Below are 110,315 nucleotides of genomic sequence, written 5' to 3' on the forward strand. Positions count from 1 at the left end.
ACGCGGTCCTGGACGGCTGCTTCGACCTGGCTGTGTGACGAGTTGATCCGGACCATGTCGGCCAGCAGTTCGTCGTCGGTCTTGCCGTCCAAGGGCGGGAACTTCGGCATGGGCTTCCCGGCGAGCAACTGGTCGCACAGCCCCACGCACTCGTTGCAGATGAACACCCCGGGTCCGGCGATCAGGTGCTCGACCTCGTCCCGGACCTTGCCGCAGAACGAGCAACGCATCAGGTTGTCTGACATGACACCTCCCGATCGATCTTGTCAGGGTTACCCTGACAGCGCTTGTCAGGCTAACCCTGACAAGCGCAACCGGTCAAGCGTCGGGAAGAATCCGTACATGCCGACGTACGTGAGATACCAGAGTCCTGTTCCCGATCGACGCGGGCGGCGGATCGGGATCTTCGGCCTGGTGAACATGTTGGCCAATCGCGGGTGGTTGAGCGCGGAGGAAGAGCAATTCCGGCGTACGACGAATGCCTGGTACGACGCGACGTACGCAAATCCGTCGAGTGTCGATCCGACAATCTACGAGAACAATCCGTTCGCCGCGGCGTGGTTCATTCCGACTGCCGAGCATTTGCTGGAGCCGATTCCCGGGTATCTCAAGATCCTTGCCGCGCACCACCTTCCGTGCGAGCGGTATACCTCCAACTCCCCGGGCCGCATCATCTACGAGGACCTGCACCAGGTGGTCGTCGTACCGCACGAGCCCGAGGACCTCGCCAACGCGACCACGTTCATGTGGCTCCCGCCCCGCAAAGACCTGTGAGCTGCTAGTAGTACGCCCCATGGCCAGTGAGTGGGAAGACTCGGAGTTGCCGCGTGGGATTGTGGCGTTGCTGGAGGAGCCGCGGGCGTTGAGCGACATCGCCGAGCGGCTCGAGGTGACGGACGCGCGTGTGCTCTGGTATCTCCAGAAGCTCCGCGACACCGGTCGGGTCGTGGAGGACGCCGGCGTTTGGCGGCGTACTGCGGCTGGGGCGCAGCTCGCCGAGAGCCCCGCACCGGAGAAGAGGGCGTGGACTGAGCTGCCCGGAGCGAGTGCGCAGGACTACGTGCAGGCGTACGCCGATGCAGCGGCGGGCATGTTCGGGACTGGGTTCGTGCAGGACATGGGTGAGCACGCCGGGCGGGTCCCGAGAGAGCGGGTCGCAGAGTTTCACGAGCGGTTGTTGAGTCTGGTCGGTGAGTACTTCGCGCCTGACAAGGTCGATCGCGCAGCGAGTCCGAAGTACGGCTTCCGGTGGGTGCTGACCCCGGTGGACCTGCATCCGCTCGACGATTAGCCGGGCGTCCAGCACAAGCAGAACGGGTGGCCCGCAGGGTCGGCGTACACCTGAACACCGCGCGCGGCGGTCGGATCGTCGGCGGGTTTCAAGAGCCGGGCGCCGAGGGCGATGGCTCGCTCGTGGGCGGCGGAGTGCGCGTCGACGCCCTCGAAGTACAGGTCGAGGTGGATCTGCTGCGGCGTACCGTCAGGCCACTCCGGCGGCACGTGGTCAGGCGCGAGCTGGACACCGAGCGCCCACCCGCCGTCGACCCAGATCGCGTGCCAGCGCTCGCTCCACTTCTCGACGGTGCCGTCGAGGAAGCCGGCCCAGAACGTGCTCTCGGCCTCGATGTCGGCCGCGTCGAAGACGATCATCCGGTGCTTGATGTCCATACACGCCAGTCTGACCGCTCAAGTGGCCAGCTGGATCACTTACGGTGAGGTACATGGCGTTTGCTGCGAAGGGAAGCAAGGGAGAGTCGTTCCTTGCCGTGGTGGTTGGTGGTGGGGCGGCGTTCGGGTTGATCGTCGTGACGTCGCGGGCGTGGAAGGCGTGTCATGTCGACGTGACCGGCAGCGTGCCGAACGGGCTGACGTTGCTGTTCCTCGGCCTGCCGCTGGCGTTGATCGTCAACCTGGTGCTGTTCACCATCGTCTTCCGGTACGCCGGGAAGGCGTTCCTGTTCTCGCTCATCGCAGCCGCTATCGCAATAGCGATCGCCGACCTCGCGCTGTTCTCGTGGCAAGGCACCCCGGCCGGCTCGCCCGGCACCTGCCCGGGCAACGTCCCGCCATGGTGGCCCACCTGGATCCCGACCTAGTCCACGAGTCGCAGTAGAGCGGCGGCACGTTCCGGAGCGCCGATGTCGGCCGTCGAGGGGAACAGGCGGCCCCAGGAGCCGGCGCGGGTGACGTGGCTGAGCCGGCGGGCGAGGGCGGCTGCCCGGCGTAGATCGGAACGCGGGTGTTCAGCGGTCCACGGCTCCAGGTACGCGTCCTCCAACCGCGAGACCACCTCCGGGCCCAGCTGCTCGGCCGCGCGGTCGATCGCGACGAGCAGACTGCAGAACGGATGGGCGACATTCGCGTCACCCCAGTCGAAGAACGTGTACCGGCCGGGCCCCGCCACCAGGATCTGCCCATCGTGCAGATCAGCGTGGTCGAGCGTCGCAGCGATCCCGAACCCGTCCAGCTCAGCGCACCACTCCACCAGCCGGGGCCGGAACGCCGACAACCGCTCGCGATCAACCGCATCAACGGTCTGCACGAGCGAGTCGAACAACGCAGGCAGCACTCGGGCGTCAGGTACGCCGAGACGCACCAGCTCCTCGACCCGCGGTACGAGCGCCCGCTGCAGCTCGGCGTACTGAACCAGCACCTCTTCCCAATGCCGTACATCCAAGGTCTGACTGCGCAGGAGCGAGCCGTCGTCCGGGAGGAGCGCCCAGCCGCGAACGCAGTCCACGGCGTACGGCGTGAGCACGTGCTCGGGCGCCCATCGCGACAACGCCTCGGCGAGCGCCGGTTCGAATGCACTGCCGGGCGATGTCGCCTTGAACCAGACCGGACGGTCAGCGCAGACCCGGATGATCACCGACCACGGCCGAAGCCGTACGCGCCGCTCGCCCGTCTCGCTGACGCCGAGCTCGGCAAGCTAATGATCGAGCCACTCGAGGGCCGCGGAGCGCCAGGCCGGATCCTCCCAGGGCGTCCGTGCGTCCTCGTAGGATCCGCGGTCGATGTGCATAGGGTCAATAATCGAGGGATGACGCGCTGGCCGGACACCCAATTTCGGATCGGCATCTCCGGATGGCGCTACCCGCCGTGGCGCAAGGTCTACTACCCCGAAGGACTCCCGCAGCGCGCCGAGCTCGAGTACGCGTCGAACCGGCTGAACTCGATCGAGCTCAACGGCTCGTTCTACGCCCTGCAACGGCCGTCGTCCTACCAGCGCTGGTACGACGAGACGCCCGACGGCTTCGTCTTCTCGGTCAAAGGCCCGCGGTTCGTCACGCACATGAAGCGGCTGGCCGACATAGACGCCCCGATGGCCAACTTCTTCGCCTCCGGAGTGCTTGCGCTCGGCAACAAATTCGGACCGGTGCTGTGGCAACTACCGCCGAACTTCAAGTACGACGCGGAGCGGTGCGGCGCGTTCTTCGCGCAGTTGCCCCGGACAACGTCCGCTGCGGCGGAGGTTGCCAAGGGCCACGACGAGCGGATGGAGGGTCGCGCGCTGCTGGAATGCGCCGTCGACATTCCGCTGCGGCACGCGATCGAAGTACGGCACGACAGTTTCAAGACCAAGGGGTTCATCGAGTTGGCGCGGGAGCACGACATCGCGGTGGTGTGTGCGGATACGGCCGGCAAGTGGCCGATGTTCAACGATGTGACCGCCGACTTCGCCTATGTCAGGTTGCACGGCGCTGAAGAGCTTTATGTAAGCGGGTACGACGACAAGTCGCTCAAGCGCTGGGCGCGGAAGATCCGCTCGTGGAAGTGCGATACCTACGTGTACTTCGACAACGACGTGAAGGTGCACGCGCCGTACGACGCGGAGCGGCTGGCGAGCCTGCTCGGGATCAGTTCGGCCGCCGCCGAAGTATGACGGGCTTACTGTCGCGGCATGACTGAGAATCCTGGAGAGCTTGTCGAGCAAGCGGTGGAGCGGTCGCTGAAGCTGGTCGTCACCTGGCCGGCGTGGGACGGCGAGCCGCGGACGTCCGACGACGGGCGGACGTTCACCCCGCACAAGGCGGTCCGCCGGATCGCCGACCATATGGTCGATCACCTCGCCGAGGTCGAGGCGCTGCTGGCCGGCGTACCGACGCAGCCCGACGAATGGCACGCGAGCGCGCTCACCTCCGCGGCCGACCTCGCGCCGTTCTCCGAAGAGGACGTGCGCGAGGCCGAGCAACGGCTGCGCCGGCTCGGGCGGACCTTCGTACTGCGGTACGCCGCCGTCGAGCCGGCCGAGTGGGACAAGGACCGCAGCCCGAACTGGACCCTCCGCCAGATCGCCGAACACCTGACGGAGCTCGACTGGTACGCCGAGCAGGTCGGCAACCTGTCACAAACAGACTAGTCACAACAGGACTAGTCGCAGTCGGACTAGAACAACCGGGCGCCGACCGGCTGCTCCAGGTCGAGCAGGAACTGCTTCCGCTTGAGCCCGCCGGCGTACCCGGTCAGCGAGCCGTTCTTCCCGATCACCCGGTGACACGGGATCACGATGGACAACGGGTTCTGCCCGACCGCCTTGCCGACCGCCTGTGCCGCGTGCGGTGGCTCTCCGAGCCGCGCGGCGATCTCGCCGTACGTCGTGGTCTCGCCGTACGGGATCTCCTCGAGCACCGTCCAGACGCGGCGCTGGAACTCGTCGCCGTGCAGCCGGGTCGGGACGTCGAAGCTCACCCGCCCACCGGCGAAGTACGCCTCCAGTTGCTCTACGACCGCGGCGATGAACGGGTCGGTGGCTTCGACCCGTTCACCCAGCGTCTCCGCGGCCGGCTTGACCCAGTGGTGCGGGAAGTAGACGCCGACCAGTACGTCGTCGGCGGCGACCAAGGTGAGGTCACCGATCCGGGTGCTGACAATCGCGTGCCTGTTCATACAGGTAGAACGCGTCAGCACCCGGACCTGTGAGGGCGCTACGAGTTGACGCGCTCCCGCGTGCGCTGCCGGAAGGTCCGGCCGCTCTCGCTGATATCAGCCCGGTCCACGTCGGTCACCACAACCGCCGGCGTACTGTCCGACGGCCCCTGGACGGCCCACTCGCCGCGCGGGTTGATCACGCCCGCGTCGAGACCGGCGCCCGGGTTGGCCGGAACGGCGAGACTGATCCAGCACGTGTTGATCGCAGCGATCCCACGTGCCTGGATGCCGATGTGCTCGTTGCGGTCCACGCCGTTGCTGCAGTACGACACGAGGACGCCGTCGACGCCGAGGCGGTCGTACTCCGTGAACACCTCGGGGAAGATCACGTCCAGCCCGAGCGCGAGCCCGAACCGGTACCCGTCCACCTCGAACGTCAGCGGGTCTGTGCCCGGCGTGTACATCCAGGTGACCTTGGTCGTCGACAGCATCCGTTCGTCGTACCGTGCGACCAGCTTCCCCTGGTCGGACACGACGTACATGCTGTTGTGCGGCCGGGCGTCGGGCAGTTGGTGCACCGTCGGGAGCACGGTCCAGATCCTGAGTTCGCGGGAGAGGGCGACGATCTGGTCGACCTCGTCCTGTAGGACCTTCCAGTCCGCCTTGGTCCAGTCGGACGGACCGATTTCGTCCGGGCCGAGTGAGGACATCACCCACTTGCTCGGGAAGCAGATCGCGCCCTCGGTGAAGTGGACGAGGCGCGCGCCGGCGGCCGCGGCCTCCCGCATCAGGCGACGGACCTCGGCGCCGCTCTCGCGGAGCAGCGTGGGGTTCGTCGGGTCCTCGTGGACGGTGGTCTGGGCGACGGCGATTCGCAAGGTTTCCGGCATGTCTTCTCCTGTCGGAGTCGGACGGAAGTGCCGGAGGGCAGACGTGTAGGACTCACCGGTTTTCGCGGCGCGGGCTCGGACCCGTTGCTTGAAGTTCCTGTGCGCTGTCATCTGGCCTTCCACGCACTCGCACGCGATCCCCCAGCGATCCCGTCGAGGCGGCTGACCAGGACGAGCGGCCCGAGACAGGAAGTCCCTTTGCCTTCTCACTGTGACCGCGCTGGGGCCGGTCGACGAAGGTGAGGCGCGGGCCGCGCCGGACCCATATCTTGTCCGAGCCGCCGCGACGGAGTCAATCGGACTCGCCGCCCGTGCAGGCATACCAAACCGTACGGTATGGCAGATCCTCAGCGGCGCAAGTGATCGCCGGCCGCGTCCATGGCTACCCCGACCAGCTCCGGGCTGAGGTCGACGACCGTGTTCCCGTCGGCGTCCAGCTTGCCGGACTCGGTGATCGACAGTCCGATCAGCGCCAACGCTCCGGCTCGGTGCCGTTGCAGACGAGCGGCCGGGTCCTCGGGCCGCTCCGGCACGCGGGCGTCGTCCAGCTCGCCGGCATCGTCCTGTTCCCAGGCTGCGACGGCGCGCTCCGCAAGGGCGGCCGGCACGGTGACCCGGATCGAGGGCAGTCCGGCCGCGCGGAACGTCGTACCGATCAGGCCCAGGACTCGGGCGTCGTCCGTATACACGCGAAGGATGGTAGCGACCACCGGCGGCATAAAGTCGGACCTGGACGCGGTTGTCCTCCGGAGTACGCGCAGACGACGTTTGGAGCAGAGGGTGAGCATTCGAGTCGGGTACAAGGCTTCGGCGGAGCAGTTCGGGCCGCGGGAGCTGGTGGAGTACTCCGTCCGGGCCGAGGAGCTCGGGCTCGACAGTGTGACCGTTTCGGACCATTTCCTGCCGTGGCGGCACGAGGGCGGCCATGCGCCGTTCGCGCTCGCCTGGATGGCGGCGGTCGGCGAGCGGACCAATCGGGTGCTGCTCGGTACGTCGGTGCTCACGCCGACGTTCCGGTACAACCCGGCCGTGATCGCGCAGGCGTTCGCGACCCTCGGCGTGCTGTATCCCGGGCGTGTCATGCTCGGCGTCGGCACCGGCGAGGCGCTGAACGAGATCGCCGTGTCGGGGATGGAGTGGCCCGAGTTCAAGGAGCGCTTCGCCCGGCTGCGCGAGTCGGTGCAGCTGATCCGCGACCTGTGGACGAAGGACGGCGTCAGCTCCGAGGGGCCGTACTACAAGACCGTCGACGCGTTCATCTACGACCGCCCCGAGACGCCGATCAAGGTGTACGTCGCCGCCGGCGGGCCGCTGGTTGCGAAGTACGCCGGGCGCGCCGGGGACGGGTTCATCGCGACGTCCGGCAAGGGGATGGAGCTGTACACCGACAAGCTCATGCCCGCCGTACGCGAAGGCGCCGAGAAGGCCGGGAAGAACTTCGACGACATCGACCGGATGCTCGAGGTGAAGATCTCGTACGACCGGGACGCCGACCAGGCGCTGGAGAACACGCGGTTCTGGGCGCCGCTGTCGCTCACGCCGGAGCAGAAGCACAGTGTCACCAGCGCGACCGAGATGGAGCGGCTGGCCGACGAGCTGCCGATCGAGCAGGTCGCGAAGCGGTGGATCGTGGCGTCCGACCCCGAGGAGGTCGTGAAGCAGTTCCAGCCGTACCTCGAGGCCGGCTTCAACCACTTCGTCGTACACGGTCCGGGGAACGACCAGGAGCGGTTCCTGACGCAGTTCACCGAAGACGTTCTGCCCTTGCTGCGCAAAGTGTCTTGAGCTGAGGAGTCAGGCAGCTGACAATCAGCGAGTGCCCGACTATCAAATCGTTCGCGACGACGACCCGCGGTGCGCCGAGCTGGAAGCAGCCGGCTACCGCGTGGTCGCCGAGTCGTGGGCGGTCCGGTTGTTCGATCCGGATCGGGAGTTACTCGAGTCCGCCGTACGCCGAGCCACCGCCGGCGGGCTGACGATCCGCGAACTCGGGCCCGAGTCGGCCGAGGTCCTGCACGAGCTCGAGAAGGCGAACGAGGACGACTACCCGTATACGCCGGCGACGCACCGGGTCGTGGGCGAGCTCGGCGACACCCGCGCGCTGTGGCCGGCCAACCGGGTGTTCGGCGCGTTCGACGGCAACCGGTTGGTCGGCGCGACGGTCATCGCCGAGAAGAACGGCTTCGGCGACACCGCCTTCACCTCGGTCCTCGCCACCCACCGCCGCCGCGGCGTCGCACAAGCCGTCAAGGCGGCCTCCATCCTCGCGTTCCTCGACATCGGCATCACCCGCTTCTCCACCGGCGGCGCCGCCGCCAACCAAGCCAGCCTCCGCGCCAGCCAGTCCCTCGGCTACCAACTCACCGAACAGTGGCGAACCTACTCACCCGAGTAAGACCTAGTGGAGGTCTTCGGATAAGGACTTGGCGGCCTGGGTGAGGAGGGGGACGGCGCGTTGGACTAGGTCTTCGGTGAGGCGGCCGGCGGGGCCTGAGATGGAGATGGCGAGGGGGGTGGGGGCGTCGGGGACGGCGACGGCTACGCAGCGGACGCCGACTTCCTGTTCGCCTTCGTCCATGGCGTAGCCGTGGTCCGAGGCCTGGTGGAGTTGGGTGGTGAAGGCGTCGGGGGTGGTGATCGTGTTGTCGGTGTGTTTCGGCATGCCGGTGCGGTGCAGCAGGTCGCGGACGTCAGACTCCGGGAACTGCGCCAGGATCGCCTTCCCGACCGCGGTGCAGTGCGGGAGGACGCGCCGGCCTACTTCGGTGAACATGCGCATCGAGTGCCTGGACGGGACCTGCGCGAGGTACACGATCTGGTCGCCGTCGAGCATTGCCATGTTGGCGGATTCGCCGAGTTCGTCGACGAGATGCGCGAGGTGCGGGCGGGCGAACACGCTCAGCATGTGTGAGGAGCTCTCGCCGAGCCGGATCAGCTTCGGGCCCAGCACGTACTGCCGGGACGGCTCTTGACGCAGGTAGCCGAGGTCCACCAGGGTTCGGACCAGTCGGTGGATCGTCGGCAGCGGCAGGCCGGAGGCCGTGGCCAGCTGGGACAGGCCCATCATGCCGCCCGCGTCGGCCATGGTCTCGAGCAGCCCGAAGGCACGCTCGATGGACTGCACACTGCCAGTACGGCCCTTGGTGCCGTTCGTCTCCGCCATGAAGACCGCCTTTCCGGATGACGGAAGTTTAGCGCCAGATCGCGGAAATGCTAGATGCTTGTATCTTCCGCACTGTAGATATTAGTCTCCACAATACGGAAAAAGGAGGCCCTATGGACGACCTGCTGGCTGAGCTCGACCGGCGCTTGGCCGCCGCGGACGCGGCCCTCGCCGCCGATTACCGGGGCGATCGCGGTGTTCGGCAGCCGATCCACACGGTGTACGTGCCGGCCGATCGGTACGACGTACGCACGGTAGGCGACTGGGGTGCGCAGGCGCGCGCGGCACTCGACGAGTACGCCGGATCGGCCGCGCACCTCGCGAAGGTGCTGGATCTCCCGGCCGAGTTCGCGGACGACGTGTACGACCGGGTGCGCGCGAAGTTGGAGCGCGAACCGATCGAGGACCTGCGGATCGACTTCGAGGACGGCTACGGCAACCGCCCGGACGACGAAGAGGACGCCGCCGCGATCGCCGCCGCCCGAGCCCTGGCCGCGCGCACCGACCCGGGGACGCCTTTCCACGGACTGCGGATCAAGTCGCTCGAAGTCCCGACCCGCCGCCGCGCGGTCCGCACGCTCGAGCTGTTCGTCAAGGAAGCCACGATCACCGACGGCTTCGTCATCACGCTCCCGAAGGTGACGTCGGTCGAGCAGGTCGAGGCGATGGTGCTTGTCCTCGAGACCCTCGAGCAGCGGTACGGCGTACCGCGGCTGAAGTTCGAGATCCAGGTCGAGACCCCGCAGGCGATCCTCGGCGCCGACGGCACCGCGCTGATCGCCCGGATGGTCAAGGCCGGCGGCGATCGCGTCACCGGGTTGCACTACGGCACGTACGACTACTCCGCTTCGCTCGGCGTCGCGGCGGCGTACCAGAGCATGGAGCACCCGGTCGCCGACCATGCCAAGGACGTGATGCAGCTGGCCGCGGCCGGCACCGGCGTTTTCGTATCCGATGGTTCGACCAACGTTCTCCCGGTCGGTGACGCCGTACACGACGCCTGGCGACTGCATTTCCGGCTGGTACGGCGTTCGCTCGCGCGCGGCATCTATCAGGGCTGGGACATGCATCCCGCCCAACTCCCGACCCGTTTCGCGGCGACGTACCTGTTCTACCGAGAGGGCTTCGACCAGGCCGCGCGGCGACTGCGTGCGTACCTGGGCGAGGGCGAGTCCGGCTACCTCGACGAACCGGCCACGGCGACGGCGCTGGCCGCATTCGTACTGCGCGGCATCGAGTGCGGCGCGATCGATACGACGGAGTTCGACACCACCGGCCTCGCCAAACTGGCCCGCAGGGCGGTGCCCGAGAGTTAGCCTCGCGACATGAGACTCGTTGCGGAGTTCACCACGGAGCCCTTCGATGTCGAGGGTTCGCCGCCCGCGCATGCCACCGAAGCGCTGCGGGCGGCCGAGGAGGCTGGTCTCGACTGCGAGTTCGGCCCGCTGGGCACGCAGGTGAGCGGCGACCAGCACCTCCTGCTCCCCGCGCTCCCGAAGGTGCTCGAAGCGGCGTTCGCGGGCGGCGCGAGCCAGGTCACCTTGCAGGTACGCCGCGATGCCTGAGCAGCACCCGCTCGTCGAGGCGATCACTCCACTGGTCGAGCGGCTCAACGCGGAAGTCGTCGCGCCGGGCGACGCACGTGCCGACGACATCCCGCTCGTGTGGGAGGGGAAGCCGGTCGCAGCCGTGCGCCTGCCGACCGCAGGCACCGGAGAGGCGCGCGAGACGAGCGCGAGCCTGGCAGGGACCGCAGGTGGCTCGGGTGGCGTGCAGGGGTTGCTGACGGAGGTGGCCGACGAACTGGGTGGGCCGCTCGACCAGCTCTCGCGCCACGACAAGCAGCAGGCCGTGCTGATGCTCGAGGCGCGCGGCGCGTTCGAGTTCCGGAAGTCGGCGGAGATCGTCGCCGAGGCGCTCGGCGTCACCCGCTTCACCGTCTACAACTACCTGAACCGCGCCCGCTGATTTTCAACAAACTGTTGACGCCAGGCGAGTCCGGTGTCACGCTCTCGTCATACGGAAAGTCGATTTCGGGATTCGAGAAGGTGTGTGATCCGTGGACCTGGAGGAGTTCAACTCCACTCCGGCCGACCGGCTGCGGCCGGCCCTGGCGGCCTGCTGCGACGTGCCCGAATGGGTCGACGGAATCCTGGCCAAGCGGCCGTACGGCGACGTCGCCGCATTGACCGCGGTCGCCGACCAGTCGCTGCGGGAGCTGGACGACAACGAGGTCGATCGTGCTCTTCAGGCGCACCCGCGGATCGGGGACCGGGCCCAGGGCGTGAGTACCGAGGCGTCCTGGTCGCGGAACGAACAGTCCGGGGTCGGCGACGACCCGGGCGCCCGCCGAGAGCTTGCCGAAGGCAACCGTCAGTACGAGGAGCGGTTCGGCCGGGTGTTCCTGATCTGCGCCACCGGGTTGTCCGCGCAGGACATGCTGACCAGCCTCCGCGAGCGCCTGATGCACGACGACGTGGCCGAGGGGAAGGTCGTTCACGAGGAGCTGCGCAAGATCGCGCTGCTCCGGCTGGCCAAGGTGGTGGACGCATGAGCTCTCTCAGCACCCATGTGCTCGACACCGCACTGGGCCGCCCGGCGCAGGGTGTTCCGGTGCAGCTCTACCACGACGACGTCGTACTGGCGACCGGTACGACCAACGACGACGGGAGGCTCGCCTTGACGCAGAGGCTCGAGCCGGGCATCTACCGGCTCTGGTTCGACGTCCTGTCGTACGCCACCGCGACCGGCCAGGACATCTTCTTTCCCGAGGTCGCCGTGACCTTCACGATCGACGACGAGCGGCACTACCACGTCCCCCTGCTGCTCAGCCCGTTCGCGTTTTCCACCTACCGAGGGAGCTGACCCGATGGCCATCCACCTGGGCGCCAACCAGTACGGCAAAGCCGAGAGCCGCGTTGTCCGGATCTACCGCGACACGCCTCGCCACCAGATCCGCGACCTGAACGTCTCGACCGCCTTGCGCGGCAACTTCGAGGCCGCGCACACGACCGGCGACCAGAGCGACGTACTGCCGACCGACACGCAGAAGAACACCGCGTTCGCCTTCGCGAAGGAGAAAGGCGTCGGGGCGATCGAGGACTACGCGCTGACACTCGGCGCACATTTCCTCGAGGCATCACCGGCCGCGGAGGGTGCGCGGATCGAGGTCGAGGAGTACGCCTGGGACCGCATCCAGGTCGACGGCCAGGAGCACGACCACTCGTTCGTCCGGACCGGCGGCGGTGTGCGTACGACGGTCGTCAACGTCGAGGGTCGCGGTGCGGAGCGCAAGTCGTACGTCGTCTCCGGCATCAGCGATCTCGTCGTACTGAAGTCGACCGGGTCGGAGTTCCACGGGTTCCTCAAGGACAAGTACACGACGCTGCCGGAGACGAACGACCGGATCCTCGCGACGTCGCTGGTCGCGCGGTGGCGCTACGAGCACACCGAGGTCGACTGGGACAAGTCGTACGACCAGATCAAGGGGCTGCTGCTCTCGCGGTTCGCCACGATCCACAGTCTCGCTCTGCAGCAGACGCTGTACGGGATGGGCGAGGCCGTGCTCGAGCAGCACCCTGAGGTTGCCGAGATCAAGTTCTCCGCGCCGAACAAGCACCACTTCCTGGTCGACCTTTCGCCGTTCGGGGTCGAGAACCCGGGCGAGGTCTTCATCGCCGCGGACCGGCCCTACGGCCTGATCGAGGCGACCGTGACGCGCGACGACGCGAGCGACGCAGGCAGTGCGTGGCACGCCGTACCCGGGTTCTGCTGAGCATGTCGACGATCGTGATCGAGGGCGCTCACGTAGCGACCCTCGATCCGTCCCGGCGCGAGTTCGTCGGACATGTGGTTGTTGAAGGCAAGCAGATCGTTGCTGTCGGCCCCGGTCCGGCAGCGGTGGACGAAGGCGCGCGGGTCATCGACGGCTCGGGATGCCTGGTCACACCGGGCTTCGTGAACACGCATCAGCACCTCTACCAATGGGTGACGCGCGGTCTCGCCGCGGACGCGACGCTGTTCGAATGGCTGACGACGCTGTACCCGGTCTGGGCGCGGATCTCCGAGGAGACGGTGTACGTCGCCGCGCGGGCGGCGCTCGCCCAACTGGCCCGGACCGGATGTACTACGGCAGCCGACCACCACTACGTCTTCCCGCGTGCGGGCGGCGACCTGCTCGCGGCGGAGATCGCTGCGGCCGGCGAGATCGGGTTGAGGTTCCATCCGGCCCGCGGGTCGATGGATCGCGGTCAGAAGGACGGCGGGCTTCCGCCGGACTCCGTGGTCGAGGACCGCGACGACATCCTCGCCGCGACCGAGGCCGCGATCGACCGCTGGCACGATCCGTCGCCGGACTCGATGCTGCAGCTCGTGGTCGCGCCGTGCTCGCCGTTCAGCGTGAGCGGTGAATTGATGCGCGACTCGGCCGACCTGGCCCGGCGCCGCGGCGTACGGATGCACACTCACCTCGCTGAGACCACAGACGAGACCGACTGGTGCCGTGACACGCACGGGTGCACGCCGCTCGAGTACGCCGACGGCCTCGGCTGGACCGGGCAGGACGTGTGGTTCGCCCACGGCATCCACTTCGACGACAGCGAGATCAAGCACCTCGGCAGCACCGGCACCGGCGTAGCGCATTGTCCGAGCTCCAACGCTCGCCTGGGCGCAGGCATCGCCCGTACCGCCGACCTCCGCGCGGCCGGCGCTCCCGTCGGACTGGGTGTAGACGGTGCTGCCAGCAACGAATCGGGCAGCCTGGTCGAGGAAGTCCGCCACGCCCTGCTCTTTGCCAGAGCCCGAGGCGGACCGCAGTCCCTCACTGTCCGGGACGCACTGGAAATGGCAACCCTGGACGGCGCCCGCATCCTCGGACGCTCGGACCACATAGGTTCGCTGGAGCCCGGCAAGCTCGCCGACCTAGCCGTCTGGAACCTGAACTCCCTGCCCCACGCCGGCATCCCGGACCCGGTAGCCGCCCTGGCCCTCAGCACGCCCCCACCACTGGCTCTCCTCCTCGTCAACGGCCGCCCCGTCGTGGAACACGACGTACTCCAAACCACCGACGAGGTAGCCCTCGCCGCCGAAGTCGCCCGCACGCAGGCCCGTCTCCTGGCGTAAGGACCTCGGACACGCGCTGGGGACTGTGGACCAGCTATTGCTTGTCCGCGGTCTCCGGTGGGGGTCCGAGGTTTCCACAGGTCGGCGATCGGGCCGTCCGGGTACGGCGCGCGCGGTGCATGTTCTCTGGCGTGAACAAGAGACTGGAAGTGATCGCGGCCGAACGCGGCGGGTGGTTCACCCGCGCCGACGTCATTGCCGCGGGGTACAGCGACAACGAACTGCGGCGACGCCTGCGCAGTGGGCAGTGGCGCAGGCTGAGCTACAACTCGTACGTCGAAACGCGGGATTGGCCGGCCGATGAGCCGCCGTGGGATCGCGCGATTCGGTTGCATCGGCTGAGCGTGCGGATGGCGAGGGAGCGACTCGGCGACGTCGTGGTCAGTCATCAGTCGGCCGCAGTGCTTCACGGGCTGCCGACTTGGGGGCTCGACCTCGCCAGAGCGCACTTCACCCGTCCCGGGGCGGGGCGCGGTCGCGTGGGCCGGGCGGTCCGCGTGCATTTGTCGCCGATCGCGGTCGACGAAATGGCCGACGTGGGCGGCCTGGCGACGACCAGCGTCGAGCGCGCGATCGTGGAGACCACGTGCGGATCGTCGTACGAGGTCGGCGTGGTCTTGGCCGACGCCGCGCTCAGTCTCGGCCTGACCACTCCCGACCGGCTGCGTTCCGTCGTACTGCGTCATCTGCGCTGGCGGGGCGCTGCTGCCGCGCGGGCCGCGGTCCTGTTTGCCGACGGACTGAGCGAGTCGGTTGGCGAGTCGCGCCTCCGGGTGTTGATGGCGAACCACGGGCTGCCGACGCCGAGGCTGCAGGTGGAGATCCGCAACGAGGACGGCCGGCTGATCGCGCGGGTCGACTTCCTGTTGCCTGGTGGCCTGATCGTCGAGTTCGACGGGGCGTTGAAGTACGGCACTGGCGAGGCCGTGCTCGCGGAGAAGTGGCGCGAGGACCGGCTGCGGGAGCGTGGATATCGCATGATCCGCGTGGGCTGGGCCGACCTCGACCGGCCCCGCGCCACGGCCGATCGGTTATGGCGCGGGTTGCGTGGACAGGCCGCTGAGACCTTGGACAACCAATAGCTTGTCCGAGGTCGCCATCGGGAGTCCGCGGCTCAACGGCACCGGCCGGCCTTGGACAAGTAGCAGCTTGTCCGAGGCCGGCCGGTGGTCAGTGGAGGAGGGTGCCGTTGATCCAGACTGCTTGGACGTCCGCCGGGGTGCCCAGCGTGAAGATTCGGGCCAGTGCCTCTTCGGTGTCTTCGGCGTGGGTGATGGCGACGGCCAACGGCGAGCCGTCCGCCGGGCGGAGGAGTTGGGCGTCGAAGTGCTGTCCGACACTCAAGTGGCCGACGTGCGGCAGGTCCAGGGCCTCGGCGCCGGCTGCGGTCGAGAGGTACAGCAGGTGGGCCGCGGTCAGAGGGCGGCCTTGGTCGGCGAGGAGTTGCTGGCAGAAGTACGCCTGCAGGCCCTCCTTCAGGAGCGAGAAGCCCGTGCCGGCGCCCACATCGGAACCCAGGGCCACGCGTACGCCGTACTGCAGGTGGCGGCTCAACGGGAACAGGCCGCTGCCCAGCGCCGCATTGCTCGTCGGGCAGTGGGCGACGGTCGCGCCGCTGGTAGCGAGTGTCTTGAGCTCCACGTCCGTCGGGTGGACGTTGTGAGCAAGCACGGTACGACGATCCACCAGGCCGTGCCGGTCGTACGTCGTGACGTAGTCGGCGCCTCCGAAGAGATCGGCGACCGACGCGATCTCGGCCTCGTTCTCGTTCACGTGGGAGGTGAACAGGGCGCCGGGGATCGCGTCCATCAGCTCGCGGCAGGTGGCGAGGAGATCGTCGGTGCACGACAGCGAGAAGCGGGGCGTCACGGCGTACCGGTTGCGGCCGACGCCGTGCCAGCGGTTCGCGAGGGCGAGCGACTCGGCGTACGCACGCACCGGGGTGGTGAGGAGCTCCGGACGGAGCAACCGGTCGCTCAACACGAGACCGCTCGTCACCCGCAGACCGACGCCGGACGCGGCGTTGAAGAGCGCGTCGACGGCGTCGACGTAGTGCGCGCCGAAGACCAGCGCCGACGTCGTACCAGCCGCGGCGAGGCCGCGGACGAACTCGTTGGCGACGCTGGTGGCATAGGAGACGTCCGCCATCCGCGCTTCCTCCGGGAGCGCGTACCGGTCGAGCCACTCGAGCAGCGGCAGGCCGAGGCCGCCGACGGCGCGGATCTGCGGGAAGTGCACGTGCGTGTCGACGAATCCCGGGAGTACGACGCCGTCGGTCAGGTCGACGACCTGCTCCGCGGGATGCGCGCTCCGGATCTCCAGGAACGGGCCACGAGCAACGATCACGCCGTCCTGGACCAGGAGTCCCGTGTCGCTGTCCACGCGTAGGTTCCCGCCGTTGAACGGGTTCTCCGGCGTGTCGATGAACGTGCCACGGAAGATAGTCATGCCTTCGCCTCACGATGAGCCGAGGTGGGGCGACGCTCGGCAGATTGGGCCGACACGGGATGCCGTTCGGCGGTAAAACGTTCGAGCAACCAGGCGGCAACACCGACCGCGATGACGGCCGGTTCCTTGCCGGTCACGCTGGGGATGCCGATAGGTGTGGTGATCCGGGCGATCGCTTCGGCGGAGTTGCCGTCCTCGGCGAGCTTGCGCTGGAAGCGGGTCCACTTGGCGCTGGACCCGATCAGGCCGATCGTGGCCAGCTTGTCGTTGCGGATGGCAACATCGCAGAGCGCGGCGTCCTCGGCGTGGTCGTGGGTCATGATCAGGGCGTGCGTCCCCGGCGGCAGCTCACCGACGACGAGCTCAGGGAGCACCGGCACGTTGTGCACGTGTACCTGCGCCACCGCATCGTCCAACACAGCAAGGCGATCCGCGGTCAGCTGGTCCGACCGTGAGTCCACGAGGTGCAGCTCGATGTCATGCCGCGCGAGGATCCGCGCCAGCTCGAGTCCGACATGCCCGACCCCGAAGATCGCGACCGAAGGCACCACAGGCAGTGGTTCGAGCAACAGCTTCACCTCTCCACCACAACACTGAACCCCGTGCTGGTACGGCGCCCTGTCCGACAACGCAGCCGTCAACACCTCAGGAACCGTGATGCCGTCCGCGATCATCTCCCGCGAACGCTCGACGGCCAGCGCCTCGAGGTTGCCGCCGCCGACAGTCGCCCAGACGTTGTCAGCAGCAACCACCATCTTCGCGCCGGCCTCGCGCGGCGCATGCCCACGCACCGACATCACGGTCACGAGCACTCCGGCCCGGCGGCCGGCCCGCAACCGCTGAACAGCTTTGACCCACTCCATCGACCTCATCCACCCCAGCTCTCACCTGAGCGCGCCCGTTCGAGGGCCCAGTAGACCGCTTCCGGCGTGGCCGGCGACGGCAGGTCGACGCTGGTGCCGGCTGGGCCGAAAGCGGCTGCGGCCTGCCGCAGCGCTTCACGGACCGAGAACGCCAGCATGAGCGGCGGTTCGCCGACGGCCTTGGAGCCGTAGACCGCGCCGTCCTCGTGGGCCTTCTCCAGCAGGCGGACGTTGAAGACCTCCGGCATCTCCGAGAAGCTCGGCAGCTTGTACGTGCTGGCCGCCTGCGTCGCGAGCCGTCCACGACGGTCGCCGGTGCTCTCGTCCCAGCGCAGGTCCTCGAGTGTCAGCCAGCCGGCGCCCTGCACGAACCCGCCCTCGATCTGCCCGATGTCGATCAGCGGGCTCAGGCTGTCGCCCACGTCGTGCACGATGTCGACCCGGCGGACCGTGTACGCCCCGCTGAACCCGTCCACCTCGACCTCGGACGCCGCCACGCCGTACGCGAAGTACTTGAACGGCTCGCCGCGCATCGCGTTGGCGTCCCAGTGCAGGCCCTCGGTCCGGTAGAACCCGGCCGCCCACAGCTGCACGCGCTGGTGGTAGGCAAGGTTGATCAGCTCGTTCCACGGCAGCCCGTCGCCCGACAACCCCCGTACGTCGCCATCGACGAACCGCACGTCGGACGGGCTGATCCCGAGGCGCCCGCCGGCGACCTGCGCCAGCCGCTCCCGGATCTGCTCGCACGCGTTCTTGATCGCCGCGCCGTTCAGGTCGGCACCTGACGAAGCAGCTGTCGCGGACGTGTTCGGCACCTTGTCCGTGCGTGTCGGCGCCAGCCGCACCCGCGACAGCGGCACCCCCAAGGTGGTTGCAGCGACCTGCAGCATCTTCGTGTGCAGACCCTGCCCCATCTCGGTGCCGCCGTGATTGATCAGCACCGACCCGTCCTTGTAGACGTGGACGAGCGCCCCGGCCTGGTTGAACGCGGTCAGGTTGAACGAGATCCCGAACTTCACCGGAGTCATCGCCAACCCACGCTTCACATGCTCGTGCGACGCGTTGAACGCCTCCACCGAAGCAACCCGCTCGGCAACATCTCCGCCGGCGATGACCTGGCTCCAGCACGACTCGAGCCGATCCGCGTGCCGCACCGGTTGCCCGTACGGCGTGGAGTCGCCCGGCTGGTAGAAGTTCCGTCGACGCAGCTCCAACGCGTCGTACCCGAGCAGCGGTGCGCACCGCCCGAGGATGTCCTCGATGACGAGCATGCCCTGCGGGCCGCCGAATCCGCGGAACGCGGTCTGTGAGGTCTTGTTCGTCTGCGCGATCTGCCCGTCGACGCGGACATGCGGGATCTCGTACGCGTTGTCGATGTGGCACATCGCCCTCGCCAGCACCGGCTCGGACAGATCCAGGCTCCACCCGCCGTCCGCGGTCAGCGTCGCATCCAGCGCGACCAGCTTGCCGTCGTCGGAGAAGCCAACGGTCCACGACGAGTGGAACCCGTGCCGCTTGCCCGACATCGTCATGTCCTGCGTCCGGTTCAGCCGCAGTCGCACCGGCCGACCGGTCAGCGTCGCGCCGAGCGCAGCGATCGCCGCGAACCCGTGCGGCTGCATCTCCTTGCCGCCGAAGCCGCCGCCCATCCGCAGGCATTGCACGGTCACCGAGTGACTGGCCAGCCCGAGTACGTGCGCGACGATCTCCTGCGTCTCCGACGGATGCTGCGTACTCGACTGCACGAAGATCTGCCCGTACTCGTCCACCAGCGCCAACGCGGCATGCGTCTCGAGGTAGAAGTGCTCCTGGCCCGCGAACTCGAACTCGCCGCTGAACACATGCGAAGCCCCCGCCAACGCAGCTGAGACGTCGCCGCGCTCCAGGTGCCGCCCGATGCCCTGGAAGCTGCCCGCCTCGATCGCCTCGCGAACGGTCACCAACGACGCCAGCGGCTCGTACTCGACCTCGACCGCCAATGCCCCGAGCCGGGCGGCCTCCAGGGTCTCCGCAAGAACCCAGCACACCGCATGCCCGTTGAACATCACCTCGTCCGGGAACAACGGCTCGTCATGCTTCACGCCGGCGTCGTTCACGCCTGGTACGTCGTCCGCGGTCAACACTCGCACGACACCGGGCACGTCGTACGCCGGCTTCACGCGCAACGCGGTCACCCGCGCGTGCGCGTGCGGCGACTGCACCGGCCACGCATGCAGTACGTCGCGGGTGCGCATCACGAGATCGTCCGTATATAAGGCAGCACCGGTCACGTGCAGTGCGGCGCTCTCATGCGGCAGCGGCACGCCGACGACGCCGACCGCGGGCCGTTCCGACAGCGAGCTCATGCCTCGACCCCCTTGAAGTAGAAGCGCAACAACGACTGCCCGAGCATCGCCGAGCGGTACGCCGAACTCGCGCGGTGATCGTCCATCGGCGTACCTTCCGCGGCCATCACTCCGGCGGCGGTCCGTACGGTCGTCTCGTTCCACGGCTGACCGATCAACGTGGCCTCGGTCTCGCGGGCGCGCAACGGGGTCGCCGCGACACCACCGAGGCCGATCTTCGCGTCCCGCACCACACCGTCCTGTACGTCGACGGCGTACCCGATCGCGACGCTGGAGATGTCGTCGAACCGGCGCTTGGCGATCTTGTGGAACGCGGTCATCGGTGCCAAGGGCAACGGAATGACGATCGTCTTGATCAGCTCGTCGCCGGCCTTCACCGTCTGCCGGTACCCGGTGAAGTACTCCGCCAACGGCACTACGCGCTCGCCCCGCGACGACGCCAGCACGAGGCGAGCGTCCAGTGCCAGGAGAGCGGGTGGTGCGTCTCCGATGGGAGATCCGGTCCCGAGGTTCCCGCCGATCGTCGCGCCGTTCCGGATCAGCCGCGACGCGAACTGCGGGAACAGCTCGGCCAGCAGCGGCACCCGTCCCGCCAGGCGCCGCTCGATCTCGGTGAGCGTCAACGCCGCACCCAGCCGGACCTCGTCGTCGCCGAAGGAGAACTCGCGCAGCTCCTCCAGGCGGTCGATTGCGATGGTCAGCGGCGGACGGGATCCGAAGATGTTCACCTGTACGCCGAGGTCGGTCGAACCGGCGACCACCACCGCATCGCTGCGTTCGCCCAGAACAGCCAGTGCGTGGTCGAGCGAGCTCGGACGGATGAACTCGCCCTCGGGCGAGACCATGCCGGTCGGCGCCGGCGCGGGCGGCGGCGAATCGCGGCGTACGGCGAGAGCGTCGTTCTCGGCCGGATCCTCGAGCGCGTAGGCCGCGTCGCGGATCGGACGGTAGCCGGTGCACCGGCACAGGTTGCCGCTCAGCGAATGCAGGTCGAACCCGTTCGCGCCGTGCTCGTGATCGCCCTCGCCGCACGAACGGCCCGGGCGGTAGAACTCGGCTGCCATGCTGCACACGAAACCTGGTGTGCAGTAGCCGCACTGCGAACCCCCGCGGACGGCCATCTCGCGCTGGACCGGGTGAAGCTCGGCCGGCGAGCCGAGGCCTTCTGACGTGACCAGCTCCTGGCCGTCGAGCGAAGCGATCGGCAGGAGACACGCGTTGACCGCGGTCCACTCGGTCGGGGTGTCGGTGCCGGCCCGGGCGACGAGGATCGAGCATGCCCCGCACTCGCCCTCGGCGCACCCCTCCTTGGCGCCGGTCAGGCCGCGGTCGCGGAGCCAGTCCAGGACCGTGGTGTGGACGGGGATATCGCCGAGTGCGGTGAGCTCGCCGTTCACGGTCACAGCAGGGGCGCGCAGTGCTTGGGTAGTCATCGGTTGCTGCTCCAACGGGTTCGTGCGCTGTGGATCGGGTTGGCGTCGGAGACGAGGTCGTCGAACCGGTAGCCGGCGATCTTCGCGATCTCGAGCAGCGCGGCGGCGTGCTCCTGGTTCTCGCAGTTGCCCAGCCGCTCGCGGCCCTGTTCGACGATCCGGTCGTACGACTCGGCGTCGCGCACCGAGATCACCAACGGGAATCCGAACCGCTGCTCGTACTCCGACGTGATGGCGGCCAGCTGGTCGCGCTCCGGATCGCCCAGGAACGTCAGCCCCTTGTCCGACTGGTCCCGCAGCGACGCTTCGCCGCTGAGGCCATCGGCAACGAACTGCGACCCGAGCTGCGGGTACGCCTGGATCAGATCGCGCTGCTCATCGCGTGAGCCGGAGAACAACGCCTCCTGGAAGGAACGCCGCAGCGCGTGGGTGTCGGCGTACGGCCGCATGTCCCAGGCTCGCTCGACAGCCCAGCGCGGACCCTGGAACAGGCCGCCGAACGTCTCGACGAACTCCTCGCGGGTCATCTCGTTCACCTGGTCCAGCCGCACGGAGTCACCCGGCTGCCCAGCGACCGCGGGGCCGAAGTTCTTGCCGACGTGGTGGAACAGGATGTTCAGGAAGATCGCGGTCAGGCTGCCGAGCGTGATGCCGCTGCCGAAGATGATCTCGGCCCAGTCCGGCACGGCCTGCGCGACCTGCGGCTGCGCGGTCACGTACATGGCCAGGCCGACGCTCGTCGCGACGATCACGACGTTGCGATGGTCGTGGAAGTCGACCTTCGTCAGGGTCTGGAAGCCGACCACCGCGACGGTCGCGAACATCGCCAGCGCGGCGCCGCCGAGCACCGGGTGCGGTACGCCGGCCACGATCGCACCGGCCTTCGGCAGCAGCCCGATCAGGATCATGATCGCTCCCGCGGTCGCGACCACCCAGCGGCTGCGGACCCGGGTCAGCCGGACCAGGCCGACGTTCTCGGCGAAGCAGGTGTAGGGGAACGAGTTGAAGACGCCGCCGATCGTGGTCGCCAGGCCGTCGGCCCGCAGTGCCCGGGCGATGTCCTCGCGGCCGATCCGCTTCTCGACGATCTCACCGGTCGCGAAGACGTCACCGGTGGTCTCGACCGCGGTGATCAGCATGACCACGACCATCGAGATGATCGCCGCCACCGAGAACTTCGGCCAGCCGAAGTAGAACGGCTGCGTCACGCCGACCCAGGCCGCGTCGTGCACCGCGCCGAAGTGCGCGTCACCGAACGCCCAGGCCACCAGCGTCCCCGCCACCAGTCCGATCAGTACGGCGATGGTCGCCATGAATCCCTTGAACACCCGCTGGATCAGCACGATCAGCGCCAGCGTTCCGAGCGCGTACGCCATGTTCTTGCCGCTGGTCGGCGCCGCCGTCGGTCCCGCCCCGCCGACCGCGTCCCCGGCCGCGACCGGCAGCAGCGCCAGACCGATGATGGTGATCACCGAGCCGGTCACCACCGGCGGGAAGAACCGGATCAGCTTGCTGAAGTACGGCGCGATGAAGAACGTGGCCAACCCGGCGACCAGTACGGCGCCGTAGATCACCAGCAGACCGTCGGTACCGCCGCCCGCCGCGAGCCCGATCGCGATCATCGGCGAGACCGCCGTGAACGTCACGCCCTGCAGCAGCGGCAGCCGGACGCCGACCTTCCAGAACCCGACCGACTGGATGATCGAGGCGATGCCGCAGGTGAAGAGGTCCGCGTTGATCAGGTGGATGAGCTGCTCGGTGGTGAGCCCGATCGCACTGGCGAGCAGGATCGGCACGATCACGGCCCCGGCGTAGAACGCCAGCACGTGCTGGGCGCCGTACACCGCGAGCTTGCCAGGTGGCAGCACCTGATCGACGGGGTGGCGGCTGGACCGCAGGTTTGCCTTCATCGGGGACACGCTCCTCGGGCTGCGTGGGGCGGCGCTTGCTGAACGGGGGATTTGAACCTGCCCTTGAGCATCGGCTCACCGCGGCCCGGATTGCACCCGGTGAACCTCCGAAGATGAACGGCCGGAGAACACCCTGCTTTGTGTGATCACACAATCAGAGCGATTTGAGCGCGAGAAACACGTCCACCCGGTCCTCCAGGCTCGACAGATCGCGACCGGTCAGTTGCTCAACGCGTTCGATCCGGTAGCGAACGGTATTGACGTGCAGGTGCAGCGACTCCGCCGTACGCGTCCAGGAACACGAGCAGGCGAGGAACGCCTGGAGCGTGGTGAGCAGGTCGGCATGGGTACGGCGGTCGTGCTCGAGGACCGCTCCGAGGACACGGTTGGTGTAGGTCCGCCGTACGTCGTCGGGCAGGGTCGCGAGCAGGAGGACGTGGGAGGCGACCTCGTCCGAGGTGACCACCGATACCGGTGCACGCCCGGCCCCGGCCGCACGCTGGGCGAACCGGGCTTCTTCGAGTGCGCCGGCGAGTGCGTCGACCGACGTCTCGCCGCTGATTCCGACGGCGAGTCGACCTCGATTCAGACCCGGTGCGAGACGGCTGAAGCTCCGGCGTACATGCTCGGGCAGCTCCGGCGTGTAGGGCAGGAAGCCGACCAGCAAGCCGTCGCGTCCGGGCGCGACGACCGCCGGGCCGACCGTCAGTGCCACGTCCTCGAGCAGGCTCAGTGCGACCTCGCTCGGTCCGTCGTCGCGGAGCTCGGCGACCGCCACGACCATCGGTCGCTCCGAGTGCGACCCGGCCTGCTTGAGCCGCGCCGCTACCTCGGCCTGTGGTGCGCCGGACTCGACCAGCGCGAGCGCGTCGGCGACCAGCGGACGCAGCGCCCGGCGGCCCTCGTCGCGACGGGCGCGGTCCAGCGCGGCGATCGCGCACAGCTCGTGCACCGCCTCGACGTGGTCGCGGGTCCATTCGTTGTAGTCGCCTTCGATCACCAGCACCCACGCCGTCAGGCGATTCCCCAGCCCGGAGCCGACCGGGAACAGGCTGTACGACGCATCGATCGTCATCGCGACCGCGGGCGTGCGATCCGCCGTCAGGAACTTGCGGGTCACGGCGTCGATCGCGGCCGCGTCGAGCTCGCCCGGCCCCGGCACGACATGGCGCCCGGTCGGGGTCAGCACGCGACAGTCGTGCCCGATCTCTGCCGAGATCCGCGCCGCCAGCTCGTCGAGGCTGCGCCCGGCCGCGATCGACGACAACAGCTGCCGCTGCCGGACGAGACTCGCCGACAGCCGGGCCCCGGTCTCGGCCGATCCTGCCGCCGCGACGTACTCCGTCACGTCCGCGAACGCGATCTCGACCGGCACCTCGATCAGCGTCACCTCGTGTCGGCGGCACGCATCCATCAGGTCCGCCGGAACATCGCCCAACTGCGCCTTGCCGGCCAGGATCGTCGTCGCCCCACGCCCGGCCATCGAGGCCACGAACACCTCGCTGTCCATCGGCCTTCGCCGCCAGACCAGCCCGGTCAGCACCACCTCGCCGCCGTTCAGGTACCGCCCCGGCTCGAGCAGGTCGGTGGTGACGAGTCGCCCGATCGGGCGATCCAGCACCCCGCCCGCCGAATGCAGCAACCGCAGCCCGAGTTCGGGCGCATCCAGCAACTCGGACAGCAGCACGGCGCACCTCCTTTAGAGGAACGTACAACGCGCGCGCCCACGTGAGACACCCCCTCGCCGTCGCGAACCCAGACCTTGACGCTGTCGGGCAGGCCAACCTATGGTTTTCGCAGAACAGAAACGAACTTCCGCAATACGGAAATTGGAGTCAGGATGAGCCACCAACTGCGGTACACGGTGAACTGCTCGTTGCTCTTCACCGAGTTGCCTCTGCTGGAGCGACCGGCCGCCGCCCGGCGGGCCGGGTTCAGCGCGGTCGAGTTCTGGTGGCCGTTCGTCGAGGCGGTTCCGCCGGACCGGCAGGTCGACGCGTTCGTCGGCGCGATCACCGATGCCGGTGTCGAGCTGACCGGCCTCAACTTCTTCGCCGGCGACATGCCCGGCGGGGACCGCGGGCTGGTGTCCTGGCCGAAGCGGTCGAGCGAGTTCCGCGACAACGTCGACGTCACCGTCGGCATCGGTGAGCGGCTCGGCACCCAGGGCTTCAACGCCTTGTACGGCAACCGCGTCGACGGCAGCAGCGAGCAGGAGCAGGACGACCTCGCGGTCGAGAACCTCGCGCTCGCCGCCCAGGCCGCGGCGCGGATCGGCGCCACGGTCCTGGTCGAGCCGGTCAGCGGCGCCGAGCGGTACCCGCTGAAGACGGCCGCCGACGCCCTCACCGTGATCGACCGCGTCCAGACGGCGTACGACGTACCGAACGTCGGACTGCTGGCCGATCTCTACCACCTCGCGGTCAACGGCGACGACGTGAACAAGGTGATCGCCGACAGCACCGACTGGGTCGCGCACGTGCAGATCGCCGACGCGCCGGGCCGCAACGAGCCCGGCACCGGCACGCTCCCGCTCGACCAGCAGCTGACCGCCCTCGAGGCGAACGGCTATTCCGGCTGGGTCGGACTCGAGTACAAGCCGTCCACCACCTCAGACGAAAGCTTCGGCTGGCTGCCGTTCGAGCGCCGCTGACTCATCTAGGAGACCTGAAAATGACGAATATCGCCTTCATCGGCCTCGGCATCATGGGCAACCCGATGGCCGTCCACCTTGCCAACGCCGGCCACACCGTGGCCGGGCTGGACCGCAGCCCGGAGCGGGCCGAGGACCTGGTCGCCGCGGGCGGCCGGGCCGCGACCTCGCTGGCCGACGCGGTCAAGGGCGCCGACGTGATCTGCGTGATGGTGCCCGACTCGCCGGACGTCCAGGACGTGCTCGAGGGTGAGGACGGAGTCTTCCAGCTGGCCGAGACCGGCACGCTGATCATCGACTTCTCCAGCATCCGCCCGGACGTCACGCAGCAGCTCGCCGAACGGGCGCGGGCGCTCGGCTTCCACCTGCTCGACGCCCCGGTGTCCGGCGGCGAAGCGGGCGCCAAGAACGCCGCACTGTCGATCATGGTCGGTGGTGACGCGGACGACTTCGCGAAGGCCAAGCCGCTGTTCGACGTTGTCGGCAAGACCGTCGTCCACGTCGGCCCGAGCGGTTCGGGTCAGACGGTCAAGGCCGCGAACCAGCTGATCGTCGCCGCGAACATCCAGGCCGTCTCCGAAGCGGTGATCTTCCTGGAGGCGTACGGCGTCGACACCAGGGCGGCGCTCGAGGTCCTCTGTGGTGGTCTGGCCGGTTCGACCGTGCTGAACCAGAAGAAAGAGAACATGCTGTCGCGCTCCTTCCAGCCCGGATTCCGGATCGACCTGCACCACAAGGACATGGGCATCGTCACGGCGGCCGCGCGCGAGGCGGGTGTCGTCGTACCGCTCGGTTCTCTGGTGGCGCAGCTCGTCGCGTCGGCGCGCGCGAACGGTGACGGCGGTCTCGACCATTCCGCGTTGCTCCGCGGTGTGGAGCGGCTGTCCGGGAAGGAGATCGGCTGATGACACGGATGCGCGCGGTTGACGCCGCAGTACTGATCCTGGAGAAGGAGGGCTCGACGCAGGCGTTCGGGCTGCCCGGCGCGGCGATCAACCCGTTCTACAGCGCGATGCGTGCCCACGGCGGGATCAAGCACGTCCTTGCCCGCCACGTCGAGGCCGCCTCGCACATGGCCGAGGGCTACACCCGGGCTCGCGCCGGCAACATCGGCGTCTGCATCGGCACGTCGGGCCCGGCCGGCACCGACATGATCACCGGCCTGTACTCCGCTGCGGCGGACTCGATCCCGATCCTGTGCATCACCGGCCAGGCGCCGGTCGCCAAGCTGCACAAGGAGGACTTCCAGGCCGTCGACATCTCGGCGATCGCCAAGCCGGTCGCGAAGTGGGCGGTCACGGTGATGGAGGCCGCGCAGGTGCCGGGCACGTTCCAGAAGGCCTTCCAGGTGATGCGCGAGGGCCGTCCGGGACCGGTGCTGATCGACCTGCCGCTCGACGTACAGCTTGCGGAGATCGACTTCGACATCGACACGTACGAGCCGCTTCCGGTGTCGCGTCCCGCGGCCACCCGGGCGCAGGCGGAACGGGTCCTCGAGATGCTCGGAGCTGCCGCTCAGCCGTTGATCGTTGCCGGTGGCGGGGTTATCAATGCGGACGCTTCGGACCTGCTGGTCGAGTTCGCCGAGCTCACGGGCATTCCCGTCGTACCGACGTTGATGGGATGGGGTTCGATCGCCGACGACCACCCGTTGAGTGCCGGAATGGTCGGTCTGCAGACGTCGCACCGGTACGGGAACGCGACGATGCTGGCGTCCGACGTGGTGCTCGGCATCGGCAACCGGTGGGCGAACCGGCACACCGGCGGGCTGGACGTGTATCGCGGTGAGCGGAAGTTCATCCATGTGGACATCGAGCCGACGCAGATCGGGCGGGTGTTCGCGCCGGACTACTCGGTCGTGTCGGACGCCCGCGCCGCACTGCAGGTCTTCGTCGAGGTGGCGCGCGAGTGGGCCGCCGACGGCAGGCTGGCCGACCGTAACGCCTGGGCCGCCGAATGCCGCGAACGTCGTACGGCGTTGCAGCGGAAGACGCACTTCGAGAACACGCCGATCAAGCCGCAGCGGGTGTACGAGGAGATGAACCGCGCGTTCGGACCGGATGTCCGGTACGTCAGCACGATCGGGCTGTCGCAGATCCAGGCCGCGCAGATGCTGCACGTGTACCGGCCGCGGCACTGGATCAACGCAGGCCAGGCCGGGCCGCTCGGCTGGACCGTGCCGGCGACGCTGGGGGTCGCGGTCGCGGACCCGGAGAGCACGGTGGTGGCGTTGTCGGGCGACTATGACTTCCAGTTCCTGATCGAGGAGCTGGCGGTCGGGGCGCAGTTCAACATCCCGTACATCCACGTGGTCGTGAACAACTCCTACCTCGGGCTGATCCGCCAGGCGCAGCGGAACTTCGACATGGACTACTGCGTGCAGCTGGCGTTCGAGAACATCAACAGCCCGGAGGTCGACGGGTACGGCGTCGACCACGTGAAGGTCGCGGAAGGCCTTGGTTGTAAGGCACTTCGGGTGTCCGAGCCGGACGGGATCCTGCCGGCCCTCGAGCAGGCGAAGAAGCTGATGGTCGAGCACCGCGTCCCGATCGTCGTCGAGGTCATCCTGGAGCGCGTCACCAACGTGTCCATGGGCGTCGAGATCGACAACATCATCGAATTCGAAGACCTCGCCATCTCCCCCGAAGACGCGCCAACGGCACTAGCCCTCCTCGACTGATGACGGACCCGTCCTCCCTCCCGGGGTTTCGGGTGGTGGTTGCCTCGGACAAGTTCAAGGGGACTTTGACGAGTGCGGAGGTGGCAGCTGCGGTTGGTGCCGGGGTGCGACGAGTTCATCCCGACGCGACCGTGGTCTCGGTCCCGGTGGCTGATGGTGGCGACGGGACTCTTGCCGCCGCTGTCGGCGCCGGGTACGAGTTGGTGCCGGTTGTTGCCTCGGGCCCCACGGGTGAGCCGGTGAAGTCCGGCTACGCCCGCCGGGGCACCACAGCGGTGGTCGAGCTCGCGGACGTCTCCGGTCTCGTACGACTCCCCGGCGGCGTTCCGGCTCCGTTGACAGCCACGTCGTACGGCACCGGCGAACTGATCGCCGCAGCCGTCGACGCCGGCTGCACGCGCATCATCCTCGGCATCGGCGGCAGCGCCTCAACCGACGGCGGCGCCGGCCTGATCGCCGCACTCGGGGGTCGGTTGGAGGGTGTGCAGGTGGTGGTGGCTTGTGATGTGGACAATCCGCTGACCGGGCCTCGGGGCGCCGCGGCCGTGTACGGACCGCAGAAAGGCGCCACGGCCGAGCAGGTCGCCGAGCTCGACCGCAAACTGAGCGCGTGGGCCGACAAGGTCGCCGAGCAAACCGGCCGGGATCTGCGCGACGCACCGGGTGCTGGAGCCGCGGGTGGGGTCGGCTTCGCGGCTCTCGCACTACTGGATGCGGAGCTCCGGCCGGGGATCGAGCTCGTGCTGGAGATGGTCGGGTTCGAGGAGCAGCTTGCGGGTGCCGACCTTGTGATCACCGGCGAAGGGGCGCTCGACGAGCAGACCTTGCACGGGAAGGCCGTGGCCGGAGTAGCGGCGAAGGCAGCCGGTATCCCGGTGGTCGCGGTGTGCGGCGTCAACCAACTGCAGCCGAACCAGCTCCAGGAAGCCGGCGTGCGAGCGGCGTACGCGCTGACCGAGCTCGAGCCGGACGTCCAGCGGTGCATCGCCGAGCCCGAACCGTTGCTCGAACAGCTTGGCGAACGGATCGCGGTCGAGCACCTACGATGACGAGAAGGGAGAGAGGGATCGCATGAACGCTCTTGATCTGGTCATCCGAGCCCGGCGAGTAGTCCGCCCCGCGGGCGAGCAGCCGGCTGCGATCGGAGTACGGGACGGGCGCATCATGGCGATCGCGCCGTACGACGCCGACCTCCAGGCGGCCGCCGACGTACGCCTCAGCGACGACGAAGTACTGCTCCCGGGCCTCGTCGACTCCCACGTCCACGTGAACGACCCCGGCCGGACCGACTGGGAAGGCTTCACGTCCGCGACCAAGGCAGCCGCCCGTGGCGGCGTCACCACGATCATCGACATGCCGCTCAACAGCATCCCGCCGACCTGCGACGTGCCGGCGCTCAGGCTCAAACGCAAAACCGCCGAGACCCAGGCGTACGTCGATGTGGGGTTCTGGGGCGGCGCGATCCCGGGCAACCTCTCGGACCTGCGCCCACTCCATGACGCGGGCGTGTTCGGCTACAAGTGCTTCCTGCTGCACTCGGGTGTCGACGAGTTCCCGCCGCTCGATCACGCGCAGCTCGAGGCCGCGATGCGCGAGATCAGCAGCTTCGACGGTCTGCTCATCGTGCACGCCGAGGACGCCCACCGCATCGACGAAGCCGTCCCGCCGAACGGCGCGAGCTACCTGGACTTCCTCAACTCCCGCCCGCGCGCAGCTGAGAACGAGGCCGTTGCGGGCGTCATCGACCTGGCCCGCGAGACCGGGTGCCGCGTCCACATCCTGCACGTGTCCAGCGCCGAGGTCCTTCCGCTGCTCGCGAAGGCCCGCGCGGACGGTGTACGGATCACCGCGGAGACCTGCCCGCACTACCTGAGCCTCACCGCCGAGGACATCCCCGACGGCGCTACGCAGTACAAGTGCTGCCCGCCGATCCGTGAGGCGTCCAACCGCGAGCTCCTCTGGGACGGCCTTCGCGACGAGACCATCGACCTGGTCGTCTCCGATCACTCGCCGTCGACGATCGACCTCAAGCACCTCGACACCGGCGATTTCGGTACGGCGTGGGGCGGGATCGCGTCGCTCCAGCTCGGCTTGCCCGCCGTCTGGACCGAGGCCCGCCGCCGCGGCTTCACCCTCTCGGACGTCGTCCGCTGGATGTCCGCCGCCCCCGCGAAGCTGACCGGCCTGACCACCAAGGGCGCCGTCGAGGTCGGGTACGACGCCGACTTCTGCGTCCTCGCCCCCGACGAGACCTTCACCGTCGACGCCACGCAGCTCCAGCACAAGAACGCCATCACGCCGTACGACGGACGCACGCTCACCGGCGTCGTCCGGAGTACCTGGCTCCGCGGCCGACCCATCGACATCGCCGTCGATCCACGCGGCCGCCTGCTGACCCGAGGAGAACGATGAGCTACTACGCCCCGAAAGGCGGGCTGCCCGCGCAGACCGACCTCACCACCGACCGCGCGGTCTTCACCGAGGCGTACGCCGTTCTGCCGCGCGGCACGATGCGGGACATCGTCACGAGCCGGTTGCCGTTCTGGGACGACACGCGGTTGTGGGTGATCGCCCGTCCGCTGTCCGGGTTCGCGGAGACGTTCTCGCAGTACATCGTCGAGGTCGGGCCTGGCGGCGGCAGCGACAAGCCCGAGACCGACCCGGCCGCCGAGGCCGTGCTGTTCGTTGTCTCAGGCAACGTTGTGCTGACGGTCGCCGGGGAGAAGCACACGCTGACCGAGGGCGGGTACGCGTACCTGCCGCCGGGCGGGGACTGGACGGTGCGGAACACGAGCGACGCGGTCGCGACGTTCCACCTGGTGCGGAAGGCGTACGAGCGGGTCGACGGGATCGACGTACCGCCGGCGTTCGTCACCAACGAGGCGGACGTCGAGGGCCGGGAGATGCCGGGCACCGACGGACGCTGGAAGACGCAGCGGTTCGCGGACCCGGACGACGTACGGCACGACATGCACGTCAACATCGTCAGCTTCGAGCCGGGCGGGGTGATCCCGTTCCCGGAGACGCATGTGATGGAGCACGGGCTGTATGTGCTGGAGGGGAAGGCGGTCTACCTGCTGAACAAGGACTGGGTCGAGGTCCAGGAGGGCGACTTCATGTGGCTCCGCGCGTTCTGTCCGCAGGCCTGCTACGCCGGTGGTCCGGGACGCTTCCGCTACCTGCTCTACAAGGACGTCAACCGGCATCCCAAGTTGACGCTCTGAGCGTCGGCAGTTTCAGTCGGTGATGCGGACCGGGCGCTGGGGTGGGGTGAGGGGGTCTGTGACGAGGCGGGCGTGGCGCTCCACGTCGTACCGCGCGCCGTCGAAGGCGAGGCGTTGGCGTTCGATGCCTTCGGACAGGAAGCCGGCCCCTGCGGCGACCGCGCAGGACGCCGGATTGTTCAACTGGTGACCGAGCTCGAGCCGGTACAGCCCGGCGTGCTCGTGCGCCCAGCCGGCCAGCGCGCGGAGAGCGTCCCGGGCGACGCCGTGGCCGCGCACGTCGGCGAGCGTCCAGTACCAGGTCCAGCCGACCCGGTGCCGGTCGATATTGGTCACCGCGACGCAGCCGATCGGGTGATCGTCGGCGTCGACCACGGCGTACACGTGCCCGTTGTCCAGGTCCGCGACCCGCCCGATCCAGTCGACCGCGGACGCCCGGTCCACGATCCCGCCCTGGCTCACCATCTCAGGATCCGCATGCGCCGCGACCAGCCGCAACACATCACCGGTCCGCCACCGCCGCAGCCCCAGCTCCCCGAGCGCGTATCCCATCCATCGAATCTACCGCCGCCCCCAGACCAACGACCCCACACACGGCGCGTTCAGTCCCACGGCATCGCCACGAGTCCGACGATGCCGACCAGTACACCCAGGACCTCCACGAGGCGGTCGCCCACCGGAATCTTCCCGGCGTACTGCCAATAAGTCGTGTCTTGGTCGACCGTGAAGGTGACCCCACGTGCCGTCGCCAAGCAGCCGCCAACGGCGACCAGCGCACCGACGAACAATCCCAACGGGACGGCGACCGACGCCGGCGTGGCGGTCGTGGCCAGCGCGAGCGCGATCAGATAGCCCAGCCCGGTGACGATCAGGCATCGCCTGCGCACGCGCGTCAGCAGGCGCAGAACCACGACGGCGGCGGGCCAGGCGACATACGCGGCGGGCTGAACAGAACGTGGCACTGGGAGAGGATAGGGCGTATGGGATATCTGGATTTCAGGGATCAGGTTGTTGTGGTTACCGGGGCCAGTAGTGGGATCGGGGCTGCGGCGGCGGTGGGGTTCGCGGAGACGGGGGCCTCGGTCGCGCTTCACTACCACCAGAACGACGAGGGGGCGAAGCACACCGTGGGTGCGGTGCAGACGGCCGGTGGTACGGCGTCGTTGCACCAGGCGGATCTGGCTGACCCGAAGTCGGCGGACGCGTTCATCGACGAGGTGCTCGCGCAGCACGGGCGGATCGACGTACTCGTGAACAACGCCGGCGACCTGGTCCACCGGTCGCCGATCGCCGACGTACCGGACGAGGAGTTCCACCGGATCCTCGACGTGAACCTGACCTCGGTGTTCGCGCTGAGCCGGCGGATCGTCCCGGTGTTCCGGGCGCAGGGCGGCGGCTCGATCATCAACGTCACGTCGATCGCCGGACGGACGGGCGGCGCCGGCGGGTCGGTCATCTACGCGACCAGCAAGGGCGCCGTCAGCACCTTCACCCGCGGCCTGGCCAAGGAGCTCGCCCCGGAAGGCATCCGGGTGAACGCGATCGCGCCGGGCGTGATCAAGACCCCGTTCCACGAGCGCCACACCGCCGACGCCCAGATGCAGGCCATGCTCGCCACCATCCCCATGGGCCGCACCGGCACGCCGCACGAGTGCGTCGGCACGATCCTGTTCCTGGCCTCAGAGCGCATGTCGTCCTACGTCACCGGCCAAATCATCGAAATCAACGGCGGCCAACTAACGCCCTAGACAACTTGTTGAACTCGGCGGCCGGAGGGTGGCGCGTGCCACCCAGATGCATACTCGAAGAGTGGAGGAGGACTTCGAGCTGCGCCGGTCCGGGTTCACGGAGTGGGCCTACGACTACGTCCTCGACCACCTGATCACCTGGCCGCTCGCCATCGTCGCGTTCATCGGCAACCTGCTCACGCACGTGCTTGTTTTCCGCGGCGGGTGGACGCTCCATCTGCACGCCAACGGGCGCTACCGGAAGATCCGCTATCCGAGCAAGGCGGCAGCGCTTGCGGATCTGGAGGTGCAGCGGGCTCTGGTGGCGAAACTGTCACCACCAGAGCCCGCTGAGCCTGTCAGGTTGCCTACCCGCGGTGGAAGCGTGCGGCGACCGTGGTGAGGACTAACGCGACAGCGTTCGGTAGCGGTGGGCGCTGAGGGGGAGGAAGACGGCGGTCAGGGCCAGAGGGGCGATGACGGCGGCTAGTTCTGCGTGGGTGCCTATCCAGGTGGCGGTGGAGGAGGGGTCGGGGTTGCCGAAGAGGGTGCGGGCGGCCGTGGCGGTGGAGGAGAGGGGGTTCCACTGGGCGATGGTGCCCAGCCAGGTGGGCATCGTGGACGTGGCCACGAAAGTGCTGGAGAGGAAGCCGATCGGCCAGACCAGGACCTGGACCATCGTCACGCTCTGAGCGTTCTTCACGGTGAGTCCGATGAAGATCCCGACCCACAACAACGCGAACCTCAGCAGCAACAGCAACCCGCACGCGGCCAGCGCGGACGGCAGACCCTCGTGCCAGCGCCAACCGAGGGCGAGCCCGGTCACGGCCAGCACCAACAGCGTGACCATCGAGTCGAGCATGTCCGCGATGCATCGACCGAGCACGACAGCCGTCGAGCTCATCGGGAGCGAGCGAAACCGGTCTGTCACACCCTTCGACACATCCGTGGTGACGGCGGTCATCGTGCCCTCGAGCCCGAACAGCATCGCCAGCGCAAAGATCCCTGGCACGAGCAACTCGTAGTACGACGAACCCTCCGGGAACTCCATCGCCCCGCCCAGCAGCCCGCCGAACATCAGCAGCATCAGCACCGGGAAGAACCACTGGAAGATCACCAGCCCGGGCTGGTTCCGCCAATGCGTCAACGTCCGCCGCGCGATCGTCCAACTGTCAGCCAGCACCCACATCACGCAGCCACCTCCGCCCCGGTCAGGTGCAGGAAGACCTCGTCCAGCGTCGGTCGCCGCAACGTGATGTCCTCGGGCTCGATCCTTGCCTCATGCAACGAGTTCGCCATCACCACCAACGCCTTCGTACGATCCTTCACCGGCACACTCACCCGTACGTCGACCACGCGGATCTCCCCGTCGGCCAGCGGTCTCGCTAACGCCACCACCCGTGATAGGTCGGCCGGATCCGCGAGCACGATCTCCAGCCGGTCCGACCCGAGCTGCGTCTTCAACTCGTCAGGGGTGCCCTCGGCAACGACCTTCCCCGCCTTGAGCATCGAGATCCGGTTCGCCAGCTGATCCGCCTCCTCCAGGTACTGCGTCGTCAGCAACACCGTCGTACCGCCGTCGACCAACTGCCGTACGGCGGACCACACCTCGAGCCGCCCGGCCGGATCGAGCCCGGTTGTCGGCTCGTCCACGAACAGCGCCCGCGGCGCCACGATCAGACTCGCCGCGAGATCCAGCCGCCGGCGCATCCCGCCGGAGTACTTGCTCACCGCCTGCCCGGCCGCCTCCGTCAGGCTGAACCGCTCCAGCAGCTCGTCCGCCCGGCCCTTGGCGTTCCTCAGATGGTTCAGCCGCCCGAACATCACCAGGTTCTGCCGCCCGGTGAGTACTTCGTCGATCGCGGCGTACTGCCCGACGAGCCCGATCCGCCGGCGTACCTCCGCGCCTTGCCGGCGGACGTCGTACCCCGCGATCGTCGCCGTACCGGAATCCATCTCCAGCAGCGTGGACAGGATCCGCACCGCCGTCGTCTTGCCGGCGCCGTTCGGGCCGAGCAGTCCCGTCACCGTGCCGGCCGTGACCTCCAGGTCGAAGCCGTTGAGCCCCGCACCCTCCGTGCCGCCCTTGTAGTTCTTCCGTACGCCGACGGCCTCGATCACTGTTTCGGTAGCCATTCCCACCTCTCGGGTCGTTGAGCCGTAGAGTGTACCGTACATTGTACGGCTCAGGTACGATGCGTTCAACGACGAGCGGTGGAAGAAGGTTCCGGTGGCGGGAAGGAAGGCGGCTGCGCCCGATCCGGCGCGCAGTCTGGCGCTGCTGTGGGGGAGCCACGCCAAACCCGGCCGCTCCGGTCTGACCGTGCGCGCGATCGTCGACGCCGCGATCGAGCTCGCTGATGCGGAAGGTCTCGAGGCGCTCTCGATGCGGATGGTCGCCGACCGTCTGAAGGTTGGCACGATGTCGCTCTACACGCACGTCCCCGGCAAGGGCGAGCTGACCGACCTCATGTTCGACCGGGCGTACGGCGACCTGTACGCCGACGCCGACGAGCCGTCGAAGCAGCCCGGCGGCTGGCGCGGCGCGCTCGAATTCATTGCCCGCCGCAACTGGGAGATCCTGACCGCCCACCCGTGGATCCACGAGGTGCCGACGATGCGTACGGCGCTGGGCCCGAACATCACCCGCAAGTACGAGGCGGAGCTACGCCCGCTCGACGGCCTGGGCCTGACCGACGTCGAGATGGACTCGGCGCTGACCCTGGTCCTCACCCACGTCCAGGGCACTGCCCGCGCCGGCGCGGAACAACTCCGCACCCAACGCGATTCCGGCCTCACCGACGAGGAGTGGTGGCGTCAGATCTCCCCGACCCTCACCACAGTCATGTCCGGCACCCACTTCCCCATCGCCGGCCGCGTAGGCACCGCCGTAGGCGAACACTTCCAGTCCGCCCTCGACCCGGCCCACGCCCTGACCTTCGGCCTGACCACCATCCTCGACGGCCTCACCCAGCTGATCGAGTCGCGATCAGCTGTTCAGTAGGTCTTCGAAGGGGGTGGGGTTGGTGAAGGGGTCGGACTTTGTAGGGGTTTCGTGGTGCAGGGCGGCTACCAGTTCGCTTGCTGCTTGGGCGATGCGGGGGCGGAGACCGGCCGCGTTCGGGCCCCAGTCGGTGGAGGCGGCGTAGACGCCGGTCGGCACCGGTAGGGCCTTCAGGTAGGCGAAGAGCGGGCGGAGCGCGAAGTCCAGGACCAACGAGTGGCGTTCGGTGCCGCCGGTTGCGGCCAGCAGGACGGGCTTGCCGGCCAAGGCCTGGTCGTCGAGTACGTCGAAGAACATCTTGAACAGACCGGAGTACGACGCGCTGAACGTCGGGCTGACGACGATGAGGGCGTCCGCCGCCTCGACCGTCTCCAGGACCTGGCGCAGCTCGGCCGACGGGAAGCCGGTGAGCAGGTTGTTGGTGAGGTCGTGGGCGTGGTCGCGGACCTCGATCGTCTCGATGCGGGAGCTGATCCCGCGCCCCGACAACTCGTCCGCGACCGCGGCCGACAGTTGGTCGGCGAGCAGCCGGGACGACGACGGGGTCGTCAGCCCAGCTGTCACCACGGCAATCACGCGTTCGTTCATCGCGTCGGCTCCTCGGCGGTCGGCTCGGCCACCACGGCCGGCTCGTCAATCGTCTCCAACTGGCGCGCACGCTCGGCGGCGGCCTTCAAAGACGCGTGTGTCGGTGCGTCCGGCACGTGCGCCGGCTTCAGCGCGGCGAACTCCTTCCGCAGTACCGGAACGACCTCTTCACCGAGGATGTCCAGCTGCTCCAGCACGGTCTTCAGCGGCAAGCCGGCGTGGTCCATCAGGAACAGCTGCCGCTGGTAGTCACCGAAGTGCTCCCGGAACGACAGTGTCCGCTCGATGACCTCCTGCGGGCTGCCGACGGTCAACGGCGTCTCCCGGGTGAAGTCCTCCAACGACGGCCCGTGTCCGTAGACCGGCGCGTTGTCGAAGTACGGACGGAATTCGCGGACCGCGTCCTGCGAGTTCTTCCGCATGAAGACCTGACCACCGACTCCGACGATCGCCTGGTCCGCGGCACCGTGGCCGTAGTGCTCGAAGCGGCGGCGGTACAGCTCGATCATCTGCTTGGTGTGCGAGACCGGCCAGAAGATGTTGTTGTGGAAGAACCCGTCACCGTAGTACGCCGCCTGCTCGGCGATCTCGGGCGACCGGATCGACCCGTGCCACACGAACGGCGGTACGCCGTCCAGCGGCCGCGGCGTGGCCGTGAAGCCCTGTAGCGGTGTCCGGAACTTGCCTTCCCAGTCGACGACGTCCTCGCGCCAGAGCCGGCGGAGCAACGCGTAGTTCTCGACCGCGAGCGCGATGCCGTCGCGGATGTCCTGACCGAACCACGGGTACACCGGACCGGTGTTGCCGCGACCCATCATCAGGTCGACCCGGCCGTCGGCCAGGTGCTGCAGCATCGCGTAGTCCTCGGCGATCTTCACCGGGTCGTTGGTCGTGATCAGGGTCGTCGACGTGGACAGGATGATCTTCGACGTCTGCGCCGCGATGAACCCGAGCTGGGTCGTCGGCGACGACGGCACGAACGGCGGGTTGTGGTGCTCACCCTGCGCGAACACGTCCAGCCCGACCTCCTCGGCCTTCAGCGCGATCGCGACCATCGCCTTGATCCGCTCACCCTCGCTGGGCGTGACTCCGGTCGTCGGGTCCTCGGTCACATCCCCAACGCTGAAAACCCCGAACTGCATCGGCTCTCCTCAATCTAAGTAGTTCACTATTAAACTACATAACGTCGGCCGCTGGCCAGTCATTCCGGCCCGGGTACGCCGAAGGCCCACGATCCAGGTGTGGATCGCGGGCCTTCAGTGTCGTCGATCAGAGGCTGTGGCGTTGGAGTAACTCGTCGTCACCGGTCAGCGCGGCGGCGATGCGCCGATGCTTCCCCGCCTCGTCCCGGCGGGACTGCCGCTCGAGCGTCCGCGCCAGCATCAGGTGGGCGTAGTACTCGGTCGGCTCCCGCTCGATCACCTCGAGCAGGTGCTCCTCGGCCGGCTTCAGCAGCGCCGCGTGGTAGTACGCCCGCGCCAGCAGGAGCCGCGTCCCGACATCGTCCGGCGTCTCGTCGACGATCGGCTTCAACGCCCGGATGGCTCCGCGGTAGTCCCGCTCCTCGAAGTACTGCTGTCCCAGTCCGTAGCTCAGTGCACGCATATCCTCCACGCGCCGCAGAACGCCGTACGCGGCACTCGTTATTCCGAGGCGTCGAGTACGGCGACCTGGTCCGCCGTCAGCTGCAGGTCCACGGCGGAGTACGAGTCGCGGATGGTCTCCGGGCGGCTGGCGCCGGGGATCGGGATGACGACCGGCGACTTGGCGAGCATCCAGGCCAGCGTGAGCTTCTGCGGGCTGACGCCGAGCTCGGCCGCGAGGGTCTGGAACGCCGGGTACTTCGCACCGAGCTCGCTGGCGTTGGAGATCCCGCCGAGCGGGGACCACGGCAGGAAGGCGATGCCCAGCTCGTCGCACAGCTCCAGCTCCGGCTCGCTCGAGCGGAACTTCGGCGAGAACTGGTTCTGGACCGAGACGAGCCGGCCGCCGAGGATCTCGTTGGCCTGCTTGATCTGCGCCGGGTTCGCGTTCGAGATGCCGGCCATCCGGATCTTGCCGGCGTCGAGGAGGTCGCGGATCGCGCCGATGGAGTCTTCGTACGGCGTCTTCGGGTCGGGCCGGTGGAACTGGTACAGCCCGATCGCCTCCACGCCGAGCCGCTTCAGCGACGCCTCGGCCGCCTCCGCGATGTGCTTCGGGGAGCCGTCGAGCGTCCAGCTGCCGTCGCCGGGGCGCAGGTGGCCGCCCTTCGTCGCGACCAGCACGTCGGAGGTGTCACCGCCGTACGACGCCAGCGCCTTGGCGATCAGGCTCTCGTTGTGGCCGTCGTCGGTCGCAGTCAGGTGGTACGCGTCGGCGGTGTCGATCAGGGTGATCCCGGCGTCCAGCGCGGCGTGGATGGTCGCGATCGACCGGGCCTCGTCGGGCCGGCCCTCGATCGACATCGGCATCCCGCCGAGCCCGATCGCGGATACCTCGACGTCACCGATCCGGCGGGTCTTGTTCGTGTCAGCTGCCATACGTCCAACCTCCCGCGCGAGGACTACGAATTCCAACAGGAATATCCGAACACACTCAGCAGCCCGGCTACTGAATCCCCGGAGTTCGCTACGCTGACCCGATTGCTAGCTACTCGGGGAGCTGACTGATGGCCTACGAACCGTGCCGCTACGCCCAGCGCTGGCCGGAGTTGTTCGAATCGCTCGACGACGACCAGAAGCAACGGGTCAGCGACGCACTGGCGAACAACCGGCTGCAAGGCTGGGAGCCGCAACGCGACGACGTCGCCGACCTGGCCGACCGCGAAGCAGGCCGGATCGACACCGCGGAGTACATCCGCCGCACTATGTCGAAGGTAACCGGCGGAGACCCGGTGTGACCGCCTGAGGCCGGTGCCTGGGGTGCGCGGGGTGGTCGCGGTGCAGGATGGGCGGTATGCAGACCGACGAACGGATTCGCCGTGCCCGGCCGGAGGACGTCCCGGCGCTCGTTGAGCTGGTGTATGCGCTGGCGGAGTACGAGCGTGCCCCCGACGAGTGCCACCTGACCGCCGACCAGCTGGAAACCGCCCTCTTCGGCCCAAACCCCGCGGTCTTCTGCCACGTCGCCGAACACGAAGGCGAGATCGCCGGCTGCGCGATCTGGTTCCTCAACTTCTCCACCTGGCGCGGCGTCCACGGCATCTACCTCGAAGACCTCTTCGTCCGTCCCGAAGCCCGAGGCACAGGCCTGGGCAAGGCTCTTCTGAAGGCCTTGGCCCGGGAATGCGTCCACAACAACTACGAACGCCTCGAGTGGTCCGTCCTCAACTGGAACACCCCCGCCATCGACTTCTACAAGTCCCTAGGCGCCACCCCCCAATCCGACTGGACCGTCTACCGCCTCACCGACGCACCCCTCACAAAACTGGGTTCCTAAGCCGCGCAGGCTGTCGGTCGCTTCGGATGTCAAAAGTGGCAAACGGGGAGCAGATAGCGGTCTGATCCGGGAGGATGAGCCAGCCCTTGTTCTGGACTGGTGAGGATGCGCGGAGATGGCTGGTGAGTTGCGGGTTACCGAGGTGGACGGGGTTCCCGTCTACTGGGTGCCGGGTGAGCGGCGGATGCGGGCCGGCCTGTGGTTTCGCGGTGGCTTTGCGGACGAGACGCTGCCCACGCACGGCTGGCGGCACCTGCTCGAGCACCTCGCGCTGCACGACCGCGACACGATCCGCGCGCCGATCAACGGGCGCGTCACCATGCTGCATACGACCTTCGACGCCGAAGGTGAACCCGAGGACATCGTCACCTTCCTGCAGGACCTCTGTCGCTGGTTGGGCGCGCCCGGCTTCGGCGAACTGGAGCACGAGCGGCGAGTCCTGCGTGCCGAGAGCGCCCGGCGGCAGCCGGGGCCTGTCGAGCTGCACATGTTGTGGCGGTACGGCGCCCAGGGGCCCGGCCTCGTCGCATATGACGAGTACGGGCTGCAGACCGCCGAACCGGATCGTCTGCGAGCGCTGGCAGCGGAGGCCTTCACCCGCGGGAACGCCGTACTCGCGCTGACCGGTCCGCCACCGGCGGGTCTGCGGCTTCCCCTGCCCGACGGTTCGTGGTTGCCCGCCGGGGTCGCTGTGCCGTGCGATCAGCCGCTGCCGCTCGGCTTCGCCGGTTCTCCGGGGTCCGTGGTGGTGTCGGGCGTGCTTCAGCGATCGACGACCGGTCCGACGTTGGGGCGTGCCTTGCGGCGTGGACTGGAAGACGGGTTCCGGCACGGCGCCGGAGTCGGGTACAGCGGATGGCACTCGTACGAACTGGTGGACGCCGAGAACGCGATGCTCACCGCCGGCATCGACATCCTGCCCGAGGCGCGACCGACGGTGGTCGCCCAGACCTTGGACGTACTTCGCGCGCTGCGGCAGCGCGGTCCGGATCCGACCGAGTTGCGCGACGACCTCGATCAGGAAATCCGGCGGATCAAGACCGAGCCGGCCGAACACTGGATGCCGCACCTCGCGGCACGTGAGGTGCTACTGGGACGTCCGGTACTGGACCGCGACGAAATGATCGCCGAGGCCGAGGCGATCACGGTCGGCGATGTCCGCCAGGCTGCGGACGCGCTCTGGGACAACGTGCTGCTGTCGGTCGATCCCGACGCGACGACCGATTCCCGGCTGAACTGGATCAGTCGGCCGCCGCGCTCCAGGTCGACGCCCACCGGCCGACGCTTCAGACCGGCCGGCTGGCCGGTCGTGAAGGGTGAGCTGACCGTTGGCCGCAGCAGCGCCCATATCGAGACGGGATCCGCTGAGGCCTCGGCGTCGTACGACGACCTGGCGGTGGTGGTCGCATATCCGGACGGTGGTCGGCAGCTGATCCGGCGCGACGGCTATCAGCTGCAAATCGAGCCGGCCTACTGGCGGAACGGTCAGCAGGCGGTGGCTGCCGTCGACGATGCCGTCTCCCCGGCGTTGAAGGTCCCGATGCCGCCCCGCGATCCGGAGAACATTCCGCGCAGCCCGGTGACGCGACGCCACCTGGCGACGTACCTGCTGAAGAAGCCTGCATTCTGGGTCGCCCTGATCTGCGTCGCCGTCGTTGTCATCGGCCTGGCCAGCGGCATCCCGGGTCAGCAGATCGCCCAGCCGGGCGCCGTCGCCGTGCTCGTCGTCGGCGTCATCGTCGCCCTCTACAACCTCCGCCGGACCTGACGCAGGCCGGTTCGTTCAGCAGGGTGCGCATCGTCAGGAAGATGGGCTCCTGAGTTCGGGGAAGGTTTGACGGAGTTCCTGGAGCATCGCCAGATCGTTGCCGGTGGCACCAATCGCCAGCTGGAGTGAGCCGACGGCCGAGGCGAGTGGATCGTCGAGGCCGGCCGTTCTGATCACCAGCATCGCCTGCGCAGGGCCGCTTAGTGCGGGATCCCAGTCGCCGGTGGTGGCGACGGCGTACGGGCCGTTACCGAACGCTCCGGGCGGTGGCTGGAACGCGTCGTGGAACGCCAATCCCCGGTCCATCCCGTCAAGCGTGGCCGCAATCCAGCCGATCTCATCCAAGCCGGCCGCGTGACAGGAACGCCTCGCCGCCCACCGCGCCACGGCGTACTGCGTGTCCTCGCCGGCGCGCTCGAGTGCGTCGAACAGCGGACGATCGAGCCGCGCCAAGTCGTGCCAGATCTCGCGAACACCGGGCAAACTGCCGCCCCACTCTGGGATGACCGTGACCTGCCTGTTCAGCTCCGCAATGCGCTCGAGTTCTTCTGCGGCTCGCGCCTTCTGCTCTGCGGTCGGTGGCGGCGGCGCGGTCCGCACGCTCTCATGCGAGTACGCCGCCTCCCGGCTCGTCACCTTCACGACCCGGTCCGGGGCGGCCGGGGCCGGCCAGAACTGGAGGGCGTACCGGTCCACGGATGGCTCGCCTTCCTGCTGGCCATCTCGGTGAGCCGCATCCATACCCCAGCCGCAGTACCGAACGCGGTAGTCGATCTCCGGCTCGAGATCCAACTCCCATACGCCCGGCCCGCCACCCCACGCCATCAAGGCAGGCTTGCCAAGCGGCCGGTACGACGCCTCGACGATCTCCTCCCATTCGTCATCGATCGCCGGCTCTCCGTCGTACAACTCGACCGCAAACGCGACCTCCCCGTCGTGCAGGCCGGTTATCAGAAACAACGTCCCCGCCACCGCTGCCCCACACAACCCGTTCCGCTGCCCAGCGAAACACTCCTCCATCGACGAGTAGTTCTCGCTGCTCTCCACGTAGATCTGCGCATAGGACACTCGCGCGGGCCCGCGCATCAAGGTGCGCTGCATAGGTCAGTTCCCCCAGGTTGTGAGCCCCATTTCAACCACAGCCGCGTGCTCGCCTCAAGCCACTGCGACCTGCAACTTGGTGCAATCTGTGGTTACAGGCGGCGGTTCTTCGCTGTGTACATCGCCTGGTCGGCCTCGTGGAGGAGGGTGTCGAGGTCGGTGGTGAGGGGCGTGATGGGGACGGTGCCGACGCTGGTGGTGACCTCGACCGCGATGTTGGGGAGGGGCCGGCTGACGGCCGACTCCAGGCGCGCGATCAGTGCGGTCAGGTCGTCCCCGGCGATGTCCTCAGCCAGTACGGCGAACTCGTCGCCGCCGAGCCGGGCGACCGTGTCGCCATGGCGGACGGCGGTAGACAGCCGGTTCGCGATCTCGCGCAACGCGCGGTCGCCGGCTTCGTGACCGTACCCGTCGTTCACGAGTTTGAAGTGGTTCAGGTCGCAGAAAAGCAGTGCCCCCGGGCGTCCCGTCGTACGCGTCCTCTCCAGCACCTTCGTGAACCGATGCTGCAGCAGCCGCCGGTTCGGCAGGCCGGTGAGCGGATCGTGCGCCGCATGGTGGCGAAGCTCCCGTTCAGCGTCCTTGCGTGCCGTCACGTCGTCGATCTGGATCAGCAGGATCCGTGGCCGCTCGACGCCCTGTTCGACGATCGCCGCCGTACCGCCGAGCCAGATCGCGTTCCCGCTCGGCTGCGTGAACACCCGCTCGAACCGGTACGTACCGTTGCCAGCAGCAACATCTTCCAGATCGGACCGGGTCGACCCCGGCTCCTCGTCACGCAGGAACTGAGCCAGCCGGGCCCCGAGCAGATCGCTGGCGACGTACCCCGTGATCCGGCAGAACGCGTCGTTCACCCGCAGGATCCGGCCGCGCTCGGGCCCGTCGAATCCGATCGTCGCCATGCCGTTCCCGGCGCCCTCGAAGACCAGCCGGAACGTCGCCTCGCTCGCCTCCAGCCGCGTCTTCTCGGCGAGCAGCTGATCCGTCAGCCGCGCCTTGTCGATCGCCAGCCCGGCCTGCGTCGCGAAGATCTCCAGCAGCTCCCGGTGGATCGGCCCGGGCCGCCGATGGTCCTCGGGCAGGTCGACGGACAGCATCCCGACCAGCTCGCCGTCGGAGGAGTACAGCGGCGCGAACAGCGCGTCGAGCGGATGCCACGCGCCCGGATCGTCGGAGACGGGTACGTCGGGCACCCAGCCGACGACCTCGCCCTCGGGCAGCCGCTCGTGCGGGACGAACCGGAGCTTGCCCCAAGCGTCCGCGATCGCGAATTCGGTGTCGAAGATGTCGGGCGCGCTGACCCGCCCGAGCAGCGCCTCGCGCGCCTCGGGTGAACCTGCGACCGCGATCACCTCGAACTTCCCGTCCGCGTGCCGCAGGTTCAGTACGGCGATCCCGAAGCCGAGCCCGTTCACGACCCCGTCGACGACGGCCTGCAGCGTTTCGGCAAGGCTGCGCCCAGCGCCCATCCGGGCGCTCACTTCGTACAGTCGACGGACGGCACTCAGCCGCACCGTTGGATCGTTCTGCACCCGTTGAGAATAGGCCGATCTCACCACACGTGAGCAGACGTAAACGGAATTGATCCGGTTAAGCGTTGGTTCTCACAATCCTGAGAACTTCTCAGTACCGGATCTCGGTGAGGCCGCGGTAGCTGCGCTCGGCCGACTTCCAGGCGTCGGTGGGCTTGTCGTGCTCGACCAACCACTGTTCGACGCCGCCCGCCCGGGCGTGCTCGAACATCGCACCGAAGTCGAGCTTCCCGGCGCCGACGTCCTCCCACGAGCCGTCCTCGGCCATGTCCTTGACGTGCAGCGCGGGGAACCGGCCGGGGTGCTCCTGGAACAGCTTCGCCGGGTCGTGGCCGCCGTCCACCGCCCAGTACAGGTCCAGCTCGAAGCCGAGCAGCTCCGGGTCCACGCCCAGCAGGATGTCGTACAGCACCTGCCCGTCGACCTCGTCGAAGTCGCGCCCGTGGTTGTGGAACAGCAGCTTCAGCCCGGCGTCGCGCGCCGCTTTCCCGGCCTCGGTGAAGGCGGCCGCCGCGGCCTTGAAGCCCTCGACCGAGTGCTGCTCGGACGGGATCGACGGTACGACGGCCCACTGCGCGCCGAGCGTCTTCACATCGGCGAGCGCGCCGGCCCAGTCGTCGGCCATCCGCTTGTACCCGACGTGCTCGAGCACGATCTTCAGCCCGGCGTCGTCGGCGTACGACCGGATCTCCTCGGCGCTGTGGTCGAACCGGCCGCTCACACCGACCGTCCGATAGCCGATCCCGGCCAGGCGCTTCAGCGTGCCCGGGTAGTCCTCAGCCAGGACGTCCCGCATCGTGTAGAGGTGCATCCCGATCCCGTCGGCGGGAATAGTCATACAGACAGCTCCTCGTTCGCTAGATGACGTGTTCCTTGTATCGCGCCAGTGCCAGGTCGAAGACCTCCTGGCCGGGCGCGTCCCACAGTTGCTGGTTGAAGATCTCGACCTCGATCGGCCCGTCGTACCCCGCGGCGTCGCACGCCTCGCGCAGCCGGCGCAGCTCGATCGAACCGTCGCCCATCATGCCGCGCCCGAGCAGCGTGTCCTCGGGCAGCGGGACGACCCAGTCGCTGACCTGGTACGACAGGATCCGCTCACCGGCCCGCTCGATCTGCCGGTACACGTCCGCGTCCCACCACAGGTGATACGCGTCCACGACCACGCCGACCTGCGAGGCCGGGAACTGCTCGGCCAGATTGAGCGCGCCGCCGAGCGACGACACCACGCAGCGGTCCGAGCAGAACATCGGGTGCAGCGCCTCGACCGCGAGCTTCACGCCACGTTCCTCGGCGTACGGCGCAAGCTCGGCGAGCCCGTCGCGCACCATGCCGCGCGCACCATCGAGATCACGTGAACCCGCGGGCAACCCGCCGCTGACGAGGATGAGGACCGACGTACCGATGGTCGCTGCCTCGTCGATCGCGCGCCGGCTGTCCTCGATCTTCGCCTTGCGCTCGGCCGGGTCCGTGGACGTGAAGAACCCGCTCCGGCACAGTGACGAGACCTTCAGGCCGGCGTCGGCGACGAGTTTCGCTGCCTGGTCGACGCCGTACTCCTGGATGGGCTCGCGCCACAGGCCGATCCACTCCAGGCCCGCGGTGGCACTCGCCGCGACGACGTCCTCCAGCGGCCAGTACTTCGTCGTCGCCTGGTTGAGGCTGTACCTGTTCATGCGTCGACACCGCTCACGCGCAGCAGCTGACGGAACCGGTCGACGGCGAGCTCGGGGTCCGTGAGTACGCCGGCCTGGTCGGCCAACCGGAACGTGTCGGCGAGATGCGGTAGCGACCGTCCCGTCTGCAGGCCGCCGACCATCGTGAAGCCGGGCTGGTGTCCATTCAGCCAAGCGAGGAAGGCGATTCCGGTCTTGTAGTAGTACGTCGGCGCGGAGAAGATCTGCCGTGCGAGCGGGACGGTTGGTGCGAACACCCGCTCGTACTCCGCCGGATCGCCGGCGTCGAGGGCTTTCAGGGCGGCCGCTGCGGCCGGGGCGATTGCTGCGAAGATGCCGAGGAGGGCGTCGCTGTGCCGGTTCTCGTCGCCGCGGATCAGCTCGGGATAGTTGAAGTCGTCCCCGGTGTAGAGCCGGACTCCTTCGGGGAGTCGGTTGCGTAGGGCAACTTCATACGATGCGTCGAGCAACGAGATCTTGATGCCGTCGACCTTGTTGACGTGGTCGTTGATCAGGGCAACGACCGTGTCGGCGGCGGAGTCGAACGATCCGCTGCCCCAGTAGCCGTCCAGCGCGGGATCGAACATGGGCCCTAGCCAGTGGAGGATCACAGGCTTGGTGGACTGCGTGAGAAGGCGGTCGTAGACCTTCCGGTAGTCGTCGGGGGACTCGGCAACCGCGCACAAAGCCCGGCTGGCCATCATGATCGGCTGCGCGCCGGCCGCTTCCGCCACCGCGAACTGCTCTTCGTACGCCGAGATCACGTCTTCCAGCGAATGCTTGCCAGCAGCAAGCTGATCCGTCCCGGCACCGACCGCGATTCGCCCGTCCGGCGCCTCAGCCGCCGACCGGCGGATCAGCTCCTGCGTAGCCTTCCAGTCCAGCCCCATCCCACGCTGCGCAGTATCCATCGCCTCGGCCACCGACAACCCCAACGACCACAAATACCGCCGAAACCCCAGCGTATGCTCCCAATCCACCACCGCCGGCGCCCCCGGCGAGTTGTCCCCCAGCGGGTCGGCAACAACATGAGCCGCCGCAAACGCCACCCGCGAGGTCGCCGGCGAATAGGTGCCTTCAGCAACCGGCTGCCCGACCAACCGATAGGTCTCCAGCCCACCACCAGCCAAGCCGGCCCAGCCGCTCACCCCGCTCTGCGAGCCCCCACCCGCCCCGCGCGTCGCTCCCGGCGAGCCACTGCCCGCCGCCCCGCGTGCCGCTCCCGGCGAGCCATTGCCCCCCGTCCCGCGTGCCGCTCCCGGCGACCCGCCGCTCCCCGCCGACTCGCGTGCCGCGCCTGGTGAGCCGCCGCTCGCCGCCGATCCGCGTCCCACGTCCCCGGAGCCGCCGCTCGTCGCCGACCCGCGCGCGCCCGGCGCTGAACCTGACCCGGCGCTGGAGGCATCCGGCCGCGCACCACCACCGCCTTCTGCGCCGCTGGCTGACGTGGGCCCGCCGAAGGCTCCGGCGCCGACGGGTAACTTGAGTTCCAGCTCCATTACTTGGCCTCGAGGTCGAGTTTGGGGACTTCGAGTTTGCGGCCCTCGTGCCAGGACTGGAGGCCGAGTTCTGCCAGCTGCACGCCCTTGGCGGCCTCGATGAAGTCCCAGGTGAAGGGGGCGTCGTCGACTACGTGGCGCAGGAACATCTCCCACTGGACCTTGAAGCCGTTGTCAAAGGGTTCGTTGTCCGGGACCTCGGCCCACTGCTCGCGGAACTTCTCCGTGGCCGGCAGATCCGGGTTCCACACCGGCTTAGGCGTTGCCGACCGGTGCTGCGCCCGGCACCGCCGCAGCCCCGCGACGGCCGACCCTTCCGTCCCGTCCACGTGAAACTCGACCAGCTCGTCGCGGAAGACCCGCGTCGCCCACGAGGAGTTCATCTGCGCGACGATCCCGCCCTCGAGCTCGAACACGCCGTACGCCGCATCGTCCGCGGTCGCCGTGTACTTGTCGCCCTGCTCGTCGACCCGCGTCGGAATATGCGTCGCGCCCTGGCAGTACACGGACTTGACCGGACCGAACGTCTGGTCGAGCACGTACCGCCAGTGGCAGAACATGTCGAGGATGATGCCGCCGCCCTCTTCGGACTTGTAGTTCCACGACGGCCGCTGCGCCTCCTGCCAGTCGCCCTCGAAGACCCAGTAACCGAACTCGCCGCGGACCGACAGGATCCGGCCGAAGAACCCGCCGTCGACCAGCCGCTTCAGCTTGCGCAGTCCGGGCAGTGACAGCTTGTCCATCACGACGCCGTTCTTCAGCCCGGAGTCGATCACGGTCCGGGCCAGGTCGACCGCCGCGTCCAGGCTCTCGGCGATCGGCTTCTCGCAGTAGATGGCCTTGCCGGCCTCGACGGCGGCGCGGACGCCCTTCTCGCGCAGCTGCGTGAGCTGGGAGTCGAAGTAGATCTCGACGTCCGGCTGGGCCAGCGCCTCGGCCAGGTCCGTGGTCCACCGCTCCAGCCCGTACTGCTCGGCGATCCGGCGCAGCTTGAGCTCGTTACGGCCGACCAGGATCGGTTCGGGGATGATCATCGTGCCGTCGGCGGCGGGCAGTCCGCCCTGCTCCCGGATCGCCACGATGGAACGCTCGAGGTGCTGGCGCAGGCCCATCCGGCCGGTGACGCCGTTCATCACGATGCCGATGCGTCGCTCGTTCACTGTCGTACCTCTCACGCTCGAGTGTCATAAACGTCGAGGCGGCCGCACATGCCGTGCAGGCCGGACTCAGTAGGTGCGGGAAGTTGGTGCAGCTCAGCCGACTCCAGGTGCGGGGCGGCGCCGGCCTCCAGGGCATCCAGCGCGGCACCGGTCTCGTCGGCGAGGCGGCGCGCCCCTTCCTCCCAGCGCTTCCGCCAGTCGGCGAGCTGCGGCTGCACGAGCCGGATCGCGGCCGCGTAGAAGTCGTCCAGCGCGGACGGTCCCTCCGACTCATACCGTTCACGCAGTACGGCGTACCCCTGCACGGCCAGGTCGCGCCGCGCCATCGCCGACTGCGTCCGCGCGCCGTCGGTGAGCGCGGTCGCCTGCAAGTAGGTCTCGCGGTCGACGAGGTACTCCGGGGGCAGCGTCATCACGGCGTCGCCGGCCTCAGGGAGTCCGGAGTTCGACATCAGGGCGAGGATCTGAAGACCTCCGCGGTTGACGAGCCGGTGGATCGTTCCCGGCCCGAACCAGGCCACCGCGCCGACCTGCAGTGGGGTCTCGCGGTAGCCCTTCGTGGAGAGTGTCTGTACGGCGCCGTCGCCGGCGAGCACGTAATACCCCTCGGAGCAGGCCAGGTGCACGTGCGGCGTACCGCCGACCAGACCGTCGGAGGCCTCGGTGTCGTACACCGTCAGCTTCGAGATGCCGATCCCACCCGGCAGCGGCATGGCCGGTCCGGGTTCGAACTCATACATGCGCGCCTCCCTCCTGAGCCTGGGAAAGGGCTTTCCGCAGCCTGTGCCCGTAACCATAGGTGGGCGCCAGGACCGAGTCAACCTGTCACGGAAAGCGATCTCCAACTACAACCGGTCACCGGCAGGTACGCCGCCCCTGCCGGCTGGAAACGTCGCGTAGGACCGACTGACGTAGCTCGCCGAAATGACACCAGCAACCCGGCTACGACAAGGCGACCGGACAGGGTGCCGATAGCAAGGTCTTTGCCGACGGCATCGACCGGCTCAGGCCGGCCTGACCCGGACGGACGCGACCGCTCCCGCCCATTGCGTCCGGAGCTTGGCTCGCGTGGCGGCGTCGAGACGGGGCTCGAACGTCCGGTACGAACGTCGCGCCGCCCAGCCGGTCGTGGCGCCCAAGGTCGTCCAGGCGAGCTCGGCGGCGCCCAGGGCGGAAACCTCCGGTACGTCGGCAGCCTCGACCGGCCGGTCGAGCAGATCCGCTTGGGTCTGCATCAACAGCTCCGACGCAGTCGCGCCGCCGTCGGCGCGCAGGCTCTTCACTCCGCCCGGGATGGTGTCGGTGATATCGCAGATCTGATGGGCGACCGCGTCGACGGCCGCCCGCGCGATGTGAGCGCGTGTCGTCGAGCTGTTCATCCCGGTCAACGCCGCGCGCGCCTCGCGGTCCCAGTGTGGCGCGCCCAGTCCGGCGAAGGCCGGCACTAGTACGACGCCTTCCGCCGACGGCACGGTCGCGGCGAGAGCGACGAGGCCGCCGACGTCGGGGAGGCCGAGCAGGTCGGCCGTCCACGCCAGGGCCGCGCCGGACGACACGATGTTTCCTTCGAGCGCGTACACCGGCCGATCCGTCAACCAGGCCAGCGTGCAGCCGCTTTCGGCAAAGCCGTCCACCGGCGTCATCACGGACGAACCCGTGCCGTACGTCGCCTTCACCATCCCCGGCTGCGTGCAGCCCTGGCCGTACATCGCCGCGTGCGAATCCGCGAGTACGGCGATGATCGGGAGCCCGTCCGGCAGACCCGGGACGCCGGAGGTCACGCCGAAGCCCGCGTCGGACCGCCGTACGTCGGGCAACGCCGACCGGGGTACGCCGAACGCGTCGAGCAACTCCGTCGACCAGTCCAATTCCTGAACGTCGAAAAGCAAGGTCCGCGACGCGTTCCCGGCCTCGATCAGATGCTCGCGGCAACCAGTCAGGCGATGGATCAGCCACGAGTCGACCGTGCCGACGAGGGCGTCGGACCGATCGAGGAGCCAGCGCATCTTCGGTGCCGAGAACATCGCATCCACCCGGAGGCCTGTTCGTCGACGGACCAGATCGCCAACAGCGGAAGGCAGTTGGGCGCACCAGGCGGCGGTGCGAGTGTCCTGCCAGCCGAGGACTGGGCCGACCGGCAGGCCTGACTTGCTCCACCCGACGACGGACTCGCGCTGAGTGGACAGCGCGATCCCGACGAGGTCGACCGAGGAGGTCGCGGGGGTGAGGCATGTCGCGATCGCCTTCAGCACGCTCTGCCACAGGTCGTCGGCGTCCTGCTCGACCCAGCCGGGGCGCGGAGTGGACAGAGCCACGGGGGCTGACCCGGTCCCGAGTACCTGCCCGTCGGCGTCAACCAGAACCGCCTTGGAGTTGGTCGTGCCCTGGTCGACCGCCAGCACCGCCTGGCCCATCCGCCCTCCAACTTTCAACTGAACCCTTGACGTGACTCTAGCGTCGTGGTGACACTCATGGCGACAGGCTATGCACTAGTGAATATCTATTCGCAGCAGAGACAAGGAGCGCGAGTGAAGCCGAGTAGACGCCGGGTGATCATCAACACCGATGCCAAGAACGAGGCCGACGACCAGTTCGCGATCGTGCACGGGCTGTTGTCGCCGACCTTCGACATCCGCGGATTGATCCCCGCGCACTTCGGCACCCACCGGTCGGACCGGAGCATGGAGGAGTCCCGCGAGGAGATCGACCTGCTGCTGGATCTGCTCGATCTGACCGGCAAGGTCCCGGTCGCGAACGGTGCGACGACCGGCATCCCGGACGAGCAGACCCCGCTCGATTCGCCCGGTGCGCGGCTGATCATCGAGGAATCGAAGCTGGCTTCGAAGGGCGACCCACTGTTCGTGGCGTTCCTCGGCCCGATCACCGACATGGCGTCGGCGATCCTGCTCGAGCCCGACCTGGTGAACCGCGACGTGATCGTGGTCTGGATCGGCGGTCGGGGCTACAACGGCTACGCGGCCGACCACCGGATGGAGTTCAACCTGTCGAACGACGTCCACGCCGCGAACGTCGTGTTCGGCTCGGGCATCACTGTCTGGCAGGTCCCGAGTGACGTCTACACGAAGGTTTCCGTCAGCTATGCGGAGCTCGAGGAGAAGATCGGCGACGCCGGCCCGCTCGGTCGCTACCTGATCGACCAGCTGGTCGAGTGGAACGCGACGTACCACGGCGAACCGATCGAGTCCCGCTCCCTCGGCGACTCGCCCGCGATCTCCCTGATGCTCTACCCGCACAGCGGCAACTTCCGGACCCGTCCGGCGCCGCGCTTCGGTGTCGACGGCTGGTACCTGCCGGGCACCGACAACCCCATCCAGGTCTGCGAGCAGGTGGACGTCCGCTTCCTGCTCGAGGACATGTTCGCCAAGATCCGCCGTTTTGCCCGCCAAAGGAGCAACTCATGAGCACGTCGTACACCCGCCGTGGTTTCCTCGGCCTCACGTCCGCCGCCGCACTCGGCGCCGGCCTGTCCGCCTGCACCGGCGGTGGTACGTCGACGGGCGGGGGAGCCACGCAGGCGGCGTCGAACAACCTGCGGCTGTTCACCTACGAGGACGACACGACGATCGGCCTGCTCAAGGCCCAGGTGAAGAAGTTCGACGAGCAGAACGGTACGACGACCACCGTCGACAGCCTGCCTGGTTCCGGCGCGGCGGTGTACCCGGACAAGCTGCGGACCGAGCTGCTCGGCGGCAAGGGCCCGGACGTCTGGCGGATCTGGGGCGGTCAGATCGGCAGCCCGTTCGCGAAGGCCAAGCAGGCGCTGGACCTGGGCAAGTACTACGACAAGTACGGCTGGGACTCCAAGCTCAACACCACGGCGATCAGCGGTATGACGTTCGACGGGGTGAAGTCCGGCGTCCCGTTCGTGCAGCTCGGACTAGGTGCCTGGTACAACAAGTCGCTGCTCGCCAAGGCAGGTGTCAGTGGGCCGCCGACGACGTACGCCGAGCTCGAGGCGATGAACGACAAACTGGTGGCTGTCGGTGTCACGCCGTGTGGGCTGGGTGGAAAGTACGGCTGGGACATCATGCGCCTGTTCGAGTACCTGCTCGAGCACACCGCCGGACCGGACCTGCACGACAAGCTGCTGACTGGCGCCGAGAGCTGGGACCGGCCCGAGGTGGTCGAGGCGTTCACGCTGTTCAAGAAGTGGCAGGACAAGAAGTGGCTGCCGCAAGGCGCGCTCGCTCTCGACCCGTCCGATGTCGAACCGTGGTACGTGCAGGGCAAGACGGCGTACACGATCGCCGGTCAGTGGACCGAGGCCGGCGCGATCCTGGCTGCGAAGAAGAGCCCCGCCGGGTTCGGCAACTTCGAGCTGCCGACGGACAAGTCGCCCGCGCGGCACTCGGGCTTCGTCGAGGGTTACATGATCAACGCCAAGACCGGGAACGCGGACAAGGCGGCCGCGCTGATCGACTTCATCGTGCAGCCCGCGGCGCAGAAGGCGATGAACATCACCGCCTCGACGGTGAAGGGTGCCGAGCCGGACCCGAAGTCGCTGCCGCTGTCGGCGGAGTGGTCGCAGAAGTACGGCAAGAACGGGTTCTACACGATCCAGGACCAGGCGTTCCCGAAGAAGCAGGCCGACCAGTACTTCAGCGTGCAGAGCGACCTGCTGCAAGGCAAGGTCACCCCGGACGCGGCGTCGAAGAAGATGCAGGAGATCATCTCGGCCTGGGCGAAGAGTTAGCCGATGGCAACGACAGTCGCTGTTGCCAAGCAGCCCAAACGCGGCGGCCGATGGTCCCCGTGGTTGTTCGCCCTGCCCGCGCTGCTGGTGTACGTCGGGTTCCTGGTGTACCCGGCGGTCTCGTCACTGTGGTTCAGCCTGACCAACTGGGACGGCCTGAGCGCTACGTACAAGTTCGTTGGCCTGGACAACTACTTCAAGCTCCCGCACGACCCGGTCGTGGTGACGGCGGTCCGGAACAACCTGATCTGGACCGTGGTCACGATCGCGGTGCCGACGATCATCGGCCTGCTGCTGGCGATCGCGCTGAACGGCAAGGTGCACGGGAAGCCGATCCTCCGGCTGATCTTCTACACGCCCGCGGTCCTGCCGCTCGTGTCCATCGCGAGCATCTGGGGCTGGCTCTACAACCCGCAGTACGGCGCGATCAACTCGTTCCTGCGTCTGATCGGGCTGGACGGGCTGGCACAGCCGTGGCTCGGTCAGGACTCGACCGCGTTGTGGGCCGTGATGGTGCCGGCGATCTGGCTGCGGACCGGTTTCCCGATGCTGCTCTACTTGGCCGCCCTGCAGGGGATCCCGAACGAGCTGTACGAGGCCGCGACCGTCGACGGTGCGACCAAGTGGCAACAGTTCTGGCACGTGACGATGCCGAGCCTTCGGCCCGCGCACTACATCGTGATCGCCCTGTCACTGATCGATTCGTTCAAGGTCTTCGACATGATCTACGCGATGACGTACGGCGGTCCTGGTACGTCGACGCAGGTGATGGGAACGTGGATGTACTTCAACGTCTTCCAGTACTACCAAGCCGGCTACGGCACCGCGATCGCCGTCGTCATCACGCTGGTGGCCATCGCGGTCGGCATCCCGTACGTCCGTTCGCAGACGAGGGAGGTGTCATGACGCTCACCGCGCCGGCCGCCGTGGAGCTTCCCCTCGACACGGCCGAACCGGCCAGTCCCGGGCCCAAGGGACGCCGAGGCCTGGTGATGACGCTCGTCCTGATCGTCGTCGCCCTCTTCTGGATCTCTCCGCTCGCTCTCCTAGTGATCACCGCCGTACGCCCGCTCGCGGACTTCATCGGCAACGGTCCGCTTTCGTGGCCCGACCACCTCACCTGGACGAACTTCAAGGACGCCTGGGACATCGGCAACTTCGCCACGACGTACAAGAACAGCGCGATCCTGGCCGCGATCAAGGTGCCGCTCGGCGTCCTGGTGTCGGCGATGCTCGGGTTCGCGCTGGCCAAGCTGCGGATGAAGTTCCGCCGGACGGTGATGTTCTCGGTGTTCCTGGGGCTGACGATCCCGATCTACATCACGATCGTCCCGGTCTTCATCATGATGCGCTCGCTCGGCGCCACCGACAGCATCTTCGGACTGATCGGGCCGTACCTGGCCTTCGGCATCCCGTTCGAGGTGCTGGTGCTGCAGTCGTTCTTCCGGCAGATCCCGGACGAGATCATCGAGGCCGCGAAGGTCGACGGCGCCGGCGACTGGCGGGTGTTCTTCACGATGATCCTGCCGCTGTCGGTGCCCGCACTCGTGACGGTCGCGATCCTGGACGCGGTCGCGACCTGGAACGAGTTCCTGTTCGCGCTGATCCTGCTGAACTCCGACGCGCACAAGACGATCCCGGTCGGGCTGCTGAACTTCCAGGGCCAGTTCGCGAACAACAACACCGGGCTCGCCGCGGGCATCCTGATCGCGGTGGTCCCGATCCTCATCGCCTACACCCTGCTCCAGCGCTGGATCGTCGGCGGTCTGACCGCCGGCTCTCTCAAAGGATAGGAACACATATGACTGACATGCCGGTCTTCGGCGCGGGTATCTGGCACTTCGCCACCTACAAGGACCGCTACGCCACGGACGGGTACGGCGATCCCGTCACGCTGATCGAGCAGATCGACCGCGCCGGCGCCGTCGGCGACCTGTCCGTCGTCGACCTGAACTGGCCGTTCGCCGGGTACGACGGGACGCTCGACGAGGTGAAGGCCGCCCTGCAACGCAACAACCTCAAGGCGATCGCGATCACGCCGGAGATCTACACCCGCGACTTCGTCAAGGGCTCGTTCACGAACCCGGACCCCGGCGTTCGCAAGCAGGCGATGGAACTGTTGCACCAGGCAACCGAGCTGGCGAAGGAGCTCGGCTGCTCCTACGTGAAGTTGTGGCCGGGTCAGGACGGCTGGGACTACCCGTTCCAGGTCGACTACCACGACATCTGGAACCTTGCTCTCGACGGCCTGAAGGAGCTGGTGTCGGCCCACCCGGACATCAACTTCGTGATCGAGTACAAGCCGCGCGAGCCGCGGGTGAAGATCATCTTCCCGAACGTCGCCCGGACGCTGCTCGGGATCGAGAAGATCGGCCTGCCCAACCTGGGTATCCTGCTCGACTTCGGTCACTCGCTGTACGGGCAGGAGACGCCGGCCGACGCGGCGCAGCTCGCGATCGACTACAACCGGCTCTTCGCGATCGACGTCAACGACAACATGAAGGGCTGGGACGACGACATGGTCGTCGGCTCGGTACACCTGGTCGAGACGTTCGAGTTCTTCCACACGCTGCGGAAGAACAACTGGGAGGGAGTCTGGCAGCTGGACCAGTTCCCGTTCCGGGAGGACAGCGTCGAGGCCGCGAAGCAGGCGATCCGCTTTCTCAAGGCGGTCCACCATGCCCTCGACGTACTGGATGACGACGCTCTCGCCGCCGCGCAGGCCTCGCACGACGCGCTGGCCGCGCAGCGCCTTGTCCAGAAGGTCCTGCTGAGTTCGATGTCGGAGATCGCATGACTCTGACTGTCGAGCATGCGACCCTGCCGGTGCTCGGACGCCTGCCTGCTCACAGCAGCCGGACCGAGCAGATCGCGCACATCGCCGAGGCCGCGAAGCAGATCCGGATCCAGGACCTCAAACTGGTCCACTATGCCGGAGCCGGGCACATCGGTGGTGACTTCTCCGCGATCGACATCCTGGCCACGCTGTACGGCGCTGTGCTCGACATCTCGCCCGCGACCGTGAACGATCCCGAGCGGGACCGCTTCATCCTGAGCAAGGGACACGTTGCCGGCGCGCTCTACACCACGCTCGCGGCCTTCGGGTTCCTGCCGGTCGAGGAGCTCGCGACGTTCCTCAAGCCGTTGTCGGCACTCAACGGTCATCCGAACCGGACGAAGGTGGCCGGCGTCGAGGCGAACACCGGTCCGCTCGGGCACGGTCTGCCGATCGCCGTCGGGCATGCCCTGTCGGCCAAGCTCGACGTCTCGATGCGCCGTACGTATGTGCTCGTCGGGGACGGTGAGTTGCAGGAGGGTTCGAACTGGGAGGCGATGATGGCGGCCTCGCAGTACCAGTTGGACCGGCTGACCGTGATCGTCGACCGGAACCGGCTGCAGCAGGGCGCGACCACCAAGGAGACCAACGACCTCGACCCGCTGCCGGACAAGGCGGCCGCGTTCGGGTTCGCGGTGGTCGAGGTGAACGGGCACGATCACGGCGAACTGCTCGACGTGCTCTCCGCCGTACCGTTCCGGCCGGGCAAGCCGACGTTCGTCATCGCCCATACCCACAAAGGGCACCCGATCTCGTTCATGAGCAACAACGTCGCCTGGCATCACCGCGTCCCCGACGACGCCGAGTTCAAGCAGGCCTTCAAGGAGCTGGCATGACCGTGCTTTTGGCCGGGCCTTCGGCGCCGGCGTGGTCATGGGGCTGTGACTCCCGGCCTTCCCTCGTCGCTCCGGTCGCTTCGCTCCCTCCGCTCCTCAGTCCAGGCCGGGAGGCCCCATGACCCTCGTCCATTCTTCTTCAATCGCGGCGCAGCCGCGCTACGACTGCCGGGACGCGTACGTCGAGACGCTGGCCCAACTCGCCGAGGCCGATCATCGGATCGTTGGCGTGGTCAACGACTCGGTCGGCTCCAGCAAGCTGAACAGCTTCCGTAAGGCGTTCCCGGACCGGCTGATCAACGTCGGGATCGCCGAGCAGGACATGGTCGGCGTCGCATCCGGGCTGGCCAACGGCGGCCGGATCCCGTTCGTCTCGGCGGCGTCCTGCTTCCTCACGGCGCGCGCCCTGGAGCAGATCAAGGCCGACGTCGCGTACTCGCACACCAACGTGAAGCTCTGCGGTATGAGCCCAGGCGTCGCGTACGGCGAACTCGGCCCGACGCACCACTCCGTCGAGGACATCGCCTGGTTGCGGGCGATCGACGGGATCCGGATCATCGTGCCCGCCGACCCGATCGAGACAGCGGCAGCGCTGCGATGGGCGGCGGCCTCGGAGGGGCCGGTGTTCATCAGAGTCAGCCGGATGAGCGTGCCGAAGGTGTATCCGGAGGACTACGAGTTCCAGCTCGGCAAGGCGATCACGGTTCGCGAAGGCAATGACGTCACGGTGATCAGCAACGGCACGGTCCTGTGGCGCGCGCTCGCCGCGGCGGAGCGGCTCGCCGAGGAAGGGATCTCGGCCCGAGTGCTCTCGATGCCGACGGTGAAGCCGTTGGACACCGACGCCGTGGTCGCGGCCGCGCGGGAGACGGCCGGCATCGTGACCGCCGAGGAGGCCGTCTCCGGTGGCGGGCTCGGCGGGGCGGTCGCGGAGACCGTCGTACAGCATCATCCGGCGCGGGTGTCGATCCTCGGGTTCCCCGAATTCGCGCCCACGGGGTCGGCCGGTTACCTGCTGGACCGGTACGGCCTGTCTCCCGAGGGCATCGCCGACGCCGCCCGCAAGCTCGTCACGACAAGTAGCTGACGAGATCCGCGATCGAGATCATCGCGAAGTCATGAGCGTCGGCGAACGTGCGCAGGTCCGTGCCGGTCATCAGCGTTCCGTCGTCGTTCATGAGTTCGCCGATCACGCCCACCGGCGACAGGCCGGCCAGCCGGACCAGCTCGACGGTGGCCTCGGTGTGACCGGGGCGCTGGCGGACTCCGCCGTCGACCGCGCGCAACGGAAGGATGTGACCGGGCCGGATCAGGTCCGCGGGCTGCGCCGTGGGGTCGGCCAGCACGCGGACGGTCCGCGCCCGGTCGGCCGCGGAGATGCCGGTGCCGACACCCGTCGCCGCGTCCACGGAGATCGTGTACGCCGTGCGCAGGCTGTCCTGGTTGTTCGGGACCATCAGCGGCAGCTCGAGGCGGTCCAGCAGCTCCGGCGCCGCGGGGGCGCAGACGTATCCGCTGGTGTGGCGCACGAGCAGCGCCATCAGTTCGGGGGTGGCGAGGCTCGCGGCGAAGGTCAGGTCGCCTTCGTTCTCGCGGTCCTCGTCGTCGACGACCACGACCGGCCGTCCGGCGGCGATCTCGGCGATGGCGCGTTCGACGGTGTCGAGGCTGGTGATGGTGTTCACGGTCGGTGTCCTCTCGGCAGTGCTCTGGACAGCACTCCGGGGCAACGACAAACCTCACGCTCCTGTTTTCGCGCAGGAAACGTGAAGCTGCCACGTGCGTCTTCCCATCCGGACTTTCACCGTCGGTCCCGGAGTTCCACCAGGTCAACCGCTTCTTCTCGCGAAGTCACGGGTCGCGGACTGTCACCGCCGGCTCGGAATTTCACCGACCCCAGAGCACGTGTCTTTCATGATCAGCTTAACGGCAACGAGCATCCCGGGAGTGTCATGTCCATCTCATCCGTCTGCCGCGAGATCGAACTCCGGCTGACCGGCGAGGACGCCGACTCGTACGGCGCCGAGGTCTGGGTTGACTTCGAGCACGAGTCCGGCCGCCGCCTCCGGCGGCCGGCGTTCTGGGACGGCGGGCACACCTGGCGGGTCCGCTTCGCCCCGCCGGAGGCGGGTCGCTGGCGCTGGAAGAGCGGCGAGTTCGAGGTGCGCCCTGCGGGCGCGGACGAGCTCAACCCGTTCTACCGGCATGGGTTCTGGCGGATGTCTCCCGGCGGCCGCAGTCTGGTCCACGCCGACGGGACTCCCGCGATCCTGGTCGCCGACACAGCCTGGGCCCTACCCTGGCGCGCTACCCCCGAGCAGGTCCGCGAGTACGCCGCTGACCGGCAGGCGAAGGGCTTCAACGCGGTCCTGCTGATGACGGTGCAACCGGACATGCACGCGGTCGGTCCCCGCGACCGCGCCCAGGACGAAGGCTTCGACGTCGGCTTCGAGGACCTGCCCGACGGCCATCTCAACCAGCTGAACGCCGAGTACTTCCAATACCTGGACGTGTTGCTGGACATCCTGGTCGAGCACGGCCTGGTCCCGGTGCTACAGCCCGTATTCCAGGGCTTCGGCTGGAAGGGTCTCGACGTGGCGGGCACCGTCGTACCGCCGGAGGAGTATGCGCGGTATTGCCGCTATCTGGTCGCGCGGTACGGCGCTCGACCGGCGATCTACCTGGTCGGCGGCGACGGCTCAGGTGACGAGCCGCAGACCGCGGCGGGTGGGGCCGAGGTGCACGCTGTCGACTGCTACGGGCAGCCGACCGGTATCCACTACCGCCCGCACATCCGCGCGAACGCCCACCAGGACGCCGACTGGCTCGACTTCCAGTGGTGCCAGACCGGTCACACCGGCGAGCATGTCCCCGAACGAGTCGCGGACATGTGGCGCAACGAGCCGATCAAAGCAGTCGCGAACGGCGAACCGACGTACGAACACACAGGCCGGACAGGCGTCGGCGAGGGCTGGTGGCAGGGCCACGAGGCGTGGAGCAACCTGTGCGCGGGCGGGACGATGGGTGTCGTCTACGGCGCGGGCAGCCTGTGGCAGTGGCGCCTGCATCCCGAGGAGCCGGGGCACTCCGAGTTCTTCCTGGCGCCGGGCGCGGGCTGGCGCGAGGCGGTCGGCTTCGAGGGTTCGACGTACGTCGGGATGCTCGGGAAGATCCTGGCGGGCCTGCCGACCACCGACATGGTGCCGGACTGGACCCGTGTCATCACCGGGCGTGCCCTCAGCGGCGCGGACGGGATGCTGATCGTCTACCACGAGAACGGCGGCCCGGTGATGGTGTTCGACGACACGGTCCCGCTCGCGTACACGATCGTCGATCCGCGCGACGGCTCGATCGTCGCCTCCGGCAAGCGGGACACCTCGAACGCCCCGATCCCCGACCCCGGAGGATCACCGCGGGTCTACCTCTGTCTGCCTGACCTATAGTCCGTATTCCTGACGTTTCGAGGGGGTCGAGTGAACGCGAACCGCGCAGTACGCCAGCCGGGGCTGGACGAGCTGCGGTTGCTCGCGAAGGTTGCGCGGATGTACCACGAGAAGGGCATCCGCCAGCCGCAGATCGCCGCCGAGCTCAACCTGTCGCAGGCGCGGGTGTCCCGGATGCTCAAGCAGGCCGTCGATGTCGGCATCGTGCACACCGTGGTGACCATGCCGAGCGGCGTGCACAGCGATCTCGAGGACGAGCTGCAGGGCCGGTACGGGCTGCGGGACGCGGTCGTCGTCGACACGCTCGGCGTTGGGGACGATGTCCTGCCGGCGCTCGGTTCGGGCGCGGCGGCGTACCTGGACATGACACTGACCGGCGGCCACGTGGTCGGGATCTCGTCCTGGAGCGAGACGCTGATCAGCGCCGTCGACCGGATGCCGCGCAAGAGCGTGCCGGTGGTGGACAAGGTCGTCCAGATCGTCGGCGGTCTGGGCGATGCCGCGGTGCAGATGCAGGCCACCCGGCTGACCGCGCGGTTCGCCGAGCTGACCGGCGGGATGCCGGTCTACCTGCCGGCGCCCGGTCTGGTCGGGACGCCCGCTGTACGCCGGGCGATGATGAACGACGTGTCGGTTCGGGACGTTCTGGGCACGTGGGGACAGCTCACCGACGCCCTGGTCGGGATCGGCAGTCTCGAGCCCTCGCCGCTGCTGCAGCGCAGCGGGAACGCTGTCGCGGAGGCCGACCAGGACGAGCTGCGCCGGCTCGGTGCCGTCGGCGACGTGTGTTTCCGGTTCTTCGACGAAGAGGGAAATCTTGTGCGTTCGACGTTCGACCAGCGTGTCATCGGAGTGACCGCGAAGGAGCTGCTGGCGGTGCCGCGGCGGATCGGGGTCGCCGGCGGTGAACGCAAGTACTCCGCGATCCGGGCCGCGATGCTCGGTGGCTGGGTCAACATCCTGATCACCGACCTCGCGATGGCCCATCGGCTCCTCGAGCAGTAGATGCAGCCTGACGAGCAGCGGGAGGTCTACGCGACCATCGACCTGGCCTTGCGGGTCGGTGAGGTGCTGCTGTCCAGCGGCGCTGGTACGGCGGACGCGACCGCGACGATCCTCGGCGTCACCGCGGCCGGGGGACTGCGCGGCTGCGAGGTCGACATCACGTTCACGTCGATGGCGGTCTCGTACCAGGCCGCGCCCGACGTCGCGCCCGAGACGCACATCCGGCTGGTCCGGTACCGCTCGCAGGACTTCTCCCGGCTCACCGACGTCGACCAGCTGGTACGACGGTTCGCTCGCGGCGACCTCACCCGCGAGGAGGCGTCGCGCGAGCTGGCCCGCCTGACGTCGGCAGGTCCGCCGTACCCGCGGTGGAGCGCCGTACTCGCGTGGGGCGTGATGGCCGGCGGCGCGACGCTGCTGCTCGGCGGCGGCTGGCTGATCACGTTGGTGGCGGTGCTCACCGCGATCGTGATCGACGTCAGCAACCGCTGGTTCAACCGGCAGCGGCTGCCGGCGTTCTACCAACAGGTCGCGGGCGCCTTCGTCGCGACCGCGGTTGCCTTGCTCCTGTACGCCGTCCACGCGCCGGTCAAACCGTCCCTGGTCGTTGCCGCAGGCATCATTATGTTGCTGGCCGGGATCGCGCTCACCGGCGCCGTCCAGGACGCGATCACCGGGTACTACGTGACCGCCGCGGCCCGAAGTCTCGAAGCGATGCTGCTCACCGGCGGAATCATCGCGGGGGTGTCGCTCGGGCTCGCACTGGGACTCAAGCTCGGGCTGCACGTCGGCATCGAGGCGGAGACCATCCAGCTCGGGAATCTTCCGATCATGGTCTTCTCCGGCGCGGTGATGGCGGTCGCGTTCGCCTACGCGTCGTACGCACCTCTCCGCGCGTTGCTGCCGGTCGCCGTCATGGGCGCGCTGGGCTCGCTGGTCTTCACGCTGATGACGCGGGCGTCGTTCGGTCCGGCTTGGTCGACGGCCGCGGCGGCGTGTGTCGTCGGGCTGGGCAGCTACTCCGTCGGGCGTCGCGTCGGTGTACCGCCTTTGGTCGTGGTCGTTGCCGGCTCGATTCCGCTGTTGCCGGGACTCACGATCTACAAGGGTCTCTACGAGCTGATGGGCCTCGGCAACCTGATCGGCATCGTCAGCCTCGGCACCGCGGTCGCCATCGGCGTCGCCCTGGCCTCCGGCTTGATCCTCGGCGAGTACCTCGCCCAGCCGATCCGCCGCGAGGCCCGCCGCCTCGAAGACCGCCTCGCAGGCCCCCGCCTGGTAGGCCCACGCCGCCCGGTCCGCCGCCGAACAGCCCGACCAGGCCGCCGACGCCGCACCAGCAGCTAGATAACTCGTCAGTCACGCTTGTCGGGCGTGTTTCGGATCATAGGGTGACCACGGCGTCTACGAGCCGTTAGAGTTACCGACTGGAAACATCGGCGGATCGCCGGGTCGACCGGCGGGCGCCGTGCCAGACGGGGCCAGACGGGGCCAGACGGGGCCGACGAGGAGGAGCGACGTGGCACTGGGTAGGACGTCCCCACGGGATCTCCCGCTGTTCGCGGATCTGTCCGGGAAGGACATCAGGGACATCTTCCGGGCCGGTGAGGAAGTTTCGGTGCCGGCCGGCTGGTCGCTGATCCTGGAGCAGACGCCGCCCGACGCGGCGTACCTGATCCTGAGCGGTACGGCGTCGGTCCGGGAGAGGGGCCAGGAGATCGCCACGCTCGGCCCGGGCGATATCGCCGGCGAGGTCGCGGTCCGGAAGAACACGTTGCGGACGGCAACCGTCACGGCGAAGTCGCGGCTGCAGCTGCTGCACTTCACCCGGGAGAAGTTCGACGATCTGACCCGCCGGCTGCCGGCGTTCCGCGACGCCATCGACGCCACCATCGCCGAGCGCCGCGGTGGCCACTGATCCTGGGGCCACTGACCCTGGGGCGCCGGATCTGGCCGCGTTGGCTCAGGACTTCGAGCGGACGCTGCTGGGCGGGGAGCGGAAGTTCACCCGGGTGCAGGTGTCGGAGCGGGCCGGGATCTCGATCCAGCGCGCCGAGCGGATGTGGCACGCGCTCGGGTTCGCAACCGTCCCGGACGACGAGGTGGCCTTCACCGACGACGATGTCGAGGCGTTGCGGCTGGTAGCGGCGCTCGAGGACGACAAGTTCATCGAGCCCGAGATGGAGTCCTCGCTCGCCCGGAAGCTCGGGCAGACGCAGTCGCGGCTGGCGTCTTGGCAGTCCGCGATGTTCCTGGACTTCCTCGCTAGCTCCAAGCTGTCGGCAGACGAGGCGATCGAGGTCGCGGGACTGCTGCTGCCGGCGATGGAGCGGTTGCAGACCTATGTCTGGCGCCGGCATCTGGCCGCGGCCGCTGGGCGGGCGGTGGCCGGGTCCGACGAGCTGGCGCGCGGTGTGCGCGCGGTCGGGTTCGCGGACATCGTCAGCTACACCCGGTTGACCCGCCGGCTGACCGAGGCAGAGCTCGGAGAACTGATCGAGCGGTTCGAGGGTACGGCCGCGGACGTCGTCGCGCTGAACGGCGGGCGGGTGATCAAGTCGATAGGTGACGAGGTGCTGTTCGTCGCCGACACCGCCGCCCAGGGCGCCGCGGTCGCGCTCGCGCTGCAGGACGCCGTGAACGCCGACGAGGAACTGCCCGAGCTGCGGATCGGCCTCGCCTACGGCACGATCCTGATCCGCCTCGGCGATGTGTACGGCGAGGTCGTCAACCTGGCCGCCCGCCTCACCACGGAGTGCAAACCCGGGCGCGTCCTCGCCGACCGCGAACTGGCCGCCGCTCTGGACGGCCACTCTGCGTACAACCTCCACCGCCTCCGACGGCTCTCGGTCCGCGGCTACCGCCACCTGGTCCCGTACGCCGTCCAGCGGGCGGACGAGCGGTAGCGGGTCGTTTACGCGTCAACGGCATGACATACGGTTTGGTATGTGCAGGAGATCAGGACGCCGGCTGACCTGTCGCTGGTGAGCGGGGGCGACCCGATCGTCGAGTGGGCCGCGCAGGGGTTCGGCAACGGCGTACGGGTGTGGGCTGCTGGAGACGCCGTGGCGGTGGCCTCGCCCGATGTGTCCAAGCACGACCGGCTTGCGGTGATCGGGGCGGCGGACGACGCGGCGCCGTTGGTGCGCGACGTACTGCGTGAGGTCGGTCCGTCGTACCGTCCGTTCGGGGACGAGGCGCTCGTGCGCGAGCTGGCGGAACGTGTGCCGGAGTTGACCTTCTCGGCGTCGTTCGGGTGGATGGACGCGTCCGAGGTACCTGACCTGACCACAACGGCTGCTTGGCTGGATGGCGATGTGGGCGTGGAAGAGCTGCTCAGCGAGGCGTCGCCCAAGTCGTACGCGTGGCCCGGGCGTTCCGGCGTACGGCGGTGGGCTGCTCTGACCGGGGATCGTGGTGAGCTGCTGAGCATCGCGGCCGATGCGTGGAGTGCGCCGGGGGTCGGATTCCTGGCCGGGGTCGCGACGCATCCTGTTGCTCGGGGCAAGGGGTTGTCTCGGCAGGTGTGCGGGTTCGTGACGGCCGAGCTGGTCAAGCGGCACGGGCGGGTCGCGTTGATGGTGGACGGCGATAACGCGGCCGCGATCGCGGTCTATCGGCGACTCGGCTACACGTACCGCCGAGTCGCCGCTGCCGGGATCCGCTAGCGCGTCGGCTGCACCGTGAGGGTGGGACCGGCGGGCTTGCTTGGCTTCACAGTCGGCGTGTTAGTTGGCGTCTTGGTCGGCGCCGGGGTTGGTGTCGGCGTCGGACCTGCGGTCGGCGGTGGAGTCGTGCGGGTGGCCGGCGCCGGCGGCGGGACGAACGGCGCCCTGGTGGTGTCCTTGCAGTTGTCCGGACCGGTGTCGCCGTTCTCGTCCGCGACGACGACGGCCTGCGGGAACAGGTTGCTGGTCGTGTCGCGGGACTGCGTGCCGTAGTTCGTCGCGCAGTCCTGCTGCTCCAGGCTGATCGGGTTCCCGTCCTGGTCGTACAGCCGGACCGAGACTTGCTTGCCCTGGGCATCGAATGGGTAGATGTTCGTGACCGAGTTCCCGTTCAGCATCAGCCCGTTCGGCGGCGGGCTGTAGTGCGAGGAGCTGCCCCGGTAGTCGTTGTAGTTGTTGAGGAACCCGAACGACGCCCCGACGTACGCCGCCGCCAGGAACGACGGCACTACGATCGCCGCGACGACGTTGAGCGGGACGACGTACCACAGCCAGCGCCGGTCTTGCTGTGTCTTCCGCCCGATCCAGATCGACACCGCCGCGCCCGCAATCGCCCCGACCACCGTCACCGACGCGGCGCCGAACAGCGCGAAGAACCCGCCCGCGCCGATGATGCCGCGGACGACCCACCAGACCGGCTGGCCGATCGTGACGAGTTCATGCCGGATATTCGGCGGGATCTGGTCGATCCACCCGCGGATGGCCGCGGCGCCGCGCGCCCCATGTCGGGTGTCCAGCACGATCCGCGGGTCGTGGCCGCGCAATGCCTGGACGCCGAGGAACGCCGCGGCGAAGAGGATCCCGAGCCCGAGCAGCCCGAAGAACGGGGTCTCGTCCCGCGACCACGCGAAGATGCTGACGGCAACGAAGAAGGGTCCGGCGGTCCCGGAGATCAGCCCCCAGCGAAGGGCCTTCCAGCCGGCGGCTAGGTCGTCCTGGCTGACGGGCGCGGTCCGCGGGGGATAGCCGGCCGCGGTCCGCAGCTCATCGGCGTACTGCGCCGGCGTGCCGAGGCGCTGCTGCAGGTCCGCGAGCGTCGGCTCCGTGCCGAACTCCGCCGCCACCTCGGTCAGGTGACCGCTGACATCCTGAAGCACGTCCTCCAGCTCGCCGGGCGGCAGATCGTTGAGCTGAGCCCGCACCTGGGCCAGGTAGAGCGCGACCGCTCCGGTCAGGGTGCTGTTCACGCGGCCTCCTTCTCCAGCAGCAGCACCGACATCGTGTCGGCGAAGTGGTTCCAGGTCTTGGTGGACTGCGCCAGCAGGTCGCGGCCGGTCTTGTTCAGCCCGTAGTACTTGCGGTGCGGGCCTTCCTCGCTCGGCTGCACGTACGACGTCAGCGCGCCGGCCGCGAACAGCCTGCGCAGCGTCCCGTACACGGACGCGTCCGCCACGTCCTCCAGTCCGGCCGCGCGCAGGCGGCGCAGTACGTCGTACCCGTAGCCGTCGGCGTCGCGCAGTACGGCGAGCACCGCGAGGTCCAGGACGCCCTTGAGTAGCTGGCTCGTATCCATCAGGTCTCCTCCAGCAGGTGTTCCGCGCAGAACAGTACTACACACTGCGGAGTACTGCGGTAACCAGTCTGCTGGTTCCGCAATTTCGATCAAGTCCGCGGCGACGGTTGGGGGCACAGTGGTGGGCATGGCGGATGTGTTCGAGGAGTTCGTGGCGGTGGTGGCCTCCGGCATGGCCGAGCCCTGCGAGTCGGTGCACGGCGCCGGGCTCGCGGGGCGCGTACACCTGTCGCGGTTCCACTTCGACCGGGTGATCGGTGCGGTGGCCGGCGAGTCGCCGTTCGCGTTCCGGCGGCGCGTGCTGCTGGAGCGGGCGGCGTACCGGCTGCTGACCGAGCCGGTCGCCGTACTCGAGGTTGCGGTCGAGGCCGGGTACGGGTCGCACGAGGCGTTCACCCGGGCGTTCGCCAGAGCTTATGGGATGTCGCCGCGGGACTGGCGACGGGAAGCGTCGCGGGTGTTCTTCCTGACGGCGCCGAGTGGAGTGCATTTCCAGCCGCCGGCCGGGCTACGGCTGCCGGCCCGTCGAAAGGTGAGAGGGATGGACGTACTGGTCAGAATGGTCGAGCATCACGTCTGGTTGACCGGCGAGATGATCGAACGCGGCGCCCGCCTGGACGCCGCCGTACTGGACCGCCCGATCGAGTTGTCCGTCGAAGGCATCGACGACGACATCTCGATCCGGTACCTGCTGGACCGCCTGGTCTGGCAGGAGGAGATGTGGCTCGCGTCCGTCGAGGACCGCCCGTTCCAGGTCCCCGAATGCGGTCGCGACGTCACCACCCCGATCTCCGAACTCCGCGTCCGCCACGCCGAGGCCGGCTCGCGTTTCGTTGCCCTGGTCAACCAGCTGAACGAGGACGGTCGCTTCGACGAGAGCTTCGTCGACACCACCTGCGAACCACCGCGTGTCTTCACCTACGGCGGCATGGTCGCCCACGTCCTGACCTTCGCAGCCCACCGCCGCTCGCTCCTGATCGGCGCGTTCTACACGGCCGGCATCCAGGACCTCAACTTCGGCGACCCAATGCACTTCGTAGCCGAAGGCAACTAACCCGGCGAGTCGTGGGATTTGGCTAAAATCGTCAGCCGATTTCCACGACTCGGCAACTGGGACAGGAGCCAAGCGCCACGACTCGGCGGAGCGATCAGGCGGCGATTCGGGGGTGGCGGCGGGTGTGGAGGTCCTCGGCGATGCGGGCGATGACAGTGCCGGGGGTGTGCAGGAGGTCGTACGCCGTGATCACGCGGACCAGCCAGCCTTCGCGTTCGAGGTTCTCGCGACGGCGGATGTCCTGACGCCACTGGCGAGCGTCCTTGTGGTGGTGCTTGCCGTCGTACTCGATCGCGATCTGGAGATCCGGCTCCGGGTAGGTCAGGTCGGGTGTTGCCAGCCAGCCGCCGGCCGAGTCGCAGATGACGTGACCGATGCGGGGCTCGGGGAGTCCGGCGAGGATGAGGAGGAGTCGGAGCCGGGACTCCATCGGCGAGTCCACTCCGCTCCGGACCAGTGCGGCTGCCTTCCGGGCGAGCCGGATGCCCCGAACGCCGATGGTCGCCGACGTGACCTCGACCAAGTGCTCCGGCTCCGCGGCGGTACGACGTACCAGCGCATCTCCTGCGGAGACCAGCTCGGTCAGATCGCAGGACGCCGCGAGGTCGAGGAAGGTGCGAGCGGGCGGGGTCAGTTGCAGCCCGTCTCGCAGCTCGCCTTCGAGACGTTGTACTTCGTGAACGCGCAAGCCGCTCACCCGCGGGAGGGCCCGATGCGGATCGCGCTGCACGGTCACGTGTACGACGTCGTCGGGGCGAGCATTGGCGGTCCACAAGCTCAACGCGGTGTCATGGCTCACGACCGCACCGGGCGTGAGCAGCAACGCGGCCTCAGCCTGCAACCGGGGCGTGACCGCAACCGGCGCAGCGACGTACACAGATCCCAGCACGCGCCGGTAGCGCACTCCGCGCAGCACACCCCGGGACATACCCGCGGCTCGCGCGTCCGCCGCCGTGAACAACACCCGGCCATTCTCCAGCTTTCCCCAGCCGGGTGACGTCGTCTATCCACAGCCCCACCGAGTCGTGGCGAATGGCTCCGACCCCTACCGCGAGTCGTGGATCGAGGCAGATTCTTCGAGCCGAGATCCACGACTCGGCGAACAGCCTCGGATCCGACTAGTTCTTCGGGTCGTGGAGGTTGGGGCGTTGGGTGGGGGTGGTGATGTCGACGTCGATGGGGTGGAGCTGGGTGGGGGCGGTGATCTTGCCTGAGGTCACCGGGACGTTGAGTTTGCTGGTGCTCAGGTCGATGTCGATGGTGGCCCCGGTGTCGTTGGGGGTGGTCCACTCGGTGTCGGAGAGCGTGACGGCCAGGCCGAGGACGCGGCCCTTGGGGATGATCTGGTCCTGGGCGCGGAGCGGGACGTTGACCGTTGTCCACTTGCCGGGCGTCAGCGGCGTCGGGTTCGAGAGTGACTTGCTGTGGGCGGCGTCGATCCAGCCGCGGCTGACGATGCCGTGATCGCTCTGGGTGGTGAGCTTGTCGACGGTGAAGTAGCAGCTGTCGTCGAAGTCGGTGCTCGAACCCTCGCAGGTGCTCTCGTCAGTGGTACGGATCCCGGAGTACCGCTCGGCGTCGCCGTACTCGATCAGGCGGGCGGTGATCGGGGTCGTCGCGGAGTCGGACTTCACCCGGAGCGTGACCGACGGAGTACCGCTGATCCGCATCGGGGCGGTCAGCGGTGCGGACAGGAACATCTGCCGGCCCGCGATCACCTCGGTCGGATCCGCGACGATGTCGTCCTCGGTCAGGTCGGGATCGTCGGTGATCATCAGCGAACCCTTGCCTGCGGCACCGAGTTTGCCGGCCGACAGCGGCACCGACGTCGGCCGGTTCACGGCCGGCCAGGTCTGGTAGTTGCGCCAGACATCGGGTGACGTCTCGATCGAGACGGCCGGCTCCTTCATCACGCCGTTCTGCAGGCCCTGCAGCCAGTAGTCGAACCACTCGTGCAGCTCGTCCACCCACTCGTCGCGGCGGAACTCGAACGGGTCGACGTGATCCTCGAGCCCGAGCCACAGCTTGCGCGGGACGTTGTTGCGCGACAGCGCCGACCACCACTGCGAGAAGTGGTTGGTCTGCACGTTGTAGTCGCTGAGCCCGTGCGTCATGAAGACCGATGCCTTCACCTTCGACGCGTTCTTCGTGTAGTCGCGCTCGGACCAGAACGTCGTGTAGTTGCCGGTGTCATCGTCGTCGTTGTCACCGAGATCACCGCGTACGTCGTCACACGCGGGGCTGTCGTGGCCGACGTACCCGCCGAGCCAGGGCATGTAGTCGTCGGAGTACGGAACGCCGCCGGAGCGGGTGTAGTCGTACCAGGAGGAGATCGCCGAGATCGGCACGATCGTCTTCAGGCCCTGCACCCCGGTCGCCGCGACGCCGTTGGCGAGCGTCCCGTCGTACGACTTGCCGATCATCCCGACCGCGCCGGTGGTCCAGGTCGCCTTCACCGCTTGCCCGTCGGCAGTGTGCGCGGTGTTGCGTCCGTTCAGCCAGTCGATCACGTCGACCACGGACTGGATCTCGTCGGGGCCGCCGACGTCGCCGCAGCCGGTCGACCGTCCGGTGCCGAGGATGTCGACGCCGACCATCGCGTAGCCGCGCGGGACGAAGTAGTTGTCGTAGAACAACGGCATCTTCTGGATCATGCCGTCGCTGTCGTACGTCTTCTTCTCGTTCTCGTTGCCGCGTCCGCAGCAGGAGTAGTACGGCGAGGCGTCCATGATCACCGGGATCTTCACACCGGTGAGGACGGGCTCGCTGGGACGGACGATGTCGACCGCGATCACGTCGTCCTTGCCGTCGGAATCGGTGTCCATCGTGGTGTCGACGTACACCGATTCGCGGATCGCGTTCGCGTAGTCGTAGACCGGCTGCGTGCTCTTGGTGCGCGCGTCCACGTGCTGCGGCACACTGGATGCTGCCGGGGCGGCAGCGGGCCCGTCCGGGATCGGCGCAGCCAGGGCGGGACCGGTGACGGTCCCGAGGCTGAGCACGGCGGACGAGACCAGGATCGTCATCCTGGCGCGGACGGTCGTCATGGCTGGGAAGGCTAGTCACTCGCGAGCCGCAACGCCAGGTTCTGCCGAGATTGGCAGCGACCTGCCCGATACTCAGTGTGAGAACGGGCGATTCGATAGGGTGACCGCCACCGCCCCCGGGGGGACGCACGAAAGGGTAGGCCAGTGAATCTGCGAGCACCGGTGACATTGCTGGACGTTGCGCAGCGTGCGGGTGTGTCGGTCGCGACCGCCTCCCGCGTGCTGAACGGCGGGGACCGCGTACCCCGTCCGGAACTGCAGGAGCGGGTCAAGGCAGCCGCCGGCGAGCTCGGCTACACGCCGAACGCACAGGCCCAGGCGCTGGCCAAGTCGTCGACGAACCTGGTCGGCATCCTGGTGCACGACATCGAGGACCCGTACTTCGCCGCGATCGCGAACGGCGTGATGCGCGCCGCGGACGAACGCAACCTGCTGGTGATGATGGCCAGCACGTTCCGCGACTCCGACCGCGAGATCGCTTACCTGTCGTCGTTGCGGGCGCAGCGGGCCCGCGCCGCGGTGATGATCGGTAGCCGGCGGACCGATGCCGACAGCCTCTCCCGGACGGCGTCCGAGGTGGAGAGTTTCCTCAACTCCGGCGCGGGTCTCGCGCTGGTCAGTCAGTCCGGGATGCCGGCGCACACGGTCGAGCCGGACAACCGCACCGGATCGGCCGATCTCGCTCGCGAGCTGGTCGGGCTCGGGTGGCGCAAGTTCGCGATACTGGGCGGTCCCGAGACGCTTGCGACGGCACGCGATCGCCGGGCCGGGTTCGTCGAGGGTCTGGCCGAGGCGGGGTTGCAGCCTGTAGCGATCGAGACCGGTGACTTCACCCGCGACGGTGGGTACGCCGCCGCCGAGGGGCTGCTTGATCGGCAGGCCGACGTGGACTGCGTGTTCGCGGTGAACGACGTGATGGCAGTCGGTGCGATGTCCGCCTTGCGGACGCGTGGGGTCGACGTACCGGGCAAGCTCGGGGTCGCAGGATTCGACGACATCGCGACGCTGCGCGACGTGTGGCCCGGATTGACCACCGTGCGGCTGCCGCTGGAGCAGATGGGCCGGCGTGCGCTCGAGCTCGCGATCCAGGGCGGCGACGTGACGACGGAGACGTTCAAGGCCGAGGTAGTACTGCGGGAGAGCACCGCGAAGGCCTGAAATATGCTCGCGGGGTGACTGTCTCCGAGATCTTCGACCCGTCGGCCTGGAAGCAGGTGGACGGCTTCGAGCTGACCGACATCACCTATCACCGGGCAGTTGACGCCGGCGTGGTGCGGATCGCGTTCAACCGGCCCGAAGTACGCAACGCGTTCCGGCCGCAGACCGTCGACGAGTTGTACCGCGTGCTCGATCACGCGCGGATGTCGACCGACGTCGGGTGCGTGCTGCTCACCGGCAACGGTCCCTCGCCGAAGGACGGCGGCTGGGCGTTCTGCTCGGGCGGCGATCAGCGGATCCGCGGCAAGGACGGCTACAAGTACGCCGAGGGCACGACGGCGGATTCGATCGACCCGGCCCGCGCGGGGCGGCTGCACATCCTCGAAGTACAACGGCTGATCCGCTTCATGTCGAAGGTCGTGATCTGTGTTGTTCCCGGGTGGGCCGCGGGTGGTGGACACAGCCTGCACGTGGTCGCGGACCTGACGCTGGCTTCGGCGGAGCATGCGCGGTTCAAGCAGACCGATGCCGACGTGGCGTCGTTCGACGGCGGGTTCGGATCGGCGTACCTGGCCCGTCAGGTCGGGCAGAAGTTCGCGCGGGAGATCTTCTTCCTCGGCGACGAGTACTCCGCCGAGGACGCGTACCGGATGGGCATGGTGAACAAGGTCGTGCCGCACGCCGAGCTCGAGGCGGTCGCCCTCGAGTGGGGCAAGAAGATCTGCGCGAAATCGCCGACCGCGCAGCGGATGCTGAAGTACGCGTTCAACCTGATCGACGACGGACTGGTCGGCCAGCAACTGTTCGCGGGCGAGGCCACGCGCCTCGCCTACGGCACCGACGAGGCCGCCGAGGGCCGCGACGCATTCCTCGAGAAACGCGACCCCGACTGGTCGCCGTATCCCTACGCCTTCTAGTTGCCCGCGCTCCAGGGCCGAACCCTGTGCCGGAGAAGGTCCGCTCATCCGGCCTGGAAGTTCATAACAGTAGATTATGAGTATTTCACAGAAAATATAGTGCGAACTACAGACAGTTCGCGGTAGATCGCTTACGGTCGGGCGCTATGGACAATCTCTCCCGCCGTGGATTGCTCGTTGGTGCCGGTGCGCTGGCTGCTGCCGGGGCTGTCGGTCTGCCTGCTTCTGCTCGTCCGTTCACGCTGCCGCCGTCGCGTCGGTTCGTCTTGGACGGGCCCGGTGGAGAGGTGTTTCGCGGCAAGCCGCTGGCCGACGTGACGGTCATGCAGTCGATCGCGTTCGACAACCCGAACCAGCGGCTGTTCACCGGCCAGTTGCGCGCGGGTTCGCCGGCCAACAGTGGTGATCTGACGCTGACGCAGCTCACGCTCGCCGGGGGCGTCGTGGGGCACATGTACCTGAGCGGGTTCGGCCACGCCGTCTCGATCGGAGCAGAGGCGGTCGGACGTACGACGTACCTGTGGACCGAGACCGACGTGGACACGGCCAACGCGCGAGGTCGGGAGATCGCTCGGTTCCCGTGGCAGGACGGCGCGACGTTGACGAAGGACTCACCCGGGCTGCGGAGCTGGAAACCGGTGGCCGACGGTGCGGTCTTCACGCCGTCCGTCGATCAACGGCACGGACGGATCGGGGTCCGGCACACGCTGTCGGACGGATTCCACATCAACGTGTACTCATTGGCGGCCGCGCGGACAGGCAACTTCTCGCGCGTGCTCGCCTCGTTCAAACAGCCGGCGATGACGGCTGACATCGACTTCCAGGGCTGGGCGTTGTACGGCTCGTACGTCTACCTCTGGGAGGGCGAGGCGTACGCCGGTGCCTCCGACCCCGCACTGGCAACGTCGAAGCTCTGGACCTACGACATCAACAAAGGCGAGATCGTCGAGTCCGTGAAGATCGTGGACGGCGGCGACCTGGTCTACCGCGAGGCCGAGGGGGTCGGTGTGTATGTCGACCCGTTCGGTCGCGCGCAGCTGCGGTTCGGCTTCGCCTCCGGTGTCACCGGCGATCGCCGAGCCGATCTCTTTTGCCGCAACAGATTGGTCTAGCCAATGGACAACATGTCCCGTCGCAGGTTGCTGACGGGTGCCGGCGCATTAGTTGCCGCAGGCACCCTCGGCGTACCCGTGGCCACCGCCCGGACTCTGTCCCTCCCGACCTCCAAGCGCTTCAAGATGAGCGCGACCACCAACGAGTTCTTCCGCAGTCAGCCGCTGCACGACGCGACCGTGATGCAGTCGTTCGCCTTCGACACTCCCAACAACCGGCTTTTCGCGGCGCAGTTGCGGGCCGGCAGCGGGGCGTACGGCACTCGTTGTCCGACCGGATGCACATCAACGTGTACTCGCTGGCCGCCGCGCGAGCCGGTGACTACTCGACCGTGCTCGCGTCGCCTGACCTACCGCGAGCCGGAGGGTATGGCGGTCTACGGCTCCACCGACGCGACCGCCCGCCTGTACTTCGGCTTCGCCTCCGGCGTCACCGGCGACCGCCGAGCCAACCTCTTCTACCGCAACACGCTGGCCTGACTTCTACCTGCAACCCCTGATCCGATCAGGACTACTGGGCGACGCCGTACAAGCGGTCGCCGGCGTCGCCTAGGCCCGGGACGATGTAGCCCTTGTCGTTCAGGTGGGAGTCCATGCCGGCGATGACGAGGTTGCACGGGACGTCGAGGTGGGTGAGTTCGCGTTCGACGCGCTCCACGCCTTCGGGGGCGGCGAGCAGGCAGATTGCGGTGATGTGGTCGGCGCCGCGGTCGACGAGGAACTGGATCGCCGCCGCGAGGGTGCCGCCGGTCGCCAGCATCGGGTCGAGGACGTAGCACTGGCGCCCGGACAGATCCTCCGGTAGGCGCTCGGCGTACGTCGAGGCCGTCAGCGTCTGCTCGTTGCGGACCATCCCCAGGAACCCGACCTCCGCGGTCGGCAGCAGCCGGGTCATGCCCTCGAGCATGCCCAGTCCGGCCCGCAGGATCGGCACCACGAGCGGCTTCGGTGCGGCCAGCTTGACGCCCTCCGCCTCGGCGACGGGCGTCTGGACGGTGACCGGACCGGTGCGGACGTCCCGGGTCGCCTCGTAGGCGAGCAGCGTGACGAGTTCCTCGGTCAGCCGGCGGAACGTGGGTGAGTCCGTGTGCTCGTCGCGCAGCGCGGTGAGCTTGTGGGCGACGAGCGGATGGTCCACGACGAGGATCTGCATAAGCCGGAACGCTACCGTCGGCGATTCGCGTCGGGAAACCTCGCTCGCTGTCAGACTGAGAAGTGCACCGGAATCTGCCCTGCTTCGCCCACCAGGGAGTACGCCGATGACCGTCGAGCCCAAACCGCGCCTGGTGGTACCCCGCCGTGACCTCGACCGGTTGCGCCGGCGGGCCGAGTTCCTGCGCGAACTCGAGGAGGCGAAGGCACTCCGCGACCGGATCGCGCCCCGGCGGGCACGGGTCCGACAGCTACGCGAGGCGATGCGGAGAGCTACGTACCATCACTAGGAGGGGCGCGCCTCCAGGCCTTCTCCGACTGTTGACCCGTGTTGGTGGATCTGATACCGCTCCGAGATCGCATGGAGAGGCGGAGTCTGGGACGATGACCCGGTGTCCGATGCCATGGCTGGGCCGATGACCACTGACCTCGATTTCGCGGTCGCCGCTTACACCGAGGACGGGAACTGGACCGTCACCCCGCTGGTGCTCCGTGGTGAACCGGACCTGTCCACGCTGGTCTCGGCGCTGCGCCGATTCCCGGGCGAGGGCGGCGTACTGGGCATGGTGTCGGTCGACGAGGACTTCTTCGTGCTGGTCCGCGTCGCCGGCGGCCGGGCCCGGTTGCTGATCTCCGACGTGACCGCCGCGACCGAGTGGCCGATCGCCCGGCAGGTCGTCGACGAGCTGGACATCCCGCTGGCCGATGACGACGACGAGCAGGTCCCGGCCGGCGATCTCGCGATCCTCGCGGACCTGGGGATGACCGCGATGGACCTCGGTGCGCTCTGCGACGACGTCGACCTCTACCCCGAGGAGATGCTCGAGGAGATCGCCGAGGCGCTTGGGTTCGGCAACCAGTTCCACGACGCGATCGAAGCTGTTGGCTAGCCCACTGCTGCGGCGCGAGTGGTCGCGGTTGATGATGCTCGCGCTGGAGGAGGGCGAGAAGGCGCTTCCCGACGTACCGATCGGGGCCATCGTGGTTGATGCCGACGGGCAGGTGATCGGGCGCGGGCACAACGAGCGCGAGACGACGGGTGACCCGACCGCACATGCCGAAGTACTCGCGATCCGGGAGGCGGCGCGGCACGTCGGCGAGTGGCGGCTGAGCGGGTGCACGCTCGTCGTCACGCTGGAGCCGTGCACGATGTGCGCCGGGGCGATCGTGCTGTCCCGGCTCGACCGGCTGGTCTTCGCGGCGTACGACGAGAAGGCGGGCGCGGTCGGATCGCTGTGGGACGTCGTCCGGGATCGCCGGCTCAACCATCGGCCCGAGGTGATCGGCGGTGTGATGGCCGACGAGGCGGGCGCGCGGCTGCGCGATTTCTTCATTCGTCACCGGCCTTGATATTGTCCTCGGCGGTGGCGTGTCCGAGCGGCCGAAGGAGCGCGCCTCGAAAGCGCGTGACGGGCAACCCCCGTCCGAGGGTTCAAATCCCTCCGCCACCGCCAACCGCCCTTCGGGGCGGAAGATAGGCCGGAGACCCTGATGCTGTGTGATGCGTCAGGGTTTTCGTCTCTCGGGACCTGACGTTCGACGGGAGGGCCCCATGGATGTATCGGAGCTCGACCGGATCCTGCTGGCGGGGGCTGTGGTCCTGCTGGTCGCGGTCGTCGCCGTCCGGCTGACCGCGCGGCTCGGGCTCCCGTCGCTGCTCATCTACCTCGGGATGGGCCTGGTGCTCGGCGAGTCGGGACCGGGGCACATCCATTTCGAGGACGCGCAGCTGGCGCATGCGCTGGGGTTCGCGGCACTGGTCGTGATCCTGATCGAGGGCGGTCTGACCACCCGGTGGAACGAAGTACGCCCGGTGATGCCGCTCGGGCTCGTCCTCGCGACGGTCGGGATCGCGGTCAGCGTCGCTGTGGTCGCCTGCGTGGCGCATTTCGTCCTCGGGCTCAGCTGGCAGCTGTCCGTGCTGCTCGGTGCCGTGACGTCTCCTACGGACGCGGCGGCCGTGTTCTCGGTGCTCAGGCGGGTGCCGATCCGACCGCGGCTGCGTGGGGCGCTGGAGGCCGAGTCCGGTCTGAACGACGCACCGACCGTCCTGCTGGTCACCCTGGTGAGCACGGGCGAGGTCGGCGACAAGGGCGTGCTGTCGTTCACCGGCCTGGTGCTGTACGAGCTGGTCGTCGGCGCCCTGTTCGGCCTGCTGATCGGGTGGGTCAGCGTCGGCCTGATCCGCCGGATGGCGCTCGGCTCCGCGGGCCTCTACCCGCTCGCGGTGATGTCGGTCGCCTTCATCTCGTACGCCGGGGGCTCCGTCCTACTGCACGTATCGGGATTCGCGGCCGTTTACGTGACGTCGCTGGTGCTCGGGCGGGCGGAATTGCCGCATCGGATGGCGACCCGGTCGTTCGTGGACGGGATCGCCTGGCTCGCGCAGATCGGGCTGTTCGTGATGCTCGGGCTGCTGGCGTCACCCGGACGGTTCCGGCTGAACGACGTACTTCTCGCGCTGGTGATCGGGATCGCGGTGACGGTCGTCGGGCGGTTCCCGTCGGTGGCGATCTCAGCGGCTCCGTTCCGGCTCCCGTGGCGGGAGTGGACGTTCATCTCCTGGGCGGGGCTGCGCGGCGCGGTGCCGATCGTCCTGGCGACGATCCCGCTCGCCGAGGGAGTGCCGCAGGCGGACCGTATCTTCGACGTGGTGTTCGTGCTGGTTCTGCTGTTCACGCTGCTGCAAGGGCCGTCGCTGCCGTGGCTGGCGGCTCGTCTCAAGGTGCTCGACGAGAACGCGGCGCACGAGGTCGACATCGACGTGGCTCCGCTGGAATCACTTGGCGCGGACATGCTCCAGGTCTACGTCCCGAGCGAGTCGCGGCTGGCCGGCGTCGAGATCGGCGAACTGCGGTTGCCGCCGGGCGTCTCGGTCTCGCTCGTCATCCGCGGTGAACACGCCTTCGTGCCGGACCGCCGTACGGTCCTCCGCGCCGCCGACTCGATGCTGGTCGTTGCCCCGAGCCCCGTCCGCGAACAGGCCGTCCGCCGCTTACGAGCCGTCTCCCGGGCCGGCCGCCTGGCCGGCTGGTTCGGCGAACGCGGCCGCGAACAGCACTGAGCTCAGTTGGGGTTCTGGCCGGAGGGGATGGGCTGCGGGGTGTGGATGACCGGGAGGCAGACGGTGGTGCCGGCGGGCACCTGGACCGACGGCATGCCCTTGAGGCGCACCGAGCCGAAGCCGGCACCGATGACCAGGTCGACGGTGTGGTCGGTGCGGCCGTCGGCGACCATCACGGCCTTCTGGTTGAGCTGACCGGCGACCAGCGCCAGCTCGGGCGAGTTCGTCGCGACGCCGCGGAGCTCGGCCACGTCGACCTTGTTGCCCTTGGGCTCGTTGGAGATCTTGCCGATGTTGAACCCGCGCTGCTTCAGGGCGTCGGCGACCCGCTGCGCGGAGCCTGCCCTCGCGCCGCCGTTGTATACGTTCAGCACGACCTGCTTCGGGACCAGCCGGTTGTTCGGGAGCTTCTGCTCGACACACGTCGGCTCGGCGCTGCTGTTGATCAGGGAGTTCCAGCCCCACCACCCGCCGCCGGCGAGAATGCCCAGCAGGATCACCATCGTGATCGGCGTACGCCAGCGAATGCGCGAATGCGGCCGCGGTTGCGGATGGATCGCTGTCATCGGCTCAACCCCCCGTGAGCAGACATGGGTCAGTCCACTACCAAGACCCGAGCGTGGAGGACCTGACGCTGCTGCAGCGCGGCACGGAGGGCGCGGTGCAGGCCGTCCTCGAGGTACATGTCGCCCTTCCATTCCACAACGTGCGCGAACAGGTCACCGTAGAAGGTCGAGTCCTCGTCGAGCAGCGCGTTCAGGTCAAGGGTGCCCTTCGTCGTGACGAGTTCGTCCAGCCGCACCTGCCGTGGCGGCAGCGAGGACCAGTCCTTCGGCCGCAGCCCATGGTCCGGGTACGGCCGGTCTTCCCCGACGCGCTTGAAGATCACCTCCCGAAGTCTAGCGGGGTAGAAGGTCTCAAGTGGAGGTCATGAATGTCACCGGAATAGTCCGGTGCTCGCGTACAACCTTTCGGCGTCGCCAAACGTCCTAACAGGACGGCGAGGACTAGCATGCCGACCGGGTAGTACGAGCGATTCCAGGCAACCGGGGAAAGGCACGCTGACCATGGCTGAGTCAGGCGACGTCGTTGAGACTGTCAAGCAGGGGTATGCGTTCGAGGGGCCGGCACTCGAGCTGGGTGTGTTGCTGGTCGACGGTGAGCCGAAACCGGAGGCAGCGGTCCGGATCCCGCTCGGGATGATGAACCGGCACGGCCTGGTCGCGGGCGCCACCGGTACCGGGAAGACGAAGACGCTCCAACTGATGGCCGAGCAGCTGTCCGCGGCCGGTGTGGCGGTGTTCGCGGCCGACATCAAGGGCGACCTGTCGGGTGTCTCGCAGCCTGGGGAGGGCAACGACAAGCTGCTGGCGCGGACCAAGTCGATCGGCCAGGACTGGACCGCGACCGGCTTCCCGACCGAGTTCTACGCGCTCGGCGGCCAGGGCACCGGCATCCCGATTCGCGCCACGATCACGTCGTTCGGGCCGGTGTTGCTGTCCAAGGTGCTCGGGCTGAACGACGTACAGGAGTCGTCGCTCGGACTGATCTTCCACTACGCCGACAAGGCCGGGCTGACGCTGCTCGACATCAAGGACCTGCGCTCGGTCATCCAGCACCTGACCTCCGACGAGGGCAAGGACGACCTGAAGGAGCTCGGCGGGCTCTCCGCGGCCACCGCCGGCGTCATCCTGCGGTCGCTGATCGGGTTCGCGGATCAGGGCGCGGAGGCGTTCTTCGGCGAACCGGAGTTCGACACCGCCGACATGCTGCAGCAGCGTGACGGCAAGGGCCTCATCTCGCTGCTCGAACTGCCGAACCTGCAGGACCGGCCGGCCCTGTTCTCGACGTTCCTGATGTGGCTGCTCGCCGACCTGTTCCACGACCTGCCCGAGGTCGGTGACCTGGACAAGCCGAAGCTGGTGTTCTTCTTCGACGAGGCGCACCTGCTGTTCAACGACGCGTCGAAGGCGTTCCTCGACGCCATCGCGCAGACCGTCCGGCTGATCCGGTCGAAGGGTGTCGGCGTCTTCTTCGTGACGCAGACGCCGAAGGACGTGCCGGACGACGTACTGGCGCAGCTCGGTTCACGGGTGCAGCACCAGCTGCGGGCGCATACGCCGAACGACGCGAAGGCCCTGAAGGCGACCGTGTCGACGTTCCCGAGTTCGTCGTACGACCTGGGCGAGGTGCTGACCCAGCTCGGGATCGGTGAGGCGATCGTGACCGTGATGAACGAGAAGGGTGCGCCGACCCCGGTCGCGTGGACCCGGTTGCGAGCGCCGCAGTCGCTGATGGCGCCGGCGTCCGCGGAGCAGCAGACCGCGGCGGTGCAGGCCTCGCCGAACAACGCGAAGTACTCGCAGGCCATCGACCGCGAGTCGGCGTACGAGATCCTGGCGGCGAAGGTGCAGGCCGGCGCGGCTCAGGCCGAGGCCGAGAAGCAGGCCAAGGAGCAGGCCAAGCAGCAGCCGGAGTCGCGGCCGCGGGCGCAGAAGCCGGAGAAGTCGATGGTCGAGCAGGTCATCGGCTCGTCGGCGTTCAAGCAGTTCGCCCGGTCGGCCGGCCGGGAGATCGTCCGCGGGCTCTTCGGTTCTGCTCGAAGGCGCTGATCTTCCTTCCGTGCAAGGAAATCCGGCGTCTGATTGTTGATCAAACGACTGAATACTGAAGGATCGTCGATCGTTTCCAAGTCGTCATCCACAGCCGCGCCGCCACGGATTGGGACCTGACGCTCACTCGTCGTACCGTGTGAGGTGATGGTTGCACAGAGTAGGCAAGCGGTGCGTTCCTAGGCGCTCTGGACCCTGACGGTCCCGGCGTTCGCCGTCGTGGTGCTCGTCGACCTGGCCGCGATCGGGTACGGCGTGCAGGCGTTCACGGACCGTCCCGACTGGCGCGGGCTGGATGTGGTGTTCGCGCTGACGGTGTCCGCACTGATCTCGGTCGAGGGCGCGCGCCGGGTGGAGAACCGGCGGCGGCGCGGCGGCGCGCTGCACAAGGACCTCGCCCCGGCCTGGATGATCGCCGCGGCCGTGATCCTGCATCCGGCGCTGGCGATCCTGGTCGCCGTACTGCTCCGGATCTGGTGGCGGATCCGGGCCGGCAAATGCATCCCGTACCGGTGGGCCTTCTCGACCGCGGTCCACGTGCTCGCGGTCGGCGCCGCGCACGAGGTCTTTGTCTCGCTCCGCGGCGTCACCGGCGGCGACTTCGGTCTGGTCGTCTCGATGGTCGCCGCTTCGGCGGCGTACGTGGCGACCGACACCGTGCTCTGCGGGCTGGCGATCTCGCTGATTATTCCGGGCAGCAGTCGCCGCGAGGTGATCGGCGGTCTGGACGATTTGGGCACTGACGCGACCGCCGCCACGCTCGGCTGCCTGCTCGCGGCCGCCTGCCTGATCAGCCCGTGGTTCGCGTTCGTCGCGATCCCGATCACGCTGACCGCGCAGCGCGCACTGCTCCTCGGTCAGTTGGAGTCCGAGGCGCAGACCGATCCGAAGACCAGCCTGACCCGGGTCGATTGGTGGCGCCGGCGGACCGAGGACATGCTGCGGACCGTCCGGGCCCAGCGCGAGCCGATGGCGGTCCTGCTGATCGACATCGACCACTTCAAGCAGGTCAACGACCGGCACGGCCACCTGGTCGGCGATGAGGCCCTGCGCGCGGTCGCGACGATCTTGCGCAGCGCGATCCGGGCGAAGGACGTGATCGGCCGGTTCGGCGGCGAGGAGTTCGTGATCGCGCTCCCGGACACCGGGCTCGACGAGGCGACCATCACCGCCGACCGGCTCCGCAACGCGGTCTCCGCCAGCCCACTGGCCGCGATGTGCGCCGGCGTACTCGACGCTCCGGACCTGGATCCGGACACGTTCCACCTGACCGTCAGCATCGGCGTCGCCGTGTATCCGAACGACGGAGCGACCGTCGACGACCTGCTGCTCCGCGCCGACCGCGCGATGTACGCCGCCAAGGCCGCCGGCCGCAACCGCGTTCGCCTGGCCGCCGACACGATCGCGCTGCCCAGGCTGAGCGGCTCGGACAAGATGTACGACGCGACAGAACCTTTGACCCCGGCGCGGCGTCCTGTTGCCTGAGGGCAACTGGACGGAGGCCGGATGGGTGCTGCGGGGAGTCGCGACGACGACTTCACGGCCTTCGTGCTGGCCAGGTCCGCTCGGCTGATGCATTTCGCGCGGATGCTGTGCGGGGATGCGGGGCTCGCCGAGGATCTGGTGCAAACGGCGTTGGAGAAGGCGTACCTGCGCTGGGACCGGATCGAGATGGCTGATCCCTTTGCGTATGTCCGGCAGGCGGTGGTCAACCAGCACCTGTCGTGGGTGCGGCGACGGCTCTGGCGGGAGCGGCCGAGCGGCGATCCCATCGACCTGGAGCCCTGGGCCGGCGCCCTGAGTGATTCGGCCGGGCTGAGCGATCGTCGGCTGGCGTTGCTCAGTGCTCTGCGGTTGCTGACCCGGCGCGAGCGTGCGGTCGTCGTACTCCGGCATGTGGAGGACCTGTCCGAGGGGGACACCGCTGCCGTGCTCGGGGTGGCAGTCGGCACGGTGAAAAGCTCGAACGCCCGGGCCTTGCGGAAGCTGCGCGCCGCACCGGCGTTGGCGGGAGTGGGAGAGACGGTATGAGCATCGAGAGCGAGCTCCGCGAGCTGCGGACGGACAGCCCGGCGCTGGACCCCGCGCGGGTGATCGCCGGAGCGCGCCGGCGGCGTCGCCGTGGGGTGCTCACGGCCGCCGCGGCATCGGCTGGAGTCGCTGGTGTTGCAGCAGTCGGCCTGCTGGTCGCGCAGGATCCGGTGGCGGTTGGTCCTCCGGTGGCTGCGACGCCCTCGTCGGTGACCCCGTCTGTCACGCCGCCGCGATACGTCTTCGAGAACACCCGACCTGCGGTGGTCCCGCTCGCCGCCGGTGTCGAGGTGAAGATCGGGCCGTACCTGTCCTTCAAGACCAAGGGCACCCAGTGGGCGGTGATCAGCCGGCGGCCGGGTGAGCCGGCGTACGAGCCGTTCGGCTGGCGGCAGACAGTGGGGAACGCCAACATCGGCGACGGCGCGGGTCCGGGGCTGCAGATCGCCGACAATGTGGTGACGTCGGTGTTCAGGAGCGAGACGGCGACCACGGTCGTCTACACGTCCGGCCGCAAGGCCTGGTACGGGCAGGTCCGCCGGCTGGCTGGTATCCCGGGTTGGGTCGCGGCGACGGCGGCGCTCCCGGTCGACGCGCAGTCGGTCTTCGCGTACGACGCCGACGGCAAGCTGGTCGGGTGTCTCGGTGATCCCAAGGACGATCCGTTGCGCCGGTGAAGAACCTTTCCCGCGGCGGGCACGTCCTTCAGCCCGACAACGAAACCTTGCGAAAGGCAACGAGATGCGAGACACGAGAGGGCTGACCCGGCTGTTGCCGGCCGGCCTCGCCGCGGTCGCGGTGGCGGGCACGATGGTCGCTGTCGCGGTGTTCACCGGGACGAACGACAAGGCCGCCGCTCAGGACACCGCGGTGGCGGGCGGTCCGGGTGGGACGATCGTGAAGAGCACCACGCCCGCGGCGCCGGTGAAGAAGGCGCCCAAGGCAACGAAGTACCAGTTCCAGAATGCCCGGCCCGCGGTCGGGACGCTGGCCGCCGGTCGGGAGGTGAAGCTCGGTCCGGGGCTGTACTTCAAGACGAAGGGCACGCAGTGGGCGGTGATCAGCCGGCAGCCGGGTGAGCCGGCGTACGAGCCGTTCGGGTGGCGGCAAACCGTTGGTAACGCCAACATTGGCGATGGTACCGACCCGGGAATGCAGTCGGTCGGCCGTACGGTCAGCTCGGTCTTCAAGAGCTCGCAGGCCGCGACCGTCGTCTACACGGTCGGCACCAAGGCCTGGTACGGGAAGATCTACCGGCTCGCCGGGATCACCGGCTGGGTCGAGTCTTCCGCGCAGGTGACTCCGTTGACGCCGCAGAACTCGCGCAGCAACGGCGTCTTCGTGTACGACGCGCAGGGCAAGCTGCTCAAGCGCTTCGGCGGCGGCGCGGACCCGCTGGCTCGCTGACACCGGGACTCCCGTACGTGGGCGGGCGTACGGGAGTCCCAGCCTGCATCAGCAGGTGCCGAAGGTGCCGGCCGAGATCCAGGCCTTTGCGACGTACATGCCGGTATTCACGCGGAGCCAGATGTTGGTCGTGCCCTGGGAACCGGTGACGGTCTCACCGGTGGTCTGGCATTCGACGGTGACCTGTGCGGACTTGCCGGCCATGCCGACGACCGCGCCGGTCGAGTTCGGTGCGTTGCGGACGTTCAGGTAGCCGGACGAGATCGAGACTGTTCCGCGGCCGCCGTCACCCGTCCACAGGTACGTGACGTCGACGAACGAGTTGTCGGCCAACTTCAGCGCGTCCCAGAACACGCCGTCCGCAAGGTCGATCCCCGCTGGGTTGGCGACGGTGCGGCCGAACTGATCCTTGCCTCCGTTGTAACCGTCCTGGTACGCCGCCTGCGCCTCCGGCTTGCCCTGTGGCAGGTCCTTCCACATCTCGCGGGTCGCGCTCGGGTTCCAGTAATCGTCCTTCGTGTTCCACGGCCCGACGTCCCACACCGGCTCGAAGGCGCAGCGCGATGCGGTGCATACCTTGACGGAGTACGTGCCGGATCCGTTGCCCGACAGCCCACGCCGTGAGGGCAGTGCGACGAAGTGGTCGCGGCTCACGATCACGTGGCCGTTGGCCGTCGTACCGCCGACCAGGCCTTCGCGGGTGGCGAAGACGTGCGACTTGAGCGGCGCGGCCTGAACGCTCATCCGCGGAGCCGCGACCTTGTCGGTCGGCTGAACGGTCAGATCGGCGACGGATGGGCTGCCGCCGGTCGGCGGCGCGGTGATGATCACCCGCAGCTGGACCTGGTCGCTGGCGCTGGGCAACGCGGTTGGGGCTCCGGACTTCGCCTCGGTCCACTCCGACCATCGGCCGGCGGCCCAGGATCGTACGTCGACTGACGCGGACATACCGTTTGGTATGGCGGCCGAGTAGCCGACCACCACGGCCGAGGTCAAGCCGGCGAAGTGGACCGGCGTGAGCTCGGCCAGGCCGGAGCGTTGGTAGATCTCGGTCGAGCCGATCGCGGCGGGTGCGTCGCCGAGGATGATCCGGCCGCCTTCGGCGCGGACGTTGCTCGACCCCGCGACTGGCTGCGAGACGGCGACGGGCTGGGACGCGGCGACGGGCTGGGACGCGGCGACGGGCTGGGACGCGGCGACCGGCTGCGACGCGGCGACCGGCTGCGAGGCGGCGACGCGCTGGGACGCGACGCGCTGGGAGGCGGCGGGCTGGGAGGCGGCGGCGGGCTGGGGCCGGGCGACGGACTGGGAGGCACGGGTGGGGTCGGGTGCCGCGGCGGGGTCGGGTACGGCGGCGTTGCTCGGCAAGGTTGCGGTAAAGATCGCCGCGGTCAGGGTCAGACAGGCGGCGAGTGCGGCTGGGCGGCTGGTACGCATGGGCGGAACCTCCGGGGCGGTGAAGGCTTGTGCACCCAATGTGACAAACAAACACCGCCTCTGTATAGCCCGTGAATAAATTTCCTCCTACTCCGAACAGAACCCGATCGGTGACTCAGCGGGTTTGGACCGGTGTGACAGAGGCTGAGGAGAATCGATGACCCGGACCGCGGACGCCGACTTCGAGCGATTCGTCGTGGCGCAGTCGACCCCTTTGCTCCGCTTCGCGGAGATGTTGTGCGGCGATCGGCATACCGCCGAGGACCTCGTGCAGCAGGCGTTGATGCGGTCCTATCCGAAATGGCACCGGTTGGAGGGCGACCCGTTGCGGTTCGTCCGGCGGGTGCTGGTCAACCGATTCCTCTCCCAGGCCCGCCGGCGCTGGAACAACGAAGTACCCAGTGATCCGGTAGCAAACGATTGGGACCAGCGAGCGGTGGCGGACTTCGCCGGGGCGGTCCAGACCAGGGAGGCCGTGCTCTCGGCTCTCAACGGTCTGACCGTCCGGGAGAGAGCCGTGGTCGCGCTGCGCTACTCGCAGGATCTCTCCGAGGCCGAGACCGCCGAGCTCCTCGGTATGGCGGCCGGGACCGTGAAGAGCACGGCCTCCCGGGCGCTGGCCAAGTTGCGTCTGGCACCCGACCTGATCGACAGCGGAGTTGGAGGAAACTGATGAGTGACGAGCAGCAAGTACGGAACGCGCTGACGTATGAGATGGAGCCGTGGCAGCCGGACGCCGGTGACCTGATGCGGCGCGGCAAGCGGCTGACCTGGCTGCGCCGGGGACTGGCCGCGGCGGGCGTCACCGCCCTGGCTGGAACCGTCGCGACGGTGTCCGCCGCGGTCGGCGGACCGACCCTTCCGGTCAAGAACCTGCTGGTCGGCGGAAAGCCTCCGATGCCGGCAGTGATTCCGGCCGGTACGCCGTCGGCGCCGTCGATCGACCCGACCTGCCTCCCGGCCAAGCCGAAGCTGCCCAAGGTGGTCGTGAACAAGACGATCGACCCGAACAACCCGCAGAAGCCGACACTGCCGGCCAAGCCCACGCTGCCGGTGAAGCCGACCCTGCCGACCCTGCCGACCCTGCCGACCGGCAAGCCCACGCTGCCGAGCAAGCCGAGCCTGCCGACCACCCGGCCCTCGTTGCCTGCCAAGCCGACCTGGCCGACGACGAAACCGACGCTGCCGAGCAAGCCGGGCATCCCCACCACCAAGCCCACCTGGCCGACCGGCAAGCCCACGCTGCCGAGCAAGCCGACCCTGCCGACCACCAAGCCCACACTGCCGTCGGGCAAGCCCAGCCTGCCGACGACGAAGCCGACCCTCCCGTCGCTGCCGGCCAAGCCGACGCTGCCGAGCAAGCCTTCGCTGCCGGCCAAGCCGACGCTCCCGACCGCCAAGCCGTCGTTGCCCGGCAAGCCCGCGGTCCCGGCCGTGCCGGACTGCGTACAGGGCGTGCCGACCAGCAAGCCGAGACTGCCGAGCAAGCCGAACCTGCCCGGCAAGCCTTCCCTTCCGACGGCGAAGCCGACCGCACCGAAGCCGACTGTGCCATCTGTGCCAACTGTGACGGTCTCGGCCGGTGTGAAGGTGACGGTCAAGCCGCACAGCAAGCCGACGCTGCCGTCGATCCCGACGACGAAGCCGACGCTGCCGACCCCGTCGTCCAAGCCGAGCTTCCCGACGCCGAGCATCCCGACGGCGTTCCCCACCGGCCACCCCTCCTCAGGCCGGTAGGGCTCCCGGCCACCGGCGAGTAGGCCCTCCCTGCAAGACCTACTCGCCGGTGGCCCCATCCACAAGCTCGCGGGCCACGTCCAAGTGGCCCGCGTGCCGTGCGTACTCCTGCAGGACGTGGAACAGGATCCAGTTCAGCGTCGGCCGGTCGTCGGGCCCGAACCGCCCGCCGGCAGACGCAACCGTCGCGGGATCCATTCCGCTGACGACCTGCCGCGTGAACTCACCACCCGCGTGCAACTGAGCCAGCAGGCTCTCCAGCGAGTCGTCGACCGTCACCGTCCAGGGACCGTCGGGATCATCTCCGGAATCACCCCACGGATGCTCGACCTGCTCAGCGGTGAAGCCCCACCGCAGCCACCGTCGCTCCATGAAGACCAGGTGCTTGAGCAGCTCCAGTGGCGACCAACCCGACGGCAGCCGGCTGCCGCGTAGCTCGGCGTCGCTCAGCCCGGTCAGCTTCTTCTCGATGATCTCGCGATACCGATCGAGGTACTGCAGATGCAGCTCGATCGTGTCTGCGACCTCCCGGGCCGGCTTCACGAAAGGCTCCGCAGGTACTCCGCGGTCGCATCGTCGGCGGGATAGAACGACTCGATCATCAGCTCGGACACCGTGACGTCGAGTGGTGTGCCGAAGGTCGCGATCATCGTCAGCAACGACAACTCCCGCCCGTCGTGCGTGAGCTTGAACGGTATGACGACCTCGGCCGGTCCGGGTGGTGCCGGCTTGTCGTCCACGGCGTACGTGCGAAGTTCGTCGTACAGGTCCTGGAGCTCAGGGTCGGCCGTGCTCGCGGCCTGGCGTTGCAGGCTGGAGAGTGCGCTGGCACGGACCTCGGCGATGTTGCTGATCCGCTTGGCCAGGCCGTCCGGGTGCAGGGTCAGCCGGAGGGCGTTGATCGGTGCCTGGAGCAACTTCTCGTCGACGCCCGCGGTGAAGATCTGGATCCCGGCGTTGGTCTCGACGATGTTCCACCAGCGGTCGACGACGAGCGCCGGGAACGGCTCGTGGGCCTTCAGCAGGCGGCGCAGCGTCGTACGAACAGCAAGCATCGCCGGCGAGTGCAGCGACGCCTCGCTGTAGATCGGCGCGAAGCCGCCCGCGAGCAGCAGCTGGTTCCGGTCCCGGAGTGGTACGTCGAGGTGCTCGGCGAGCCGCAGCACCATGTCCCGGCTCGGTTTCGACCGCCCGGTCTCCACGAAACTCACGTGCCGGGTGGACACCTCGACCCGGTTCGCCAGCTCGAGCTGACTGAGCCGGCGCCGCTCCCGCCACCCGCGCAGAAGCTCGCCCACCGGGCGTTGGAACGTCTCCTCGATCGTTGCTGCCATACCCCGACCGTAGCGGTCGGCGTAGACATCGCCATTACCTCTGAGGTCATCGACCGCTGCCCGGGTACGGCGGCAAGGTTCTGGTCATCGAAACCTTCCGAGGAGGAAACACCATGAACGCAACCGCTCTCGCCGACCAGTACTTCGCGATGTGGAACGCCGCCGACGCCGACCGCCGGGCCGAGCTCATCGCCGCGACCTGGACCGACGACGCGACCTTCCAGGACCCGAGCTTCGAGACCACGGGCCACGACGAGCTGAACAAGCTGGTCGGCGTCGCACAGCAGATGTTCCCCGGCCTGTCCTTCGTCCGCACCGGTGACATCGACGAGCACCACGCCTACCTGCGCTGGACCTGGCACCTCAAGGCCGACGGGCAGGAGCCGGTGGCCGGCGGCACCGACATCGTCGTCCTCGACGGCGACGGCAAGATCCAGAAGCTGATCGGCTTCCACGATTTCGCGCCCGAACACTGAGCCGGCCGCGAACTGTTAATTGAGTGGAAGCCCGGCGGAGGCCCGGAGCACCATGGGCGAGTGCTGACCGCCGAAGAGCTGGACGTTTTCGAGCGCGACGGGATCGTGAAGATCCCGTCCGCGTTCTCCGCCGACGATGCCGCGCGGATGCGGGACGCCTTGTGGGACGAGTTGTCCGAGCGGTACGGGATGGATCGTGACGACCGGTCGACCTGGACTCCGTCGCGACCAACGGGTCTGAAGAGCACGAAGTCGTCTCGCGCGGCCCACGCGATCCTCGGGCCGCGGGTGCGGTCGGCGCTCGACGGTCTGCTGGGTAAGTGGCTCGAGCCCAAGCACCAGGGGCAGGTCCTCGTCACGATGCCCGAGGGTGGGCAGTGGGCCGTCCCGCATCGCCAGTGGCACACCGACGTGGGCTTCGACGAAACGCCCCAGGCCGTCAAGATCTGGGCGTTGCTCGGCGATCTCGAGCCGGGTGGCGGCGGGACACCGCAGGTCGCAGGTTCGCACCAGGTGGTCGAGCGCTTCCTGACCACGACCGAAGAGCGCGAGTTCAAGGCCGTGCGTGACGAAGTACTGCGGTCAGACCCGTGGTTCCGCAACCTGACGTCCGAGCAGCGCACGCTGGATCCGATGGCGCCGGCAGATCTCGACGGGCTGCCGGTCCGGGTCATCGAGCTCACCGGTCAGGCCGGCGACGTGTACCTGACGCATCCGTGGATCCTGCACTCGATCGCGCCGAACGCGGCCGATGCGCCCCGGATGATGCGCAGCCGCTTCATTTACGCTGCTCGTTCATCGTGAGAGGGCGTTGATCAACCTCGCGCATCGGACCGGGTCCTCGGTCAGGCCCGCTTGAAGTCCCCACAGCCAGTAGTCGACGGTCCGCCAGATCACCCAGTCGCGGGCGCGGTCCCGGTCCAGACCGGCTTCGCGAACCGCGAGATCGAAGTACGGGACGATGTCGGTCATCCTGTCGGGGTCCCACCACAGAACGCGACCGAGGTCGAACTCGATGTCCCCGCGGTACAGCACCGGGTCGACCATCAGCCAGGCCTCCCGGTGCCCGGCGAGGACCTGGCCGGAATGGAAGTCGCCGTTGACCGCCGCGGTCGACGTGGTCTCGGTCGGGGCGACGTCGAGTGCCTCGCGCAGGATCGCGGCGTCGAACGGACGGCTGAGCCGTTCCCACTGCGGCTCCAGCTCGGCTGATCGCGTCGTCACGATGTCCGCGGTCGACAACGCATCCTCCGGCCCGGGGACGGCGATCCTGCGCATCAACTGCCCGAGTACGGCGATCACTTCGTCGATCGGCCGGGTCATCAACGGAGTCGACAGCCGCTCGAGCAGCATCGCCCCGGCCTCGGCGTCGTCATCCACCAACAGGACCATGCCGCGGCCGTCCCACCATTTCAGCGCCCGGACCTGCTGCGTGACCTCGGCACCGGGCTGCGACATCCGCAGTGCGAGCTCCGTGCCGTCCCGTTCGACCGGTACGACGATCGCGTTCGACCCGTGGGCGATCGGCCCTGCTACAGCGAGGTTCCAGCGGCGGCATTGCTCGTCGACTGCTCGGGGCAACGATTCCAGCCAGGCCTGCCCTTCCGTCCACCACCGGGGCATCTCGAGGAACGTCTCGGGCAGCTCGATCACCCTGGAACCGTAGCGGGGCAACCCGGGGCAGCGCTTCCGATTTCCAGAAGGCCTCCCCGGAAACGGGATCGCGGACCATGATGTGGGACATGGGCGGAGAGGTTGACGTTGACGGGTTGCAGTTCGACCCCGAGGTTTCCCGGCAGATCGAGTCGGTCTACCGGACCCCGGATGTGGTCGAGCAGCGACGGGTCGTGCGGGCGGCGTTGGCGTTGCGGCCGGGGGACCGGGTGCTGGACGTCGGTGTGGGGCCGGGATTGCTGGCGGCCGAGATGGCCGAGGAGGTCGGGCCGGACGGACGGATCTGCGGGATCGACATCAGCGAGAGCATGCTGGCGATCGCGGGGACCAGGACGGAGGTGCCTGGTGGACCCACGATCGAGCTCGAGCTGGCTACGGTCGCCCGGATCCCGCATCCGGCGGAGAGCTTCGACGTGGTGGTGTCGACCCAGGTGTTCGAGTACGTCGAGGACGTGGCCGGCGCGCTCGCGGAGGTACGGCGGGTGCTGCGGCCGGCCGGTCGCGTCGTACTGCTCGACACCGATTGGGGATCGGTCGTGTGGCGGTCGAGTGACGACGAGCGAATGGCCCGGGTGCTGACCGCGTTCGAGGACCATCTGGCCGATCCACATCTGCCACGGACGCTGGCCGACGTACTGGCCACGTCCGGTTTCACTCTGACCCACGAACAGGTGGTGCCGATCCTCAACACGGGGTACGACGCGCGTACGTACAGTGCCGGGCTGATCGACATCGTGTCGGAGTTCGTGCCGGGTCACGCGGGTGTGACCGAGGAGGAGGCCCAAGCCTGGGCAGACGATCTGCGGAGTCTGGGGCCGAGCTACTTCTTCAGCCTGAACAGGTATCTGTTCGTCGCGTCCGCGCTCTGAGGCACCGTACCCCGGCGGGTGCATCCTGGGAGAGACACACCCGCCGGGCCGGTCGTTCTCCCGCCCCTCAGTGGGAGAACTCGCGGCTCGGTGAACACCACCCATGCCCGAATGGCACTGACCGAACCGCGGGACCACCTACAGGTACCCCATCCGGCCCCTTCGCACACACCCCGGCACGCGGAGCGGACGGAAAACTTCACGTTCCCCAAACCTTTACAGCTAGTTACCTGACCTCGCACCTGCTTAGGCTGAGCTGCGATTTCGCCCGCCGGGGGTCGGCGCGCGATCGACCAGGGGGAAGGAAACGGGGCTATGCCGGAAGTGTTCGACGACGAGTTGACCGACGACGAGCTGGACCAGCTGGAGGCGCTCGGCGCCGCCGAGGACGCGGAGCTGATCCTCGGCCCGGCGACCGGGGATAAAGATGCCTGAGGCAAGGATTTCTTGGCGCGGCGTCACGATGAACAAGCGGACGGTGGCGATGGTCGAGGCCGCCGAGCAGCTGTACAAGTCGAAGTTCGCGATCCTGCAGGGGTCGTACAACAAGGGCGGCGTGGAGGCGTCGGCCGGCACCCACGACGGGGGCGGCGCGGTCGACATCGACGTACGGACGAAGAGCGCCGCGCAGCGGGTCGCGGTGCTGAAGGCGATGCGCGCGGTCGGGTTCGCCGCGTGGCTGCGAACGCCGACGCAGGGCAACTGGCCGTACCACGTCCACGGCATCGCTGTCGGCGACAAGGACCTGTCCCGCGGGGCGGCGATCCAGGTCACGGAGTACCACCGCAAGCTCAACGGGCTGGCCAACCGGGGTAAGGACGACGGGCCGCCCGGGTACTACGGGATGACCTGGGAGCTCTACCTGAAGGCACACCCGCCGAAGCAGCCGGTGCCGGACTCGACGATCTCGCTGGCCGCGATGGCGTACGCGCGGACACATGACGCGATGACCGGCGTGTGGGGCGCGGACCGGGCCCGGGTGATCGCCTGGGCGGCGCACCCCCGGGTCGGCGCGATCACCAAGGCCGAGACGGTGCCGGCCGCGGGCGTGCCATGGCACCTGCACTTCCAGCGGGTGATCCGGAAGGTGCAACTGCACTTCAAGCTCGAGGTCACCGGGATCTTCAACAACTCGGTCGCCGCGGTGATGAAGCGGTACGGGTACACGATCGTCGCCTGAGTTCGTTTGCGGGCGGACGCGACATGGGCAAGGCCCCACCGGTAGCAGCCGGTGGGGCCTTGTTGGTCCACTACCGCCCGGGCATCCCCGGTGCAGCTGTGGAGGTGGAGAGCGGAACCGACGCCGATGCAGGGGTCAAGACGTCAGCTCCGCTTGCCTATGGAGTTGTCACTATCGAGTCGACCGCCCAGACCTGCGCCTGGTGGAACTCGAGGTGCTGGCGCAGTGCCGCCGGAGCGCCGTTGTCTACGCCGAGGTGGTTCATGGTCGGTACGACGACCGCACGGACGTCGGACCGCTTCACTTCGTCGAGCAGTGCGTGGAATGCAGCGGACTCGGCCGCGTCGCGCTCGGTGTAGACGGTGCCGAGGGTGAATCCCTCCGCGCTGGCGAATGCGGCGAGCGAATCGGTCGCCGCGGCCAGCTCCTCCGCGCAGCTCAGCGCGTCGGCCCGTACATACCCGAGCAGCGTCGGCCGGGTGGTCATCGCTCTGCCGTGTCCACCAGCACCGGCTCGCTCGTCACCCGGAGGGAGGCGAACCGCCGACGCATGGCTTCCTCGTACTGCCCGGCCTGCTCCACGTTCGTGGTGTGGTCCGCGATGGGGTGAGCGCCGAACCAGACCCGCACCCGACGGTGCGTTGCGGGGGTCTCGAGCGTCTCGGTCATCGCAGTTCCTTCAGCAGTGTGTGGTAGGCCCCGAACGGCTTTGTCCGGCGCTGAGTAAAGAACACAACATCGGCGGGCCCTTCGGAACAGTTTGGAAGGGACCTTTACAGAGGCCTAACGCAGAGTAGGGAAACCCTACGAATCCGCAGGTCAACGGCCACTCGAACCGGTACCCGGGGAGTAAGGAAACCATGTCAAGAATGTTTGCCGCAATGTGCCGATAACGATTCGGAGACGGCCCAGGGGTATTCAGGCAGGGCTAAAACTATGACGTCCTGCTAACCCTTTGCGCTGACTTGCTCACACACCGAGATGACCAATTCCATACTGTTGCTGCTGGCAACGAGATCGATCAGCTCCGGGTGAAGCTCGCGGGATGACGCGGTACGACGATCAGGGTGAGGGCTGCCGCGCAGACGGCCAGCGCTGCGATGACATTGAGAGTCAGAGGCAGCTGGAGGACGAGCGTCATCGCGGGGGCGCCGAGAGCGCCGATCAGCAGGGCCAGTGAGTCGGCGGCGAAGAAGAGTGCGCCGACGCTCGCCAGCACGGCGGTTGGTGCTGTCCGTTGGATCGTGGTCTGGACCGTGATGAGCAGGATGCTGCCGGGTAGGCCGATCAGGACTGCTGCGGCGACGGCTAGCGGGACAGTCGGGGCGTTGAACAGCGCGAAGTACGCCAAGGCTGTGATGAATTGAGTGAGGGTGAGCAGTTCGCGGGTGCCGAGGAGTCGGGCCGCCCTGGTGCTGAGGGCTGCGCCGATGAGATATCCGGCGCCGAGACCGGAGATTAGGTAGCCGACGACGTAGCCCGGGGCGTGCAGGCGGTCGACGGTGAACGGTACGAGGAGCGCGGTCAGGCCGGCGTTCGCGGTGAGGAAGACCGTCTGGCCGATGAGGATGCCGCGGAGCGCTCGGTGGTTGACCACGGCACGGAGCCCTTCGAGGGGTCGCGGTGGTACGCCGGTGGTCGGGTGGCGGCGCGTGCGCACCGTGGCGATTGTTGCCGCCGACAACAAGTAGCTGACGATGTCGACGATGAGCACGAACGTGATCCCGGGGCCGGCCAGCAGGAGCGCGCCAAGCGGTGGCGCGGCCAGTCGGATCGCGCTGCTGGTGACGGCGTTGACGGCGTTGGCCTTCGCGAGTTCGCTCCCCGTGCCGACGACGGCCGGCAGCAGAGCGCGTACGGCGGGCCGGAAGACCGTGGTCGCGGTGTTCTCGAGCAGGATCGCGAGGTAGATCAGCCAGACGTGATGCCGGTCGGCGAACAGGATCAGTCCGACCGCTGCGGCGCTGGCGAGATCTGCGATCCACATCGCCCGTGCCAGGTCCCAGCGGTCGAGCAGTACGCCGGCCCAGGGCCCGATGAGCAACGCTGGAAGGGCTTCCAGGGCCAAGGCCAGTCCCGTCGCGACCGTCGACCCGGTCAACGTGAACACGTAGAACGGGATCGCCACGATCAGGAGCCAGGACCCGATGCCTGAGACCGCGCCGCTGAACCACAGCCTCCGGAAATCTCTCACGGCGCAGCAATCTATCCTCATGGAATAGACAGTTGCAATAGTGTTCTGTGAAGATAGGACTCATGGAGTTGGGTGAGGTACTGCGCGACCGTCGCAAGGCGGCCGGGCGCACCATCGCGTCGGTTGCCGTCGACGCAGGTCTGTCCGTCCCGTACATCGCGAATCTGGAGAACGGGCGAGGCAATCCGACGGTCGCCGCGCTGGATCGACTCGCGACGGCGCTGGGGGCGGAGCTCGAGGTGCGAATCGGGGACTCAGAGCCCCCTGCCGTGCCGTCGGCCGAGGCTGAGTTGGTGTCCGGGTCCGATCGGGCCGACTCGGTTGTCGCGCTGCTCGCCGGCGGATCTGCTGAAGCCGGCGGGGCCGCTGGTGGCAGGTCTCGTGCGGCGGTCCGCCGCGATCTGGTCGCGGCGCTCGACTCGCTGGCCGCCTTGCTCGGTCGAGCGCCGAGCGCGGCCGACCTGAGCCGGTTCCTTGACCTCGTGGTGCTCGCGCAATCCGGTCGCGGGCTGTGATCGGCACATCGTAGGGTCCGGGGCATGGACGTCGGTGCGCGGATCGCCGCGGCTCAGTTGACCGGTTCGGCGCGCTCGAAACGGCAGGTCATCGCCGGGCCGCTGGCAGGCATGTTGCACGACGACGATGCGTGGTACCTGTCCGGCGTACTCGCGGCTGAGCCCGGGCAACCGTTCGATCCGGACGAGATCCCGTGGGCGATCGACACGATCCGCCAGGCGTTCGCCGCCGAAGGACGGTGGGTGCACGCGGAGTTCGTCGACGAGGCGAACCCCGGCCTCGCCGAGGCGCTCGCGGCGCAGGGCATGACGATCGTGTCGCACCTGCCGCTGCTCGTGGTCGAGCCGCATGAGCTGATCGTTCCGTCGTTGCCGGCAGGTATGACGGTGCAGGTGGTGTCGTCTCCGGAGGAGCAGGCCGTGGCGAATGCGGTCGCCGCGGAGGCGTACGAGATGGACAGCGCCGACTTCGCGTACAAGCCCGATCCCGCGGATGGGGGTGCGGTGATCGTTTACCTGGACGACGTACCAGCCGCCACCGCAGCGTGGACCGCGGTCGCCGACGAGGTCTCGGAGGTCGCCGGCGTAGGCACCATCCACAGCCACCGGCGGCGCGGCCTGGGCGCCGTCGCCACCGCCTACGCAACCCAGAACGCCTTCAACCTGGGCGGCGCAACCCTGGCCTGGCTAACCCCCGGCGACGACGGCGCAGACCGCGTCTACCGCTGCCTCGGCTATGCCCCGCGGGCCACCGCCGTACACCTGGGCGACCCCGACGGCCACTTGTCCGACCTTCGCTGAGCAACGGTCAACTGCCGCCGTCCGCGCGGTACGTCAGCAGGGCGACGCCGCTGGGGAACGACGTACTGCCGGTCAATGTCAGCTTCTGTGATGAGCCGTCGGGGAAGAGACGGCGACCGGCGGCGACGACCGACGGATAGACGAACAGGCGGTATTCGTCGACCAGGTCAGCGGTGATCAGTTGATGGGTGACGTCAATGCTGCCGGTGCAGACGATGTCTCCGCCGGCGGCGTCCTTGAGCCGGCGTACCTCGCCCAGATCGCGGAGGATCGTGGTCGGCTCCCACCCCGGATCTTGCAGCGTCGAGCTCACGACGTACTTCTGCACCTGGTTCAGGTACTTCGAGATGCCGGTCGGATCGTCCGTCTGTGTGGGCCAGAAGCCGCGCAGTTGCTCGAACGTCACGCGACCGGTGAGGAACGAGTCCGCGCGCGACATCTGCTCGCGCAGCGCTTCGAGCACCTTCGGGCCGCCGTCGGCCGGTCCGAACCAGTCACCCGCCTCGATGACACCGTCGACGGTGATGTTCTGGGTGACGATCAGGTCGCGCATCAGACTCCTCCTGGCTGGATTCACCTGGTACGTCGGACCCGGTCGTCACCCTTCGACATCAGCGGACCGTGAAACCCGCGTTCCGGAACGCTTCGGCGAGCGACGTCTCGTCCATCGGGGTCTCGGACTGCTTACCGCCACGCCCTTGACCCTGGCCACCCTGGCCACCCGGCCCGCGGTTGCCGCCGCGACCGCCCTGTCCACCGCGACCGCCCTGTCCACCGCGACCGCTTTGGCCGCCACGACCGTTCGGGCCACCCTGGGCACCGCGGCCACCCGAGCCGTCGCGTTCCTGGTTGCCGCCCTGACCACGGCCTTGTCCGCGACCGCCCTGACCACCCTGGCCTGCCGCTTGGCGGGAACCGCGGTCGCCCGGACGTCCGCCGCCGGCGCCTGGTTCGTCGTCCAGGCGCAGCGTGAGCGAGATCCGCTGGCGCGGGATGTCGACCTCGAGCACCTTGACCTTGACGATGTCGCCCGGCTTCACGACCTCGCGCGGATCCTTGACGAAGTTCTTCGACAGCGCGGACACGTGGGCCAACCCGTCCTGGTGCACGCCGATGTCGATGAACGCGCCGAACGCGGCCACATTGGTGACCTGACCCTCCAGCCGCATCCCCGGCTTCAGGTCCGCGATCTTGTCCACACCTTCGGCGAACACCGCCGTCTTGAACGCCGGCCGCGGGTCACGCCCCGGCTTCTCCAGCTCGGCCAAGATGTCCGTGACGGTCGGCAGGCCGAACATGTCGTCGACGAAGTCCGCGGCGTTCAGCCGCTTCAGCTCAGGCGATCCGATCAGCGACTTCACGTCGGACCCGGTGGCGTCGAGGATCCGCCGTACGACGGGGTAGGCCTCCGGGTGCACGCTCGACGTGTCGAGCGGGTCATCGCCGTCGGGAATCCGGAGGAACCCGGCCGCCTGCTCGAACGCCTTCGGACCGAGGCGTGCGACCTCGCGCAGCGCCGTACGCGACTTGAACGGGCCGTTCACGTCGCGGTGCTGGACGATGTTGTCGGCCAACCCCGGCGTGATGCCGGAGACCCGGGTGAGCAGCGGCGCGGACGCGGTGTTGAGGTCGACGCCGACCGCGTTCACACAGTCCTCGACGACCGCGTCGAGCGACCGGGACAGCGAGTTCTCCGGGAGGTCGTGCTGGTACTGGCCGACGCCGATCGACTTCGGATCGATCTTCACCAGCTCGGCCAGCGGGTCCTGCAGGCGGCGCGCGATCGAGACCGCGCCACGCAGCGACACGTCCATGCCGGGCAGCTCCTGCGAGGCGAACGCGGACGCCGAGTAGACCGACGCGCCAGCCTCCGACACGACCGCCTTGGTGAGCTTCAGCTCGGGGTGCTTGGCGATCAGTTCACCGGCCAGCTTGTCCGTCTCGCGTGACGCCGTACCGTTGCCGATAGCAATCAACTCGACGTTGTGCGCGGCGGCGAGCGCGGCCAGGGTGGCGATCGACTTGTCCCACTGGTTCTGCGGGACGTGCGGGTAGATGACGCCGGTGTTGACCACCTTGCCGGTGGCGTCGACGACCGCGACCTTCACACCGGTGCGGAAGCCCGGGTCGAGGCCCATCGTCGCGCGGGTGCCGGCCGGGGCCGCCAGCAGCAGGTCGCGCAGGTTGGCCGCGAACACCCGGATCGCCTCGTCCTCGGCGATCTGGCGCAAGCGCATCCGCAGGTCGATGCCGAGGTGCACGAGGATCTTCGTCCGCCAGGCCCAGCGGACCGTCTCGACCAGCCACTTGTCGGCCGGGCGGCCCTGGTTCTCGATGCCGACCTTGCGGGCGATGGTCGTCTCGTACTCCGTCGGTCCGTCGACCTCGACGCCGGCCGGCAGCGGCTCGACCGTGATCGTCAGCACGTCCTCCTTCTCGCCGCGGAACAGCGCGAGGATCCGGTGCGACGGCATCTTCGTGAACGGCTCGTCGAAGTCGAAGTAGTCCGAGAACTTCGCGCCCTCGGTCTCCTTGCCTTCCCGTACTGCGGAGGCGAGCCGGCCCTGCTCCCACAGGCGCTCGCGCAGCTCACCGATCAGGTCGGCGTCCTCGGCGAACCGCTCGACCAGGATCGCGCGGGCACCGTCGAGCGCGGCCTGCGGATCGGGGACCTCGGCGTTCACGAACACCGCGGCCGCGGCGAACGGCTCGACGTCCGGGTCGGCCATCAGGCCGTCGGCGAGCGGCTCGAGACCGTTCTCCCGGGCGATCATGGCCTTGGTCCGGCGCTTCGGCTTGAACGGCAGGTAGATGTCCTCGAGCCGCGACTTCGTGTCCGCGGCGAGGATCTGCTCCTTCAGCGCGTCGTCGAGCTTACCCTGGCTCTCGATCGAGTCGAGCACGGTCTGCCGGCGCTCCTCGAGCTCACGCAGATACCGCAGCCGCTCCTCGAGTGTGCGCAACTGCGCGTCGTCGAGCTCTCCGGTGACCTCTTTGCGGTACCGCGCGATGAACGGCACGGTAGACCCCTCGTCGAGCAACGCCACCGCCGCCCGCACCTGGTTCTCACCCACCTCGAGCTCATCCGCGATCCGCCGCTCGATCGACTGCACCACCACTGTCCGATTCCCCTCTACCGACAAACCCGCCGAACATTCTGCCCCGGCCGGGCTCCATATCCTTCCCCATCCCACCCCCCACCCCGAAACCCGTCCCACCCCCACCTGTGGACAACCCATGCGATCATCAACCCGGGGAGGAACCGCATGGGGCAGTTCAAGCAGCACGTCGAGAGCTACAACCCGCCACGCCTGCACCGCGCGATCCAGGTCGTGGTCCCACTGGCCTTCGTCGTGAAGGCAGCCGTGAATCCCACCCTCGAGAACATTCTCTGGGCAGCGAGCCTCGTCGTACTGATGCTTCCCTTCGGCATCGTCCCTGAGGCGCATGCCGCCCGCATGGCTGCCCTGGACAGACGTCCTGTCCTGAGCGTCGTCTTCATGTTTCTGGTGCTGGCTGCCGGGCTCTTCGCCATGCTCGTCGAGCTCCTCGGTCTCAGCCGCACCACCAGCATCCTCATCTCGGTCCCCGTGGCCCTGGCAGCCCCACTCTCCGGCGTCGTCCGCCGACGTGAACGTCCCCGCGGATCGGAATGACCCGAAACGTCAACTGGCCCGGCCGCGGTCCGACGTGGATCGCTGTACCCGCCCTCGTCGCGACGCTGTTCGGCGGACTGACGCTGCTCGAACTGGACAGCCGGGTAAGCCTGAGCCACCAGCTGCTCGCAGGCGGTGCCGAGAGCGCGGCGAGTTCGGTCGAGGTGGTGGTTTACCCGGGGAAAGGCAATCCGCTCATCGGTGAGGTTCGAGTCATCTTCGCCGTCCCTGGCCGGGGTCGGGTCCGGACCGTCCTCCAGTACTGCGAGGAAGATCGGCAAGGGATGCCCGAAGGAGTGCAACCACCCGCGCCCGGCACTCGCTACGCAATGCCTCTCCAGATCGTCTACCTGCCGTCCGATCCGTCGACCGCACTGGCCGCCGTCGATGCTCGCGATTGGACCATGGACAGGCGCACGCCACGCAACGGCTGGGGCCTGCTTGTCGGCGGATCGACGTTTCTTCTGTTGGCAATGGTGCTGCTCACCATCGGTGCCCGCCGACGTGGCCTGTCCTGGTGGGAGTGGTACTCCGAAGGCAGGCTCGAAGGGACTGGGTCGCAATGATCGACGGATCGAGCCTGGCGCGGGCGGTCGCCGCCATCAAACGGCAGCACGAGAAGTTCGAAGGCTGGAGCCCGAGGCGTCCCGGTCGGACGATGCGGCTCTTCGCGTTGGCGGGGGCGCTGTTCACCGCGTACGGACTGACCGAGGCTAACGGCTGGCACGACTTTGCCTCGGGGGCTTCAGCGTTGGTGCTTTTGAGCTTAGGTGCGGTTGCACCGCGAGGCCTGTACGACGGACGGTCGGCGCCGTGGGCGGATCGGCACAAAGTGCTCTCGTGGTTGCTGGCGGCGGTGTTCTTGGGCCCCGCAGGCTTCTTGGCGGTGTCAGCGTTCGTGGACGATTGGAAGTTCGGGCTGTTCGTGATGATCCCGGTTGCAGCATTAACCGTCGCCAGCTTGATTGCGTCTCGCCGCGGGGTGAACACCGACGAGGGGTCGTCGTCCGGACTGGACGACGACCCCTCGGTTCTCCGCAGATCAGGCGGCTTCGAGGACTAGCTCTTCCTCAACCTCAACCTCGGACGCCGGCTTCGGCTGGCGCATCACGGTGAGTGCGATGGCTACGGAGGCGGCGACGATGGCGGCGGCTACGGCGAAGGAGAAGTGGTAGCCGTCGGTCAGGGCCTGGAGGGCCGGCTTGGTGCTGCCGGCGGTGCGGGTGGCGGACAGGGTGGCGAGGATGGCCAGGCCCAGGGCGGCGCCCACCTCGCCCATGGTGCCGATCAGGCCCGACGCGAGGCCGGCGTCCTCGGGCTTCACGTCTGCCATCGACAGGCCCATCAGCGCCGGGAAGCAGATGCCGCCGCCCAGGCCCAGCAGTACCAGCACCGGCAGTACGTGGACGAAGTAGTTGCCACCGACCGGAGCCTGGGTGAAGAGCGCCAGTCCGACGACGATCAGGGACAGTCCGGCGATCAGCGGGCGACGCGGGCCGAACCGCATGACCAGCTTCTCGGAGTACTTCACCGACAGCAGTCCCATCACCACAGTGGTCGGCAGGAAGGCCAGTCCGATCTCCAGAGCGTCGTACCCGAGCACCCGCTGCAGGTACAGCGAGCCCAGGAAGAAGATGCCGAACATCCCGGAGGCGGACAGCGCCTGGATCAGGTTGGCACCGGTCAGCGTCCTGGAGCGGAAGATCCGCAGCGGCACCAGCGGGTTGGCCGCGGTCGCCTCACGGGCGATGAAGCCGGCCAGCAGTGCCAGGGTCGCCGCAGCCAGCGCCAGCGTCCGCGGAGCGGTCCAGCCGAGCTCAGCAGCCGGCTTGACGATGGTGAAGACGCCGACCATCAGCGCCGCGGTGATCAGCACCGCACCGGGTACGTCGGTGCCCCTGCCGATCCCCAGGCCCTTGTCCTTCTCGATCAGCTTCACCGCGAGTACTGCGGTCAGTACGCCGAGCGGCAGGTTCACGAAGAAGATCCAGTGCCAGCTGATCGCCTGCGTCAGGACGCCGCCGGCCAGCAGACCGATCGATCCACCGGCGGACGCGACGAACGCGTACACGCCGATCGCCTTGGCCTGCTCCCGCGGCTCGGGGAACAGCGTCACGATCATGCCGAGGATCACTGCGGAGGTCAGCGCACCGCCGACGCCCTGGATAAATCGGGCGATGACGAGCATCTCCTGCGTCTGCGCCAGCCCGCACAGCACGGAGGCGGCGGTGAAGACGACCAGTCCGGCGGTGAAGATGTTCCGCCTGCCGAGCAGGTCGCCCAGCCGGCCGGCCAGCAGGAGCAGGCCGCCGAACGCGATCAGGTAGGCGTTCACTACCCACGCCAGAGAGGAGCTGGTGAAGCCGAGGTCGTCCTGGATGGCCGGCAGGGCCACGTTCACCACGGTCACGTCGAGCACGATCATCAGCATGCCCGCGCAGAGGGTGTACAGAGCCAGCCAGCGCGAGCGGCCGCCCTGCGTGGCCGGCGTAGTCGCCAGGGTGTCGGTCGTCGCGTGCATCTCGGGGTCTCCTTGCAGTTCGTCGTTTTTGGGCCTTACACCCATACGTCGAACTGGCAGACCTCAGATTGACACGTCTTCAGAAGTTTTTTCGCGACGCTGTCGAGACAGGGTGTACGCCGTGAGCGCCGGGACCAGTCCGGACCCGACCACGAGCAGCGTGGGCACCTGTGACGCCAGAGCGAACCAGGTGAGCAGTACGACGACCCCACCGGCCACCGGCAGCGGCCGACGCAGCAGGAACAGGTTCGCGGACCTGAACACTGTCTTCATGGTCGCGTCGTCGCCCGCCTGAGGCAGGACTGCCAGTCCGCTCAGGTAGAGCCCGAGGATCATGCCGGTGAGCGGAATCAGCACGACCAGCGCGAACACCCGCGCCGGTCCGGACGCGAACGCCCAGAACGAGAGGCCGAACGCCAGCAGCACCGCACCGGCGTACAGACCGAATCCGGACAGCCAGAAGCGCTTCATCGCCCAGCGGAACTCCCCGAAGTACCGCCGCAGCAGCTTCGGCTTGTCCTGGCTGATCGCGTCCGCCAGCACCCGCTGCAGCGCGAACGCGGCTGGGAAGAGTGTGATGATGCCCAGGCTGAGCACGAGGAACACGAGCTGCAGCATGAGCAGGTCTCCGACGACCGACAGCTTCGCCAGTACCGCGTTGGTGCGGCCGGCGCCGCCGGCACCAGGGGGAGCAGCCACCGATCGCCTCCTCGTTCCGTCCGAGCGTCCCTTGATCGTATGATCACGAACAATCACGCAAAGATCAGGGGACCGCATGCTTGCACAGGAGCGCCACGAGCTGATCCTGCGGAGCCTGCGGCGGCACGGCCGGCTCCGGGTGGCCGATCTGGTGGCCGAGCTGGGCGTCTCCGCGATCACAGTACGCCGGGACCTGGCCGAACTGGACTCCGCCGGCCTGCTCCGCCGCGTGCACGGCGGCGCGATCGGCACCGGCACGGCCGACCAGGGCGTACGCGGGAGTCAGTTGACGATCGGCATCATCGTCCCGAGCGCGGCGTCGTACTACTCCGACGTCATCCGCGGCGCCGAGGCGATGGCCGACCGGTACGGCGCGCGCCTGGTCCTCGGTGTCTCCGGGTACGACGTGACGATGGAGCGCGACCGGATCGACAAGGTGCTCGGGATCGGGGTCGCCGGCCTGCTGATCAGCACCGCGCTCGGCGACGGCGACGCCGACCGGCTCGATTCGAGGCTGGACGACATCGACGTACCGGTGGTGCTGATGGAGCGGGCGTTCGGCTTCCCGCACGTGAACCGCGAGTACGACCACGTCCGTACCGACCACGCGTACGGCGCGATGCTGGCGCTCCGCCATTTCGTCGCCCTCGGCCATCGCCGGATCGCGATCAACCTGCAGGCCACGGTCACGGCGTACTGGCTCCGCAGCGGCATCGAAACCGCCGCGAAGGCGCTCGGTGTCGAGGTCTTCCTCTCACCCGTCGACCTCCCGATGCGCGGCGACGACCCCGGTGCCATCACCCAACTGGACGCCTTCCTCGACGAATGCAAGTCGTTCGGCACCCGCGCCGTCCTGGTCCATTCCGACGAACACGGCGCCCGCCTGGTCGAAAGAGCCATGGAACTAGGCCTCCGCGTCCCCGAAGACCTGGCCGTCATCGCCTACAACGACGTCACCGCGTCGCTGGCCGTAGTACCCCTCACCGCCATCTCCCCACCCCGCCGAGCCCTGGGCGAAACCGCCTGCGACCTCCTCCTCCGAAAAATCCAAACCCCCACCACCCCCACCCAACACCTAAGCCTCCTCCCCACCCTCAACATCCGCACTTCGTGCGGCGCCGCCGGGTAAATTCAGCCGACTGCACCCGAACCCGGGAGAGCACATGGAGTACGCCGACTTCGAGGTCGAGTACAAACAGGTCACCGACGTGATCATCAATGGCCGGAACGGGACCGACCTGACCGCGGCGATCGCGCGTCTCCGGGCGCTGGCCGAACGGATCGACGACGAGGACGACCGCGACCACGCACTGCTGGAAGTGGCGGGAATCGAGGACGCCATCGCCCACGGCCCCGGCGAGCCTCCGTCCGAGGCCATCATGCACGCCCGAGAGGTGTACGCCGAAGCGGTCCGGGACGACGGCACGACGGCCGAGCGTCTGGCTCGTGCAGAGGAAGGCGTCCGGCGACGGATGCAGATGTCCGCCACTCCGGACGAGGAACAGGCGATCGGCAGCCTCGAGCACACTCTTCGGATGCTGGTCGGCGATTTGCGGCTACAACTGCAACTAAATTCTGAGACCTGAACCGGATTGCGGGGAGTCCAAGATGGAGTACGCCGACTTCGAGGTCGAGTACAAACGGGTGTCCGACGGCATCGCCGAAGGTCGGCGCTATTCCGACCTGGCCGCGGAGCTTCCGCGTCTCCGGGCGCTGGCCGAGCAGATCGACGACGAGGACGACCGCCACCTGGCCGACTCAGTACTCGCTGGAATCGAGGACATCATCGCCCGGGGGCCTGGTGAAGCTCCCTCTGAGATCATCATGGAGGCCCGCGAAGCGTTCGCCGAAGGCGATCGGAACGACGGCACGGTGGCCGAGCGTCTGGCGCGGGCAGAGGAAGCTGTCCGAGCCCTGTCGCGGATCGCGGCCGACGCCTCTGCGGACGAAGCACGCGAGATCGGAGCCCTCGAGCACAGCCTGCAGATGCTGATCGGTGCTCTGCGGCTGATGCGATGAAGGTCACCAGCTTCCGGGAGTTGATGCGCGAGCAGGCGACTGCCGCCGTGCAAGTCTCGGGTGCGAACCATTCGTCCTGGAACGGCCGTTTCGGAGCGCCGATTCCGCAGCAGAGCGAGCTCGGCGGCACCGCGAACTGGGACAACTCGATCTCGTACAACCCGCGCCATGTCGACGAGCCGCTCCAGGACATGTTCCGCAACGCGCGGGTACACAACCAGGGCAAGTCCGAGCTGCGGAGGTACCGCGACGCGATCCGGGTCGTCCTCCACGAGAACGTGCATCTCCTGGCATCGGAGGGCCGGGAGCATTCGCAGTCGTACGCCGCGATGGCGAACGGACCTGGCGTGCGTCAGTTCGAGGAGGGCGTGACCGAGCTCTACGCGCATCAGCGCCTGGATGCCTATATCGACGAGCTCGGAGTCGACCAGATCGCGCCGGGGATCAAACAGGTCAAGTCCCCGATGGTCTACAAGCAGGTCACCCCCGCGGTCGAGGGCTTTGCCGAGACGGTCGGGCGCCAGTCGGGAGTGCAGCGTGACGAGCTGATCGGCCGGCTTGCCGTCGTACCTGCTGACCAGAAGTTCCGGGTGGCCGCTGAGGCCATTTACGACAACAGCAAGCTGCCGGGACTGATCCCGCCCGACCAGCGGGAGCAAGCCGTCGGGCAGATAGCCAGAGCGATGGGCGCCGAGTTCAGCAAGGTGTCGCAGCTGCCCAAGAGCGCCGACGCCGATACCCGCCGTACGGTCGGCATTGATGCCGCCGCCGAGGGCTCCAAGGTCGTCAGTCGGCTGAAGAAGCAGTGGCAGATGCCGGCGCCGGGGCAGCAGGTGCGGCGTGGTGTGGGGGCCGAGCAAGGGCGGACTGGTCAGCCTGAGCGGGGCGACGCGCCTCGGTCTCCGTCAGCGGGTGGGGCGTCTAGGGGACCCGCGGCGTCCCCGGACTCCTCGGCGACTGCTGCGCCTGCTGCGGCAACCGGTCCAGCCGGTCCGGCGGTTCCCGCGTTGCCGCCGGATGTTGCGGTGGCGGCTCGAGCGGGGTTGTCCGGGCCGCCGTTGGCGTCGGCTAGTCGGTTGGGTGCTGATCGGCAGGGGGCGCGGGGTGCCGGAGCGTCCGCGCCGGTGGCCCAGCGGCAGGGGCCGGCTGGTCAGCGGCCAGGTCCTGAGACTCAGCGCTGATTGCCCGCCGCGAGCTCGGGCGCCGGTCCGTCCCGGAATTCTGATCGGTCGGGTTCCGATCTTGATCGAATGTGATCGTTCGAGCGGTGAGGTATTGACGAGGAAAGCCCTTTCCCATACTTTCGCTGCACTTGAGGGGTCGCGGGCCCCCGGCTGGAACAGGCAGCGAAGGAGTTCCCCTGTGAGACGAGGTGTGGGACTGACCGTGCTGGCGGCTGCGCTCAGCGTAGTGGTCAGCGGTTGTGGCAGCGGGGTGATCGACAAGAGCACGGACGGCGTACCGCCGGCCGAGGCGACCGGGACGTTGCGGGTGCTGATCCCGTCGTTCCCGCCCAGTACCAAGGGGCGGGAGGCGTTCCAGAACGTCGTCGACGAGTTCCACAAGACCTATCCGAAGATGAAGGTTGAGCCGGACTTCGCGACGTACAACAACCTGAACGAGAAGCTGGCCACCTCGATCGCGGCCGGGATCCCGTACGACGTGATGGTCACCGGCGTCGGCTGGGTCCAGCCGTTCGCCTCCAAGAACATCTTCGAGGACCTGGGCAAGTACGGCGTGACGCCGGACTTCATCAAGGAGAAGAGCACCCCGGCGCTGATCCCGGCGGTCACGTACGACAAGAAGTTGTACGCCTACCCGCTGCTCGCCGACGCCCGGGCGGTCGCGCTCCGCAAGAGCGCGTTCATCGAGGCGGGCCTCGACCCGAACAAGCCGCCGACGTCGCTGGCCGACATCAAGGTCGCGGCAGAAAAGCTCACCAAGCGGGACAAGAACGGCAACATCACCCGCAGCGGTTTCGACCTCGCCTCCGCGACGGGCTTCCGGCAGTCGTTCACCACGTTCCTCGCCTCGACCGGTACGCCGCTGTACGTCGGCGGCGAACCGAACTTCGACAACAAGGCCGGCCTGGACACGCTGCTGTGGATCAAATCGATGATCAACAACGTCCAGCCGTACGGGCAGACCAACGCGGCCCAGCAGCCGCTGGTGCTGACCGGTGAGGCCGCGATGGGCATCGTCAACGGCGCCGTCGACTGCTCCGACAAGGGCATCGGCAAGAAGAACTGCGACGACCTGAAGTTCTTCCGCTTCAACAGCGGCAAGGAGATCGAGTACGTCGGTGGCGACCTCGCCTCGATCGGCTCCCGCAGCCATCACAAGGACGCGGCCTGGGCGTTCATCCAGACCATGGTCAACAAGCCGACCCTGGACGCGATCGCCAAGCTGAACAAGAAGATCCCGGCCTACAAGGACGCCGGCAACTCGCCGCAGGCGCAGTCGAACCCGTTGAGCAACTTCACCGCGAACGGTCTGCAGTACGCCGCGAACGAGAACGAGGTGCCGTCCAACTGGCTCGAGATGCGCGGCAACTTCGACATCCAGCTCACCCAGGCGGTCCTCGGACAGAAGGATCCCGCCAAAGTGCTGCACAACCTGGCAGGACAGTCACGATGAGCACAACTCTTGAACGTCCAGCACTGGACACCTCGCGCAAGGTCCCGACGGCCAAGGACACCGGCACGCTGCTCAAGGGCCAGAAGCGCACGGGTTGGGCCCTGCTCGCGCCGGCCCTGCTGCACTCCGCCATCTTCATCGTCATTCCGGTGGTCGCTGTCCTGGTCCTCAGTCTCACCGACTACAGCTTCGGTGACACCTGGTCCTGGGTCGGGTTCGGCAACTACGCCGATCTCGCCCGCGACGTCGACTTCCTGGCCTCGCTGTGGCACACGGTCCTGTACGCGATCGTGGTGATCCCGATCTCGATGGCGATCGCCCTCGCGGTCGCGGTCGGGCTGAACCAGAAGATCCGCGGCCTCGGCTTCTTCCGGACCGCGTTCTACATCCCGACGGTGACGGCGACCGTGGCCATCGCGACCATCTGGCTGTGGATCTACAACCCGGGCTCCGGCCTGGCGAACGGCTTCCTCAGCCTGTTCGGGTTCGCCCCGAACCGCTGGCTGGCCGACCCGGCGACCGCGCTGCCGTCGCTGATGGTGGTCGGCATCTGGCAGGGCCTCGGCACCAAGATCATCATCTACCTGGCCGCGCTGCAGGGCGTCTCCCGCGACCTGCTCGAGTCGGCCGACCTGGACGGCGCCAGCCGCTGGCAGCGTTTCGTCAACGTCACCTGGCCGTCGCTCGGCCCGGTGCAGTTCTTCGTGCTGATCACGTCGATCGTCGGCACCTTCCAGGTGTTCGACCTCGTGTACGTGATGACGCGCGGCGGACCCGGTAGTGACACCCGCGTGCTGGTGCTCGACATCTACCAGAACGCGTTCCAGGACCTGAAACTCGGCTACGCGTCCGCGGAGACAGTGATCATGATGATCGTGATCGCGGCCTTCATCGGAGTCGGGCGCCTGCTCCAGAGGGCGGACACCAATGACTAGCGCTGCATTGCCTTCGACCGGTACCACTGTGAGCCGGCGGCCGTCGTCGCTGCGGCCGGGGCGGATCGCGTTGTACGTCGTCCTGATCGTCGGCGCGCTGCTGATGATCGTGCCGTTCCTGTGGATGCTGCTGACGTCGTTCAAGAGCGACCTCGAGGTGCAGCAGTTCAACTGGCTGCCGGGTGAGTTGCGCTGGCACAACTTCGTCGAGGCGATGCAGAGCGCGCCGTTCCTGCGGTACTTCCGCAACAGCCTGTTCATCGCGGTGGGCGAGACCGCGTTCACGCTCGTCGTCTGCACGATGGCCGGGTACGCGCTGGCCAAGGCGCCGATCCGGGGCCGCAAGTCGCTGCTGAACTACTTCATCGTGCTGCTGCTGGTGCCGTTCCAGATCATCCTGGTGCCGCTGTTCATGATCGTGAAGTCGATCCCGCTGTTCGGCGGCAACAACATCCTCGGCCACGGCGGCATCGGCTGGCTGAACTCCTGGTGGGGCCTGATCATCCCGCTGGGCGCGGCGCCGCTGTTCACGTTCCTGGCCCGGCAGTTCTACGTGTCGCTGCCGGACGAGCTCGCGCAGGCCGCCCGGGTGGACGGGCTCAGCGAGTTCGGGATCTTCCTGCGGATCATGACCCCGCTGATCAAGCCGGCCCTGATCACGATCGCGGTGTTCCAGATCGAGGCGGCCTGGAACGGGTTCCTCTGGCCGCTGATGATCACCACGTCCGACGAGATGCGTCCGCTGCAGCTCGGGCTGGCGATCTTCTCGCAGAACCCGGCCGAGATTCAGTGGCCGTACCTGATGGCCGGTACGGCGCTGGCGACGCTGCCGATGATCGTGCTGTTCGTGTTCGCCCAGAAGCGCTTCGTCGAAGGTATGGCGAACGTGGGCATCAAGGGCTGAGACCCAGCCCTGACCCTCGAACAGGTG

Annotated in this window: 120 protein-coding genes, 1 tRNA gene and 1 riboswitch (1 of these 122 cut by a window edge); of the genes, 73 read left to right on the top strand and 48 right to left on the bottom strand. The window is 68.2% G+C overall.

The genetic code is table 11. The features are described from left to right. On the bottom strand, positions 1-245 hold the 5' portion of the coding sequence (locus tag AB0J62_RS33425; RefSeq protein ID WP_363879796.1) for a ClpX C4-type zinc finger protein. 100 nt of this gene lie to the left of the window's left edge; only the first 245 of its 345 coding nucleotides appear in the window; it begins with the start codon at positions 243-245; its stop codon lies off the left edge, out of view. 97 nt (positions 246-342) lie between these two features. Between AB0J62_RS33425 and AB0J62_RS33430 the strand changes: the two genes are divergently transcribed. Continuing rightward, complete coding sequence (locus AB0J62_RS33430) at positions 343-774, top strand: hypothetical protein (RefSeq protein ID WP_363879799.1); 432 nt, start codon at positions 343-345, stop codon at positions 772-774. A gap of 19 nt (positions 775-793) precedes the next feature. Next, positions 794-1,291, top strand: coding sequence for a hypothetical protein (locus AB0J62_RS33435; RefSeq protein ID WP_363879802.1), 498 nt, complete (start codon positions 794-796; stop codon positions 1,289-1,291). Here the strand turns inward: AB0J62_RS33435 and AB0J62_RS33440 are convergent. Continuing rightward, on the bottom strand, positions 1,288-1,668 hold the full coding sequence (locus AB0J62_RS33440) for a VOC family protein (protein ID WP_363879805.1): 381 nt from the start codon (positions 1,666-1,668) through the stop codon (positions 1,288-1,290). The genes AB0J62_RS33435 and AB0J62_RS33440 overlap by 4 nt on opposite strands. A gap of 53 nt (positions 1,669-1,721) precedes the next feature. On the opposite strand from AB0J62_RS33440, the gene AB0J62_RS33445 reads away from it, so the two are divergent. After that, positions 1,722-2,096 (top strand): hypothetical protein, encoded by a 375-nt coding sequence (locus tag AB0J62_RS33445; RefSeq protein ID WP_350853656.1) that lies wholly within the window; start codon positions 1,722-1,724, stop codon positions 2,094-2,096. On the opposite strand, the gene AB0J62_RS33450 is transcribed toward AB0J62_RS33445, so the two are convergent. After that, positions 2,093-2,869: a phosphotransferase gene (locus tag AB0J62_RS33450; RefSeq protein ID WP_363879809.1), complete on the bottom strand. Its 777-nt coding sequence runs from the start codon at positions 2,867-2,869 to the stop codon at positions 2,093-2,095. The two genes, AB0J62_RS33445 and AB0J62_RS33450, sit on opposite strands and share 4 nt — an antisense overlap. Before the next feature lie 171 nt (positions 2,870-3,040). Here AB0J62_RS33450 and AB0J62_RS33455 point away from each other — a divergent pair, with 171 nt between their 5' ends. After that, positions 3,041-3,883 carry a DUF72 domain-containing protein gene (locus AB0J62_RS33455; RefSeq protein ID WP_363879812.1) on the top strand — a complete coding sequence of 281 codons (843 nt, stop codon included), beginning with the start codon at positions 3,041-3,043 and terminating at the stop codon, positions 3,881-3,883. An 18-nt stretch (positions 3,884-3,901) separates the two neighbouring features. Further along, a complete protein-coding gene (locus tag AB0J62_RS33460; protein ID WP_363879816.1) occupies positions 3,902-4,360 on the top strand; it encodes a hypothetical protein in 459 nt (152 codons plus the stop codon). Between the two features lie 26 nt (positions 4,361-4,386). Here AB0J62_RS33460 and AB0J62_RS33465 read toward each other — a convergent pair whose 3' ends face one another. From AB0J62_RS33465 to AB0J62_RS33475, 3 genes are all read right to left on the bottom strand, one after another. Next, positions 4,387-4,887 (bottom strand): methylated-DNA--[protein]-cysteine S-methyltransferase, encoded by a 501-nt coding sequence (locus AB0J62_RS33465; RefSeq protein WP_363879819.1) that lies wholly within the window; start codon positions 4,885-4,887, stop codon positions 4,387-4,389. A 38-nt stretch (positions 4,888-4,925) separates the two neighbouring features. Continuing rightward, positions 4,926-5,759 carry a carbon-nitrogen hydrolase family protein gene (locus AB0J62_RS33470; RefSeq protein WP_363879822.1) on the bottom strand — a complete coding sequence of 278 codons (834 nt, stop codon included), beginning with the start codon at positions 5,757-5,759 and terminating at the stop codon, positions 4,926-4,928. 347 nt (positions 5,760-6,106) lie between these two features. Then, positions 6,107-6,448: a hypothetical protein gene (locus AB0J62_RS33475; protein ID WP_363879825.1), complete on the bottom strand. Its 342-nt coding sequence runs from the start codon at positions 6,446-6,448 to the stop codon at positions 6,107-6,109. A gap of 91 nt (positions 6,449-6,539) precedes the next feature. Between AB0J62_RS33475 and fgd the strand changes: the two genes are divergently transcribed. Together fgd and AB0J62_RS33485 are read left to right on the top strand one after the other, a co-directional pair. After that, positions 6,540-7,544: a glucose-6-phosphate dehydrogenase (coenzyme-F420) gene (gene fgd, locus AB0J62_RS33480; protein WP_363879828.1), complete on the top strand. Its 1,005-nt coding sequence runs from the start codon at positions 6,540-6,542 to the stop codon at positions 7,542-7,544. A gap of 31 nt (positions 7,545-7,575) precedes the next feature. Next, positions 7,576-8,154, top strand: a complete 579-nt coding sequence (locus AB0J62_RS33485; protein ID WP_363879831.1) for a GNAT family N-acetyltransferase — start codon at positions 7,576-7,578, stop codon at positions 8,152-8,154. Between the two features lie 3 nt (positions 8,155-8,157). On the opposite strand, the gene AB0J62_RS33490 is transcribed toward AB0J62_RS33485, so the two are convergent. Further along, on the bottom strand, positions 8,158-8,922 hold the full coding sequence (locus AB0J62_RS33490; protein WP_363879834.1) for an IclR family transcriptional regulator: 765 nt from the start codon (positions 8,920-8,922) through the stop codon (positions 8,158-8,160). Positions 8,923-9,035: 113 nt separating this feature from the next. Here AB0J62_RS33490 and AB0J62_RS33495 point away from each other — a divergent pair, with 113 nt between their 5' ends. From AB0J62_RS33495 to AB0J62_RS33530, 8 genes are all read left to right on the top strand, one after another. Further along, positions 9,036-10,238 (top strand): aldolase/citrate lyase family protein, encoded by a 1,203-nt coding sequence (locus AB0J62_RS33495; protein WP_363879837.1) that lies wholly within the window; start codon positions 9,036-9,038, stop codon positions 10,236-10,238. 9 nt (positions 10,239-10,247) lie between these two features. Beyond that, positions 10,248-10,487, top strand: coding sequence for a thiamine-binding protein (locus AB0J62_RS33500; protein ID WP_363879840.1), 240 nt, complete (start codon positions 10,248-10,250; stop codon positions 10,485-10,487). After that, a complete protein-coding gene (locus AB0J62_RS33505; RefSeq protein ID WP_363879843.1) occupies positions 10,480-10,890 on the top strand; it encodes a helix-turn-helix domain-containing protein in 411 nt (136 codons plus the stop codon). The genes AB0J62_RS33500 and AB0J62_RS33505 overlap by 8 nt, the downstream gene beginning before the upstream one ends. Positions 10,891-10,981: 91 nt before the next feature. After that, positions 10,982-11,476, top strand: coding sequence for a 2-oxo-4-hydroxy-4-carboxy-5-ureidoimidazoline decarboxylase (gene uraD / locus AB0J62_RS33510; protein ID WP_363879846.1), 495 nt, complete (start codon positions 10,982-10,984; stop codon positions 11,474-11,476). Continuing rightward, positions 11,473-11,787: a hydroxyisourate hydrolase gene (uraH, locus tag AB0J62_RS33515; protein WP_363879849.1), complete on the top strand. Its 315-nt coding sequence runs from the start codon at positions 11,473-11,475 to the stop codon at positions 11,785-11,787. Before uraD (AB0J62_RS33510) ends, uraH begins: the two co-directional genes overlap by 4 nt. 4 nt (positions 11,788-11,791) lie before the next feature. Then, positions 11,792-12,697: a factor-independent urate hydroxylase gene (gene pucL, locus AB0J62_RS33520; RefSeq protein ID WP_363879852.1), complete on the top strand. Its 906-nt coding sequence runs from the start codon at positions 11,792-11,794 to the stop codon at positions 12,695-12,697. Continuing rightward, on the top strand, positions 12,670-14,043 hold the full coding sequence (locus tag AB0J62_RS33525) for an 8-oxoguanine deaminase (RefSeq protein WP_363879855.1): 1,374 nt from the start codon (positions 12,670-12,672) through the stop codon (positions 14,041-14,043). The genes pucL and AB0J62_RS33525 overlap by 28 nt, the downstream gene beginning before the upstream one ends. 131 nt (positions 14,044-14,174) lie before the next feature. After that, entirely contained in the window at positions 14,175-15,125 is a 951-nt protein-coding gene (locus AB0J62_RS33530; RefSeq protein ID WP_363879858.1) for a type IV toxin-antitoxin system AbiEi family antitoxin domain-containing protein, read from the top strand. Between the two features lie 88 nt (positions 15,126-15,213). Here the strand turns inward: AB0J62_RS33530 and guaD are convergent, their stop codons facing one another. From guaD to AB0J62_RS33560, 6 genes are all read right to left on the bottom strand, one after another. Continuing rightward, complete coding sequence (gene guaD, locus AB0J62_RS33535) at positions 15,214-16,491, bottom strand: guanine deaminase (protein ID WP_363879861.1); 1,278 nt, start codon at positions 16,489-16,491, stop codon at positions 15,214-15,216. Next, positions 16,488-17,354 carry a xanthine dehydrogenase accessory protein XdhC gene (gene xdhC, locus AB0J62_RS33540; RefSeq protein WP_363879864.1) on the bottom strand — a complete coding sequence of 289 codons (867 nt, stop codon included), beginning with the start codon at positions 17,352-17,354 and terminating at the stop codon, positions 16,488-16,490. Before xdhC ends, guaD begins: the two co-directional genes overlap by 4 nt. A 5-nt stretch (positions 17,355-17,359) precedes the next feature. Beyond that, positions 17,360-19,699, bottom strand: coding sequence for a xanthine dehydrogenase molybdopterin binding subunit (gene xdhB, locus AB0J62_RS33545; RefSeq protein ID WP_363879867.1), 2,340 nt, complete (start codon positions 19,697-19,699; stop codon positions 17,360-17,362). Then, the gene (locus tag AB0J62_RS33550; RefSeq protein WP_363879870.1) at positions 19,696-21,132 is read right to left on the bottom strand and encodes an FAD binding domain-containing protein; all 1,437 of its coding nucleotides are present in this window, start codon (positions 21,130-21,132) and stop codon (positions 19,696-19,698) included. Before AB0J62_RS33550 ends, xdhB begins: the two co-directional genes overlap by 4 nt. After that, entirely contained in the window at positions 21,129-23,042 is a 1,914-nt protein-coding gene (gene uraD, locus AB0J62_RS33555; protein WP_363879873.1) for a 2-oxo-4-hydroxy-4-carboxy-5-ureidoimidazoline decarboxylase, read from the bottom strand. The genes AB0J62_RS33550 and uraD (AB0J62_RS33555) overlap by 4 nt, the downstream gene beginning before the upstream one ends. Before the next feature lie 154 nt (positions 23,043-23,196). Further along, on the bottom strand, positions 23,197-24,729 hold the full coding sequence (locus tag AB0J62_RS33560; protein ID WP_363879876.1) for a helix-turn-helix domain-containing protein: 1,533 nt from the start codon (positions 24,727-24,729) through the stop codon (positions 23,197-23,199). A gap of 153 nt (positions 24,730-24,882) precedes the next feature. Between AB0J62_RS33560 and AB0J62_RS33565 the strand changes: the two genes are divergently transcribed. The 6 genes from AB0J62_RS33565 to AB0J62_RS33590 are packed head-to-tail and all read left to right on the top strand — an operon-like array spanning position 24,883 to position 31,599. Next, positions 24,883-25,695, top strand: coding sequence for a TIM barrel protein (locus AB0J62_RS33565; RefSeq protein ID WP_363879879.1), 813 nt, complete (start codon positions 24,883-24,885; stop codon positions 25,693-25,695). A 20-nt stretch (positions 25,696-25,715) separates the two neighbouring features. Further along, positions 25,716-26,600, top strand: a complete 885-nt coding sequence (locus AB0J62_RS33570) for a 2-hydroxy-3-oxopropionate reductase (RefSeq protein WP_363879882.1) — start codon at positions 25,716-25,718, stop codon at positions 26,598-26,600. After that, on the top strand, positions 26,600-28,375 hold the full coding sequence (gene gcl, locus AB0J62_RS33575; protein ID WP_363879885.1) for a glyoxylate carboligase: 1,776 nt from the start codon (positions 26,600-26,602) through the stop codon (positions 28,373-28,375). The genes AB0J62_RS33570 and gcl overlap by 1 nt, the downstream gene beginning before the upstream one ends. Further along, positions 28,375-29,424 (top strand): glycerate kinase, encoded by a 1,050-nt coding sequence (locus AB0J62_RS33580; protein ID WP_363879888.1) that lies wholly within the window; start codon positions 28,375-28,377, stop codon positions 29,422-29,424. The genes gcl and AB0J62_RS33580 overlap by 1 nt, the downstream gene beginning before the upstream one ends. A gap of 22 nt (positions 29,425-29,446) precedes the next feature. Then, a complete protein-coding gene (gene allB / locus AB0J62_RS33585) occupies positions 29,447-30,787 on the top strand; it encodes an allantoinase AllB (protein ID WP_363879891.1) in 1,341 nt (446 codons plus the stop codon). Further along, entirely contained in the window at positions 30,784-31,599 is an 816-nt protein-coding gene (locus tag AB0J62_RS33590) for a bifunctional allantoicase/(S)-ureidoglycine aminohydrolase (protein WP_363879894.1), read from the top strand. Before allB ends, AB0J62_RS33590 begins: the two co-directional genes overlap by 4 nt. Positions 31,600-31,611: 12 nt before the next feature. Here the strand turns inward: AB0J62_RS33590 and AB0J62_RS33595 are convergent, their stop codons facing one another. Both AB0J62_RS33595 and AB0J62_RS33600 read right to left on the bottom strand, forming a co-directional pair. Then, complete coding sequence (locus AB0J62_RS33595) at positions 31,612-32,151, bottom strand: GNAT family N-acetyltransferase (protein ID WP_363879897.1); 540 nt, start codon at positions 32,149-32,151, stop codon at positions 31,612-31,614. A 50-nt stretch (positions 32,152-32,201) separates the two neighbouring features. Next, the gene (locus AB0J62_RS33600; RefSeq protein WP_363879900.1) at positions 32,202-32,561 is read right to left on the bottom strand and encodes a hypothetical protein; all 360 of its coding nucleotides are present in this window, start codon (positions 32,559-32,561) and stop codon (positions 32,202-32,204) included. Positions 32,562-32,579: 18 nt separating this feature from the next. Here AB0J62_RS33600 and AB0J62_RS33605 point away from each other — a divergent pair, with 18 nt between their 5' ends. Together AB0J62_RS33605 and AB0J62_RS33610 are read left to right on the top strand one after the other, a co-directional pair. Continuing rightward, positions 32,580-33,347, top strand: coding sequence for a glucose 1-dehydrogenase (locus tag AB0J62_RS33605; protein ID WP_363879903.1), 768 nt, complete (start codon positions 32,580-32,582; stop codon positions 33,345-33,347). A gap of 61 nt (positions 33,348-33,408) precedes the next feature. Continuing rightward, positions 33,409-33,729: a hypothetical protein gene (locus AB0J62_RS33610; RefSeq protein ID WP_363879906.1), complete on the top strand. Its 321-nt coding sequence runs from the start codon at positions 33,409-33,411 to the stop codon at positions 33,727-33,729. A 3-nt stretch (positions 33,730-33,732) separates the two neighbouring features. Here AB0J62_RS33610 and AB0J62_RS33615 read toward each other — a convergent pair whose 3' ends face one another. Further along, positions 33,733-34,515, bottom strand: coding sequence for an ABC transporter permease (locus AB0J62_RS33615; protein WP_363879909.1), 783 nt, complete (start codon positions 34,513-34,515; stop codon positions 33,733-33,735). Continuing rightward, a complete protein-coding gene (locus AB0J62_RS33620; protein WP_363879913.1) occupies positions 34,515-35,462 on the bottom strand; it encodes an ATP-binding cassette domain-containing protein in 948 nt (315 codons plus the stop codon). Before AB0J62_RS33620 ends, AB0J62_RS33615 begins: the two co-directional genes overlap by 1 nt. A gap of 94 nt (positions 35,463-35,556) precedes the next feature. Here AB0J62_RS33620 and AB0J62_RS33625 point away from each other — a divergent pair, with 94 nt between their 5' ends. Then, positions 35,557-36,330, top strand: coding sequence for a TetR/AcrR family transcriptional regulator (locus AB0J62_RS33625; RefSeq protein WP_363879916.1), 774 nt, complete (start codon positions 35,557-35,559; stop codon positions 36,328-36,330). Here AB0J62_RS33625 and AB0J62_RS33630 read toward each other — a convergent pair. From AB0J62_RS33630 to AB0J62_RS33645, 4 genes are all read right to left on the bottom strand, one after another. Then, a complete protein-coding gene (locus tag AB0J62_RS33630) occupies positions 36,316-36,918 on the bottom strand; it encodes an FMN reductase (RefSeq protein WP_363879919.1) in 603 nt (200 codons plus the stop codon). The two genes, AB0J62_RS33625 and AB0J62_RS33630, sit on opposite strands and share 15 nt — an antisense overlap. Beyond that, on the bottom strand, positions 36,915-38,060 hold the full coding sequence (locus tag AB0J62_RS33635) for an LLM class flavin-dependent oxidoreductase (RefSeq protein ID WP_363879922.1): 1,146 nt from the start codon (positions 38,058-38,060) through the stop codon (positions 36,915-36,917). The genes AB0J62_RS33630 and AB0J62_RS33635 overlap by 4 nt, the downstream gene beginning before the upstream one ends. A 127-nt stretch (positions 38,061-38,187) precedes the next feature. Beyond that, on the bottom strand, positions 38,188-38,523 hold the full coding sequence (locus AB0J62_RS33640) for a tetratricopeptide repeat protein (protein ID WP_363879925.1): 336 nt from the start codon (positions 38,521-38,523) through the stop codon (positions 38,188-38,190). A gap of 38 nt (positions 38,524-38,561) precedes the next feature. Next, positions 38,562-39,440: an aldo/keto reductase gene (locus AB0J62_RS33645; RefSeq protein WP_363879928.1), complete on the bottom strand. Its 879-nt coding sequence runs from the start codon at positions 39,438-39,440 to the stop codon at positions 38,562-38,564. A gap of 128 nt (positions 39,441-39,568) precedes the next feature. On the opposite strand from AB0J62_RS33645, the gene AB0J62_RS33650 reads away from it, so the two are divergent. From AB0J62_RS33650 to AB0J62_RS33660, 3 genes are all read left to right on the top strand, one after another. Next, a complete protein-coding gene (locus AB0J62_RS33650; protein ID WP_363879931.1) occupies positions 39,569-39,799 on the top strand; it encodes a hypothetical protein in 231 nt (76 codons plus the stop codon). A gap of 56 nt (positions 39,800-39,855) precedes the next feature. Beyond that, positions 39,856-40,338 carry a GNAT family N-acetyltransferase gene (locus tag AB0J62_RS33655; protein ID WP_363879934.1) on the top strand — a complete coding sequence of 161 codons (483 nt, stop codon included), beginning with the start codon at positions 39,856-39,858 and terminating at the stop codon, positions 40,336-40,338. A 115-nt stretch (positions 40,339-40,453) separates the two neighbouring features. Continuing rightward, the gene (locus tag AB0J62_RS33660) at positions 40,454-42,106 is read left to right on the top strand and encodes a hypothetical protein (protein ID WP_363879937.1); all 1,653 of its coding nucleotides are present in this window, start codon (positions 40,454-40,456) and stop codon (positions 42,104-42,106) included. 33 nt (positions 42,107-42,139) lie between these two features. Here AB0J62_RS33660 and AB0J62_RS33665 read toward each other — a convergent pair whose 3' ends face one another. From AB0J62_RS33665 to AB0J62_RS33700, 8 genes are all read right to left on the bottom strand, one after another. Continuing rightward, complete coding sequence (locus AB0J62_RS33665) at positions 42,140-43,207, bottom strand: hypothetical protein (RefSeq protein ID WP_363879940.1); 1,068 nt, start codon at positions 43,205-43,207, stop codon at positions 42,140-42,142. A gap of 92 nt (positions 43,208-43,299) precedes the next feature. Next, complete coding sequence (locus tag AB0J62_RS33670; RefSeq protein WP_363879943.1) at positions 43,300-44,739, bottom strand: diguanylate cyclase; 1,440 nt, start codon at positions 44,737-44,739, stop codon at positions 43,300-43,302. Positions 44,740-44,830: 91 nt separating this feature from the next. Beyond that, on the bottom strand, positions 44,831-45,577 hold the full coding sequence (locus AB0J62_RS33675; protein ID WP_363879946.1) for a sugar phosphate isomerase/epimerase: 747 nt from the start codon (positions 45,575-45,577) through the stop codon (positions 44,831-44,833). Between the two features lie 19 nt (positions 45,578-45,596). After that, on the bottom strand, positions 45,597-46,412 hold the full coding sequence (locus AB0J62_RS33680; protein WP_363879949.1) for a sugar phosphate isomerase/epimerase: 816 nt from the start codon (positions 46,410-46,412) through the stop codon (positions 45,597-45,599). Continuing rightward, positions 46,409-47,560, bottom strand: a complete 1,152-nt coding sequence (locus AB0J62_RS33685; RefSeq protein ID WP_363879952.1) for a dihydrodipicolinate synthase family protein — start codon at positions 47,558-47,560, stop codon at positions 46,409-46,411. The genes AB0J62_RS33680 and AB0J62_RS33685 overlap by 4 nt, the downstream gene beginning before the upstream one ends. A 350-nt stretch (positions 47,561-47,910) precedes the next feature. After that, positions 47,911-49,071: a Gfo/Idh/MocA family oxidoreductase gene (locus tag AB0J62_RS33690; protein ID WP_363879955.1), complete on the bottom strand. Its 1,161-nt coding sequence runs from the start codon at positions 49,069-49,071 to the stop codon at positions 47,911-47,913. Positions 49,072-49,082: 11 nt separating this feature from the next. Further along, on the bottom strand, positions 49,083-49,811 hold the full coding sequence (locus AB0J62_RS33695) for a cupin (RefSeq protein ID WP_363879958.1): 729 nt from the start codon (positions 49,809-49,811) through the stop codon (positions 49,083-49,085). Positions 49,812-50,075: 264 nt separating this feature from the next. Further along, the gene (locus tag AB0J62_RS33700) at positions 50,076-51,485 is read right to left on the bottom strand and encodes an FGGY family carbohydrate kinase (protein WP_363879961.1); all 1,410 of its coding nucleotides are present in this window, start codon (positions 51,483-51,485) and stop codon (positions 50,076-50,078) included. A 114-nt stretch (positions 51,486-51,599) separates the two neighbouring features. On the opposite strand from AB0J62_RS33700, the gene AB0J62_RS33705 reads away from it, so the two are divergent. The 7 genes from AB0J62_RS33705 to AB0J62_RS33735 all read left to right on the top strand — a co-directional run bounded on the left by AB0J62_RS33705 (position 51,600) and on the right by AB0J62_RS33735 (position 58,544). Then, positions 51,600-52,493 (top strand): nucleoside hydrolase, encoded by an 894-nt coding sequence (locus AB0J62_RS33705; protein ID WP_363879965.1) that lies wholly within the window; start codon positions 51,600-51,602, stop codon positions 52,491-52,493. Next, the gene (locus AB0J62_RS33710; protein ID WP_363879968.1) at positions 52,490-53,785 is read left to right on the top strand and encodes an extracellular solute-binding protein; all 1,296 of its coding nucleotides are present in this window, start codon (positions 52,490-52,492) and stop codon (positions 53,783-53,785) included. Before AB0J62_RS33705 ends, AB0J62_RS33710 begins: the two co-directional genes overlap by 4 nt. Positions 53,786-53,788: 3 nt before the next feature. Further along, complete coding sequence (locus AB0J62_RS33715) at positions 53,789-54,691, top strand: sugar ABC transporter permease (protein ID WP_363879971.1); 903 nt, start codon at positions 53,789-53,791, stop codon at positions 54,689-54,691. After that, positions 54,688-55,578 carry a carbohydrate ABC transporter permease gene (locus AB0J62_RS33720; RefSeq protein WP_363879974.1) on the top strand — a complete coding sequence of 297 codons (891 nt, stop codon included), beginning with the start codon at positions 54,688-54,690 and terminating at the stop codon, positions 55,576-55,578. The genes AB0J62_RS33715 and AB0J62_RS33720 overlap by 4 nt, the downstream gene beginning before the upstream one ends. Before the next feature lie 8 nt (positions 55,579-55,586). Then, on the top strand, positions 55,587-56,582 hold the full coding sequence (locus AB0J62_RS33725; protein WP_134106126.1) for a sugar phosphate isomerase/epimerase family protein: 996 nt from the start codon (positions 55,587-55,589) through the stop codon (positions 56,580-56,582). Then, a complete protein-coding gene (locus tag AB0J62_RS33730; protein WP_363879978.1) occupies positions 56,579-57,457 on the top strand; it encodes a transketolase in 879 nt (292 codons plus the stop codon). The genes AB0J62_RS33725 and AB0J62_RS33730 overlap by 4 nt, the downstream gene beginning before the upstream one ends. Before the next feature lie 118 nt (positions 57,458-57,575). Continuing rightward, positions 57,576-58,544 carry a transketolase C-terminal domain-containing protein gene (locus AB0J62_RS33735; protein ID WP_363879981.1) on the top strand — a complete coding sequence of 323 codons (969 nt, stop codon included), beginning with the start codon at positions 57,576-57,578 and terminating at the stop codon, positions 58,542-58,544. On the opposite strand, the gene ribB is transcribed toward AB0J62_RS33735, so the two are convergent. Further along, positions 58,528-59,142 carry a 3,4-dihydroxy-2-butanone-4-phosphate synthase gene (gene ribB / locus AB0J62_RS33740; RefSeq protein WP_363879984.1) on the bottom strand — a complete coding sequence of 205 codons (615 nt, stop codon included), beginning with the start codon at positions 59,140-59,142 and terminating at the stop codon, positions 58,528-58,530. The genes AB0J62_RS33735 and ribB overlap by 17 nt on opposite strands. Before the next feature lie 90 nt (positions 59,143-59,232). Beyond that, a riboswitch (FMN riboswitch) is annotated at positions 59,233-59,366 on the bottom strand. Between the two features lie 43 nt (positions 59,367-59,409). On the opposite strand from ribB, the gene AB0J62_RS33745 reads away from it, so the two are divergent. The 6 genes from AB0J62_RS33745 (at position 59,410) to AB0J62_RS33770 (ending at position 65,573) form a co-directional block, all read left to right on the top strand. Next, a complete protein-coding gene (locus AB0J62_RS33745; protein ID WP_363879987.1) occupies positions 59,410-60,900 on the top strand; it encodes a DUF4038 domain-containing protein in 1,491 nt (496 codons plus the stop codon). A gap of 30 nt (positions 60,901-60,930) precedes the next feature. Then, the gene (locus AB0J62_RS33750; RefSeq protein WP_363879990.1) at positions 60,931-61,905 is read left to right on the top strand and encodes a sugar-binding transcriptional regulator; all 975 of its coding nucleotides are present in this window, start codon (positions 60,931-60,933) and stop codon (positions 61,903-61,905) included. Then, on the top strand, positions 61,906-63,252 hold the full coding sequence (locus tag AB0J62_RS33755; protein ID WP_363879993.1) for a threonine/serine exporter family protein: 1,347 nt from the start codon (positions 61,906-61,908) through the stop codon (positions 63,250-63,252). A 172-nt stretch (positions 63,253-63,424) separates the two neighbouring features. Next, positions 63,425-63,823, top strand: coding sequence for a cyclic nucleotide-binding domain-containing protein (locus AB0J62_RS33760; protein ID WP_363879995.1), 399 nt, complete (start codon positions 63,425-63,427; stop codon positions 63,821-63,823). Beyond that, positions 63,813-64,811, top strand: coding sequence for an adenylate/guanylate cyclase domain-containing protein (locus AB0J62_RS33765; RefSeq protein ID WP_363879998.1), 999 nt, complete (start codon positions 63,813-63,815; stop codon positions 64,809-64,811). The genes AB0J62_RS33760 and AB0J62_RS33765 overlap by 11 nt, the downstream gene beginning before the upstream one ends. 42 nt (positions 64,812-64,853) lie before the next feature. After that, the gene (locus AB0J62_RS33770; RefSeq protein WP_363880001.1) at positions 64,854-65,573 is read left to right on the top strand and encodes a GNAT family N-acetyltransferase; all 720 of its coding nucleotides are present in this window, start codon (positions 64,854-64,856) and stop codon (positions 65,571-65,573) included. Here the strand turns inward: AB0J62_RS33770 and AB0J62_RS33775 are convergent. After that, positions 65,570-66,820: a hypothetical protein gene (locus AB0J62_RS33775; RefSeq protein WP_363880004.1), complete on the bottom strand. Its 1,251-nt coding sequence runs from the start codon at positions 66,818-66,820 to the stop codon at positions 65,570-65,572. The genes AB0J62_RS33770 and AB0J62_RS33775 overlap by 4 nt on opposite strands. After that, positions 66,817-67,146, bottom strand: a complete 330-nt coding sequence (locus AB0J62_RS33780; RefSeq protein WP_130445805.1) for a PadR family transcriptional regulator — start codon at positions 67,144-67,146, stop codon at positions 66,817-66,819. The genes AB0J62_RS33775 and AB0J62_RS33780 overlap by 4 nt, the downstream gene beginning before the upstream one ends. 127 nt (positions 67,147-67,273) lie before the next feature. Here AB0J62_RS33780 and AB0J62_RS33785 point away from each other — a divergent pair, with 127 nt between their 5' ends. Further along, entirely contained in the window at positions 67,274-68,200 is a 927-nt protein-coding gene (locus tag AB0J62_RS33785) for an AraC family transcriptional regulator (protein WP_363880008.1), read from the top strand. A gap of 94 nt (positions 68,201-68,294) precedes the next feature. Here AB0J62_RS33785 and AB0J62_RS33790 read toward each other — a convergent pair whose 3' ends face one another. Further along, positions 68,295-69,164: a hypothetical protein gene (locus tag AB0J62_RS33790; protein WP_363880011.1), complete on the bottom strand. Its 870-nt coding sequence runs from the start codon at positions 69,162-69,164 to the stop codon at positions 68,295-68,297. A gap of 154 nt (positions 69,165-69,318) precedes the next feature. Further along, positions 69,319-71,247, bottom strand: a complete 1,929-nt coding sequence (locus tag AB0J62_RS33795; protein WP_363880014.1) for a Xaa-Pro dipeptidyl-peptidase — start codon at positions 71,245-71,247, stop codon at positions 69,319-69,321. A gap of 144 nt (positions 71,248-71,391) precedes the next feature. Here AB0J62_RS33795 and AB0J62_RS33800 point away from each other — a divergent pair, with 144 nt between their 5' ends. The 4 genes from AB0J62_RS33800 to AB0J62_RS33815 all read left to right on the top strand — a co-directional run bounded on the left by AB0J62_RS33800 (position 71,392) and on the right by AB0J62_RS33815 (position 74,914). Next, positions 71,392-72,405, top strand: coding sequence for a LacI family DNA-binding transcriptional regulator (locus AB0J62_RS33800; RefSeq protein ID WP_363880017.1), 1,014 nt, complete (start codon positions 71,392-71,394; stop codon positions 72,403-72,405). Between the two features lie 14 nt (positions 72,406-72,419). Next, complete coding sequence (locus AB0J62_RS33805) at positions 72,420-73,322, top strand: 1,4-dihydroxy-2-naphthoyl-CoA synthase (RefSeq protein ID WP_363880020.1); 903 nt, start codon at positions 72,420-72,422, stop codon at positions 73,320-73,322. 146 nt (positions 73,323-73,468) lie between these two features. Next, positions 73,469-74,434, top strand: coding sequence for a hypothetical protein (locus AB0J62_RS33810; RefSeq protein WP_363880023.1), 966 nt, complete (start codon positions 73,469-73,471; stop codon positions 74,432-74,434). 12 nt (positions 74,435-74,446) lie between these two features. Beyond that, positions 74,447-74,914, top strand: a complete 468-nt coding sequence (locus AB0J62_RS33815; RefSeq protein WP_363880026.1) for a hypothetical protein — start codon at positions 74,447-74,449, stop codon at positions 74,912-74,914. Between the two features lie 31 nt (positions 74,915-74,945). On the opposite strand, the gene upp is transcribed toward AB0J62_RS33815, so the two are convergent. Next, positions 74,946-75,587: a uracil phosphoribosyltransferase gene (gene upp, locus AB0J62_RS33820; protein ID WP_134106109.1), complete on the bottom strand. Its 642-nt coding sequence runs from the start codon at positions 75,585-75,587 to the stop codon at positions 74,946-74,948. A gap of 106 nt (positions 75,588-75,693) precedes the next feature. On the opposite strand from upp, the gene AB0J62_RS33825 reads away from it, so the two are divergent. From AB0J62_RS33825 to AB0J62_RS33845, 5 genes are all read left to right on the top strand, one after another. Continuing rightward, positions 75,694-75,876 carry a hypothetical protein gene (locus AB0J62_RS33825; protein WP_363880030.1) on the top strand — a complete coding sequence of 61 codons (183 nt, stop codon included), beginning with the start codon at positions 75,694-75,696 and terminating at the stop codon, positions 75,874-75,876. A 126-nt stretch (positions 75,877-76,002) separates the two neighbouring features. Further along, positions 76,003-76,476, top strand: coding sequence for a tRNA adenosine deaminase-associated protein (locus AB0J62_RS33830; RefSeq protein WP_363880033.1), 474 nt, complete (start codon positions 76,003-76,005; stop codon positions 76,474-76,476). Positions 76,477-76,504: 28 nt separating this feature from the next. Continuing rightward, positions 76,505-76,936 (top strand): nucleoside deaminase, encoded by a 432-nt coding sequence (locus AB0J62_RS33835; RefSeq protein ID WP_363880178.1) that lies wholly within the window; start codon positions 76,505-76,507, stop codon positions 76,934-76,936. A 13-nt stretch (positions 76,937-76,949) separates the two neighbouring features. After that, a tRNA-Ser gene (locus AB0J62_RS33840) sits at positions 76,950-77,040 on the top strand. A gap of 98 nt (positions 77,041-77,138) precedes the next feature. After that, complete coding sequence (locus AB0J62_RS33845) at positions 77,139-78,650, top strand: potassium/proton antiporter (RefSeq protein ID WP_363880036.1); 1,512 nt, start codon at positions 77,139-77,141, stop codon at positions 78,648-78,650. 2 nt (positions 78,651-78,652) lie between these two features. On the opposite strand, the gene AB0J62_RS33850 is transcribed toward AB0J62_RS33845, so the two are convergent. Together AB0J62_RS33850 and AB0J62_RS33855 are read right to left on the bottom strand one after the other, a co-directional pair. Beyond that, positions 78,653-79,216: a LytR C-terminal domain-containing protein gene (locus tag AB0J62_RS33850; protein WP_363880039.1), complete on the bottom strand. Its 564-nt coding sequence runs from the start codon at positions 79,214-79,216 to the stop codon at positions 78,653-78,655. Positions 79,217-79,245: 29 nt separating this feature from the next. After that, on the bottom strand, positions 79,246-79,539 hold the full coding sequence (locus AB0J62_RS33855; protein WP_130445815.1) for a type II toxin-antitoxin system VapB family antitoxin: 294 nt from the start codon (positions 79,537-79,539) through the stop codon (positions 79,246-79,248). A gap of 178 nt (positions 79,540-79,717) precedes the next feature. On the opposite strand from AB0J62_RS33855, the gene AB0J62_RS33860 reads away from it, so the two are divergent. From AB0J62_RS33860 to AB0J62_RS33880, 5 genes are all read left to right on the top strand, one after another. After that, positions 79,718-81,262 carry a helicase HerA-like domain-containing protein gene (locus AB0J62_RS33860; RefSeq protein WP_363880043.1) on the top strand — a complete coding sequence of 515 codons (1,545 nt, stop codon included), beginning with the start codon at positions 79,718-79,720 and terminating at the stop codon, positions 81,260-81,262. Between the two features lie 219 nt (positions 81,263-81,481). Further along, positions 81,482-82,747, top strand: a complete 1,266-nt coding sequence (locus AB0J62_RS33865; RefSeq protein ID WP_363880046.1) for a GGDEF domain-containing protein — start codon at positions 81,482-81,484, stop codon at positions 82,745-82,747. A gap of 21 nt (positions 82,748-82,768) precedes the next feature. Then, positions 82,769-83,293: a SigE family RNA polymerase sigma factor gene (locus AB0J62_RS33870; protein WP_363880049.1), complete on the top strand. Its 525-nt coding sequence runs from the start codon at positions 82,769-82,771 to the stop codon at positions 83,291-83,293. Beyond that, positions 83,290-83,970: a hypothetical protein gene (locus AB0J62_RS33875; RefSeq protein WP_363880052.1), complete on the top strand. Its 681-nt coding sequence runs from the start codon at positions 83,290-83,292 to the stop codon at positions 83,968-83,970. The genes AB0J62_RS33870 and AB0J62_RS33875 overlap by 4 nt, the downstream gene beginning before the upstream one ends. 64 nt (positions 83,971-84,034) lie before the next feature. Then, entirely contained in the window at positions 84,035-84,700 is a 666-nt protein-coding gene (locus AB0J62_RS33880; protein WP_363880055.1) for a hypothetical protein, read from the top strand. Between the two features lie 48 nt (positions 84,701-84,748). Here the strand turns inward: AB0J62_RS33880 and AB0J62_RS33885 are convergent, their stop codons facing one another. After that, a complete protein-coding gene (locus AB0J62_RS33885) occupies positions 84,749-86,137 on the bottom strand; it encodes a hypothetical protein (RefSeq protein ID WP_363880058.1) in 1,389 nt (462 codons plus the stop codon). A gap of 157 nt (positions 86,138-86,294) precedes the next feature. Here AB0J62_RS33885 and AB0J62_RS33890 point away from each other — a divergent pair, with 157 nt between their 5' ends. After that, entirely contained in the window at positions 86,295-86,810 is a 516-nt protein-coding gene (locus AB0J62_RS33890; RefSeq protein ID WP_130445821.1) for a SigE family RNA polymerase sigma factor, read from the top strand. Further along, positions 86,810-87,874 carry a hypothetical protein gene (locus tag AB0J62_RS33895; protein ID WP_363880063.1) on the top strand — a complete coding sequence of 355 codons (1,065 nt, stop codon included), beginning with the start codon at positions 86,810-86,812 and terminating at the stop codon, positions 87,872-87,874. Before AB0J62_RS33890 ends, AB0J62_RS33895 begins: the two co-directional genes overlap by 1 nt. 39 nt (positions 87,875-87,913) lie before the next feature. On the opposite strand, the gene AB0J62_RS33900 is transcribed toward AB0J62_RS33895, so the two are convergent. Further along, complete coding sequence (locus AB0J62_RS33900; RefSeq protein ID WP_363880066.1) at positions 87,914-88,417, bottom strand: DinB family protein; 504 nt, start codon at positions 88,415-88,417, stop codon at positions 87,914-87,916. Further along, positions 88,414-89,208, bottom strand: coding sequence for a helix-turn-helix transcriptional regulator (locus AB0J62_RS33905; protein WP_363880069.1), 795 nt, complete (start codon positions 89,206-89,208; stop codon positions 88,414-88,416). The genes AB0J62_RS33900 and AB0J62_RS33905 overlap by 4 nt, the downstream gene beginning before the upstream one ends. A 113-nt stretch (positions 89,209-89,321) precedes the next feature. Between AB0J62_RS33905 and AB0J62_RS33910 the strand changes: the two genes are divergently transcribed. Together AB0J62_RS33910 and AB0J62_RS33915 are read left to right on the top strand one after the other, a co-directional pair. After that, a complete protein-coding gene (locus AB0J62_RS33910; protein ID WP_363880072.1) occupies positions 89,322-89,684 on the top strand; it encodes a nuclear transport factor 2 family protein in 363 nt (120 codons plus the stop codon). Between the two features lie 60 nt (positions 89,685-89,744). After that, positions 89,745-90,488: a phytanoyl-CoA dioxygenase family protein gene (locus AB0J62_RS33915; protein WP_363880075.1), complete on the top strand. Its 744-nt coding sequence runs from the start codon at positions 89,745-89,747 to the stop codon at positions 90,486-90,488. Here the strand turns inward: AB0J62_RS33915 and AB0J62_RS33920 are convergent. Beyond that, complete coding sequence (locus tag AB0J62_RS33920; protein WP_363880078.1) at positions 90,480-91,337, bottom strand: aminoglycoside phosphotransferase family protein; 858 nt, start codon at positions 91,335-91,337, stop codon at positions 90,480-90,482. The genes AB0J62_RS33915 and AB0J62_RS33920 overlap by 9 nt on opposite strands. An 89-nt stretch (positions 91,338-91,426) precedes the next feature. Between AB0J62_RS33920 and AB0J62_RS33925 the strand changes: the two genes are divergently transcribed. Continuing rightward, the gene (locus tag AB0J62_RS33925) at positions 91,427-92,227 is read left to right on the top strand and encodes a methyltransferase domain-containing protein (protein ID WP_363880081.1); all 801 of its coding nucleotides are present in this window, start codon (positions 91,427-91,429) and stop codon (positions 92,225-92,227) included. Positions 92,228-92,654: 427 nt separating this feature from the next. After that, positions 92,655-93,407, top strand: coding sequence for a hypothetical protein (locus AB0J62_RS33930; protein ID WP_363880084.1), 753 nt, complete (start codon positions 92,655-92,657; stop codon positions 93,405-93,407). A gap of 157 nt (positions 93,408-93,564) precedes the next feature. Here the strand turns inward: AB0J62_RS33930 and AB0J62_RS33935 are convergent, their stop codons facing one another. The 3 genes from AB0J62_RS33935 to AB0J62_RS33945 all read right to left on the bottom strand — a co-directional run bounded on the left by AB0J62_RS33935 (position 93,565) and on the right by AB0J62_RS33945 (position 95,601). Then, positions 93,565-93,894: a hypothetical protein gene (locus tag AB0J62_RS33935; protein WP_363880087.1), complete on the bottom strand. Its 330-nt coding sequence runs from the start codon at positions 93,892-93,894 to the stop codon at positions 93,565-93,567. Next, a complete protein-coding gene (locus tag AB0J62_RS33940; RefSeq protein WP_134106088.1) occupies positions 93,891-94,076 on the bottom strand; it encodes a hypothetical protein in 186 nt (61 codons plus the stop codon). The genes AB0J62_RS33935 and AB0J62_RS33940 overlap by 4 nt, the downstream gene beginning before the upstream one ends. Positions 94,077-94,428: 352 nt before the next feature. Then, complete coding sequence (locus AB0J62_RS33945; protein ID WP_363880091.1) at positions 94,429-95,601, bottom strand: MFS transporter; 1,173 nt, start codon at positions 95,599-95,601, stop codon at positions 94,429-94,431. A gap of 62 nt (positions 95,602-95,663) precedes the next feature. On the opposite strand from AB0J62_RS33945, the gene AB0J62_RS33950 reads away from it, so the two are divergent. Both AB0J62_RS33950 and AB0J62_RS33955 read left to right on the top strand, forming a co-directional pair. Continuing rightward, on the top strand, positions 95,664-96,116 hold the full coding sequence (locus AB0J62_RS33950; protein WP_363880095.1) for a helix-turn-helix transcriptional regulator: 453 nt from the start codon (positions 95,664-95,666) through the stop codon (positions 96,114-96,116). A 24-nt stretch (positions 96,117-96,140) separates the two neighbouring features. Next, positions 96,141-96,917, top strand: a complete 777-nt coding sequence (locus tag AB0J62_RS33955) for a GNAT family N-acetyltransferase (RefSeq protein WP_363880098.1) — start codon at positions 96,141-96,143, stop codon at positions 96,915-96,917. A gap of 7 nt (positions 96,918-96,924) precedes the next feature. On the opposite strand, the gene AB0J62_RS33960 is transcribed toward AB0J62_RS33955, so the two are convergent. Together AB0J62_RS33960 and AB0J62_RS33965 are read right to left on the bottom strand one after the other, a co-directional pair. Then, positions 96,925-97,470, bottom strand: a complete 546-nt coding sequence (locus AB0J62_RS33960) for a dihydrofolate reductase family protein (protein ID WP_363880101.1) — start codon at positions 97,468-97,470, stop codon at positions 96,925-96,927. Positions 97,471-97,528: 58 nt separating this feature from the next. Continuing rightward, positions 97,529-100,036, bottom strand: coding sequence for a Tex family protein (locus tag AB0J62_RS33965; protein WP_363880104.1), 2,508 nt, complete (start codon positions 100,034-100,036; stop codon positions 97,529-97,531). 147 nt (positions 100,037-100,183) lie between these two features. Here AB0J62_RS33965 and AB0J62_RS33970 point away from each other — a divergent pair, with 147 nt between their 5' ends. The 3 genes from AB0J62_RS33970 to AB0J62_RS33980 are packed head-to-tail and all read left to right on the top strand — an operon-like array spanning position 100,184 to position 101,636. Then, complete coding sequence (locus tag AB0J62_RS33970; RefSeq protein WP_363880107.1) at positions 100,184-100,573, top strand: hypothetical protein; 390 nt, start codon at positions 100,184-100,186, stop codon at positions 100,571-100,573. Then, a complete protein-coding gene (locus AB0J62_RS33975; RefSeq protein WP_363880110.1) occupies positions 100,570-101,139 on the top strand; it encodes a hypothetical protein in 570 nt (189 codons plus the stop codon). Before AB0J62_RS33970 ends, AB0J62_RS33975 begins: the two co-directional genes overlap by 4 nt. Next, positions 101,136-101,636: a hypothetical protein gene (locus AB0J62_RS33980; protein ID WP_363880113.1), complete on the top strand. Its 501-nt coding sequence runs from the start codon at positions 101,136-101,138 to the stop codon at positions 101,634-101,636. Before AB0J62_RS33975 ends, AB0J62_RS33980 begins: the two co-directional genes overlap by 4 nt. Here AB0J62_RS33980 and AB0J62_RS33985 read toward each other — a convergent pair. After that, the gene (locus AB0J62_RS33985; RefSeq protein WP_363880116.1) at positions 101,616-103,094 is read right to left on the bottom strand and encodes a DHA2 family efflux MFS transporter permease subunit; all 1,479 of its coding nucleotides are present in this window, start codon (positions 103,092-103,094) and stop codon (positions 101,616-101,618) included. The genes AB0J62_RS33980 and AB0J62_RS33985 overlap by 21 nt on opposite strands. Positions 103,095-103,157: 63 nt before the next feature. Continuing rightward, a complete protein-coding gene (locus AB0J62_RS33990; protein WP_363880119.1) occupies positions 103,158-103,793 on the bottom strand; it encodes a DUF624 domain-containing protein in 636 nt (211 codons plus the stop codon). A gap of 76 nt (positions 103,794-103,869) precedes the next feature. On the opposite strand from AB0J62_RS33990, the gene AB0J62_RS33995 reads away from it, so the two are divergent. From AB0J62_RS33995 to AB0J62_RS34025, 7 genes are all read left to right on the top strand, one after another. Beyond that, positions 103,870-104,922, top strand: coding sequence for a substrate-binding domain-containing protein (locus AB0J62_RS33995; protein WP_363880122.1), 1,053 nt, complete (start codon positions 103,870-103,872; stop codon positions 104,920-104,922). A gap of 34 nt (positions 104,923-104,956) precedes the next feature. Then, the gene (locus AB0J62_RS34000; RefSeq protein ID WP_363880125.1) at positions 104,957-105,379 is read left to right on the top strand and encodes a hypothetical protein; all 423 of its coding nucleotides are present in this window, start codon (positions 104,957-104,959) and stop codon (positions 105,377-105,379) included. Positions 105,380-105,401: 22 nt separating this feature from the next. Next, entirely contained in the window at positions 105,402-105,812 is a 411-nt protein-coding gene (locus tag AB0J62_RS34005; protein ID WP_363880128.1) for a hypothetical protein, read from the top strand. Further along, on the top strand, positions 105,809-106,993 hold the full coding sequence (locus AB0J62_RS34010; protein WP_363880131.1) for a hypothetical protein: 1,185 nt from the start codon (positions 105,809-105,811) through the stop codon (positions 106,991-106,993). Before AB0J62_RS34005 ends, AB0J62_RS34010 begins: the two co-directional genes overlap by 4 nt. Positions 106,994-107,174: 181 nt before the next feature. Beyond that, positions 107,175-108,449: an extracellular solute-binding protein gene (locus tag AB0J62_RS34015; RefSeq protein WP_363880134.1), complete on the top strand. Its 1,275-nt coding sequence runs from the start codon at positions 107,175-107,177 to the stop codon at positions 108,447-108,449. Continuing rightward, a complete protein-coding gene (locus AB0J62_RS34020; RefSeq protein ID WP_363880137.1) occupies positions 108,446-109,384 on the top strand; it encodes a sugar ABC transporter permease in 939 nt (312 codons plus the stop codon). Before AB0J62_RS34015 ends, AB0J62_RS34020 begins: the two co-directional genes overlap by 4 nt. Then, complete coding sequence (locus AB0J62_RS34025; RefSeq protein ID WP_134106069.1) at positions 109,377-110,288, top strand: carbohydrate ABC transporter permease; 912 nt, start codon at positions 109,377-109,379, stop codon at positions 110,286-110,288. The genes AB0J62_RS34020 and AB0J62_RS34025 overlap by 8 nt, the downstream gene beginning before the upstream one ends. The last annotated feature ends 27 nt before the right edge of the window (positions 110,289-110,315 follow it).

Source organism: Kribbella sp. NPDC049584 (assembly GCF_040675555.1).
Taxonomy (GTDB): domain Bacteria; phylum Actinomycetota; class Actinomycetes; order Propionibacteriales; family Kribbellaceae; genus Kribbella.

Coding starts and splice junctions, on each gene's coding strand:
- AB0J62_RS33430 (WP_363879799.1), top strand. CDS start 343: ATGCCGACGTACGTGAGATACCAGAGTCCTGTTCCCGATCGACGCGGG.
- AB0J62_RS33435 (WP_363879802.1), top strand. CDS start 794: ATGGCCAGTGAGTGGGAAGACTCGGAGTTGCCGCGTGGGATTGTGGCG.
- AB0J62_RS33440 (WP_363879805.1), bottom strand. CDS start 1,668: ATGGACATCAAGCACCGGATGATCGTCTTCGACGCGGCCGACATCGAG.
- AB0J62_RS33445 (WP_350853656.1), top strand. CDS start 1,722: ATGGCGTTTGCTGCGAAGGGAAGCAAGGGAGAGTCGTTCCTTGCCGTG.
- AB0J62_RS33455 (WP_363879812.1), top strand. CDS start 3,041: ATGACGCGCTGGCCGGACACCCAATTTCGGATCGGCATCTCCGGATGG.
- AB0J62_RS33460 (WP_363879816.1), top strand. CDS start 3,902: ATGACTGAGAATCCTGGAGAGCTTGTCGAGCAAGCGGTGGAGCGGTCG.
- AB0J62_RS33465 (WP_363879819.1), bottom strand. CDS start 4,887: ATGAACAGGCACGCGATTGTCAGCACCCGGATCGGTGACCTCACCTTG.
- AB0J62_RS33470 (WP_363879822.1), bottom strand. CDS start 5,759: ATGCCGGAAACCTTGCGAATCGCCGTCGCCCAGACCACCGTCCACGAG.
- AB0J62_RS33490 (WP_363879834.1), bottom strand. CDS start 8,922: ATGGCGGAGACGAACGGCACCAAGGGCCGTACTGGCAGTGTGCAGTCC.
- AB0J62_RS33495 (WP_363879837.1), top strand. CDS start 9,036: ATGGACGACCTGCTGGCTGAGCTCGACCGGCGCTTGGCCGCCGCGGAC.
- AB0J62_RS33500 (WP_363879840.1), top strand. CDS start 10,248: ATGAGACTCGTTGCGGAGTTCACCACGGAGCCCTTCGATGTCGAGGGT.
- AB0J62_RS33505 (WP_363879843.1), top strand. CDS start 10,480: ATGCCTGAGCAGCACCCGCTCGTCGAGGCGATCACTCCACTGGTCGAG.
- uraH (WP_363879849.1), top strand. CDS start 11,473: ATGAGCTCTCTCAGCACCCATGTGCTCGACACCGCACTGGGCCGCCCG.
- pucL (WP_363879852.1), top strand. CDS start 11,792: ATGGCCATCCACCTGGGCGCCAACCAGTACGGCAAAGCCGAGAGCCGC.
- guaD (WP_363879861.1), bottom strand. CDS start 16,491: ATGACTATCTTCCGTGGCACGTTCATCGACACGCCGGAGAACCCGTTC.
- xdhC (WP_363879864.1), bottom strand. CDS start 17,354: ATGGAGTGGGTCAAAGCTGTTCAGCGGTTGCGGGCCGGCCGCCGGGCC.
- xdhB (WP_363879867.1), bottom strand. CDS start 19,699: ATGAGCTCGCTGTCGGAACGGCCCGCGGTCGGCGTCGTCGGCGTGCCG.
- AB0J62_RS33550 (WP_363879870.1), bottom strand. CDS start 21,132: ATGACTACCCAAGCACTGCGCGCCCCTGCTGTGACCGTGAACGGCGAG.
- uraD (WP_363879873.1), bottom strand. CDS start 23,042: ATGAAGGCAAACCTGCGGTCCAGCCGCCACCCCGTCGATCAGGTGCTG.
- AB0J62_RS33565 (WP_363879879.1), top strand. CDS start 24,883: ATGAGCCACCAACTGCGGTACACGGTGAACTGCTCGTTGCTCTTCACC.
- AB0J62_RS33570 (WP_363879882.1), top strand. CDS start 25,716: ATGACGAATATCGCCTTCATCGGCCTCGGCATCATGGGCAACCCGATG.
- gcl (WP_363879885.1), top strand. CDS start 26,600: ATGACACGGATGCGCGCGGTTGACGCCGCAGTACTGATCCTGGAGAAG.
- AB0J62_RS33580 (WP_363879888.1), top strand. CDS start 28,375: ATGACGGACCCGTCCTCCCTCCCGGGGTTTCGGGTGGTGGTTGCCTCG.
- allB (WP_363879891.1), top strand. CDS start 29,447: ATGAACGCTCTTGATCTGGTCATCCGAGCCCGGCGAGTAGTCCGCCCC.
- AB0J62_RS33590 (WP_363879894.1), top strand. CDS start 30,784: ATGAGCTACTACGCCCCGAAAGGCGGGCTGCCCGCGCAGACCGACCTC.
- AB0J62_RS33595 (WP_363879897.1), bottom strand. CDS start 32,151: ATGGGATACGCGCTCGGGGAGCTGGGGCTGCGGCGGTGGCGGACCGGT.
- AB0J62_RS33605 (WP_363879903.1), top strand. CDS start 32,580: ATGGGATATCTGGATTTCAGGGATCAGGTTGTTGTGGTTACCGGGGCC.
- AB0J62_RS33615 (WP_363879909.1), bottom strand. CDS start 34,515: ATGTGGGTGCTGGCTGACAGTTGGACGATCGCGCGGCGGACGTTGACG.
- AB0J62_RS33620 (WP_363879913.1), bottom strand. CDS start 35,462: ATGGCTACCGAAACAGTGATCGAGGCCGTCGGCGTACGGAAGAACTAC.
- AB0J62_RS33630 (WP_363879919.1), bottom strand. CDS start 36,918: ATGAACGAACGCGTGATTGCCGTGGTGACAGCTGGGCTGACGACCCCG.
- AB0J62_RS33635 (WP_363879922.1), bottom strand. CDS start 38,060: ATGCAGTTCGGGGTTTTCAGCGTTGGGGATGTGACCGAGGACCCGACG.
- AB0J62_RS33640 (WP_363879925.1), bottom strand. CDS start 38,523: ATGCGTGCACTGAGCTACGGACTGGGACAGCAGTACTTCGAGGAGCGG.
- AB0J62_RS33645 (WP_363879928.1), bottom strand. CDS start 39,440: ATGGCAGCTGACACGAACAAGACCCGCCGGATCGGTGACGTCGAGGTA.
- AB0J62_RS33650 (WP_363879931.1), top strand. CDS start 39,569: ATGGCCTACGAACCGTGCCGCTACGCCCAGCGCTGGCCGGAGTTGTTC.
- AB0J62_RS33655 (WP_363879934.1), top strand. CDS start 39,856: ATGCAGACCGACGAACGGATTCGCCGTGCCCGGCCGGAGGACGTCCCG.
- AB0J62_RS33660 (WP_363879937.1), top strand. CDS start 40,454: ATGGCTGGTGAGTTGCGGGTTACCGAGGTGGACGGGGTTCCCGTCTAC.
- AB0J62_RS33665 (WP_363879940.1), bottom strand. CDS start 43,207: ATGCAGCGCACCTTGATGCGCGGGCCCGCGCGAGTGTCCTATGCGCAG.
- AB0J62_RS33675 (WP_363879946.1), bottom strand. CDS start 45,577: ATGACTATTCCCGCCGACGGGATCGGGATGCACCTCTACACGATGCGG.
- AB0J62_RS33680 (WP_363879949.1), bottom strand. CDS start 46,412: ATGAACAGGTACAGCCTCAACCAGGCGACGACGAAGTACTGGCCGCTG.
- AB0J62_RS33695 (WP_363879958.1), bottom strand. CDS start 49,811: ATGTATGAGTTCGAACCCGGACCGGCCATGCCGCTGCCGGGTGGGATC.
- AB0J62_RS33700 (WP_363879961.1), bottom strand. CDS start 51,485: ATGGGCCAGGCGGTGCTGGCGGTCGACCAGGGCACGACCAACTCCAAG.
- AB0J62_RS33710 (WP_363879968.1), top strand. CDS start 52,490: ATGAGCACGTCGTACACCCGCCGTGGTTTCCTCGGCCTCACGTCCGCC.
- AB0J62_RS33715 (WP_363879971.1), top strand. CDS start 53,789: ATGGCAACGACAGTCGCTGTTGCCAAGCAGCCCAAACGCGGCGGCCGA.
- AB0J62_RS33720 (WP_363879974.1), top strand. CDS start 54,688: ATGACGCTCACCGCGCCGGCCGCCGTGGAGCTTCCCCTCGACACGGCC.
- AB0J62_RS33725 (WP_134106126.1), top strand. CDS start 55,587: ATGACTGACATGCCGGTCTTCGGCGCGGGTATCTGGCACTTCGCCACC.
- AB0J62_RS33730 (WP_363879978.1), top strand. CDS start 56,579: ATGACTCTGACTGTCGAGCATGCGACCCTGCCGGTGCTCGGACGCCTG.
- AB0J62_RS33735 (WP_363879981.1), top strand. CDS start 57,576: ATGACCCTCGTCCATTCTTCTTCAATCGCGGCGCAGCCGCGCTACGAC.
- AB0J62_RS33745 (WP_363879987.1), top strand. CDS start 59,410: ATGTCCATCTCATCCGTCTGCCGCGAGATCGAACTCCGGCTGACCGGC.
- AB0J62_RS33755 (WP_363879993.1), top strand. CDS start 61,906: ATGCAGCCTGACGAGCAGCGGGAGGTCTACGCGACCATCGACCTGGCC.
- AB0J62_RS33780 (WP_130445805.1), bottom strand. CDS start 67,146: ATGGATACGAGCCAGCTACTCAAGGGCGTCCTGGACCTCGCGGTGCTC.
- AB0J62_RS33785 (WP_363880008.1), top strand. CDS start 67,274: ATGGCGGATGTGTTCGAGGAGTTCGTGGCGGTGGTGGCCTCCGGCATG.
- AB0J62_RS33795 (WP_363880014.1), bottom strand. CDS start 71,247: ATGACGACCGTCCGCGCCAGGATGACGATCCTGGTCTCGTCCGCCGTG.
- AB0J62_RS33810 (WP_363880023.1), top strand. CDS start 73,469: ATGGACAATCTCTCCCGCCGTGGATTGCTCGTTGGTGCCGGTGCGCTG.
- AB0J62_RS33815 (WP_363880026.1), top strand. CDS start 74,447: ATGTCCCGTCGCAGGTTGCTGACGGGTGCCGGCGCATTAGTTGCCGCA.
- upp (WP_134106109.1), bottom strand. CDS start 75,587: ATGCAGATCCTCGTCGTGGACCATCCGCTCGTCGCCCACAAGCTCACC.
- AB0J62_RS33825 (WP_363880030.1), top strand. CDS start 75,694: ATGACCGTCGAGCCCAAACCGCGCCTGGTGGTACCCCGCCGTGACCTC.
- AB0J62_RS33830 (WP_363880033.1), top strand. CDS start 76,003: ATGACCACTGACCTCGATTTCGCGGTCGCCGCTTACACCGAGGACGGG.
- AB0J62_RS33845 (WP_363880036.1), top strand. CDS start 77,139: ATGGATGTATCGGAGCTCGACCGGATCCTGCTGGCGGGGGCTGTGGTC.
- AB0J62_RS33850 (WP_363880039.1), bottom strand. CDS start 79,216: ATGACAGCGATCCATCCGCAACCGCGGCCGCATTCGCGCATTCGCTGG.
- AB0J62_RS33860 (WP_363880043.1), top strand. CDS start 79,718: ATGGCTGAGTCAGGCGACGTCGTTGAGACTGTCAAGCAGGGGTATGCG.
- AB0J62_RS33870 (WP_363880049.1), top strand. CDS start 82,769: ATGGGTGCTGCGGGGAGTCGCGACGACGACTTCACGGCCTTCGTGCTG.
- AB0J62_RS33875 (WP_363880052.1), top strand. CDS start 83,290: ATGAGCATCGAGAGCGAGCTCCGCGAGCTGCGGACGGACAGCCCGGCG.
- AB0J62_RS33880 (WP_363880055.1), top strand. CDS start 84,035: ATGCGAGACACGAGAGGGCTGACCCGGCTGTTGCCGGCCGGCCTCGCC.
- AB0J62_RS33885 (WP_363880058.1), bottom strand. CDS start 86,137: ATGCGTACCAGCCGCCCAGCCGCACTCGCCGCCTGTCTGACCCTGACC.
- AB0J62_RS33890 (WP_130445821.1), top strand. CDS start 86,295: ATGACCCGGACCGCGGACGCCGACTTCGAGCGATTCGTCGTGGCGCAG.
- AB0J62_RS33895 (WP_363880063.1), top strand. CDS start 86,810: ATGAGTGACGAGCAGCAAGTACGGAACGCGCTGACGTATGAGATGGAG.
- AB0J62_RS33905 (WP_363880069.1), bottom strand. CDS start 89,208: ATGGCAGCAACGATCGAGGAGACGTTCCAACGCCCGGTGGGCGAGCTT.
- AB0J62_RS33910 (WP_363880072.1), top strand. CDS start 89,322: ATGAACGCAACCGCTCTCGCCGACCAGTACTTCGCGATGTGGAACGCC.
- AB0J62_RS33925 (WP_363880081.1), top strand. CDS start 91,427: ATGGGCGGAGAGGTTGACGTTGACGGGTTGCAGTTCGACCCCGAGGTT.
- AB0J62_RS33930 (WP_363880084.1), top strand. CDS start 92,655: ATGCCTGAGGCAAGGATTTCTTGGCGCGGCGTCACGATGAACAAGCGG.
- AB0J62_RS33935 (WP_363880087.1), bottom strand. CDS start 93,894: ATGACCACCCGGCCGACGCTGCTCGGGTATGTACGGGCCGACGCGCTG.
- AB0J62_RS33940 (WP_134106088.1), bottom strand. CDS start 94,076: ATGACCGAGACGCTCGAGACCCCCGCAACGCACCGTCGGGTGCGGGTC.
- AB0J62_RS33950 (WP_363880095.1), top strand. CDS start 95,664: ATGGAGTTGGGTGAGGTACTGCGCGACCGTCGCAAGGCGGCCGGGCGC.
- AB0J62_RS33955 (WP_363880098.1), top strand. CDS start 96,141: ATGGACGTCGGTGCGCGGATCGCCGCGGCTCAGTTGACCGGTTCGGCG.
- AB0J62_RS33960 (WP_363880101.1), bottom strand. CDS start 97,470: ATGCGCGACCTGATCGTCACCCAGAACATCACCGTCGACGGTGTCATC.
- AB0J62_RS33970 (WP_363880107.1), top strand. CDS start 100,184: ATGGGGCAGTTCAAGCAGCACGTCGAGAGCTACAACCCGCCACGCCTG.
- AB0J62_RS33975 (WP_363880110.1), top strand. CDS start 100,570: ATGACCCGAAACGTCAACTGGCCCGGCCGCGGTCCGACGTGGATCGCT.
- AB0J62_RS33980 (WP_363880113.1), top strand. CDS start 101,136: ATGATCGACGGATCGAGCCTGGCGCGGGCGGTCGCCGCCATCAAACGG.
- AB0J62_RS33985 (WP_363880116.1), bottom strand. CDS start 103,094: ATGCACGCGACGACCGACACCCTGGCGACTACGCCGGCCACGCAGGGC.
- AB0J62_RS33995 (WP_363880122.1), top strand. CDS start 103,870: ATGCTTGCACAGGAGCGCCACGAGCTGATCCTGCGGAGCCTGCGGCGG.
- AB0J62_RS34000 (WP_363880125.1), top strand. CDS start 104,957: ATGGAGTACGCCGACTTCGAGGTCGAGTACAAACAGGTCACCGACGTG.
- AB0J62_RS34005 (WP_363880128.1), top strand. CDS start 105,402: ATGGAGTACGCCGACTTCGAGGTCGAGTACAAACGGGTGTCCGACGGC.
- AB0J62_RS34010 (WP_363880131.1), top strand. CDS start 105,809: ATGAAGGTCACCAGCTTCCGGGAGTTGATGCGCGAGCAGGCGACTGCC.
- AB0J62_RS34020 (WP_363880137.1), top strand. CDS start 108,446: ATGAGCACAACTCTTGAACGTCCAGCACTGGACACCTCGCGCAAGGTC.
- AB0J62_RS34025 (WP_134106069.1), top strand. CDS start 109,377: ATGACTAGCGCTGCATTGCCTTCGACCGGTACCACTGTGAGCCGGCGG.